Here is a 102,036-nt window from a genome sequence, read left to right as displayed (position 1 = left end):
CCAGGAACTGGGAAATCGCATGTCGCCACCGCTCTTGGCATCCAAGCGATCGAACATCACCGTAAACGCGTCCGCTTCTTCTCGACGGTTGAGTTGGTCAATGCGCTGGAGCAGGAAAAGGCCCAAAACAAGGCGGGGAAGATCGCTGAGGCGCTGGTGAAAACCGACTTGGTGATCCTGGATGAGTTGGGATATCTGCCGTTCAGCGCTTCGGGAGGCGCGTTGTTGTTCCACCTTCTCAGTAAACTCTACGAGCGCACCAGCGTCGTCATCACCACGAACTTGAGCTTCAGCGAATGGGCCAGCGTGTTCGGCGATGCGAAAATGACCACCGCGCTACTCGACCGCCTTACCCACCGCTGCCACATCCTGGAGACCGGCAATGACAGCTATCGGTTCAAGGCCAGCTCGGAGACAGCGAAAAAGAAACGAAAGGAGACAGCAGCATTGACGCCATCATGACGCAAAGAACATAACAGCTGGGTGGGTCAAGTCTCGGTGACAATGCCGGGTCAGTTCTCAGCGACAATCAACAGCACGCGTGATTTCCGACTTGGTAATCCCGTTCGCTCCTGCTGCGCGGATTACCTCCTTAAGCCGTTTCAGGTGGGCTTCGGTCTCTGTGTCGGCCACGTGGCGCTCAACTGCCTCCATGGTCTGCCGCGCATAGTGGCGCACGAAGTCGATAGCCCAGTCCGCCACCGAGAGGTCGATCTCGGGTTTTGCCGGGTCGCGCCCAACCGCTACGATCAGCGCCAGCTTCAACGCGTTTTCACCAATGCGAGCCAGGATCGCTGTGAATGCTGTCCCGGCTGCAGCCCGCAATTCCTCCGTCAATTCGGCACTCAGCGCCTTGAAACGCGCCCTCGCTTCATCGGTCATGGGCACGATGGTCGGATTTACTGTCGTGTTCTGATCGGCCGTCTTGCCCGCAAGATTGCCCTTCTGGTGCCCACCCCCAGCGGCCACGCCCTGCAATCCGTGGATCAGTGCTTGCGGTGCCTGGCGGATCCCAACGGCGATGTTCTCGTCCGGGTAATCCTCGTCGCTGGGCAGGATCAGAAACCGAGCGAGCGAGCCATCGACCACATTTGCCCCCTGCAGCGCGCCCCAGAAGTGCAAGGGCGTCGTGGTGCCATAGACGCAAAGACAGGGCTGAACGATGTCGCGCCGTTCGTTCGACCCATCACGGTTGGCGTATTCCGCGCCGAGAAAGATTCCGCCCGCTGCGGTATAGAGCTCGGTCATGTTGTCGAGGATCTCGGTGATATGACGCGGACTGCGCCGTCGATCGGCTGCCGCCGCCAGGAACATGCCGAATTCGTCGATCTGGAACAGGATCGCGGGCTGGCGGTGCAGCGCGGTCAGAAGACCCGCCCCGGAGGCGATCTTGTTGCCACCGAGATGATGCGCCAGCCCCGCCTCGAAGAAGACCTCGTTGATGATCTCGCGGGCGTGGTTTTTCCCCGACCCGCTGTCGGCGATGCCGACGACATACAGGTTCGAACGCAGGTTGCTTTCGGTCCGATACTGCCGCCCCATCAGAGCGCCGATCGCACAGAGGCTCGCTCCGAGCGACAAAAGCGGCTGCGGTCGCCGGGCCGTCGACAGCATGTAATCCGTCAAATCACCCACCAGCCCGTCGGGCATCTCCAGCGTGAACGGCGAGCTCGCCGGGGTTTCGACGCCTTCTTCAGGATGACCATCCAGCCTCGACAACAGCCCCGCCGCTGGATGCTTGCCGTCGCAGGCCATAGACCCATCAAGCCGCAGCGATGCGTCAGGCTGCCAGCCGCGCTCCATGGCGAGGTGATAGATCGTACCAGCCCCGATGCGATCGGGTTTGAAGCTCGTCCACGCCTTGGCGGTGGTCGCGGGTACGTCCTTCGCAGCCTGCGCTGACCAATCCGTGAACAGGTCTTTACCGGCTTCACCGAGCGCGCCCTTCAGGGCCATACCAACCCGCATCCAGCTGTCGTAGTCGAGTTCCAGGTTGGGCAACCATTCCAACGCCGCCTGGATGGCAGGCCTTGTACCGACCTGGTTATGGCTACGCAGGTGTTCTGCCGCAGGCGACATGGCTGAAAACCCTCGCTGCCGTAACGACTCGGGGAGCAGCGCATAAGCCTCGTCCAAGAATGCGGCTGCTGTCTCGGTGGTGATTTCTGGCAGATCGGTGATGTCGAGATCAGCCAGCCCTTCCTCGGGCCAGACATAGGGGGCGCACGTGTCCGGATGATCGGCATAAGCAAGGAACTGCTGGCCGAGGCAGAGCACTTCCAAAGGGTGGTGCTTGATTCCCCGGAACGGCGCGGCCGTGCGGTAAATCAGCATGCGCTTTGGGGCGCGACCAATGCGCAAGGCGGGCGTATCGCCCAGCCGTTGGCGCGCAAGTTGCTCGATCTGGAGCGCCAATTCAGGATCCTCGACGATATCGATGTCGACAGCAGCAACTGCGCCGCCAACGATCCCGATGCCGCACTCGGGCCAAGCCGACCATGTCGTCACCTCCACCTCGGTCGTGGGGCGCTCTGCATGCCGGTTCCATTCTGGATAATCGGTCCAGGCCCCTCGTTGGAACCGCCCCGGCTTCTTGGTGCCCGGGCCAATCGGCAGAATGGCATAGCCGTTGGTGACCAGCCGCGCGCCGAAACGCGCCATGTAGGATGTCTCGGCCATCAGAAGGGCACCTCCGGGCTCATCCCGTCGAGCCGCGTGCGGTCCTTGGCCGCAAGCTCCCGCAGGTGGTCGCAATATCCGGTGACGACCGCGTCGATGAAGCGGTCCCACTCGGTCTCGGTCAGCGTCGTTAAATCGGATTTACCTATGCTCTCGAGGTATTCACCGCCTTGTTGGCCGCCGACGCTCATGGCCTCGCTCTCGTTCGGAGTGGGGTCGATCATGCCCTTCCTCCCATGGCAGATGTCCTGGCAGGCGCGAGAGCAGAGGCGCTTGCGGCTTGCGTCCCTTCGCTGGTCCGAGATCCGGAAGATCGGGTTGAACCAGCCAAAGCCGCGAGGTTCCCGGTGGCAGACGGCGCAGAGGCCGGGGTGGATTTGGCGCATGGATCGAACCTGTAGCCGGAGATTTCAAAATAGCGGCCCGATGGACGGACCGAGATTTCGCTTGGGCGCGTGAGACGGTTTGCCTGCGCAATGGCCTCATTCACGCTAAGCGGAACGGGCAGACCTGGTGCACGTTTGCGCCACCAATCGGCGGCCTTCTGGCGCGCATAGCCCTTATGCTCGAAACAGACCCATTCGCTGTAGGTGGCAAGACCGCAGCTGTAAGTGACCTTGAGCGACGGCCGCCCGCCGCGTTTGTCGTGTCGGGTGTAGGATACGCCGCTCACCTGCAGCCATTGAGACGCTTTTGGCGACAGGACCGGCAGCGTGGCTGCGGTCGGCGCAATCTTCACCTCACGGGCCGGGAATTCATAGCCGCAGTCCGGACATTCGGTGGCCGAGAGCGCCACTATGCTCTCACACATGGGGCAGACCTTTGTGGGTGCCTCGCCCCCGCCATTCTCGCCGGGACGTTTCGGACGCACCAGATCGATCGGCCCGTGGCGTCGAACATTGCCCGCGAAATCCAGAACGAGGCAGTTCTCCTTGCCCGGTGCCAGACGCGTGCCTCGACCGACCATCTGGACATAGAGCCCGGCCGATTGCGTCGGACGCAGGAGCGCAATGAGATCGACGGCCGGGGCGTTGAAGCCGGTAGTCAGCACGCCCATCGACGCCAACGCGCGGATTTCGCCCCGCTTGAACGCGGCGATGATGGCATCTCGCTCGTCCTTGGGTGTGTCCCCGAAAATCGTCTGACAGGTGATACCCTGACGTCCGAATTCCTCAGCGACATGGCGGGCGTGATCGACACCCGAACAGAAAGCCAGCCAGGATTTCCGATCCTTGCCATAGTCGATGATCTCGGTGACTGCCGCCCGGGTGGTCGCCTCCTGGTCGACCGCCGCTGCCAGGTCGCGGGCAATGAAGTCACCGGCACGACTGCCAACTTTCGACACATCAAGCCGGGTGGCGGGCTGCTTTGAAACAAGCGGGCTTAGAAAGCCCTGATCGATCAGGTCGCGGACCGGGGCTTCGTAGGCGATGTCCGTAAAGAGCGCGTTCTTGCCTTCATGCAGCATGCCGCTGTCGAGCCGAAACGGCGTGGCCGTCAGACCGATTACCTTCAGCGCCGGGTTGATCGCGCTCAGCGCATCGAGAAAACGCCGATACATGGTGCTTGATTTGCCCGGGATCAGATGGGCCTCGTCGATCAGCACCAGATCGGTGTGGCCGATTTCGCGGGCCCGGCGATGGATCGACTGGATGCCTGCGAACAAGACGCGCGCCTGCGCCTCGCGCTTACCCAGACCCGCCGAATAGATGCCCGCTGGCGCGTCAGGCCAAAGGCCGATCATCTCGGCATAGTTCTGCGCGATCAGCTCGCGCACATGGGTCACGATCAGGATGCGCTGATCGGGCCAGGCCTTCAGCACGCCTTCGATGAAGGCGGCCATGACCAGGCTTTTGCCCCCAGCTGTCGGAATGACCACCAGCGGATTGCCGGTGTTGGTCTGGAAATAGCCGTAGATCGAAGAGATCGCAGCGTTTTGGTATGGGCGCAGGGTCAGCATGGCGCGGCCTCCGTGATACGGGCGTCATTTGACCAGGAGGAGCCATCAGCCATGCGGTAGGTGACGATATCCTCTCCCGCATCGACGACCTCACCCGGCACGAGATCGGGGATGAAGAGATGTTTGCCGCAGGCGGCGCGCTGCTCGGGTGGAGCCAGCATTTGGACGTGGCGGGCGCAGTGCCACCCGCCTTCGATCGGCGTCGCGTGCAGGCAGGATCGGCAATTCACGGCGGCCCCGTCCCCCTCGTGACAGGCGGCATGATGATCGCAGAATCGACACTCGAACCAGGCCGGGTCCTCGCTGATCCGCGCGGGCGGGTGCTGGGCGAAGATGACCCGACCGGCCTTTTCAAGGAGCCGCTCAGCCATGGCGGGATCGGCTTCGATCCGCTCGACATGCAGCTCGTCCGTGTCTTTACAGACTGCGACGTATAGCGCGCGGGTGATGCCGGTCAGGTGCATGTAGATCTGCATCTGCGCGGCGTGCTGGGGCTTGGACAGCACCACGCCTTTTGCAATCAAGTCGGCAAAGCTCTTCGCCGAATGCGTCTTGAACTCGAGCACGTGCCAGGTCTTCGGGGCCTCAAGCAGCCCGAGGGCGACACCATCGAGCGAGCCGCCGAAATGACCGCCATGGGCTTCGACACGGAACTGGCGGCCAGTGTCCGGATCAACCTCAAGCACCGTCGCACCGGTGGCGCGCAGGTTGCGGACCATACGGTCCTCTTCCAGTTGGCCGGTCTCGAAGAGACGCAGCAGGCGGCCGGAATGGTGTGAAGGCGTCACCCAGCGGAAATCATACCAGAGCGCGCGTGCGCAGGATTTACCGATGATCGACGCGCCGAGGTGATCGCGAAAGCCATCGCCCTGCCGCGCCTCATAAGACGCATAGATCGCCGTCAGTGTCGGCGTGGGTGGTGCGGGAAGATCAGCCATCACAAGCCCTCCCGTTCGCTACGGGCTTGGGCCTCGGCCAGAATGCCGCTCCAGGTCTCCGGGTCATGCCGGTCACGCAGAACGTCAAGCAGCGCGTCCTTCAGCTTTTCACGGCGACGGCGGCCGGTGCCTTTCGCGAGCAGTTCTGCCCGTTCGCGGCAAAGATGGCGCAGCGCAGTCCGCGCCCGGTGGAACCAGTCGGGGTCGATGGGTTTTTGGCACCGCTGGCGTGCCAGATCGGCGGTCGCGATCTGTGTGCGGATCTTGGCAATATCGTCGTCGAGTTCGATCAACCGGCGCTGGTCTTCAGGCAAGCCGGGGCTGATCACGGCCACAGGGGCCGCGTTGGTCAGATCAGTCATGGAAATATCCTCAGATGTGTTTGGGCGCTGCCCCGGCGAACAAGGGCGGAGCAGCGCGGAGCATCAGCCCTTCTTGTTCCAGGGAGCGGAGGCCATCTTGGCCGGGGCTGCTGCTGAGTCCCCGGCAGTCTGGGCTTTCTTCACCGCTTGCGGTGCGGCCATGCCCTGTTCCGGCGTCATGTAGCGGATCGCATTGCTCTCCCCGTAGCCGTTCTTGGGCGGCTTCACCGTCACCTGGATCGTCATCGGGATGAGGTGCAGTTCCTCGCTGTCGCTGACCTGCATCTTGCCCGTCGCATGGCAGATCGCCGACAGCGTCCGCTGCGCAATCTCGACCGTGGTCGGGTTCGGGTTCACCAGATTCAGCTGGTCGAAGATCTTCCGGCCCTTGTGCGGGCCATCCAGAATATCCAGCATCAGCCAGAGGAACTGGCCCATGCCGTTGCGGGTCACGCGCATCTCGCTCTCGACGATCTGGGCACTGTATTTGCCTGCGGGCAGCAGCTCATAGGCGGTGGTGGGCTCGATGCCCGAGGCATCAAATGCGGCGTCAAAACGTGCCATGGTCGTATCCTTTCAGGTGCGGATTATTCAGGTTGGGGCATGGCTGCGAGGAACTCTGACCACTCGAGCGGCAGGGTGTCCGGCAGGCCGTAACGGTTCTTGGCGAGGAAGGCGGGACGCTCTTCGGTGTGCATGACACGCGCACCAGACCCGAGCGCCCGGGTCACCTTCTTGTTGAAGCCGACATCAGATTTTGCGACCGAGATCTGGTAGTTCGCGAAGAGCACCACATCGGAATGCTCCTGCAGCAGCGCCGAGGCGCGGGTCTGCAGCTTGATCACATACCGGTCGTAGGGTTCGTGCTCGGGGCTGTCGAAACGCTTGATGTCGGTGTGGGCAATCTGGATAACCACCATGCCCTTCCGATCGCGAAGCGCATTCAGCTTATCGAGATATTCGCGCCAGACGGTCAGAGCCTCGGCGTAGCCCTTGCCAAAGCCCGGGGTTTCGATCGACTGCCAGCCGTTGCGTTTGCACGCTTCAGCCCAGATCAGCGGCTCGAGCCAGTCTACGCTGTCAACAACGACGGTCCCATAATCGTGATCTTCATCCAGCAATGCGTCGAGCGCTTCCGCCACTTCAGCATAGCTGGTCGCCAACGGAAAATGCGGGACCTGCAATTTGCCGAGACCGTCCTCGGTCATGATGAACACCGGCGCGCCAGCGTCAGCCGCGAAGGTGGATTTTCCGACCCCGGCAACCCCGTGGATCAGGATGCGCGGCGGCTGGAGCACCGAGGTGGTGCGCAGAGATGCAAGAGAAATAGCCATCAGCGCACCTCCTCGCCCAGCAACAGGCGGAACTTGGGCTTGCCGGTCCGGACCGTGCGCGCGGGTTCAAAACCCTTGCGCCAGGACTCCGGCAGTGCAGTGTATTTGCGCTCTGACACCTTCAACGTGGTCTCGATGAACTCGGCCGGGTCCTCGCCAGCCGATGCGATGTTTTCGGCGATCTGGGCGAGTTTCGCCTGATCCCAATCGATCCGTTTCGCCAAGTCGGCGATCACGGTGACGTCGCCATCTTCAAAGCGGATCGTGCCCGTGTCCTTGCCCGCCTCATGACGGCATTCGGCTGCACGTTCGGCGTATTTCAGGGAGATGGCACCATCGAGCCAATCAGATACGGTTTTGGCCTGGGTGAGCTGCTGATCGGCCGTCTCCTTCAGCATTGCCAGCTGATCAGCGGGCAGTGCGGCGATCTGGCCAACTGGCATGCGGTGGATATCGGCCAGTGTGATGTGGTTAGAAATTGTCATGTTGGTCCCCCTTACGCCGACATCGGGCGGTGGGGCTCGTGGTCCGAGCCGCGGATCTGCTCGACCTCGAAAGCCTCGACATCTTCGAGCCGGTAAATCACCCGCCCCCCGAGTTTGATGAATTTCGGGCCTTCACCCGTCCACCGCCAACGCTCCAGCGTGCGGTGTGAAATGTTCCAGCGAGCCGCCAGCTCGATCTGGGAAAGGTGCCTTAGCGCCATTTGAACCTCCTTCGGGTTTTTGCGAACACTTGCGGGATCAACATGGCGGAGGGGGTGGCAGGGCTCAGGAAGGTGTGCGGTAGGGGAACTGGTAGGAGAGCCACAAAAGCAAAAAGCCGCCCCGGAGGACGGCTTTTGTCATCGCAAGATTTCCTTGGATCAGGGCTCGATCCAGCAGTTTCCTTCGGCGTACTTTAGAAATGAACGCCAATCGTCACGGCCGCTGAAAACCTTTGCGAAGGCGTTCGTACCGTCCTTGTAACCGGCTTCAAACAGAACGGCGGCTGTCCGACACTCAGGCGAACCGGACCAGTATGCATCGAACAGCAAGCCCAACAGTTGCCGCTGTTTGTCGCTACGGAAAGTAAGGGTTTCGTTCCGCAGCCAGACAATGCCGTAGTCATCCGAATGGTCGATCGGGAAACGGCGCTGGACTTGACCCGGGAACACCCGTGACCGCAGAACCTGCGGCGAGATCGCGAGCTTGCCGGGTCCCATAACGTCTGCCACGCTGATGACGTGATTGCGCTTGTGAGTGGTGACCGGAATGCGATCGCCCGGCGTCGACGTCAGGATGATGCGGGCTTCCACCGGAGGCCTGCGCTCGAACAGCCCCTCGACCCTCGCCCAGGCCGCGGGATCGCCGAGACGCCGCGCAAACCAGACAGGCGCAGGGGTTTTGGCGCCTGCAAGCCTGATGGTGCCAACATCCCAAAGCTGATCCTTGATCAGTGGCTGCGGTCCCGGCGGCCCCTGTCGCTCGAACGACACCAGCATTTTGGCGAGAGCCAGCCCATAGTCGACGCGATAGGCCGCGATCTCCTGCTCATCGACTTGGATCCAACGGCCTACGCTGTCGTGGTAGCCATATGACTTCAGCACTGGCGACCAGGTGACCTCGACCGGCTCGTCTTCGTAGTCATCCATCGCGGCAACGACCGAAACACGCCCGCCAGCAACGAGAAGTTTGGCCTCAAGCAGTATCTCGGTCGCTCGTGGCGAAACCTGGTGCAGCGTCGTGCCCTGAACAGATGTGCTGCGGGCTTCCATAGCCCGCAGCAAAAGGTCAACAGCCCGCTTACTCAAGAACATCGCCCTCATCGGTGTCGTCTTTCAGGATGCCCCACAGGCGCAGGTACTTCTCGCCGATCAGGCGTTCCTGTGGCGTCATGTCCTTCAGATTGCAGCCGTGCGGCATGGTCACAGTCAGAGCCAGCGACTTACCGCGCCCACCTTCGGGACCGGGGTGGAACTTGATCGTGAAGCGCGCGCGGGTGATCACCCATTCAGGCACCTCGCCTACAAAACCGGCCCCATGAGTACCGCCGCCGATATCCAACCCGATGCGGTGTTCTGCCATCTGCCAGATCGTCCGGTCCGCACCCGACATGGATTCAAGCGTGATGCGCTCTTTGGCATCCCCGAGATCCATCAGGCGCAATTCTTTGACCGTTACACTGGCGATGCCGTCGGCCGGGTCCGTCGGAAAGTCGAAAGGCTGCAGAAGCATGCTCAGATCATATTCGCGCAGCGGCAACGCCTGGTGCTCATCAATGGTGATGCCGAGCAGATCCCGCGCCATGAAGCGCGTCAGATCCATACGATCCTCACGGGTCTTGGCCACGACCTCAATCACGCCGGTCGCTGCCTCATAGGTCAATGCGGCCTCGAACACCGGTTTTACGATCCGACGCGCCAGCGTGCTGTTGGCATCAAAGCCCAGCGTGTCCTCGGGGCGCCCCTCACGATAAACCGCGACCTGGACGAGCTCACACTCTTCGCCATCGAGGATCACCCGATGGCGGTCGAAGATGTCGACATGGACATTCGGCGTCTCAAACCGCTCACGGATCGCTGCGGTGAAGGCCGCGATCGAGATGGGATCCTTCCGCACTGCCAGATCAGCATCGACTCCAAAACCGCTCCACGACCGGGTCCGGCGGCGTTCATCATTGTAGCGGACCTCTTCCGCCAGACGGAAACGGTCGGTCTCATTGAGGAAGACCCAGAGCGAGCGATTGTTTGCCCCTTCCAGCGGGTCGAACACAGCGCGGTTGAGAACCACGTTCTGCAAGGCGTTCTGTCCTGGCTCATCCGCGAGGGCAGCGACCCGGCCTGCATCAAGAACAACGCGCTGTTTTTCGTCATCGTTCATATCGTCGACTGCCTTAATCAAGGGCTCGACGACCTCCGACTCGGGCTTGGTCCAATCGACCGGCGGAAGAGAGGTAAACCCAGCAGCGGTGAAGTAGTCTTGCAGTCGGGGGACGGGGGTCTTGCGGAGGAAGGCAGCAATAGCGGTCATGGGAGCCCTTTCTGGCCAGGAGGAGGAGGGAATCGGCGCAAAGCGATACGATGCTGTTCGATATATACCGAACAAACCGCCATGTCTACTTGCGCGGCACGATTTTGTTCGGCATACCGAACAAGCTTCCTGCAACCAAGGAAAACAAGGATGATACGATGACCACGTCCCTCGGCGCCAAGATCAAGCGCCACCGCCAGGAAAAGGGATACTCCCTAGACAAGCTCGCGGAACTGACCGACTCGAGCAAGAGCTACATTTGGGAGTTGGAAAACCGCGACGCACGAAAGCCGTCCGGAGAAAAACTGACACGGATCGCTCAGGCCCTCGAGGTCACCACCGATTATCTGCTTGATGAAAGCGAGGAGCCCGGAGACGCGGTTCTTAAGGAGGCATTCTTCCGCAAGTTCAGCAAGCTCGCCCCGGACGACCAAGCTAAGATCAATCAGATGATCGATATGTGGGGAAAGAAGGATTGAGCCTGCCCACGACGCCACAGGGTTGGGCAATCCGCCTTACTCAGATCCTGTCGCTGCATCAGGCAGCGCATGGGCTACCGCGCTTTCCGATTGATGTGGCGGCGCTGGCGCAGGATTTCTCACGACAGGTGTTTCCGGACGCACCGATCACCATGGTCGGCGGGTTGGACCTGTCCAAGGGCGTCGAAGGCATGTTGATGCCGCACCCCAACGGTTCCGGTGAGTGGGGTATCATTTACAATGAGACCATCCGTTCGCCGGGGCGGCGGAACTTCACGCTGGCCCATGAGCTGGGCCACTACCTGCTGCACCGGCAGACCAACCCCAACGGCCTCGAATGTAGCAACCGCAACATGGCTGACTGGGATGAGGGCCGGAACAAGATCGAAGGTGAGGCCAATACTTTTGCCTCCTACCTCTTGATGCCGCTCGACGACTTCCGAGCCCAGATCAAGGACCGCCCCATCGACATCGACGTGATGACCGATCTGGCGGACCGCTATGCCGTATCGCTTACCGCTGCGATTCTGAAATGGATGACCATCACCCAAAAGCGGGCCATGATCGTCGTCGGAAAGGACGGCTTCATCGACTGGGCATGGTCCAGCGAGCCTTTGATCAAGTCCGGGATCTTCTATGCCGCCCGGCAGAGCGTGATCGAACTTCCACAGGCCTCTCTCGCCGCACAAGAAGTCGACATGGACACCGGCCGCCATGGCCATCGCCACCCGGCAGGTGTCTGGTTAGGGTCTGAGCCCGTCCATGAAATGACGGTGTTCTCGCCCCGCAACGACCAGATGACGATCTCGCTGCTGCTTTATCCTGACCGCGCTCCATCCCGCTGGGATATGGCCGAGCTGGAAGAAGAACAGACCATCGATACATTCGACAAATTCATGGATGGTCGCGCAGGCTGATTCGGCTCTGTGACTCCAATTGGCGCCCCCTACGGCCGCATAGTCATTGCGCAGAAATACGCGGCTCTACGCGCAGGTCGATGCTGTCCGCAAATTATTGAATTGCTTGTGATTTTCTGATTTCGCGATACATTCATGGCATCATTCCAATCGCGAAAAGTCGTCATGCCCAGCATCACATCAGGCCCGATTTCGGGTGCCAATCCCCTTTGTCCTGAGCGCATGTCAGCGGATGCGCGCCTCGAAGAAATCGGCCGCATTCTGGCGGCTGGCGTCATTCGCCTGAACGCCGAAAACGCCAGTTCTTTATCTGCCGAAGGCGGAGACAGTTTCGTGGACTTCTCGCCCCGGAAGAGCGGTGGTCGTCGTGCAAAACGTATCCGCATCGGAGGAATTGATGAAGCATCACAATAAGATAAGCCCTACAAAACCTGGGCAGGACCGATCCATGGATCAAACCGTCCTAGCGCGCCTGGCCACGCTGAAGGCCATGTCGGTCAGGGATCTGAAAGCCGAATGGGAAAAACTTTTCGGCAGTGCCGCGCCGAACAACAGCCGGACCTTTTTGGAAATGCGCATCGCCTATCGTATCCAGGAACTGACCTACGGCGGCCCTGACCGGGAAACGCGCCGCATGTTGGATCTGCTGGCCGATGAGGTCGAAGGCGTCGCGCGCCGGAAAAACCAGATCGCTGATCCGCGCAATCCGGTCATAGGGACCAAGCTCATCCGGGAATGGGACGGGGTCGAGCAGACTGTGATCGTTCTGACAGACGGTTTCGACTGGCAGGGCCGGAAGTTCAAATCGCTCTCGGCCGTGGCCCGTGCCATCACCGGAACGCGTTGGAATGGCTATCGCTTCTTCGGCCTGCGTGAACGCAAGCGGGAGGAAGCATGATGGATATCAACGCCCGCCCCAAGCGCCGCCTGCGCTGTGCCATCTACACCCGCAAGTCGAGCGAGGAAGGGCTCGACATGGAATTCAACAGCCTCGATGCCCAGCGGGAGGCCTGCGAGGCCTATGTCGCCAGCCAGCGATCCGAGGGCTGGGTTGCGACCCGCGAACGCTACGACGATGGCGGTTTTTCCGGTGGCACCCTCGAACGTCCCGGTCTTAAGCAGCTTCTGGCCGACATCGACGACGGGTTGATCGACGTGGTCGTGGTCTACAAAATCGACCGCCTCAGCCGCTCGCTGATGGATTTTTCTAAGCTGGTCGAGATCTTCGACCGCAACGGCGTCACCTTCGTCTCGGTCACGCAGTCGTTCAATACCACGACGTCCATGGGGCGGTTGACGCTGAACATCCTGCTCAGTTTCGCCCAGTTCGAGCGCGAGGTCATCGGTGAGCGCATCCGCGACAAAGTGGCGGCATCGCGCAAGCGTGGGATCTGGATGGGCGGCTATGTTCCGCTGGGTTATAATGTGGAGGATCGCAAACTGTTGGTGAACGATGCCGAAGCCGCATCGGTCCGGCGCATCTTCGAGCGGTTTGTCGAACTGGGATCCGCGACGGTTCTCGCGCGCGAACTCCGCCGCGACGGCTTCCGCAACAAGCAGGGTACGCTGATCGACAAGGGCTACCTCTATCGGCTCCTGAACAACCGAGTTTATCGTGGTGAAGCCGTCCACAAGGGCAAGGCTTATCCGGGCGAGCACGACGCTATCATCGACAACGACCTCTGGGATCGCGCCCACGCCATCCTGCAGGAAAGCCCCCGCAAACGGGCCAACAATAGCCGATCCCGGACTCCTGCTCTTTTGAAGGGGCTGATCTTCAGCGACACCGGCGCTGCCATGACCCCCACCAGCACGAAGAAGGGCGCGAAGCTTTACCGCTACTATGTGTCGATGGACGTCATCCGGAACCGCGAGACCGGTGCTGAGACCGCCCCGATGCGGCTGGCGGCTGGAATGGTCGAGGATGCGGTCGTGACCGAGGTCCGGCGCATTCTACAGACGCCGGAGGTGGTGACACAGGTGATTGCGGCCCTGAAGTCGGAAAATAGCGCGATTTCCGAGGCCGACGCCATCGCAGCACTTCATGATTTCACCGGGCTCTGGGCGCAACTATTCCCGGCCGAGCAGGCACGGATCATCCAGCTTCTCGTACGGCGCGTCACTGTCACTGCCGCAGGTCTTGAGGTGGACATCCGACGCGAGGGGATTGCGGGCGTCATCCGCGAGATGGTCGCGCCGCGCAGTCTGGAGGCCGCCGAATGACGCATGCCGATGACACAATCCGCGTGCTAATCCCGTTGAAGGTCCGCAAGAAGAACGGTCGGCCAAAAATCCTGCCGCCCGCCGACTATTTGCCCAGCGAAGACCATATGCAGGACCCGCATGTCCTGCGCGCCATAGGCCGGGCATGGGGCTGGCGGCGGCGCATGGACGCCGGTGAGTTCGCCACGATCCAGGAACTGGCCGAGGCCGTTGGACTGGCAGAACGGCACGTCAGCCGCCAGTTGCGGCTGGCATATCTTGCGCCGGAGGTGCTGAAGCGTCTTACCTGCGGGCGCGAGGCGTCGGCGGTCAGCCTGTATGATGCGTGTTTTTTGGCGGGGGAGACTTGGCCAGAACAATCGAGACGGGCATTCGAAAATACTGGATCCTGAACGTCGTGATCGGCCCTGTTCGATCGCTAGATCAGATGGCGAAGCGATACACTGCGGCCCGGCATTCCTGACATTCGCTGCACTCGCGCGACCAAGATGCTGCCGTATTGCGGCGGCAGCGATCACCACACGCATGAGCTGAGCGGGCGTTTTAAATTGCAGTGAAAGCGAATCTGAATGCTATCGTGTCTCATCAGAATCAAAGAGTTCAGTCACATCTATGCCGTCAAATGCCCTCGCCAAATTTGAAAACAAGATGCTTGTTGATGTGAATAGGATCATTGAAAGCCATGGAACATTAAATCACGATGGAGGCGGTCGAAGAGGCCTCGGGCATATAACCCGTAGTGGCGTCCTGATGCTCTGCGCGTCTTGGGAGCTTTATGTGGAGGAACTTGCCATCGAGGTTGCTGGTCACTTAGCAGGCCGAGCCAATGCCCCAACCCAACTTCCCCTAGGCGCACAGAAAGAGCTGTCTCGCTTGGTCAGGGATCACAAGCACGATTTGAAACCGCTCGAATTAGCAGGCTCTGGTTGGGAGCAGGTTTATACTGCCCATGTGACAGAGGTGGTGGGCAGTCTGAACACGCCTAAAGCTGGCCCTATTGACGAAACCTACAAGAAGCTCCTCGGTTGGGAGAACCCCTCTAAGAATTGGACCCGCGGCAAGGACTTCATTAACGATTTCGTTAAGGTGCGCGGAGACGTTGCGCACCGAGGTTCCGATGCCGACTACGTTAGAATTGACCACCTTCGCGATAACTATGTTGCCGGAATCAGCGCCACCGTGATCGAACACGACAACGCAGCGTGTGATTTCATCAACGAAAACTCGGATGGTGGTCGCCCGTGGAGGCGTCGGACGTAGTGAAGTCACCATCTTGTATTTAATGGCAGCTTTCGCCGCAAACCATGGGAAGCATACGCCGGCGGCAAAAGCCCAGTATTCGCAATTAATGCCGTTGTGACTGCAAGCACAACGATTTCGTCACTGGCTTCCGTTATCTTCACCTTCCAAGCAGCAACCCTTGAACAATTGAGCCGCGCAACAAGCTAAACCTCAGTGAAAGCTTGCTTGAAAGGCCGTCGCGGTCAACGAGACATGGGCGTCCAGCGGCGGGTGCAACTCAAACGCTCTTGGCTCTCGCGAGAAGTTCCAGAGCCGGAACAGGCACCATTCCGACCGGCGCTCTTCGGCGACCGCCAATTCATTGCGGGAGATATAAAAGGGCGTGCGTTCCCAGCCGTTTGTCGTTTTCACCTCGAGCAATCGCTCCCGTCCGTCCGGCGCGAAGCTGGCAATGTCATACCCGGCACCATCGCCGTCCTCTTCTGAAACCCAACGCACCTTTCGTGCCAGATCATCCCGACCGGCTATTTTCAGTGCGGATCGTTCATGAGCCACGACGCGTTCTTCTCCCGCCCGGCCAAGGGCCCGGTTGCGTTCGTCTCGACCCGCCACGTCGAATTTTCGGGCAACATGCAGCATCTGCTCCAGTTCTTGCGGCGGCGGCTGGTTCGACAACGTCGGTGAAGGTCCAATCCAGATCTGCGCAGCCTCGCGCAAACCATTTACTGGTCGCGAGCCCGGCATCCGCCCAAGCCAGGCCGGGTTCCATGCCAACCAACGCGCCACAGCATCGACCAAGGTCATCTGGAAATTGAACGCTGGCTTGTAGCCGGGGATCCAATCTTCACCGAGCCCCTTCAGCACCGCGCTGATATTCTGATGCTTGAACTCGATCGAGCCTTCCGTTCGGCTCCGCAATAGGGGCATCAAACTGCGCCGGTGCTGAGCCTTGTTGTAGGGACGGCCCGCCATGTCCTCGGCCAGCATCGCGAAGTAATCCGCGACGATCAGGTCGTTTTCTTCATCGGTCCAGGGCCCATTCGACATGCCGCCAGGCTATGAGCGGAAAGTCTGTTTGTCATCAAAGACTTCTCGCGACCTTTCGCACTGCTTCGAAGAACCACGCCGCCTTCAGGTGTCTCTGACCGTTTCGATAGCGGTCGAACCTGCCTCAACTGCGGCGCAATCCATTTTCAGCAAGCTTCTGAAAAGACAGACAGTTTTGAATGCGTCTCGATTTGGGTGAAGGGCGGGTGGAAAGAGACGCGGGGGCTTTAGAGACCGATTTAGGCCCAAATGCCAGTCTCCGAAAGTCGGATGGCATCGTTAAACCCCTTTGAACCAAAAAGAAAAAAGGCCCTCACTGGGGCCTCGTCTCGGGTTCGCGATTGGTTTGTGGCGGAGAGACAGGGATTCGAACCCTGGAGACGGTCTCCCGCCTACACACTTTCCAGGCGTGCGCCTTCGACCACTCGGCCACCTCTCCGTGCCGACGGTATTTGCCGGATCCCAGGAGCTTTTGCAAGCCGGAAAACTCGAGGTTCGTCCAGGGTAAGGGCACAACCAAATTTCTTTTGCATATTCAATCACGAGCCTGCGGATTCTTGGGACTGGTCTGCAACCGCAAGGTCAGAATCATGCCCCATATAAGCGTCCGGTCAGGCCGTTTTTTCGATCAGTTCCACGGCAGAAGATCTTCTACGCGGGGGGGGCCTGTAGTCGGGGGTACAGGACAGCGCATCGGCACGCCATGCCAGGGCATCGACGCGGGTCGCCGAAATATCCCATTGACGGTATTGCGATGCTGAAATGACCGCGAAAATTCTTTGACAGGGCCCGCGAAGGGGGCTGAAGCTTCCCATGGTGCCCGACGCCGATGTTGCACCTTTGACTCGAAACTGCGACGCTCAGGACACGCAAGACAAATGGGAGGACTTCAATGAGACACGTTATCACAGGGGCGGTGTGTTTTGCCATGTCGGCGGCACCCGCGCTTTACGCCCAGGAAGCGGCGATCTTCTCCGGGAGCGACCGCGTTCATCCGGTCTATGCTGAAAACGGCATGGTTTCGGCGCAGGAAGCGGTGGCGGCCCAGATCGGACTCGACATCCTCAAGGCAGGCGGCAATGCCGTTGACGCAGGCGTTGCTGTGGCCTTTGCCCTGGCTGTAACCCTGCCGCGCGCCGGCAATATCGGCGGTGGCGGGTTCATGGTCGTCCATGACGCGGAAACCGGCGAAACCAAGGCCATAGACTATCGCGAAATGGCACCCGCATCCGCGGATCGCGACATGTTTCTCGACGCCGCAGGCGACGCCGACAGCGAACTCTCGCGCTACACGGGTCTGGCCGTCGGTGTGCCTGGAACGGTTGCCGGAATGCAAATGGCGCTCGAAAACTACGGAAGCATGACTCTCGCCGAAGTGATCGAACCGGCGATAGCCCTTGCCCGCGACGGGATCGCGGTGACTCCCGGCCTTGCCGACAGTCTCAAGGGGCTCGAGGCCCGGCTGAAGAAATGGTCGACCTCCGAGAGCATCTTCTACAAGGCAGGCGGCGGTTTCTACGAACCCGGCGAGACCCTTGTGCAAGCGGACCTCGCCAATACCCTGCAGAAGATCGCCGATGAAGGTACGGACGGCTTTTACAAGGGCGAGACGGCGGTGAAAATCGCCGAAGCGGTGCAGGCCGCCGGTGGCCGCATCACCGTAGAGGACATGGCCGGCTATACGCCGGTTCTGCGCGACCCGGTTCGGGGCACCTATCGCGGCTACGAGATCGTTTCAATGCCGCCCCCCAGTTCAGGTGGCGCGCATATCATCCAGATCCTCAATGTTCTCGAGGACTATCCGATCTCCTTCCTCGGCCACAATTCCGCCGACACGATTCACCTCATGTCCGAGGCGATGAAACGCGCCTATGCCGACCGTTCGGAATATCTCGGCGACAGCGATTTCGTGGATGTGCCTCTGGCAGAGATCACCTCCAAGACCTATGCCGACGATATCCGCGCCGGCATCAGTCTCAACGCGGCGACCCCGTCGGTCACAATCAAGCCGGGCAATCTCGCACCTTACGAGTCCGACCAGACCACACATTTCTCGATCGTGGACAAGGATGGCAACGCCGTTTCCAACACCTACACGATCAACTTTTCCTATGGTTCCGGAATGGTTGCCGATGGCACCGGCGTTCTCATGAACAACGAGATGGATGACTTTGCCGCCAAGCCCGGCGTGCCCAATGCCTATGGCCTGATCGGCGGGGATGCCAACGCTGTCGAGGGCGGCAAGCGGCCGCTTTCGTCGATGTCGCCGACGATCGTGATGAAAGACGGAGAGGTGTTCATGGTCACCGGCTCGCCTGGAGGCTCGCGCATCATCACCACCACGTTGCAGGTCATCATGAATGTCATCGACCACGGGATGAACGTTGCCGAGGCTTCCTTTGCGCCCCGCATCCACCACCAGTGGCTGCCGGATGAAATCCGGATCGAGGACGGCATCAGCCTCGACACGATCGGTTTGCTCGAACAGCGGGGCCACAAGGTCAGCGAAAAATCAGTGATGGGTTCGACCCAATCGATCCTCGTGGATAAGGAAAGCGGCTACCTTTTCGGAGCCTCGGATCCGCGCCGCGTCGACGCCGCGACCCTCGGGTACTGATCCTCTACGAAAGCAGCCCCGGCGACGTCGCCGGGGCGAAGTTGCCCCACCTCGCATGAGGCCGGTCAACTTCGCCATATACTCGAACTCGGACCACGCCGCATTCCTCGAAAAAGCTGCGCGTCGCTGAACAGTGGAACAGGTGCATCATTCTGTTCGATACGCATGAAGTTCTGATCTCAAAAAAGGCCGCCAACCGAACATTGTCGTCCGGCTCCTGTAACAATAGCAGGGCTGGGTAATTTCCAGCGAAAGGACTTGTTCGAGATTTTTCCGGAATGGAAGAAGGGTTCACTCGGCAACGGTGCAACTTGCCTGTCTTCGAGGATGCGGCGTGGGCGGTCGGGTTCGGCTTCTATCCGCGCGCGGGGTGCATGCATGTCGATCTCGGCCCCACGCGCCAATAGGGCGAACGCGTCCCGGTTCGCGCGACGGCGTTCGCCGAGGAAGCGCCACCCGCGCACAAGGTTCTGATCTCGTCTGCCGTATCAGAATGCCCCGGCATCGTCGCGTTTGTTTTCACTTGGCGCCAAGCCCTCTTTTCGAAAAGCTCATTGCGGCGGCGTTACCGGCTGCGAGCCGTTGGTCGCCTTGAAAAACGACGGCCGACGGGCCCCCATGACACTCAACGGTGCGCAGGCTTCGGCGCGCGCTAACCTGCAAGAGCGAGGGACTTTCGATAGTCCCGAGGCGAGATACCGGCCAGCCGCCGGAATGCACGGGTAAAGTGCTGGGGGTTCTCGTAGCCGGTCGCGAAGGAGACGTCGATGATCTTCATCGCGCGGTCAGCGAGCAAGTCGCAAGCGATCTCGTAGCGCGCCTCGTCGAGCACCTTCCGGAAACTCATGCCATTGCGATCGAGCCGCCGCTGCAAGGTGCGCGCCGTGGTGCCAAGCATCTCTGCCGCCTCTGCGAGATCGAGCGGCGCATCGTTCATGTAGGGCTTCAGCATTTCTCGCAAACCCCTCCCGTAGGTCCAGGTCTGCAGCTGGGCATGCGTCTCCGGAGTGGATCCTACCGGCGGGGCCGCAGGCCGTCTGCAGGGACGGGCCAGCGTTTCGATTGGAACCAGGATCGAGCAATGTGGTTGGCCCAGCAGTATCCGCGCGTTCGGCAAGGCGGCATATGCGGCGTCGGGCGGGGTGCCATGAGTGGTGAGCGTGATCTCCTCGGGACACCAATCTGCCCCCGCGATGGAGCGCACCGCTAAAAGGAAGGCGTAGATCTGGAGCCATTCCGAATAGGCGAGAGCCGGGCTCTCTTCGAACCCGACCATATCGCAGCGCACGCGCAGATTGCGCCCTTCTTCGACCATCCCCCCGACCAGCGCGCTATCCTCGAAGGTGCAGCGACGGACCATCGCTCTGAGCCGGGCGCGGCCGCTCGGCGCGTTCAGGAAAGCGGCTTGAGTCTCCGGACGCAAACTCTGGAACGACAGGTTTTGTGCGGCACGAAACCCGAGATGCATCGCGGCGTGCGATCCGCCACAGGCGGAGACAAGGGCGAGCACCCGCGGGACAAGCAGATATGCGTTCGGGTTGTCCTCGACCGACCCCGGCAATCCCACCCGATTCAACAAGCGATCAACAGGCTCCCCGATTTCTCTCAGGACGTTCAGATAGACATTCAGATGCACAGCACGGACAAGCGGGACAGGCGTCATGCCCGGTCACCGTGTCGGAGACCGAGAGTCCCCGCGCTTGCTTTTGAATTTCCGGCTTGGATGTCTGGCGTTCCCAGAGCGTGCCATGTGGCGCGGATGGGTAAGATTCTCGGGGCGCACAGCACTACAATGGTGCCTCCTGCATCAAAATACCTTGGCAGCTTACAACGGCTATGGCGCAAAATGCAAAAAACTTGCTGACGTTGGACCGCGTTCGCAAGATCGTGACGAACCTGTCCTATTCGAAGCAGCCGACGATTGCAGAGGTTGCGCGCAAGACCGGCACAACAAGCCGAACCCCGCAGCGGCGTCTGGCAGAAGCGCGCACGAGCTGCCGCGAGATCGTGTCATCAGCGCGTCACGAGCGGGCGAAGGATCTGTTGAGCCAGACCGAGGTGCCGGTCTGTGAAATTGCCGCCCGCCTGGGTTACGCAACGCCGGGCGCGTTTTCTCGCGCCTTCGCGAAACGCGCCAATCAATCCCCAAGCGCCTGGCGTCAGGCTGCTTCGCGGGTCCGGACACAGGGGTAAGAGTGGCGCAAAATGGCAAGACAGGGGCCCTGTATTATCCTCAATTGAGGGTAGGAAAAGCGTGCCCGAGGACGAGCGACATATCGATGACCGTCACGTCAAGACCCAGGCTGTTCACCTTGGCCTGTATCCAGACCCGCATCGGAGACCTAACATTCGGGGATGTCGCACAAGGCCACGCCAATTGCAGGAGCTCAGGTGTCGGTCTGCAGGCTGGCCAGGATACACCTCAAATGCTCGGTGCCGTGCGCACGGACGAAAACGGGGAATTCGGCTTGGGTATTGTCGACGGACCTGACGCCGGGGCCGTGCTGTATCTTGTCGCGCAGGGCGGCGAGGCGAAGACGGCGGTAGGCGCGGGTTCGAACCCGGCAACCACGCTGATGGCACTCCTTAGAGGCGACGCTCCGGCGCAGGTGCGATCAACGAGTTGACCACGGTCGCCTCTGCCTTCGCGGCCGCGCAATTTCTGGACGGCAACGATGTGATCGCACTCGGCCTCCGGGCCTTCGGTTTCTAATTTGCCGGAGCAATCCCAGGCGGCTGCCAATCGCCATCCAACGCGGCCTTGGCCGGCCAATAGAGACGCATGACCATGTAAATCGGGCCGTCCGGTGCCGGCAGCCAGTTGGCCTTTGCCTTGGCGTCCGTCGGCTCTTCTTTCTGGATGTAGAGTGTCAGGGAACCGTCCTCGTTCTTCTGCAAATCGGGCAGCATGGGTGAATTGACGAGATAACGATCGATGCTGTTCTCGATCAGGAGTTGGGTCTTTCCGTCATACATGGTGACCGACCAGAACGCATTTACGGGCGGAAGCTCGCCTGCCGGAAATGTCAGCGTGTAGTCGCTCTTGCTGCCATCGAGGTCCGTGCCGTTCGCGTCCTTCCGGGTCAAAGGATAGAACGCTTCTGCGGTATCGTTGCCATAGAGCCCGACAAGCGCCGCCGCCGCCCGCGTCAGATAATCGTCCTTCAGCATGGCGCGATCGCCGAACAGGCCTTGTGAAATCTGCCAGCCATTGACCACCCGGCCTACGTTCTCTTTCTTGGTCTCGGTCTTTTGCGCGCCCGCTTTCAGGCCTTCAGCGATGGCGGATTTCACGTCGTCCGGGAGACCGATGGAAGGGTATGGTTTGCCCGCCTCTATTCCAATCCGGGCGAACTTGTCGCGCAGCGGCTGTTCCGCCTCGGCTTCGCCGATGGCAGGGGCGAATTGCAGGATGAACGCCAAGTAACTCAGCGGGTCCTTTTTCGCGGTTTCGTTGTCGAACTTCATCCAGTCGACCGCGGGTGCAGCGGTCGGTGCCGCGGTCTTGGTATGCGTGGACAGGGTCGAGACGGTGTATCCGGCCTGCACGTTCTTGGCCTTGTCAAGATCGGACGGACCGAAGACCTGGGTGCGGTAGATCGCAAAGCCGAACTCGGTGCTCGAGCGAATGACTTTGTCGATTCCATTCGGGGTGTCTTCGGACCAGTGCGGGCCGGCGATCACATAGCATCCTGCGCCGTTGCCCGTTGTCCGGCTGCCGATATAGTCGAAATTGTAGGTGTAAAGATTGATCAGCTGAACGGAATAATACCGGGATTTCTCGATCTCGGGCACGCAGACGACCAATGGTTCGGCACGCAGATCCATCCAGACAAAGGAATAGATCGTATCGCTGTTCGGCGTGACGATGGCGGTATCCTTTGGCGACGCCAGGCTGGCCATGCTGCTGATCTGGTTGAACGGCGCCTTGTACTGGCTGCTGTTTGTGTCGATCGCGAACTGGTACATCACGCTGTAATTCATCACCATCGGCAGGCCATAGATCGCGGCCTCTTCGGCGATGGATTTCGCCTCATCGGCTGACAGCGCCTGTTGCGCACCCGCGGTTTGCGGCGTGGCGGCAAGACCAAGCAGCGCGAGCGTCAGGCCCAGTGCCCAGGTTGCGATTTGTGCTTTGAATGTCATTCTTCTCTTCTCAATACGAAAAAGGGTCGCCACGGAGGGTGACATCTTGACGGCTGCCTTGTGATGCGCCGGCCGAGGTCACTTCGGCCACCGAGGGGAAGATGTAACTGCCGTCGAGGATCGCCTTTTCGGGTTCGTAGAGGCGCACGCCATAGTTCCATCCTTCCATGATCGGCAGGCAATTGACGCGACTGTCATCGCAGCCGCCGAAGTTGATGGTGATCGAGCCGTCGGAGTTTTTCTCCGCGTTGACGCTGTTGAAGTTGTAGGCGCCTTCGGGGTTCTTCTGGAAATAGCCATTGTCGTTGTAAAGGCTGACCGACCAGAACGCTCTGACGGGGACATCCTTGGCGGTCAGTTGATATTCACCGACAGGCAAGCCGGGATTGACGTTCAGGTAAAAGGCGTGCTTCTGCGGCAGCCCGCCAAAGCCGACCGCGGTGCCGATAAGGTGGCCGATGGGCGTGGTGTCTTCTTTCGATCCGAACCAGCCGGTGGAATCGGGTACGCCCTTGCCAAGGTCGAGCAACGGATCGAGCGTGGCCTTGTAGCTGGTCTGGTCATAGTCCGGCGCGGTGAAAGGCGTGGCGGACTTTGCCTCGATCCCGATCGCGTCCTGCAGCTTGTGCACGGCCTTGATATCGCCGGACGAGTTCGAATCGACCAAGGTTCGAATCCCAATAAAGACATGGTCGGACCCGAATTCTTCTTTCGTCAGTTCGTGGCGACCACCATCGAGATAGACGGCATTGATGTAGTTGGCTTCGTTCACCACCATCATGGAGCGGTAGCGCGACCCGGCATCGGGCAGCGTGATGGTCGCCCCCTTGCTTATGTCCACCACCATGAAGCTGTAAAGCGTGTCGCGGTTCAACCGGATCGTCGGCTGGTTGTCGATCGCTACCGGCTCGCGGATGTTGAGCACCTTGTTCACCCCACCGGCCTGTTTCTGATAGCTGTCGAACTGCATGGCCGTCTGCGCTGCGATAAAGTTCATCACGTTGACCTTGACCGGCTCCGCCTGCGTGGCGGTCCCAGCGAGCACTAGGATACAGGCGAGAAGGTCGGAGGATTTGGAAAAAATCATTTTGAAGAAATCCCTTAGTTCATCAATCTGGTTGGACACCAGGTTTGGTGGGCGCCCGTGAAAATGGCGGCCTGAACAAGTCAGGCGTGCCAACGACGAACCGGAGACCAACGGTTCCGCGCCAGTGTAGCGCCAGCACAACCGCGACTTCTTACCATTTCGCGACACTTTCGCGCACCGGTTTCAGTGCCGCGCAAGGTGTGATGCGGTCAACAGTAGGGATGGGAACAACATATCAAGGCAGAAGCATCCCGCGTAGCATAAAGAAGAACATCGCCGCGAGGACCGCTGCGACCGGGACCGTGATGATCCATGCTGCCGCGATACGCAGCAGAAGATTGCGTTTAACGAGCTCGACACGGTGCACACGGCCGAGGTCGCGTCTTTCGCGTTTGCCCAGTAGACGATCGCCTGAGGCTTGGGCCTTCATATTGCGCAGCATCTCGCCCTTCATTGCCACATCGGCTGCCTCGAACCGGGCGAGAAAATCGTCTACGGCTTCGGGATCATTGTTGGCGTGATGTTCGCGGATCTGCTCCAGCATGCGCGCATAGCTGGATTTGATGTATTCACGCAGGAAGCCGACACCAAAGACACCGCCTACTGCGATATGGGTCGAGCTGACGGGCAACCCCAGTTGCGAGGCCATGATAACGGTTATCGCGGCCGCCAGCGCGATACAGAATGCACGCGTTTTGTCCAGTTCGGTGATCTCGCTACCGACTGTCCGGATCAGTTTGGGTCCATAGAGTGCCAAGCCCAACGCAATTCCGATCGCACCGACGGCCATGACCCAGAGTGGAATCGAGGCTTTGGTGATCACGCCTCCGCCGACGATGGCATCGTTGATGCCGGCAAGCGGCCCGACCGCGTTGGCCACGTCGTTGGCACCATGGGCAAAGCTTAACAGCGCCGCTGCGAAAATCAGGGGAATCGTGAACAGGTCATTGACGCTGGCCTTGTGGTTTTCAAGCTCGGCTGTTCGGCGCGCAATATAGGGCCGCAGGAAAACGTAGGCGACGGCGGCCAGGCCAAGGCCGGCCAGAATTGCGACAGGGAATGAAACCGAGACGATCTTCTTCACGCCTTTCAGCATCAGATATGTGGAAAATGCCCATGCCATGATCGCGACGAGCACAGGAACCATGCGGTTGGCCGCGGTCAGAACGTCTTGCTTGTAGGTGATCGAGCGCTTGATGACGTAGAGAAAACCGGCCGCAATCAAACCGCCCATGACCGGTGAAATCACCCAGCTTGCAGCAATCTTGCCCACGACCGACCAGTCCGCAATACCCCAGCCTGCGGAGGCGATTCCCGCCCCCAGCACGCCGCCGACGATGGAATGTGTGGCGGACACCGGTGCGCCGATGACGGTCGCGAAATTCAGCCAGACCGCAGCAGCAAGCAGGGCTGCGATCATCAGCCAGATGAACGTATTGCGATCGGCAACAAGGTCCGGGTCAATGATCCCGCTCTTGATCGTGCCGACGACATCGCCCCCGGCGATCAAGGCGCCCCCGGCTTCAAAAAAGGCCGCGATCATGATTGCCCCGGTCAGCGTGATAGCATGCGATCCGACAGCCGGGCCAACATTGTTGGCGACATCGTTCGCACCGATGTTCATCGCCATGTAGCCACCGATCATGGCCGCGGCGACCAGAAGGATGCCGTCGATGCCCCCATCTGTGCGCACGATGGTGAACAGCATGATTCCCACGATAAAAAGCAGGGCCGTTCCGAAGCGGAACAGCTCATCGCGGTTTCGTTGAACAGCACTTTCGATGTTTTCGGTTCTAAGCACAACGCGGCCCCCTTGTGCGCAATGGATGAATGCGATCAACAACAACCGCACTGAGCTGAATATGAGCCACGTCAAAGACAAGGGATTCAGAACCTCTTATGTCTCAAATGTGCAACGCCACTCTGAGGGAAGGCCCAGCTATGGGGGAGAAGGACAATAACTTTGTTGCCGGGTTTGGTCAGCCAACTCGGTTGCTGCCGCGATTGGTCGAAAGGCGTGAGCGGTCGGCGCGGTGTGACCCTGCCGAATGAGCCGCTTTTATCTTCCAGTCGTAATCGGCACGCTACTTGTGACCTTCTGGTTCAGCCCTGACGCTCAGGAAATCGCGGCCGGAGTCGCAATCTTTCTGTTCGGAATGCTGATGCTCGAAGACGGCTTCAAGCTGTTCGGCGGCGGCACGCTGGAACAGGTTCTGGCGCGCGCGACAGCCTCTACACCCCGCGCGATCGGTTTCGGGATCGTCGCCACCAGCCTGCTGCAATCGAGTTCTCTCGTCTCGGTGATCACCATATCCTTTCTTAGCGCCGGGTTGATCTCCTTGATTGGCGGTGTCGGGATCGTCTTCGGTGCCAATATCGGCACGACAACCGGTGCGTGGCTGGTTGCGGGACTTGGACTCAAGGTCAACATCGCGGCCTATGCAATGCCGATGATCGCGCTCAGCATCGTTCTCGTTTTCCAGAAATCCAGGCCCTTGCGGGGCATCGGCTATGCGCTGGCCGGCCTTGGTTTCCTGTTCCTGGGCATCCATTACATGAAAGAGGGCTTTGACGCATTTAAGGACCAGATTGACCTGACGCGCTTTGCGCTGTCCGGACTGATCGGGCTCATCGTCTATTCCATTGTCGGCATGTTCGCGACCGTGGTCATGCAGTCCAGCCACGCCACGATGGTGCTGATTCTGACAGCGCTTGCCGCCGGACAGATCAGTTACGAGAACGCACTGGCGCTGGCGATCGGTGCAAACATCGGCACGACGATTACCGCCATAATCGGCTCGCTCGGAGCGAACCACCAAGGCAAGCGTCTGGCGCTGGCCCACTTGATCTTCAATACTCTGACAGCCGGTCTTGCGTTGATCTTCATTGTCCAGCTGCGTGATGCGGTCGATGCGATTAGCGCTCTGGTGGGGATCGCCCCGGACGACTATGCGTTGAAACTGGCGGTTTTTCACACGGTTTTCAATTTACTCGGGGTCGTTATCATGTTGCCGTTCCTGCAACGTCTGGTCAGACTGCTTGAGCGCCGTATTGCCGACCCTCAGCCGGATGTCAGTCGCCCCCGGTATTTGAACGAGGCCGCCGACGAGTTCCCGCAAACCCTTGAAATCGCGCTGAGCAAGGAAGTGCTCCATCTCTATGAAAACGCGATCGAACTGATCCTGCACGGTCTCAATCTGCACCAGAACGAGATTTTCGCGACGGATAATGTCGCGGCGACGGTGCGCAAGAGCCGGGCGCCTTTAGAGCTTGATCTCGCCAACGGATATGAAAACCGGGTCAAGACGATCTATTCCGCGATCGTGGAATTCGCGACACGCGCCGGAGACAAGCGACTGCCTCCCGAGATCGCCGATCGGGTTTATGAGCTGCGCGACGTCGCAAGCGACATCGTTCAGGCAGTCAAATCCATCAAGCACCTGCGCAAGAACATCCTGAACTACACCACGCGCCAGCAGGGCGCGGTCACAGAGTTGTATGACAGCCTCAGGACCGATATTGCACGAATTGCGGTGGAAATCAGAAAAATGGGGCTTGCTGCGCCAGAAGATCGCAGCGGGCTTTGGCTGGATCAGGAACGCGCCCAGATCGAGGACGCAGTGCGCCTGACCACACATCGCGTGGACGCGTTGATCCGCGCCGGAGATTTAAGCCCGGCCGCCGCGACGTCTTTCATGAACGATTCTGGCTATGCGTACGGCGCCATGCGTCAACTGATCGAAGCGGCCCGCAGCTATTACATCGAACGTGACGGTTCCATGGCCGAGGTCGAACGCCTCCTGTCGCTCGATGAAGAAGAGATTGGCGAAAGCCCGGGCGATGCGGATCCGCAGCCGGTGTCGGATGCGTCCGGGCAAGCTGCTACATAAATGTCATGAAACGCTCCTACGCTAGGGCATTGGTATAGATTGGAGTCGTGCAAATGGGCCTGAACAAACTTGCGGCCAAAGTGGTCGAATACAATGAACGCCTTGAAAGTGGCAAGGCCAGCAAAATCAAGCCAAACCACGTCGAAAAGGTCCTGGCCAAGCTCAAGAAGAAGACGGACGAACTTGAAGCAGAGATCGCCTCTGCGCATTCCGCCGACAAGAAAGCCCGACTGGAAAAAAAGCTCGGTGTGGCGCGCACGCATGTCGAGCGCGCTGAATGGCTGCTGAATGAACTCAGCCGGTAATCTCGCTGCCGGACCCCGTGCTGAAGAGTTGTATGGCTGTTGGCACAGACCCTGCATGGGCCGCCAATCTGGCATCTCGCGCTTGGCCGCATCGATGTTGTGCCCCTAGATTTGTAGAGGCTTGTCCGCAAATTTCGAGACGAGAAGGCCGACATCCGGACGCGCGATTGCAGCGACGATTTCAAGGGCAATGCGTTGCACCTGTTGCCGATTTCCACGCAGAATTACCCCCCCGTTCGCCTTCCACCGGAGCAACTTGCGGCGGCGGTACCGGAGTGATCCCATGGGATTTCTGTACCTCATCATCAGGCCTCTGGCATTGCAAGAGAAGCTGCCCGATCTGAATGATCGCGCGGCGACCATTGGCAAGACGGGAAAGATTTCCGAAAGCTGCATCCGGTTTGATCCGGTCGGTTTCGGATAGGAAGATGACATTTATTGTACTGGTCGAACTGGACCGGGAATCGCTGCATCAGCTCGATTTGTTCCGAAAGCGTGCCAAGGCCGAGCCGCAGGTCCGGCAATGCCACTATGTGACCCGCGACGCGGATATTATTCTGATCTGCACGGCACAGGATGTGCGGGCCTTCGAGGCTTTGGCCCACGGGCTGTTCTTTGAGAATTCGAATGTCCGGCGATTCCGATCTCGGTGGCGATGGAGCGCACCAAGATCGGGCTGAATCTGCCGATCTAGATGGCAGCAGACGCGGTGCGGGGTGGTGGCTGCGGGCGCATTCAGCCCCGTGTCGAACCGAGCCATTTGACCTGAATTATTGAAATCAATCTGTACAGATCCGGTTTTTGCAGGTTTTTCTGCCAAAGAGGCGAAACTCGATGTCTCTGGTGCATCGCGGCTGTGTATACTGGTCGTGAGTAAGGGATCGTCGCACCATGGGCAATTTTGAGACCCGTTTGACACGGCTTCGGCAGGATCTGCACCGGCCCCCCGAATTAGGCTTTCGGGAAACGCGGACCAAGGCGGTCGTCGCCGAGCGCCTTGGGTCTCTTGGCATCGATGTGCACGAGGGGGCTGGCGTTGTCGGCGTGCTTCGGGCCGGTGCCAAGAACACGGCCATCGGGCTGGGTACGCGATGATCGACGAAGGTGTGCCCGAACAGTTTCCGGTCGAAGAAATCTATGCCAGCCACAACTTGCCCGGCGCCCCAACCGGCCAGATTTCGACACGTGCAGGCATCATTTGGAACAGCGAGACGTTGTTCGAAATTGCCGTGAAAGGATGCGGCGGCCATGCCTCGATGCCGCAGACAGGCGTGGATGCCATCACGGTTGGTGTCGAACTTGTACTCGCCGGGCAATCGGTGGCTGTACGCAAACGCGCACCGGCGTCCGGCGCGGTCTTATCGGTGACCGAATTCCTGACCGATGGTCAGCGCAACGTTCTTTCCGGAAATGGGGCGCTCAAGGGCGATTTCCGTGCCCGTTCGCCCGAAGACCGCATCGCCATCGAGCGCTTCAAGCGCCAGATCGCTACAGGTGTGGCCACCGCATACGGGATCGAGGCAACGGTCGGTTTCGACACACAATTCGTCGAAACGATCAACGCCGAACTACCTGTCGAGCCCGTATACCGTGCCGCCGAGGCCGCTGGCTGCGATCCGATCCGTGATCGCACACCGATGAGCTTTTCCGAGGATTTTGCACAATTCCCGGCTTGCGTGCCGGGCTGCTTCCTGTTGCGCCGCAATGGTGAGGCCGGGGCGCATGCCCGCCCGCTGCATTCTCTGACCATGATTTCAACTACGCCCTGTTGCCGATCGGCACAGACATCTGGGTCAGCCTGGTACAAGACCGGCTGCCTCCGCGAAAGGACCATGTATCATGACCGCCCCGGATCGAGGCTTTAGGGAAGAGGAATTCGCCAGCCGCACGGCGCGGGCGCAGGAGAGAATGGCCGAGGCCGGATTGGTCGGACTGCTGCTGACCACCGAGCCGGAGGTCCGCTATTTCAGTGGATTTCATACGCTGTTCTGGCAAAGCCCAACCCGCCCGTGGTTCCTGTTCGTTCCGGCAACGGGCAAGCCCATCGCGATCGTTCCCGGGATCGGCGCAGATCTGATGCGGCGCACCTGGATCGATGACATCCGGACCTGGGACGCGCCCGTACCAGAAGATGATGGAGTCAGCCTTCTGACGGACCTTTTGACGCCCTATGCGCAACGCGGCGAGACCATCGGCTTGATGAAGGGGCATGAGACCCATCTGAGGATGCCGCTCGCAGATTACGAGCGGCTTCTGGCCGGGCTCGGGGCGTTACAGATAGCCGATGCCACCGGTCTCGTACGAAGTCTTCGAATGGTGAAATCCGAGGCCGAAATCGAAAAGATCGCGCATATCTGCGCGATCGGCTCGCGCACCTTTGCCCGGGTTCCTCATTTCGCAAATGCAGGCCAGCCCCTCGAAAATCTGTTCCGGGCCTTCCGCCGTGAGGGGCTTGCCCAGGGTGCGGACGACGTTCCGTATCTTGTCGGCGGGGCCGATACCGGCGGCTATAGAGACGTTATTTCTCCGCCGTCCCGCCGTCCGCTGGCCACAGGCGATATTCTGATGCTCGACAGCGGCGCCAACTGGGACGGCTATTTTTGCGATTTCGACCGCAACTATGCCATCGGGTCGGCGGACGATGCCTCTCGCTGGGCTTATGACATTCTCTGGCGTGCCACCGAAGCGGGCATCGCTGCCGCGCGCCCGGGCGCCACCTGCCGTGACCTTTTCCTTGCGATGCAGGGAGTGATTGCCGAAAAGGACGATCAGGGGGGCGATGTCGGGCGGTTTGGACATGGGCTTGGGATGCAATTGACCGAATGGCCCTCGCATGCGGCCTGGGATACGACGGAAATTACCGAGAATATGGTGCTGACGCTTGAGCCGTCGCTTGGATATGGCGATGGACGGATCATGGTCCACGAGGAAGATATTGTGGTGCGGGCGGGCGGTGCCAGACTTTTGACCGAACGCGCTGCGCCCGAACTGCCGATCATCTGAGGTATATCAATGAAACTCGACTTCCAGACCGATGACGGTATCGGCACACGGGCCAAGCTTGGCGTGATCGTGCTCGAAACCGACGAAACGCTCGAGCCCGAATTCGCGCGCATCATGAAGCTGGCGGGGGTTGTTCTGCATCACAGCCGGATCGCGATGGTTCCCGAAATCCGCCCCGATACGCTGGCCCGGATGGAGCAGGACCTGCCAACCTCGGCGCGGCTGTTGCCGCCGTCGCCATCGCGGAGCTTTGACGCCATCGGGTTTGGCTGCACATCGGCCTCGACCGTGATCGGCTCGGACAGGGTGGCAGGGGCTATCCAGAGCGTGTGCCCCGGTGCGCGGGTGACCGACCCGCTTGCGGCGATCATCGCGGCAGGCAGGCACCTTGGGGCGACGCGGCTTGGCTTTGTCACGCCCTATGTGCCTGAGGTATCGGCTGGGATGCGCGCAAAACTTGAGCAGGCGGGGTACGAGATTGCGGGGTTCGGTTCGTTTGAGGAAGGCAACGACCGTGTCGTCGCCCGGATTACCCCATCCTCGATCCTTCAGGCCGTGGAGGCCGTCGCCGCACAGGCACCTTGCGATGCGGTTTTCGTTTCATGCACGAACCTGCGGTGTCTCGATATCATCCCCGAGGCCGAGGCGAGGCTGGGGGTTCCAGTCATATCCAGCAACCAGGCGCTTTCCTGGCACATGCTTCGCATGGCGGGGGTCAACGACACTTGCGCCCAGTTCGGGCGGCTCTTCGGGCAGGATTAGCAATATCAGGCCCAGGTCGCGACACCAGGCTTGTGAATGATCGGGGCCTGACTGAAAGTTGCGAACGCCCAAGATGAGCTCGTTGATTTTGAAATTTCCAATAGAGCACTCGCCCTACGAGCGTCAGAGCCAGAGAATCTTGAAACACTGTCCGCCAGGCAAAAAAGAGGTGGTTGCTGATCGCCTGGACGGTAAATTGACCGGCATCGAACTGAAATGGGCTTTGACACGGGCAGGTCTCGATAGACATGAAGTCCGGGCATCCAGATCTAAATCGAACTGCGCCCTGAACAAATACATAGACGCGTTTGCCGCGCGTGCAGTCGTCGCAGCCCTTGCAATCCGGATGCCTCCTCAGTCCGACGGCAAAGGACCAAAGCTCAACATCCTGCCCCTGAATGAAACCGGCATCGCCGGGAAATTTGCGTTTGAATCAAGATGTCTGCTTGCCATGGGGCGAACAGAGCGGGGACGGACCGCGCGGGACCGCCTTTTGTGCACAAAATCCATGACCCCAGCCATCACGGCGACCGTGCGTTTCAAGCGGCTGCCGCCAATGGTGTCAAAAGCCACCACCGGCGATTTGGGAACATGCCGCCAATCGGTGGACAGACCCAGGCGCGCGTTTGAATACCGCAAGCCACGCTCACGCAATGCCGCGCGCCGATGGCATTCATTAGCCGGTTTGCCGACGTTAAGGAACGGCCGAGACCCGCAATCCCCATCCGGCATACCCTGTAAAGGTACTGCGGTCGCTGCAAATCCGTCTGACAAGATCCTTTGATGTCAGGATGGATCAAGCGCCGATTATGGACTAGCATTTGCGTAGTGCCGTCAAGCAAGGCAGCATTGGGTCAAGAAGCGCAGGTTACATAAATGGTCGTCAACTGCCGTGTTTCAAAACGGAATCTATCAGTTGGCGCGTTCAGGGGAGCGATAGTATGTCACTGGAATTGCAAGAAGTGGTGAGCGGTCTCGGCTTTCCCGAGGGGCCCGTGGCGATGGCCGATGGTTCGTTGCTTTATGTCGACATCAAGAATGAAACGCTGTCGCGTGTCGAGGTGGACGGTGGCGTCAAAGTTGTGGCCGACCTTCCGGGCGGACCCAATGGCGTGGCGATCGGACCCGACGGTGCCGCATATGTATGCAACAACGGCGGCGTCTATAATTTCGTTCCTTTCGGCCCTGACCCCTATGGGAACAAGCAGATTACGATACCCGATAATAATCCAAAGCACTGCGGGGGGTCGATCCAGCGGGTCGATCTGAAGACCGGCGAAGTCAGAACTTTGTACTCGACTTTCGGTGAAAAAAGACTGCTCGCGCCGGACGATATCGTCTTTGATAAATCTGGCGGGTTCTGGTTTACCGATTCAGGCGTCCAGGGTCTGGAAAGCACCAAGACCGGTGCGTTGTATTACGCGACGACCGATGGAAAAACGCTGGAGCATGTCGTTGCAATTCCGATGCCCAACGGTATCGGGATTTCGCCGGACGATAAGACGCTGTACGTTTCGGACACGGTATTCGGACGCCTCTGGGCTTTGGAGATCACCGGCCCCGGAAAGGTAAAACCCGGACCGCTGCCTGTCATGCCTGGTGAGGTCGTGCAAACGCTTCCAGAGTTTCAATGGCTGGACAGCCTCAAGGTCGAGGCCTCGGGACGTATTTGTGTCGGTACGATATTTAATGGGGGCATCACCGTCTTCAGCCCTGATGGGGTGACAGAGCACGTCGCGGTTCCGGACCTCTTTACAACCAACCTCTGTTTTGGCGGCGCGGACATGCAGGACGTATGGATTACAGCCTCCAGCACCGGCAAGATTTACAAGACGCGTTGGCCTCGGCCTGGACTGAAGCTCGCATTCAACGCGTAAAGCCTGCTTTGCGATTTGTCGGATCGCTCAGGTCGGCCAAAGGACGGAAATTTCGAAATAGCCAGAGCATTTTGCATTTTTCGGGTGGGATTTCCTGAGCCGTGTCAGGAAGGGGATCCTATTTGAGCACTTTGATGCCAAGGGGGCGCTGTCCTGCGCCCATTGCCACGCGGATGCGGATCGCAATTGGGGAACGTGAAACCATCGGTGTCGGTTTGCGTATGCTAGCGATTTCGATCCGGGTAATGTAATATCTGTCTCACCATGGATGAAGCAACAACCCTTGCCACAAGCCGGCCGACGCGTCTGGGCGAGCGACGGCAAGTTTCCGTGCTGTCGACTGATATGGTTGGGTACACCGCAATCATAGAGCGACTCGGTGAGGAAGGAGCGCTCGCGTTCACCCGAATGATATATGAAAGGCTGAGCGATGCCGTTCACCGGCATGGCGGCGTGGTGCGCGGTTTTGCGGGTGACAGCATCATGGCGGTATTTGGAATTCCGGAAGTCCAAGAAGATGCGGCGATTCGCGCCTGTCGCGCAGCGTTGTCGATCCAGGCTGCATTTGGGCCATCCGCAGGCGATATCGAGACCAAGTTTGGCGTACGTCCCTGTGTGCGTGTCGGTGTCAGTTCGGGGGTTGCGGTGATGGCACCCGTAGAGGGCGAGGGGGGCCAGCTGACGGCTGTCGGCAATACCGTGAACCTGGCCGCGCGTATACAAAAGCAGGCGCAGCCCGGGGGCTGTCTGGTGTGCGACGCGACGCGCCGCCTGGTTGAATGGCTCGTCGAATTGAACTTTGGCGGCGAACACGAGATCAGGGGCATGGCCAAACGGCAGAAGGTCTGGCAGCTTCTGTCTGTCCGCGAAGGGGCCAAACGGTTCGATGCCTCTGTGGCCCAAGGGCTGAGCGAATATGTGGGGCGCAGCGCTGAGTTGGCGGAATTGTCCGATGCGCTTGATCGGGCGCGAACCCAGCTCTGTGCGATGGACATCGTTGCCGAGCCGGGTTTGGGCAAGACCCGGCTCGTGTTCGAGTTTCTGAGGCAGGGCAAATCTCAGGACGCCGTGGTGCTGACGGGGCATTGCTCTGCCAACGGCCAGAGGGTTCCGTTTTTTCCGTTTCTCGAGGTCGTGCGCAGTTCTTTCCTGATCCGCGACGAGGATGAACCCAGGGAAATTGCGCGCAAGCTGGAAAGTGGGCTTCGGCGGTCGAATCTGAAAACGACGGAAAACGTGGGTCTTTTGCTCAATTTTCTGGGCATACAACCGCCAGCAGGTGCGTTTGACGGTCTTGACGGTGTTCTGATCGGGCTGCGCACGCGAGATCTGTTGCGCGCGCTGCTCAGAGCGAGATGTGCAACGTCCTTGATCGTTGTCCTGATCGAGGACATTCACTGGATTGACCATGCCTCCGAAGAGATGTTGAGCAAGCTGATCGAAAGCGGCGGGCAGCCCAATTTGCTTATCATCCATACCCGGCGACCGGAATACGTGCCGGACTGGCGGGACAAGTCTGGCGTTATTCCATTGGCGCTCGGGCCGCTTGCGGCACCGGACATCGGGTATCTGATACAGACCCGTCTGGGCATCGATCACCTGCCTGAAGCGTTGATTCTACAAGTCACCGAGCGTGCAGCGGGCAATCCGCTCTTTGGTGAGGAAATCCTGAGTTTCCTGCTCGAGCAGGGTGCCTTGCGTATCGACGCGGGCAAGGTTGAATTTGACGCCGAGCTGGGCAAAAGCGCGCTGCCCCCAAACATGCAGAGCTTGCTCGCCGCCAGAATTGATCGGCTTGAACCGGAAGACCGCGCAGTGTTGCAGGCGGCTGCAGCAATTGGCCGACGTTTCGATCCGGGCCTTCTTTCATCTGTTTCCGGCAAGGCAGACGAAACCGGCGCTGCGTTGCGTCGGCTTCAAGTGCAGGACATCGTCTATCGCGAGGCAAAATCTTCGGATTATATTTTCAAACATGTGTTGTTGCGGGACACGGTCTATCAAAGCCTGCTTTCGGATCGCCGGACCGAGCTTCACCTGGCGATTGCCAAGGCTTTGGAGAAACGCAACGACCAGCGTCTTGCCGAGGCAGCAGAGACCTTGGCGTATCACTATGGCCTTACGGATCGCACCGATCTCGCATTTACCTATAGCGCGTTGGCGGGCGTCAAAAGTCTGGGTGTGTTTTCGCTTGGAGAAGCCAACAGATATTTCGCTTCTGCGTTCGCGCTCTATCAACATGATCCGGCCTGCACGACCCAAGATGAATTCGCGGCGTTTCTTGCCAGCTACGCGCTTTGCCTGAACATTTCGCTGCGAGTCAAGACGATGCTCGATCTGGCGATCAAGGTCGGGCCGATCCTTGAGGGGGTTGGGGACAGTCACCATCGCGTGCTCTTCCTGCATCACCATTCGGCATGTCTTGTCTGGAACGGAAGGTATCGCGACGCGCTTGAGGTCCAGAGTGAATTGTCGGCGATGGCGGAACGTTTGGGCGACCCGAGGTCGATGGCTTATGCGCTCGTTACCGAATTGTCGGTGTCATGTTATTGCGGGCGACTCTCAAGCGAAGCTTTCACAGCCAAGCGACAAAAAGCCGAAACGGTGCTGGCTGGCCTCGATGACGCGTATCTTCACAATTTCTTTTTGGCTCATGTGGGATGGAACGCTGTCAGCCGCGGCCAGGTCGCAGAGGCAAACCAGGCTGCGGATAACATGATTGTTGTCGGTGTCTCGATGAACGACCCACGTTCCCTTGGCTATGGGACTGCGATGAAAGCCTTGATCGCGATGGTCAGCGATGACCATGAGACGGCGCTGGAGATGGCGGAACAGGCGCTCAGCCTGTCGCGGGTCCAGTTCGAGATTACCATCGCCAGCGCTGCAAGGTGCGCGACACTCGTGCCTCTCGACAAACCGGGGGCGCTGGACGAGGTGAAGCAATATGTAGATTCTTGCGAAGAACGCGGCTGGGCGTTGTTCTGTTCGACGCCGGATACGATGGTGGGCGTCGGACTGGCTGTGAGCGGAAAGATTGACGATGGGCTGCGGCACATTGAAATGGCCATCGCTCGCCGCGAGCAGGAGGGGTATCAAACGGCAGCCGACTGGTATCGCCTGTTTCTGTGTGAGGTCTATCTCGAAATCCTGTCAGGCAAGGGGGGGGCGTCTCTGGGCGTGCTACTGCGCAATATCCGATCGTTGAGCGGGGTGTTTATGTTTGGCGCAAAGAGGATTTTTTCGTTGGTGGAGCAGGTGCGCTCGAATCCGCAATTCGATCGGGACGGGCATCACATCGGGCGCACAGAGATGATTCTGGGACTGCTGTACAAGATCAAGAAAAAGAATGTCCTCGCAAGACGCCATTTGACCGAGGCGCTGCGCATCGTCAAACCGTCTGGCCCATCTCCCATGCTGACGCGGATCGAGGAGGCATTGGCGGAACTGGACCGTGCCCGGCGATGAGGCGTGCCCGACAGTCGAGCCGGACGCAACGCTCAGCCGTTCAATTCCGACAGATACCGGATCGCCGGAAGGCTTGGCAGAAACAGATAGGCCCCGCCTCTGGTCGTCACAAAGCGTGGAAAACCGCGCAGGCGAATTGTACCGCCATTCCTGAGCGTCAGATCGAACCAGCTGGACTCGGGTGAATTGGCGCCGAACAGCGGATCGTTCGAGCCGGTGATATTGGGATCCTGCAAGCCGAGATTGAGCCAGTCGCACATCACCGCTTCGAACTGGGCACCAAGGTTGGCACCGATGAAATTGCCAAGCAGGCCCCATTCCTGATCGTCGTTTTCAGGTTTTCTCGGATCGACGTCGCGAGGACCGTACGACATGCCGCGCCGCACCAGCCTTCGCGTATAGTTGGCGATGCGCTGGACAATAGGGCCGCCGCGTGGGTTGACACGCCGCATGTGCGAACCTGCCGGACATCGCGAGGTGCGATCATAGTCGAAATTGGTGCGGAACTTTGGTGCACGAGGGTCGGGCACCACCGCCGCGTCGGGCGAAGCCTCATAGGACACGCCATTGCGCCAGCGCCCACACATCTGTGCCGCCACGATTTCGCGCAACGCGCCGTGTCGGTCCAGACCTGCGCCAATCCGGTCCTCTTCTCCCGGTGCCAGCAACTGGTCGACGTCGGGATGGCGCAATAACGCGTCAGCCGCTGTATCGAGATAGCGTTCGAAACCGGCAACGTCCTGCGCCAGGATGCGAAATGCGTTGAAGGTTCCGTTGTGCCCGAGTTCCGCAGGAGAAGGCACGCGAAACAACACATCTTCGAACCGGGTCGGATACCCCAACAGGATGGTTCCGAGCGGGTCAATAGGCTCGTCGACTTTGGCCTGATCCGGGTCGTCTATCCTGTTGAACCGAGGCTGCGAGATATTGTCGACGTAGCCAAAGTACACCTTGTCATCTTCGAGATTGTAGCCGTTCCTGACGCCAAGCACATTAAAGGCCCGGGCCACCTGATCCTGAACCTGATCCAGCTGGGGAGTGTCATTGGCGTAGACCGAGGCAACGACATGCACACGTTCGGGGTGATTGAACGGCGGTGCCCAGTTCGCTGGCGCGCTGGTTCCAAAGTCACCAAGCTTGATCGCGCGATGGGTCATCCCCTGGACGAACTCGGTCGGAAAAGTTGCCAGGCAGTCCGAAGGTGTCCCCAAAGCCCGAAGTCCTTCGTAGGTCAGGCCGATATTGAAGCAAAACCCCGGCTTTCGGGTCCAGCTTTTCTCTCGGGTGATGGCAGGAACCGCGTCATTGTTACCAGCGACCGCCGCGGCAAGAAACCGCCGCGCCGCAGCAGGATTGTCAACTTCGAGGATCAGATAGCGGACCAGATCGCGGCGATATCCGCGCAGGATGTTGCCCTGAAGATCGTTGGAATCGAACTCTGTATTCACCAGCCCACTCCGAATTTGCCGCGCACCTGCGCGGCGGAAAAACCGGGGTAGGCGCGATAACCGCCGCCCAGTGAAATATTCGGGTTGGCGTTCAATTGCAGGATCAGCTCGCGCGGCAGTGACCGCAGTTCGTGAGGTGGGCTGTCGGGCGAGCGCCCGCTTGCCGTATCCTGCAGCCCGAACAGATCGGTGGGGAAATCCGGCGCCTGGAACAGATCGTGCGCATGCACCCAGTCGATGAATCTCTCGACATTATGCGTTGTGGGAATGAGGTCGTCGCCGCCCTCGACCAGCGAGACGACCTCGTCAAAAACACTCCCGATCGTGGCAATGAAATCCCGAATGTAATTGCTGAAATCGCCATCGTAGACCGAGATCATGCAAATGTAGTCATCCAGCAGCAGAAAACGCGCGGTATGCACCGTGCCGACATTGTCGAGACCTGCAAATATCTCGTCTACGTTCTGTGCAATCGCCAGGGCGGCCTTTGCACGTCCAATCGGAGAACTGTCCTTGAGGGGCATGATCAGATTCATCATGCGCTGAACGTTTTCGCTGGGCTGTGCCGAAGCGCGTGGGCCGCCGGGCAGCTTTGGCTTGGGATCGCGCCAGACCCAATAGGGCACCACGACATAGGTCGAGAGGAACTTGAACCACCCCCGCTCGGGCAGGCTGTCGACGAACCGATCAAACCATCCGCCGTCATTCGTCATTCGCTTGGCTCCGTGAAAATGGGCAAGGTACCGCACCGCGCCTCTTGCTGGAAATCTCATAGACGTCCTTGCGCGCGCGCAACACCAGATCGCCGGAGGGTTCGATACCGTCGGTCAGCAGGCCGGGGTTGAAGCTCAGGCGTTCGCAATCGGCCTCCTGGTCCTTGACGACCGTATCCAGCGTCAGGGTTCCCATCATGACCCGCACGCGATGAGGTGGCCATGGGCGGGTGGGATCGTCGAAGGCGTCGCCTATCTCTCCTATCGACATCATGAGCGAGAAACGCGCGGGGGCGAGAGCCAGACGTTCGCGTAACTTGTCCTGCAAATAAACGTCTTCCGGCGGTGCATTGGGATTGGTATCCAGAACGCCGGCAATGGGTTGCCAGGTAAAGCGAACCCAGCGGCGGGTGCCATCCGGCGCGGTTATGACGAACGTATGCACCGCATGGTAAGATGCGCGATCATAGCTTGCTGGTGCGCCGATCGCTGCGGCCTGAAACACGGCAAGCTGGGCATAGCCGTTGCGATCCGCAAAGCGCATTGCGCCTTCGTCCGGCCTGACGGTTTCGCCGGGATAGGGGTCGCGCATCGGCGGCGTGAGTTTCAGCATATCGAGGATTTTTCGCCATGGCGACTCACGCGAGAACTTTGCCGGTTTTGCGGCAAGGGCGAAATCGAGAAACGTCTCGGGCGTCGGGGTAAAGAACTCGGGCAGGGTCATCGCGATCAGATCGGTGGCCGTGCCATCGTCAAGATGGAAACGCGTCGCCATACCGCGTACGTCCGACCAGCCATCGTGTTGAACCGCGCTTCCCGAACCGTTCGAGAACCGAACCGTAACGGGCGTTTCGGTCCCCTGAAAATGCTTGGAGATGCAATAATCCCGCGCCACATGCGATGCCAGAAAGCTGCCCGTGGCACCAATGCCTATGGTGTGGACCGGTCGTTTTTTGGGGCTGCCGTCAGGACGAACCAGCGAATCTACCAGCCTCTCGGCAATGCCGGGATCCTCCATCTTAAATTTCTCCGAGTCAAAATACTTTCAAAGGTTAGCATGGTTTTGGGGCACGCCAAAAATAATAATCTTTCTCAAATCCGTATGTCGTTGTTCAGGTGCGACGACGTGGGCGGCAATCGGGGCCTGCCCACGTCCCGGCCCGGTCAGCCAAGCACCTGTTTAATTGCATCGACGGTCGCGGACACCACGGTTTCAGCTTCCTGCCGGGTCATGCAGAACGGCGGGGCGTAGCCGATGATATCTCCTTGTGGCATGGCCCGGGCAATCACGCCGCGGTCCGCCATTGCCGCAGAAATTGCGGGTCCGATCTTGCGCGATGGATCAAAGAAAACCCGATTGTCGCGATCTTCGACCAATTCCACAGCACAGAGCATTCCTTCGCCGCGGATCTCACCGACGTTGGCGTGGTTGCCAAGTGCGGCACGCATCTGCGCGTTCAACTCGGCCCCGACCTGGGCGGCGTTGCCGATCAGATCCAGATCGTCAATCAGTTTCAGGTTCGCCACACCGGCGGCGGCGCCGATGGGATGCGCCGAATAGGTCCAGCCATGCCCGATCGGACCGTTTTCGTCGGTGCCTTGTTCCAGAACCTTCCACATCCGCTCGCCCACGATTGAACCCGACAGCGGCGCATAGGCCGAGGTCAGCCCTTTGGCGATGGTGATCAGATCGGGTTTCATCCCATAGTGATCCGATCCGAACATGCTGCCCAGCCGACCAAACCCGGTCACCACCTCATCCGCTACCAGCAGGATGTCGTGCCTGTCCAGAACGGCCTGGATAGCCTGCCAATATCCTGCGGGGGGCGGGACGATTCCCCCGGTGCCCAGAACCGGTTCGCCAATAAAGGCGGCGATGGTGTCCGCCCCTTCGCGTTCGATCAACGCTTCGAGTTCCGCCGCCAGATGGGCGGTAAATGCCTGCTCGCCCATATCGGCATCGCGGCGGCGATAATAATAGGGCGCCTCGGTGTGGACCACCTGGGTCAGCGGCAAATCGAACTTGCGGTGAAACAGTTCAAGCCCCGTCAGCGAACCGGTCATCAAACCCGACCCGTGATAGCCGCGCCATCGGCTGATGATTTTCTTTTTCTCGGGACGGCCAAGGATGTTGTTATAGTACCAGATCAGCTTGATGTTGGTTTCGTTGGCATCCGATCCGGACAGGCCGAAATACACCTTGCTCATGCCTTTGGGCGCGCGGTCCAGGATCATCTTGGCCAGGCGGATGGAGGCTTCGGTACCGTGCCCGACATAGGCATGGTAATAAGCCAGTTCGCGCGCCTGTTCGGCAATGGCCTCGGCAATTTCGGTGCGCCCGTAGCCGACGTTTACACAATAAAGCCCGGCGAAGGCATCCAGAAACCGGTTGCCGTCGCGATCAACGATGTGGCTGCCTTGGCCGCCGCTGATAACGCGCGTCGGGCTTTCGCCGCGCGCGTGCTGTGCAAGATGGGTCGAGGGATGAAAAAATGTCTCGCGGTCCCATTGGTCCAGCATATCATTTTTCAGCATAGGTTTTCCTTTTGGTGGCGATGTCGCTACGGGAACGCGGGCAATCCACGCATAGCGTACCAGCCGCACGACTTTTGCCGGTCCTTGCCCCCGGTCGGCAAAGAACTGTCGGATTCCGTGGCCTTGTTCCAAAGATTTTTCGGCGGTTCAGCCTTCGCTGGCGGCCATCAGCGCTGCGAGGGGCGGCGGTGCGTCCTTGATCGCTTTGGTCACGATATAGGTGAAATAGCGGGTCAGCCCGGAGTTCTGCTCGAGCAGGGCATCCATCAGGTGCTGGTAACTGTCGATGTCGCGCGTGGTCACGAGCAACAGATAGTCGAATCCGCCGCCCAAAGCCCAGCATCCGGTAATCTCGTCATGCTGCGCGATCACCGCTTCGAACCGTTGAAAACTCTCCGCGCGATGTGCGCCCAGTTCGACCATCACGAAGACCGTGATATGCGGCACCAGTCGCCGCAACGCGATGCGGGCGGAATAGGTCTCTATCGCACCTGCCTTTTCCAGCCGTTGCAATCGTTCCCAGCACGCTGCGGCGCTGAGATTGACGCGCTTGGCCAATGCGGACTTGGAAATCCGGCCTTGCCGGCTGAGGACTTGCAGGATGGATATATCGCGGCTGTCGAGTTTCAAAAGGCTCATCGCGCAGTGATGCGGTGTAATTGTAATCCCGTCAATTGCGATGATGGCAGCATTGGTTAAGCCGGGCCGGATCGGTCGGTGATCGGCAATCCTCTCACTGAAGGGGGTACTCGAATTCAGGATACCATTTGCCGATTTACAAGGAACTGCTGCATACAGGATTCGACAGGTACGACATCGGCCAACTGGCCGCAGTGTTTGGCCGCAGCATCATAAAGACAGGTTAACGGAGGCGCAGCCGCCATGACGACTTTCCGCTCCAACTTTACGACCGGCGAATATCTGCGCCGGATCGACAAGACCCGCGCCGAACTGTTCCGTTTGGGGCTGGACGCGATTGTGGTCAGCGACCCGTCGAACATGTCGTGGCTTTCCGGTTACGATGGCTGGTCGTTCTATGTGTTTCAGGCGGTGATCCTGACGGGCGAGGGCGAACCGGTCTGGTGGGGGCGGCAAATGGATGCGCTTGGTGCGCGCCGTACCGTGTTCATGCAGGATGACTGCATCAGGGGGTATGACGATGCCTATGTGCAAAACCCGGACAAGCATCCAATGGAAAACCTGTCGCATTTATTGGCGGAATTGGGCCTGTCAGATCTACGGATCGGGGTCGAGATGGACAACTATTATTACTCTGCCAAAGCGCACCGCACTCTTGAAAAGTGTCTGCCACAAGCCGACTTTCTGGATGCAACCGGCTTGGTGAACTGGCAGCGCGCGGTCAAATCCGAACGCGAAATCGAGTACATGCAGCGTGCCGCCCGGATCGTCGAAACGATGCATGCACACATTCTGGATGTCGCCGAACCCGGTATGCGCAAGAACGATCTCGTGGCCGAAATATATGCCGCGGGTATTCGGGGTGCCGACGGGTTTTGGGGGGACTATCCCGCGATTGTGCCGATGGCCCCTTCGGGGCTGGATGCCACCGCACCGCATCTGACCTGGGATGACCGCCCGATGGAAACGGGAGAAGCCACCTTCTTTGAGATTGCCGGTGCGCATTGTCGCTATCAGTGCCCGCAATCGCGCACACTGTTTTTTGGTGAGGTGCCACAGAAGTACCGCGATGCGGAACAGGCCGTGCTGGATGCGATTGCTTCGGGGCTGGAGCAGGCCAAGCCGGGCAATCAGGCGCAGGATATCGCAAATGCGTTCAATGCAACTTTGAACAAGGCCGGTTATGAAAAGGACAGCCGCTGCGGATATGCCATCGGGATCAGCTATCCGCCCGATTGGGGCGAGCGCACGATCTCGTTTCGGCGTGGCGATGAAACGGTGCTGGAACCGGACATGACCTTTCATTTTATGCCAGCCCTCTGGCTGGACGATGGCGGGCTGGAGATTACTGAACCGATCCGCATCACTGAAACCGGATATGCATGTTTCTGCACCACCCCTCGCGAACTTTTTGTGAAAGCGTAGGGGATGTTCCCTTTGTCGGGGATGCAATGGGTGCTGTCTGGATTTCTGAACGCGTGTCACGCGGGGGCATCGGGATTGGTCGCTTGCGGCGTCGCGTTTGGTGGAATGGTGGCTGACGGTGTCGGTTCCGCCGCCGCTCGGATGCATTCGGAATTGACAATTTCGACGCCACAAGCTCTGGCTTGTGCCCGCATTCAGAGGTTGTGTCCACTCGGCCTTTCGATGGGCTGAAATGATTTATTGTGTTATTTTAAATCCTTAAATATAATTCGCTTGTCCGGAAATGTGCCGCGAACCCCCTGATGCGAGCGGTTCAATCCCGGCATCTGGTGGATCGGATCTAGGATGAGATGATCTGGCTCTCAAGGCGCCGATCTAGCGCTGACCGTGTCATGTGCGGACACGATGGCAGAAGGGCGTAGGGGCAATCATCCGGTGGCAGCAGCCTATGCTGTCGAACCGCAACGATCATTGCCCCCTTGGCTTCTCTGAGACCGGTTGAGCGCGGTTCTTTCATGCCGGTCTGGCGGTCCGGTTCTACGCAAATTTCCGCTGTGAGGCGGTTCGCGCGCCTGCACCGGATACGGGATACATTTCCCGGGCCGTGGTGCGTTGGTCTGCTGGGGTGCCAAAGAGCTGCGCGGACTGGCGGTCATTTTTATGCGATGTGCTGGCAATGCGGGCGGGTCCGGTGTTACTTCGGTAGGGACTGTTGGATAGGAGTTGGACAATGGATCTGGGAATAGCCGGAAAACGTGCGCTGGTCTGCGCCAGCAGCAAGGGGCTGGGTCTGGGCTGTGCCGAGGCTTTGGCCGAGGCTGGCGTCGAGCTGGTGATGAATGCACGCGGCGCCGCGGCACTTGAAGCGTCGGCACAGGCGATCCGCGACGCCCACGGCGTGCAGGTGACAACCGTTGCTGCGGATGTCGCAACGCGCGAAGGTCAGACCCAGGTTATCGAGGCGGCGGGTGCGGTCGACATTCTGGTCAACAACGCAGGCGGGCCACCTCCGGGCATGTGGTCGGATTGGGACCGCGAGGATTTCATCAAGGCGCTGGATGCCAACATGCTGGCCCCGATCGCACTGATCAAAGCGCTGGTACCGGGTATGATGGATCGGGGCTGGGGCCGCGTGGTGAACATCACCAGCCAGTCGGTGCGCGCGCCAATCGGGGTTCTGGGACTGTCCAATTCGGCCCGTACCGGGCTGACCGGCTATGTCGCGGGTACCTCGCGGCAGGTGGCTGGCAAGGGCGTGACCATCAACAATCTGCTGCCGGGCATCCATGACACCGACCGCGCAACGTCATTGGACGGGGGCGTCAGCCGGGCGCAGAATATCAGCATCGAGGATGCCCGCATCCAGCGCGAGGCGACCATTCCGGCGGGGCGCTATGGGACGCGCGCGGAATTCGGCGCGGCCTGTGCGTTCCTGTGCAGCCAGCAAGCTGGGTTCATCGTGGGGCAGAACCTGTTGCTCGATGGCGGTGCCACCAACCTGACCATGTGACATGGCAACGGGGTTCTCTCTGAAAGACCAGTTGTTCAATTCCGAAAAGGTCGGCTATCTTGCGGACCTTTTTGCCGCAGCAGACGGCGGGTTTGCGGCGAACCGGTTCCAGACGCAGGTGATGGAACGGTTGCCCGAGCTTGAACTGAAACAGAGGATCTCGTGGATCGCCGAATGCCTTGGCGCGCAGATTCCCGGCCCCCTGCACGACCTTGCACCTGTCCTGCTCGCGGCATTGCCACCGCCGCTGGACCCCAGCCGCACCGATGACGATTTCGGTGATTTCATTTTTGCGCCGCTGGGAGAACTGGTTGCAACGCGCGGACTGGAAACACCCGATCTGGCGCTGAATCTGCTCGCCGAGATCACCCAGCGGTTTTCGATGGAATGGGCGATCCGCCCTTTCCTGAACCGCTGGCCGGATCTGGTGCTGGAACGGATGGCAGATTGGGTTGATCATGACAGCTATCACGTGCGCCGCCTGGTCAGCGAAGGCACCCGTCCCAGATTGCCCTGGGGGCAGGGGATCGCGCTGGAGATCACTGCGCCGCTGCCGCTGTTGGATCGGCTGCACGGGGACACCACCCGCTATGTCACGCGGTCGGTGGCCAACCATATGAACGATATCAGCAAGCGCGTGCCGGAACTGGCGATGGACCGGTTGGATGGCTGGGCAGAGCAGGGGCGGCAGGAGCGTGCGGAGCTGGACTGGATGACGCGCCACGCCTTGCGCGGGTTGATCAAGGCCGGAGATCCGCGCGCGATGGTCATGCTGGGCTATGACCCCGATGCCGGGATCGACGTGGATGAATTCAGACTGCCGCGAAAGATCGCCATTGGCGAGGTTCTGACCGTCTCAGCGCGCCTGCGTGCCACGCAGGATTGCGGGGCTCTGGTGGATTACATCCTGTGGCGGCGCAAGGCGAATGGTGGATTGACCGCCAAGGTGTTCAAGCTCAAGCAGGTGCAGTTGCGGGTGGGACAGACCGTCGAACTGACGAAATCGCATCGGCTCAGGGGGGATGCGACCACGTTCAGGCTGTACCCCGGGGCGCACAAGGTTGAATTGCAGGTCAATGGACGCGTTCGGGCCGAGGCGTGGTTCGATCTGGGTGCAGACCAGACGCGAAATACGCGCAACTAGGATCGGAGGTCGTCATGGCTGAACACCCTGTGACCGCCGGGCGGCTGGAGCGGATTGTCACCGAGATCGCCGAAGAAATGGCGGCGCAAACCAACCGGGGAAAGGTCGCTGATTACATTCCTCCGTTGGCGCGTGTGGATCCGGCGCATTTTGCGCTGGCCGTGGTTCTGCCGGACGGCACGACAATTTCCGCAGGCGACTGTACAATGCGATTTTCGATCCAGAGCGTGTCCAAGGTGTTTACCCTTGCGCTGGCGCTGGGGAAGATGGGCGAACAGATGTGGTCCCGCGTCGGGCGCGAGCCTTCGGGCGATCCGTTCAATTCCATCGTGCAACTGGAATACGAACGGGGTTTGCCGCGCAATCCCTTTATCAATGCCGGTGCGATTGCGGTCACCGACAGCATTCTGAGCAGCTATATGCCCAAGGAAGCATTGGGGGAGATCCTGCAATTCGTCCGCTTTGTCGCCGGAGACGAGGATATCGCCATAGACCCGGCCGTAGCGCGCTCAGAGCAGGAAACCGGGTTCCGCAATATCGCTCTGGCCAATTTCATGCGCGAGTTTGGCACAATAGATGGCCCGGTTGAGCAGACGCTCGGGGTCTATTTCCACCATTGCGCCATTGCCATGACCGCTCGGCAACTGGCGATGGCGGGGCGATTCCTGGCCTATGATGGCTGCCTGTACCCCGGTGGACCACGCGTAATAGCCGCCCGCATGGCGCGTCAGATCAATACGCTGATGCTGACCTGCGGGCATTATGACCGCTCTGGCGAGTTTGCCTTCAGCGTCGGGCTGCCGGGCAAAAGCGGGGTTGGGGGCGGTATTCTGGCCGTGGCTCCGGGGCAGGCGGCCATCGGATGCTGGTCGCCGGGCTTGAACCGGTCGGGAAATTCCGAACTGGGGTCCCGTGCGCTGGAACGTCTGGCCGAGCGCACGGGTTGGTCGGTGTTCGCGCCCAGATAGGGTTGGCTCCGAGCGACGCTTGCACCCAAGGTGCGGGATTGCTATTTGCGTTCAACCCCGATGATTTTGATCGGATAAAGACAAAGAGGCTCCAGCGGTGCAATCCGAAATCGAACAGCCTGGTATCACGCCAGCGGTTCCAAGGCTGGAGATCCGCAACCTGGTGCGGCGTTTCCAGGGCCGCGCGGTGGTCGATAACGTGTCACTGCGGATTATGCCGGGGCAGGTGACCTGCCTGCTTGGGCCCTCAGGTTGCGGCAAATCCACAACCCTGCGTATGATCGCTGGCGTTGAAATGCAGGACAGCGGTGAAATCTGGGTCGATGGCAAGCTGGTCTGCGACACCGTGTTTCGTGTCCCGCCCGAGCGCCGTGAGATCGGGCTGATGTTTCAGGACTTTGCCCTGTTTCCGCATCTCAGTGTGGCGGGCAATGTCGCCTTTGGCCTGAGAGGCAGCAAAGAGGAAAAACGCGCCCGGGTGGCCGAACTGTTGGACAAGGTCGATCTGCTGCAATTTATCGACGGTTATCCCCATCAACTTTCTGGCGGCGAACAACAACGCGTGGCCCTGGCCCGCGCTTTGGCCCCGCGACCGAGAATCATGCTGATGGACGAACCGTTTTCTGGGCTGGACAACCGGTTGCGCGACGGTATCCGGGACGAAACCCTGACCCTGCTTAAGGAAGAAGACACTGCCGTTCTGCTGGTCACCCACGAGCCGGACGAAGCGATGCGGATGGCAGATGAAATCGCGCTGATGCGCGACGGGCGCATCGTGCAGCAGGGCGCGCCCTACAACGTATATACCCGTCCGGTCGACCGGGCGTCAGTGGCGTTTTTTTCGGATGCCAACGTGCTGCGCGCAACGGTGAGCGGGGCGCTGGCACAGACCCTGTTCGGTCAGTTCCTGGCCCCCGGTGTCCCCGATGGCACCGACGTCGATATTGTATTTCGGCCTCAGCACGTGCGCATCGATTTTGACCGCGCCGGGAACGGTCCGCGCCCGACCCCGACCGACGGCGTTCCGGCGCGTGCGCTGGTCAAGCGGGCGCGGTTCATGGGCCACGAAAGCCTGGTTGAATTCTGCATGGATTTCGACGGCTCGGTCCTAAAAGCCACCGTGCCAAATGTGTTTCTGCCCGCAGAAGGGACAGTCATGTGGCTGACCGTGCCGAGATCGCGGTGTTTCGTCTTTCCGACCTAATCGAATTGAGGTTCAGATATCCGGCCCGGGCATGCCCAGGTAGTCCGCCAGCCGTTTGCCGGGCTCATCAACGAACAGTTCAGGCAACGGTGTTGCGGTCTCGATCAGGTCGGTACGGAATTCCCGGAAATCCTCGCGCAGTTCACACCAGGAAATCAGAATCCAGATATGGCCCCAGGATTCGAGACGCAGCGGGCGAACAGTCCGGATACTGAGAATTCCATTTGACGAGCGATAGCCAAGGCGGAATTTCTGCTTGCCTGCAATGGCGCTGCGCAGGCTGGCCATATGAGACAACCCCCGCGCGGAATCCGCCAGTGGCGTCAGCGCGGCTTTCCAGGCATCCGCCGCGTCCAGGGTTTCGGCCGAAAGGCTTGCCTCTATTTTGTCTGACAGCGACAGGGCGGCCGATTTCAAATCGGGGTCAGCGGCTTCGGATACGATGGCTATGCCAAGTGTCAATGCATCCACTTCGGCGCGGGTCAGGGTCAGTGGGGGCAGAGTGGTTCGATCCAGCGTGCGATACCCGGTGCCGCGTGTCCCCTGCACCGGAACACCCGAGGCAATCAGGCGCTCCATATCGCGATAGATTGTGCGCTGCGACACGCCCATCCTCTCCGCCAGATCGCTGGCCCGGTGCAGTTGGCCGTCGCGCAGGAGGGCAATGAGATCTAGCAGGCGGTCGGAGCGTGGCATGGGGTTTGCTGTCACGGTTTTGCATTTATGTCCACAAAAACTGACAAAAACATGTCAGTTGTTGCGAGAGACAAAGAGCATTGCACGCCATAATGACGGGAAATGCCCCCGCCGGTCCGGTTGCCGCTTTTCTCGGTGGCGGACCCTGCGTAGAACACAATCGACTTTTCATGCGCTTTCGCCACCCGGCGCGGCGCCTGTCTGAGGAGACGGACATGTTGAACAATATTGGCCTTCCGGGCCTGTTGCTGATCGCAATCGTGGTTTTGGTCCTGTTCGGACGCGGCAAGATCAGCTCGCTGATGGGCGAAGTGGGCAAGGGCATCACGTCGTTCAAGAAGGGCATCAACGATGGCCAGAAAGAACTGGAAGAGGACGCATCGGAATCGGCCAAGGACGTCACGCCTGAAACCGACAAGGACAAGGTGTAACCTGCAATGTTCGACCTGGGCTGGACCGAGCTGCTGGTCATCGGAATTGTCGCGCTGATCGTCGTCGGCCCCAAGGATTTGCCAGTGCTGTTCCGCAATGTCGGACGGTTTGTGGGCAAAGCCAAAGGCATGGCGCGAGAGTTTTCCAGCGCGATGCACGACGCGGCTGAAGAATCGGGCGTCCATGATGTGGCAAAGGGGCTCAAGGCCGCAACAAACCCCATGGCCAGCGCTATGGACGGGGTCAAGGATGCGGCGCGTGATCTGACCGACAGCATCAATCCGGCCAAGCTGGACCCGTCCAAATATGACCCCGACAGCGAGACCGGCAAGCTGGCGGCGGAGCGTGCCGAAAAGACCAAGAAGATCCAGGCCGCTACCGCGAGGGCCGCAGCAGATCGATTGAAGCGCGAGGCCGAAGAGGCGCAGGCCAAGGCGGCCGCGGCCGAGGCAGCATTGGCCCAGGAGCCGGAAAGCAAGACATGAGTCCGACCGAAGAGATCGACGATTCCAGCGCGCCGCTGATCGAACACCTGGCCGAATTGCGCAATCGGCTGATCCATTCTGTGGTGGCCTTTCTGATCGGCATGATCATCTGTTTTACCGTCGCCACGCCCATCTTCAATTTCCTCACGGCCCCGCTGTGCCAGGTGCTCGCAGAGCGGGGACAGGATTGCGATCTGATCTTTATCAGCCCACAAGAGGGGTTCTTTGTCGCCATCAAAGTGTCCCTGTTGGGGGGCTTCTTGCTGGCCTTTCCCTATATCGGTTTACAGATGTGGCGGTTCGTTGCGCCCGGTTTGTACAAATCGGAAAAAGGTGCGTTTCTGCCGTTTCTGGTGGCCTCGCCCTTCATGTTCGTGCTGGGGGCGTCGTTTGCATTTTACGTTGTCACGCCGCTGGCCTATGATTTCTTTCTCGGGTTCCAGCAATTCGGCACCGAGGGCGAAGCCGTGGTGGACGGGGCCGCTCCGCTAAGTGTGGTGTTTCAGGGCAGTGCTCAGGAATACCTGAACCTGACGATCAAATTCATCGTCGCCTTTGGCCTGTGTTTCCAACTGCCGGTGCTTCTGACCCTGATGGGCAAGGCTGGGCTGGTCAGTGCGCAGGGGCTGGGCAATGTGCGTAAGTATGCCGTTGTCGGCATCCTGGTGCTGGCTGCGCTGGTGACACCGCCGGATGTGATCACCCAGGTGATCCTGTTCGTGGTGGTCTACGGGCTATACGAAGTGTCCATACTTCTGGTGCGCCGTGTCGAGAAGAAGCGCGAAGAACAGCTGCGCGCGGACGGGTACTATGACGACGAGGAGTTCGAAGACCCGTTGATGTCCGAGTTTGAAGAGGAAGACGGCAAGTGATCGACGACCCGATGGACCGGATCGCGGCGGCGCTGGAACGTATGTCGCCGCCGCCGATGCCCGCCCCAGATTTTACTGCGGCCACCGCCTTTGTCTGGCATGTCGAGCCGGATCGGCTGGAGCCTGTAACCGATGTCAATCGGGTGGATCTGGATCTGTTGGTCGGTATCGATCGATCACGCGATACCCTATTGGATAACACCCGTCGGTTTGCGGCTGGGTTTGCCGCCAACAATGCCCTATTGTGGGGCGCGCGCGGCATGGGAAAGTCAAGTTTAGTCAAGGCAATACATGCCAAATCTCAAGCAGAGCATGAAGAGTTGAAGCTGGTCGAGTTGCAGCGTGAAGATCTGCCCAGCGTCGGACGGTTGCTGAACCATCTGCGCAGCGCACCGCACCGGTTCCTGTTGTTCTGCGATGATCTGTCATTTTCGCACGATGATCAGCATTACAAAAGCCTTAAAGCCGTGCTGGATGGTGGCATCGAAGGACGGCCGGAGAACGTCGTTTTCTATGCCACCAGCAATCGCCGCCACCTGATGCCCCGGGACATGATCGAGAATGAGCGCAGCAGCGCCATCAGCCCCTCCGAAGCGGTCGAGGAAAAAGTGTCGCTCAGTGACCGGTTCGGGCTGTGGTTGGGCTTCCACCCCTGCAGTCAGGATGAATACCTTGCGATGATCGATGGGTATTGTGCTGCCCACGGCATTAAAATCGATCCCCAAACCCTTCGGGCCGAAGCCATCGAATGGCAGGCGACTCGCGGATCGCGATCAGGGCGGGTGGCCTGGCAGTTCTTTACCGACCTCGCCGGGCGTCAGAAAATTGCGATTGACCTGTAATCATTGCGGTTGTGTCCCGCAAAGGCGGAGCACGAGGGTTGCCCGCCAAAACATCAGTCGTGTTTCATGTGCACGCGCGTGTTGAGCCCTTCGCCGATGAAATCGACAAAATACCCGCCTTTGGCCAGTGTCGCATCCACGCCATTGATATCAGCCACCCAGCCGTGATCGGCTGCGGCGAGGGCAAAGTTCTGCGCAACGTCCTGCGCCTGGATACCGTCGTTGCCTGACGATTCAAAACTCATTTCCGTGCAGTCCGCATTGACAGTGAAATAGGTCTTAAAATCGGCTTCTTCTCCACGGAATGAACCACCGGCCCATGGGCAGGCAGATGCGGTGACTGTACTCAAGACGGTGATGGCGGTCGCGAGCAAAACAAATTTCATAACAGGACCTCCGGTTGATTGATATCCGCGCAGTTTGACCGCCGCGCAAACCCAGTCAAGAGCCTGCGTTTGAGGGCCGGGCGTTCGCTGAACGGCGCAGCAGACGGCTCCGGGCAATGTCTGGGATTGTTATTCGAGGTATGGCATCGGATCGACGCTGTCGAATCCGTTGCGAACCTCGAAATGAACATAGGCGTTGTCGCCGCTGCGCAGCTGAGCGAGCTTTTGGCCACGCTCGATGGTGTCGCCTTTTTTGACCGAGATCTGATCGACATTGGCATAGACAGTCAACAGATTATCAGGATGGCGAACGACCACGATCGGTATCTGGTCTGCGTCTTGCGTGATCGCGGCGACTGAACCGTTGCCAGCGGCGGTGATCGCCGTTCCCGGGGCCGCGGAAATGTCTATGCCATCGTTGCGACCCTTGGCATAGGTGCGGATGATCTTGCCCTGCACCGGCATGGCCAGGGCCGCAGTGCTGGCGATGGACGGTTTGCCAACCGGTGTTTTGGGTGGGTCCGGGGGGGTGGGGTCGATCTTTTCGTCGGGCAGGGGCTTGGCCGCGCTTGGCGGCGTTGGTGTTGGCGAGCCTGCTCCGGGTTCCGTGACTGCGGCGGCGGCAGTTTGCGTGCCACGTTTGGGGGCGGGCGATCCGGTTACGGGGATCAGCAGATATTGACCTTCCCGGATTGCGAAATCTGATCCTAACCCATTCCATTCCGCCAGTGATTTGACCGACACCTGGTAGAGCCGCGAGATGGTATAGGCGGTCTCTCCACGCGCCACCTTGTGCCGCACCGGCTCGGGGGTGGTTTGTGTAACGCGAACAGGAGCCGCCTGTGCCGCCGGTTTCAGGGTGCTGGTCTGAACCGGGGTAGTCTCGGGCGCAGTATCGATGGCGTTGCCTGCCAGGGCGGCGATATCCACGCCGCCGCTGCCGGGTTCGGCCACCCGGCCGGGCAGGGCCAGAACCTCGTTTGCGCGCAAGGGAACCGTCGGGCTGAGTCCGTTGAATTTGGCAAGTTGTGCCGCCGGTACTCCGATACGGTTGGCAACGTCGGTCACGGTATCGCCCCGCCGGGCCACCGCCACCTGATAGTTCGGGTATGAGATGATGCCACGATCATCCGGCTTGGGCCGATGCGTGGTGATGTTTCGGGCCGCGTCGCTGGTGTTGAAGGCACCAACCTGGCCGCGCAGATCGAAATCCAGCGGCTCGCTGCAGGCTGTCAGAAACACCATGGCCGCAACGGTGCCACCCAGCCGGGCCGAAGTCGATCTGAAGAGAAGTGTCATCGCTCTGTCCTCGTTGCGCTTCCCCCTGTTACATCGGGGGTTCATGCCAGTTGTTTCATTTATACGTCTTTGCCCAGCCCTTCGAGCAGCGGCACAAAACGCACCGGGCGGATTTCGTCATAGTCAAACCCTGTCTCGGTCCGATGCACCCGGATCAAGGTTTGTACCGCGTCTGACTGACCCACAGGCACCATCATGATACCGCCGATTTTAAGTTGCGCCAAGAGCGGTCCCGGCGGATCCTCGGCGGCGGCAGTGACGATGATCCGATCAAACGGTGCCTGTTCCGGCAAGCCGAACGAGCCATCCGCAACCATTGCGGTGATATTGGTCAGGTTCAATTCGTCAAACACCAGGCGGGCTTCGCGCACCAGACGCGCATGCCGGTCCACAGTATAAACACGCCGCGCCAGCCGCGCCAGAATCGCCGCTTGGTAACCCGAGCCGGTGCCCACCTCAAGGACCTTGTCCCGCCCGCTCAGTTGCAGGGCTTGTGTCATCAAGCCGACCACCGAGGGCTGGCTGATGGTCTGCCCGCAAGCGATTGGCAGGGGCATGTCTTCATAGGAACGGTCAGAAAAGATCCCGCGCACGAATTTACCGCGGTCGACGCTTTCCATCGCCTCCAGAACCCGTTTTTCAGTCACCCCACGCGAGCGCAGCGCATAGAGAAACTGCATCTTGGTTTCGGCGGCGGGCCCTGTCATTCGATTGCCTTCATCGCCGTCAATGCGTCATGGGCGGTCAGATCCGCGCGCATCGGCGTGACCGAAACATATCCATCAAGGTTGGCGAAAGCGTCGGTTCCGGGCTTGGTCCTGATCTGTTGATTGCCCCCCTTGATCCATAAAAAGCGCCGTCCCGAGGGCGAGCTGTGCGGTTCGACTTCAAACTGCGTGCCACGGCGAAATCCCTGGGCCGTGACCTGGATGCCCTTGACCTCGTCCGCCGGGACCGGGGGGAAATTGACGTTGAAGAACAGGCGGTAGTCTTCGGACGCTTGTGGCATGGCGGCCAGAATCCGGCGGATCACGTCGGCACCATGACCGGCGGCGGCGTCAAATGGATTGTCGATGCCGAAATTGCGCGGGCCGTAATATTGCGACAGGGCGATGGCGGGCAGCCCCTGCAACGCGGCCTCTATCGCGCCGCCAAGGGTGCCCGAGTACAGCGCATTCTCGGCCGAGTTGTTGCCCCGGTTGACGCCGGACAGGACCAGATCGGGGGGGGTGTCTTTCATCACGTCATGCAGTCCGGCCAACACGCAATCTGCCGGGCTGCCTTCGGCGGCATACCGGCGTTCGCCCATCTTGGCGATCATCATCGGGTGCGTATAGCTGATGCAATGCGCCACGCCGGATTGCTCGAACGCCGGGGCCACGGTCCAGACCTCTCCGCCCGGTCCGGTGAGTTCGGCGGCGATGGTCTCCAGAATGTCCAATCCGGGTGCGTTGATGCCGTCGTCATTGGTGATCAGAATGCGCATGAAGTGCTGCCCTTTTGCCTCTTGATAGACACGACATGCGGGACCGGCAAGCGAGCGCGCTGTTTCCGGTCAAAAATGCGTGTATCCGTTGCAAGAACGCCGGTTCCGACCGCCTGCGGTCACAATTGTGCCAATAAGCGTACCGCTTCATCCCGAGGGAGGGCAAGTGCGGCCCGATCTTCGCCCGGAAAGAACCGCGCGCGGGTGGCGGTGGGCATCGCAGACGGGGTCAGGATGGAAACCCTGGGACCGGTGCGGGCCGCTTCCGTCGCCCAACTGCGGGCCATGGCGATTTGTGCCGCTTTGGTGGCCCCATAGGTTCCGAAGAATTTTTCGCCTGCGCGTGGATCGTCAAAGAACACCGCTTGGCCCGTTTGCCCCAAAAGGGGCGCCACATAAGGGATCAGGACCGAGACCGCCGTCGTATTGATCGCTACCGATTTCTCCCAATCCTTGGCATCGATAAAGTTGGCCGGGCAGAGGGGGGCGGCATGAATTGCCGTATGCAGCCACAGATCCAGCTGGCCCCAGCGGTCATGGATTCCGCGACACAGGGTGGCCATGGCATTCGGGTCGGTAATGTCCATTGGGGCCAGTGTCGCGCTTCCGCCAGCGGCCTGAATGCGGTCGTCCAGTTCTTCCAGGGCACCGGTGGTGCGGGCAACGGCGATGACGTGATGGGTGGGGGCCAGCGCCTCGGCGAGCGCCGCACCCAAGCCGCGCGACGCGCCGGTGATCAGGGCAAGTTTTGTCATGGGCGCGGTTTGACCCGCAGCGCGGCAATGGTCAAGAGCCGATCAGCCCGAAGGCAGCGCCAACCGCCGGGTGCTTCCATTGCGCTCGACCACTACGCCGTCCTCGTCGATACCGACGATGCGGCCAATGCTCAGTTTATCACCGGTTTCAACCTTGCGAATCCGTCCGTTGGATTCACGAACAAGGGCGGTCAGGTTGCTTTGGGGGCCGAATAACCCGATCAGGTCGGTGGAACGGCTGTTCAGAACGCGGTTCTGCGTGGCCAGCTTGGCCACGTTGGACGGGGTAGGACCCGCCTCTGTTGCATTTGTCATGATCTGCCTCACTTGGCGATTGTACCGCAATGCTGCATTGCCGCATCTTTGGCATCAGCGCCTAGCATGCGTCAATCGGCGGGAAAAGAGCAGTCCGTGTGCCGAAATGGGCCTGTCGGCAATACCCTGCCCAATGCGGTCACGGCAGACGGCGCTGATCGGCCTATTCTGCGGCGGGCTTCATCTGAAAGCCCTGTTCAACCATATCGGCGGGCTTGACGGGGTATTCACCCGAGAAACAGGCGTCGCAATATTGCGGGCAGGTGGGATTGCGTCCCTGAGCCTCGCCGACGGCGCGGTAGAGACCATCCAGCGAGATGAACTTTAGACTGTCCACAGCCAGGTGTTCGCGCATCTCGTCTTCGGACATGGTCGCGGCCAACAGCTTTTCGCGCTGCGGCGTGTCGACCCCGTAAAAACAGGGCCAGGCGGTGGGGGGGGATGCGATTCGGAAATGCACCTCTTTCGCGCCGGCATCCAGAATCATTTCCTTGATTTTGCGGCTGGTGGTGCCGCGGACAACGGAATCGTCCACCAGGATGACACGCTTGCCTTTGATCAGCGCCCGATTGACGTTCAGTTTCAGACGCACGCCCATGTTGCGAATCTGCTCGGTCGGTTCGATGAAGGTCCGGCCCATATACTGGTTGCGGATAATCCCCATGGCATAGGGAATGCCACTTTCCAGCGAGAACCCGATTGCTGCCGGGGTTCCACTGTCGGGCACCGGGCAGACCAGATCGGCCTCTACCGGGCTTTCCTTAGCCAGTTCACGACCGATCGCCTCGCGGGTTTCATAAACGCTGCGCCCTCCCAGAATGCTGTCGGGGCGGCTGAAATAGACGTGCTCGAAAATGCAGAAGCGTGGTTTCTGACGGCGGAAGGGGAAATGACTTTGCACCCCATCGGTGTTGATGACGACCATCTCGCCGGGCTCGATCTCGCGTACGAATTCGGCACCGATTATATCCAGCGCGCAGGTCTCTGAACTGAGCGCCCACCCATCGCCAATCTTGCCCAGCACCAGCGGGCGCACGCCCAGCGGGTCGCGCACGCCGATCAGTTTGGTACGAGTCATCGCCACAACGGAAAACGCGCCTTCGACTTTGCGCAAAGCTTCTTCCATCCGGTCGGGAATGGACCGTCCCATCGACCGTGCCATCAGATGGATGATGCATTCGCTGTCGGAAGAGGATTGAAAGATTGACCCCCGCTCGATCAGTTCGCGCCGCAGGGTATTGGCGTTGGTGATATTGCCATTATGGGCAATCGCCGCTCCGCCCATCGAAAATTCACCAAAGAACGGCTGCACATCGCGAATCGCGGTCTGCCCCTTGCTGCCCGATGTGGAATAACGCACGTGTCCGATGGACAATGGCCCGGGCAGGGTTTCCATGATTTTCTGACTGGTGAAATTGTCGCGCACATAGCCAAAGCGGCGGGCGTTATTGAACCCCTGTTCCGGGTCATGGGCCACGATGCCGCCGGCCTCTTGCCCGCGGTGCTGCAAGGCATGCAGACCGAGCGCGACAAAGGTCGAGGCGTCCTGAACGCCGACAACACCAAAGATGCCGCATTCTTCGTGCAAGGTATCATCCTCACCAAGATCAAGCAGACCTGAGGTATCAAAAGGATGGGCGGGCGGCATATGCAGGGTGGACAAAGCGGGGCAGCTCCGAATCCAGTGGCAGGATGCCCCTCACATAGAGCCTCTGTCCACCAGTGTCACCCGTCCAGTCATCAAACCTTTGCATTTCGCCCTTCGCGGGAGAGCGCCATGGCCAACCCGGCTCTGCTCAGCGCTGAAATGTCAAAGGCCGCCCCGTAGAGGAGCGGCCATTTGTGGTGGGTGTCGGGTGGTGGTGTGGATCAGGCGGCAAGCGCAGGGGCAAAACCCAGCGGGTCCAGGCCGCAATGACCCCGGTTCAGCATCGACAGCAGGGCGCGGGTTTCGCCATACCGCAGGGTGCGGAAGAACGGATCGGTAACGCCCGACGGAACATGGATCAACGCGCCAGTCTGGGCATAGACGATTTCTTCGTTGGCAAAGGTCAGTTCCGTCGCCTCAATGTCGGAAAAGCCGACAACCGAAGTGATTCCGCGAAAGCCGCACAGTGCAGAGGCGGGGGCCAGAACACAGGGGGCCTGAAACAGGGTCTCGCATTCCGGTTCGACCAGGGCGACATGCTGCCCGGCGGTCAGAACCAGATCGGAACAGTTGTTCAGGCTTCCGGCGGGCACATGAATGGCCCGGGCCGAACCGGCGGCCACACGGTGTTGCCGGATGCGGATCAATTCAGCGAACCCGCCGTCCAGAGTATATACTCGATCCCCTGCATTCAGTGTCTCGACGGTCTGCCAACCGGATGGGGTTTCCAGCATCGTTCCTGCCTTGAAGGCATTCACTTCCTGACGTTTGGGCAGAGAAAGAACCGGCGGCTTGGCAGCGGCATCGGCGGGGGCGAATTGGGCGAAAGCTTGTCCGTGGTTCAAAAACATTTGCGTGGTCCTTTGTCAGCGTGTGTCCGTTTGTTCTGGCTCTAAGCTGGCATCGAAAATTCGCCGTTTTTTGGTCACTATTGCGGCCATAATCGTTTACTTTTTCCAGATCCGGGCCAATCCCCGACCAAAGACGTGGATTGCAAACCAGATGTGACCTCCCAATCATAGTCTGTTTACCAAAACGGTGTCCCGGATGCGCCAGATTGCGGGCTGAGCACGGCAATTCTGTGGCCACGGAACCCGCAATCTGGGCGATTCCTTGGAATTTTTCGGACCGGCCGATCTGGCCGGAGAGGAGTTACTCGCCGCAGCTGCTGACCAGATTTTCGTATTGCAGCGTGATCCAACCGAGCGCCTGTTCGGGGTTACGCTCCTCGATGGTATCGGTCAGCCGAGAGAAGACCTGAGCCGAGCGGCTTTGATCGACCATGGTAAAGGTCTGCTCGGTGATTACGGTTTCATAGACAAAGAAGCCGATGGCGATCAGCAGAATGCCGCGCGCCACGCCAAAGAAAAACCCCAGCCCCTGGTCGATCCCACCCAGGGCCGAGCGTTGGACCAGCGAGGAAAACAGCGGGGTAAAGAAAGACACGATGATCAGCGCAACGGCAAAGACGGCAGCAAAGGCGGCGATGATGCTGAGTTCGCAGCTGTCGGCGACAAAATCGCCGAGAACCGGAATTTCCTTGATCAGGGGTTCGACGGCGGGCGCAAACAGAAATCCCAAAATTGCGGCGGCGATCCAGCCGGCGATGGCCATGGCTTCGCGCACGAAACCGCGCGAATAAGCCAGCAGCGCAGAGACAACGATGATCAGGGCGACGACCCCGTCGATGATGGTGAAACCTTCCATAGTCCTGATCCGTCCTGTTTATGCCTGTGACCTTTAGGCGCGTCGTTACCCGGCTCCGAATACTTCTCCTACAAAACCGGTCAAATCTGTAGCCCGCGTTAACGCAAGACTATCAGCTGTGCCGGTTTTGCCACCAGCCGGAGCAATGGCGGCGGTGAAACCAAGTTTTTGCGCTTCCTTCAACCTGTTTTCTGTCTGTGGGGCAGGGCGCAACGCCCCGGACAGGCTGATTTCTCCAAAAACCACGGTATCGGCGGGCAAAGCCACGTCCTCGCGCGCACTGAGCAACGCCGCCGCGACCGCCAGATCGGCGGCGGGTTCAGAGATTTTCATCCCGCCTGCGACGTTCAGGTAAACATCCAACCCGGCAAAGGGAATCCCACAACGGGCTTCCAGGACCGCCAGAATCATCGCCAGCCGCCCCCCGTCCCAGCCAACGACTGTGCGGCGGGGTTGGGAATGGGGGCTGGGTGCGACCAGGGCCTGCAATTCCACAAGCACCGGGCGCGTGCCTTCGATGCCAGCGAATACAACCGACCCGGCGCTGGGTTGGCCGCGCTCTGACAGAAACAGCGCCGACGGGTTGAGAACCTCGGCCAGCCCCCGCCCGGTCATCTCGAAAACGCCGATCTCATCCGCAGGGCCGAATCGGTTCTTGACCGCGCGCAGGATACGGAACTGGTGCCCGCGCTCGCCCTCGAAATAAAGCACGGTGTCGACCATATGTTCGACCACCCTTGGCCCGGCGATCTGCCCGTCCTTGGTGACATGCCCCACCAGGATCACGCTGGTGCCGCGACGCTTGGCAAAGGTGGTCAGCTCGTGCGCCGCCGCTCGCACCTGGCTGACCGACCCGGGCGCGCTGTCGACATTGTCGGCCCACATCGTCTGAATCGAATCGATGATCGCCAATTGCGGGCGTTCGGCTTCCAGGGTTGTCAGGATATCGCGCAGGTTGGTTTCAGCGGCCAGTTTCACCGGGGCGCTGGCCAGATCGAGACGTTGCGCGCGCATCCGCACTTGGGCGCTGGCTTCTTCGCCGCTGATGTAGAGCGTCTTCAGCCCCGCATTGGCGAATTTGGCCGCCGCCTGCAACAACAGGGTGGATTTACCAATACCCGGATCGCCACCGACCAGAATGGCCGAGGCCGCCACCAGCCCGCCGCCCAGGACGCGGTCCAGTTCATCCATCCCGGACCGGGTGCGCGGTGGTGGCGGTTCCTCGGTCGACAAGTCAGTGAGCGTGATGGCATGACCGCGTTTTGCGCCCAGCGATTTCGACGCCGGGCCTGCGGAGAGGGGGGCCTCTTCTATAATGGTGTTCCAGTCGCCGCAGCCTTCGCAGCGTCCGGACCATTTCGAAAACGACGCCCCGCAGGCCGAACAGGTATAGGTTTTGGTTTTTGCCATGTTGTCTTGTGCCGTCTCAGCGCTTGGCCGTCAAATGGCTGATTGCCATCGAGGCCATCACGCAGGCCGTAAACAGATACAGCCCCCAGGCTGTCTGTATCGTTGCCAGACCGATGCCTTTGACCACCACTATGTAGAGTGCGATCAGGAATACGTCGGCCATCGCCAGCTTGCCCAGAATATCCAGAGCCGGCAGAACGCGGCGGCGCAGCTGGCCAAAATGAATCAGAGCCAGACCGATAGTCTTGAGATATGGGGCAAAGACGGCCAGAAAGGTGACCAGCAGGGCCAGCGCCACATCGGTGTCCCAAAGGCTTTGCAGGCCGGACATCACCGAGATTTCCGACAGACCGAACAGGGGCAGCATGCCGGCGCGCAACAGCGGTGCAAACCAGGCGATGGGGTAGAGGATCAGCAGAGCCAGATTGGTGAGGCGCAGCACCATGGCATTATCCGCACAAGGTTTGTATGACGCAAATTTCTTGCGCGGAATTTGACAAGAAATTTCGAATTTCCTTGCATGCGACCGCGCTCACCGTACGGCCTCGATCGGACCTTCGGCGCGGCCATGGATGAACTGGTCGAGGTAGGGATCGCCCGAGGTGTCCATCCGGGCTACCGGGCCGGTCCATTTGATCACCCCGTCGTGCAACATCGCCACGTTGTCGGCAATTGCGCGTACCGATGTCATGTCGTGGGTGATGGTCATTGCCGTGGCACCCATTTCCACCACGATTTCGCGGATCAGGTCGTTGATGACACCTGACATGATCGGATCCAGCCCGGTCGTTGGCTCGTCAAAAAAGATGATCTCGGGTTCTGCCGCGATGGCGCGGGCAAGGCCAACACGTTTCTGCATGCCCCCCGACAGTTCAGCAGGGAACAGATCGGCCACAGCGGGTTTCAGCCCGACGCGGCGCAGTTTGTCGATGGCGATTTCACGCGCCTCGCTGATCGGGCGCTTGAGCGATCCGCGCAGCAGGCGAAAGGCGACATTCTGCCAGACTGGCAGGCTGTCAAACAGCGCGCCGCCCTGAAACAGCATGCCGAACCGGGCCAGAAAGGCGTCCCGGTCGCCCGAGGCCGCATCCTTGCCATCCACCAGGATCTTGCCGGAATCCGGTTGGATCAGCCCCAGGATGCATTTCAGCGCCACCGATTTTCCGGTGCCTGAACCGCCGATGATCACCATCGACGTGCCTTTGGGGATCTCCAATGACATACCCTGCAGGACACGGTTGCTGCCAAAGGCCTTTTCAACGTTTTCCATCCGGATCATATCGAGAAAAACACCCCTGTAAGCACAAAATTGGCGGCCAGGATCAGGATTGCGGCGGCTTCGACGCTGTCCTTGGTGGCGCCGCCCACGCCCTGGGCACCCCGACCGGACTGCATGCCGTAAAAACAGCCCATCGTGGCCGCGATGACGCCAAAGACCGCACCCTTGACCAGGCTGGATACGACATCGCGCATTTCCAGAAAATCGACGGTGTTCTGCAGATAGGCGGCGGCATTGAACCCGAGATTCTTGACCGCCACGGCATACCCGCCGCCGATGCCGATGATGTCGCCGACCGCCACCAGCAAAGGCACGGTGATCAATGCCGCCAGCACCCGCGGTGCAACCAGGTATTTCATCGGGTGGGTGGACAGGGTGACCAGCGCGTCGATCTGTTCGGTGACCTTCATCGTGGCGATCTCGGCTGCGATGCTGGAGGTGACCCGCGCCGCGATCATCAGCCCGACCAGAACCGGCCCCAATTCGCGCACCATGCCGATGGCGACGATCTGGGGCACCACCGCTTCGGCATTGAACCGCGCACCGCCGGAATAGATCTGCAGGGCCAGTGCGCCGCCGGTAAAGATCGCTGTCAGGCCAACCACTGGCAGGGACAGCCAGCCGATGCTCAGCAGGGCCTGTGCGAACTCGCGGGGATAGAACGGAGGGCGCAGGATGTGACTGAACGCGCGGGCAGTGAACATGGCCACGCGCCCGATCAGCGCCAGGGCGGTCAGAACCGCGCGGCCCAGCCGTTCCAAAATAGTGAGAGGGTTCAAGAATGATACTCCCGCTGATACCGTCCGCCCAGCGACGTCAGAATTTCATATCCGATGGTTCCGGCGGCCTCGGCGATGTCATCAACCGTCTGGGCGGGGCCCATGATCGACAGGGTGTCGGGGTCCTGCGGCAGATCCGTGACGTCAGCTGTGATCAGATCCATCGAGACCCGTCCCACCACCGGGCAGCGGCTGGACCCGGCGAACAGCTGCGCTTTGGGTCCCATGGCTCTTAGCAGACCGTCGGCATATCCGGCGGCGATGGTGGCGATACGAGACGGGCGCTGTGCGATCCAGGTGTTGCCATAACCGACCGCTTCGCCAGCCTCGATGTCGCGTATCTGGATGACCGGCAGATCCAGCGTGACGACCGGCCGGGCCTCGGCAAAGGGCATCCCGCCATAAAGGCCGACACCGGGGCGGGTCAGGTCGAAATGAAAGTCGCGGCCCAAGAGGATGCCACCGGTGGCCGAAAGCGAACGGGGCACATCGATACCGTCGGTCATCTCGACAAAGTTGCGCAGCTGCCGGGCATTCATGTCATGGTCGGGTTCGTCCGCACAGGCCAGATGCGACATGATCAGCGTCGGGTCTTGCGACAGCGCAATATCGCGCAACGCGGCCCATTCGGCGGCTTCCATTCCCAACCGGTTCATGCCGCTGTCCAGTTGAATGCCAAAGCGATGGCCTGGCAGGGCCTCGACGTGATGCAGCATCTGGTCGATCGAGTTCAGCATCGGAGTCAGATCGTGGGCTGCAATCAAGTCCCGGTCGCCGGGCATGTGCCCGGAAAATACCGAAATGCGCGGCCCCTGTCCCAGGGCCTGACGCACCGCTGCGCCCTCTTCGGCGATGGCAACAAAGAAGTGCCGGGCACCGGCCTGTGCCAGCGTTTTGGCAACCTGCGCCGAACCCAGCCCGTAGCCGTTGGCCTTGATCACGGCGGCTGTTTCGCACCGCGACAGGGAGTCCAGCGCACGCCAGTTATCCGCAAGGGCGGCCAGATCGATTGTCAGTTTTCCTGTGCTCATGGCCTGTTCATGACATGGGCGCGCGGCGCGTCAAGAGGGAATGGGAATTCATATGCCTCTCTGCCCGCCATCTTTCCGGGGCAGGCTTGCATTTCACCGCGCAGGTCTGTTGTGTGGGATGGCCAAAGGATCAGGGGGTGGGGTATGGGCGACATCGACATACGGTTCTTTATTGCCCTTCTTGCGCCGACAATCGGATTTGCCATCTGGTTCGCCAAACGTTTGCTGGATGATCGGCGCGCGGAACAGCGGCGACGGCAGGCACAGGACAACCTGATGCGCGCGCTGTTTGCCGAGATCGACTTTAACACGCGGGACATGGAGATTTTTCTTGAAAAATCCCCATCCAGGGCCGATTTGCGCAAGGCCCTGTTTGCCGACCGCAATCTGGTGCCGCATATCACGGATGCACGCCATACCGAAATTTACCGCAACCGGATCAGGGACGTGCACGAGATTTCAGATGACGTGCTGCAGCAGGCAGTTGAATTCTATGGGCTGCTGGAAAAGATCCGGGTGCAGATCGAGGCGATCAACTATCCCAGCTTTCGCACCCTAAGCGACGAGGGCCGCCTGAACGCCGTGGAAGTCATTCGCCACACGGCGGAGGATGCCAGAATATGCGGCATTCAGTTGTTGGATGCCTTTCAACGCAATGCCGTTGAATTGAAACGGTACGATCGCAGGGCGATGCCCACGCAAACCCCGGAACAGCTTCGGAGCCGGGTTGAACAACTGGACAAACGGCTTGCAGAAGCTGCAAGCCGACAGGTCAAACAATAATCGGGTCAGGTCCAGCCATTTTCATCGCCTCTTTCCTCGGTTGGTTCGCTTTTCATCGCCATGAGCCTAGCGGCGTTTATGCGAACAACAAGTAAACACTGCGGTGTCGCAATGAGCGTCGCTTGCGACTTGTAGCACAAAGATAGGCCGATCCGGGGTGAATTTCAAGAAAGCCAATGTCTCCCGGGACCGGTTTCGTTGGTTCTTGCGCCTCAACCGGTTTGCCTGAGATCAAAATTCCTGATTTTCGTTCTGCTGCCAGGGTTTGACCAGATTGCCGAACCGGGTAAAACGCCCTTCAAAGCTGAGTTCGACGGAGCCAATGGGACCGTGGCGTTGTTTGCCGATCACCACCTCGGCTTTGCCGTGCAAACGTTCCATGCGCTCCTGCCAGGCCGCCATTTCATCGAGCCGGTCGTCCGAAGGTTTTTCGCGCTCGACGTAATATTCCTCGCGGAACACGAACATCACCACATCCGCATCCTGTTCGATCGACCCGGATTCACGCAGATCCGACAGCTGCGGTCGCTTGTCTTCGCGGGATTCGACCTGACGGCTCAGCTGGGAAAGGGCAATCACGGGAATGTCCAGTTCCTTGGCGATGGCCTTCAGGCCCATGGTGATCTCGCTGATCTCGTTGACCCGGTTTTCCGACCGTCCGGTGCCGCGTACCAGTTGCAGATAGTCGATGATCAGTACATCCAGCCCGTGGGTTCGTTTCAGCCGGCGCGCGCGGGCCGCGAGCTGTGAAATCGGCAGGGCCGGGGTGTCGTCGATATAGAGCGGGCAGGCTTCCAGCGATTTGGCTGCTTCGACAAAGCGGCGGAATTCGGCCTCGGTCATGTCGCCGCGACGGATCTGTTCGGATGGCACTTCTGATGCTTCTGACAGAATCCGTGCGGCGAGCTGCTCGGCACTCATTTCAAGCGAATAAAATCCCACAACGCCGCCATCGACCGTGCCTTCGGTTCCGTCGGGCAGGACACCGCGCTTATAGGCCTTGGCTACGTTGAAGGCGATGTTGGTGGCCAGCGACGTCTTGCCCATCGACGGGCGTCCAGCCAAAATCAGCAAGTCCGAGCGGTGCAGCCCGCCCAGCTTCTTGTCCATATCCACCAGTCCGGTAGAGACACCGGCGAGCCCACCTTCGCGTTGATAGGCGGCGTTGGCGACATTGACCGCATCCGTGACCGCCCGCAGGAAGCTTTGGAATCCGCTTTCTGTCTGTCCCTGTTCGCTCAGCTTGTACAGCTGCTGTTCGGCCTCGACAATCTGCTCGCGGGGCTCGCTCGCAACGTCGACTCGTGCTGCCTTGTCGCTGATTTCACGACCCAGACCGATCAGTTCGCGCCGAATCGCCAGATCATAGATCATTTGGGCATAGTCGCGCACCGCAAAGGCGCTGATCGCGGCGCCTGCCAGGCGCGCCAGATAGGCCGGTCCGCCCAGTTCCTTTAGACCCTCGTCATCTTCCATGAACGCCTTGAGTGTGACCGGGCTGGCCAGGGCGTTCTTGGCGATGCGGGCGGCCGCGATTTCGTAGATGCGGGCATGTACCGGGTCATAGAAATGCTGCGCACCGATGATGCTGGCGACCTTGTCGTAGACGTCATTGTTGGTCAGGATCGCGCCCAGCAATTGCTGTTCGGCCTCGACCGAATGCGGCATCGTATCGCGGGTTTGCTGCTCGGTCGCGCCCGCATCGAAACTGGTGATCTCGTTCATCTTGCCCCTCGCTTGCCGCCGCTTTTATGCGGTCTGTCTGCCGATTTCGGCAGGGCCTGTGTCTAGGCGTATTCCCATAGCCGACCCCGGACGGATGCTGCAAACTGTATGTTTCTGTGGATAGGGTGTGTATGGTTTTCCGCTACATCATATTGACGCACCCAAAGGGCGCGCGTCAACATCTAGCGGCAACCGGGCGAGGATGGCAGGAAAGAAATTTATGTTTCCAAGATCAGTCGGCCTGTCTTGCCTCCTGCCACGCGCGCGGGGCGGAGAGAAAGGATTTCACTTCCTCCAGTGTCTCGTTGCTGAAGGCATTGGACGCTTTTGCCTCGGCCAGAACGTCCCACCAGGTGCAGAGGTGATGCAACTGAACCCCGTGATCCGCCAAGGTTTTTACGGTGTCCGGGAAGATTCCGTAGTAGAATATGACAGCAGTATGCGCACAACTCGCCCCGGTGTCGCGGATGGCGTCGACAAAGCTCAGCTTGCTGCCGCCGTCGGTGGTCAGGTCCTCGACCAGCAGAACCCGGTCGCCTTCCCCCATCACGCCTTCGATTCGCGCGTTGCGGCCGTATCCTTTGGGTTTCTTGCGCACATAGGTCATAGGCAGCCCCATGCGTTCAGCCACCAGCGCAGCAAAGGGAATGCCGGCGGTTTCACCGCCTGCAATGTTGTCGAATGCTTCGAACCCGGCGTTGCGCATCACCGTGACGGTCAGGAAATCCATCAGGGTGGCGCGAATGCGTGGATAGGAAATCAGCTTGCGACAGTCGATATAGGTCGGGCTGGGCAGTCCGGAGGACAGGGTAAAGGGCTCGTCGGCGTTCAGATGTACAGCGCCGATTTCGAGTAACATGCGCGCCGTGAGGCGGGCCATTTCATCGGCGGGCGGAAAAGAGGTGGGGATCATCAGTGTCATCCTTGGGCTTGGTCGCGATCGACGCCTGGGCGGCGATCATGACGGTGTTTACGCCCGGACCATTCGGTTCAGGTCTATGATGGGCGGGTCAGGGCAGTACGCTCCAATGCAGGGGGAACCCGGGGTCAAACACGGTCACAGGTCCGTCATCGGTCTGGATCCGGTCGGGATAGGCCGATGGTGCGCCGCGGGCCAGGGTCACGGTCTCGCGGTTCACCGGCAGCCCGTAAAACGCCGGGCCGTTGCGCGACACAAACGCCTCCAGGCGGTCCAGCGCGTCCTCGCGCTCAAACACTTCGGCCAGAATCGACAGGGTGTTGGTGGCGGTGAAACAGCCCGCGCATCCACAGGCGTTTTCCTTTAGTGCGTCGGTATGCGGCGCGCTGTCGGTGCCCAGAAAGAACGGCTTGTCGGCAGACGTCGCTGCGTCGACCAGTGCCAGCCGATGCGTTTCCCGCTTGGCCACGGGCAGACAATAATAGTGCGGATGAATGCCCCCGACCAAAATGTGGTTGCGATTGATCACCAGATGATGCGTCGTGATCGTGGCCCCCAGATTGTCTCCGCCCGCGCGCACGTAATCCACTGCGCCGGAGGTTGTGATATGTTCCATCACAACCCGCAAGCCGGGCGTCGCACGGCGGATCGGATCCAACACCTGGTCGATAAATACCGCCTCGCGGTCGAAGATGTCGATCTCTGGCGCGGTCACTTCGCCATGCACACATAACGGCAGCCCGATCTCGGCCATCCGTTCCAGCACACCGCGCACCCGATCAAAATTGGCCACGCCACTGGCTGAATTGGTGGTTGCCCCGGCCGGATACAGCTTGACCGCACGAATCAGGCCGCTGGCATGGGCGGCGGCGACATCCTCGGGATCGGTGTCCTCGGTCAGATACAGGGTCATCTGTGGTTGAAACGACATTCCATCGGGCAGGGCCGCCAGAATGCGGTCGCGATAGGCCATCGCCTGGGCTCCGGTCACCACGGGTGGCACGAGATTGGGCATGATGATGGCGCGGGCAAAATGCCGGGCAGTTTCGGGCAGCACCGCCGCCAGCATGGCACCATCACGCAAGTGCAAATGCCAGTCGTCCGGGCGTTGAATCGTCAGGGTCTGTGTCATGTCTCTGCGCTAGCACAGCCCAACTGCCACGACCAGAGGGGCAAGACGAATTGCGCACCCTCATACGGGTCGATTGCGGTCGGGCTGCCTACGTTGCGCCATCGGTTCCAGAGTGCAGGCCTTTCAGGGCATATCGGGTGAGCTGTATGGCCGCATTGGCGGTGATGGGCCGTGAGGGCGCGGTCATCAGCAGCCGGGCAAACAGCGCGCGAAACGGTTCCTGTTCCATAAGGAATTGAAACCGGTCCTGACGCCATGACACGGCCTGCGCATGCAGGGTCGCCAAATCGGAATCCGAATGAAGGGTATGAAGCAGCGGGTCGCTTTGGGATTGCGTCCGCAGAATCGATCGATCCGAATCCGTGTTGAAATTGCGTTCGACCCAGTAATCCACGTCCAGAATCTGATGGGAATGTACAGCGCGGCCCCGGTCGGCCTTGAGCAGATAGCTTGCCATCGCCCCCAACGGATAATGGTTTAGTTGAACAAGACCGTGGTTGGGGCGACCATAGTCCGAAAACTGTCGCTTGTGCTTGAACCGATCGTCCAACTCCCGCCCCTCGCCATCGAACCATCGCGCGGCGGACAGCCGCTCGGGCACCGGGTTGCGCGGGCGATGTACGCCCAGTTTCCGGTAGGTGCCGTCGTTGCGAAATAGGGTCTTGAACATGACCGATCGCCAGGGCCAATACATCACAGCCGGTGCGCAGCGGGTAAAGGTCTGGGTGACCGGCACATCGGTATATTCGACAATGCCGGCATTGCCGAACAGCCGCCAGGTCAAGGTGATCGCCGTCGCCTCCGGCAAGGCTGCCAGCAGAGCTCCAAGGCTGTGGTCGCCGACATGGATATTGACGAATTCGTCGATATCCAGCGCCAGGATCCATTCGGCGGATCTGACGATATCCATTTGGGCGGCCTGTTTCAATGCGCTGAACTGGATGCCGCCCTTGGCATAGGGGCCTTCGTTTCGGACGTGGGTCAACCAGCCCATGTCCTGCAACCGGTCCAGAATGATATCGGTGCCGTCCTGGCAATCATTTGAGAAGACAAGGAAATCGGTGAATCCCACCGCGCGATGGTGGGCCAGCCACTCTAGCAAATAGGCGCCTTCGTTTCGAACCGTGAGTACAGCAAGAAATGTCAAATGATCAGGCTCGCCTCTTCATGCGCGATGTCAGCTTTCCATATCCAGGGCCAGCGCATAGGCGGCGCGTTCGGTTTCCGTGAGTTTGAGCTTTAGAGCCTGCTGGTACAAGTCTTCGAATTCAGGCAGCCCATGCAGTTCCTCGGCCTTGGCACGATGCCAGTTCATTCCGTGCTCATGCCAATTGCGCAAAATGTCATCGCTCAGCAAACGGTCATATTCGGCCCGCAGGCGCGGCAGGTTGCGCTTGATGGTGATGTCGCGGAAATCCGACCAATCCATGCGGATCCAATAGTTGATACCGATGGATCGGTCCACATGCAGCGCCCGACCGCGTTGCCGTTTGATCAGAAAGCTCTCGGCACTGCGCAACGCGTAATGGTTGAGCTGTAGCAGATCGTACCCGATTGAACGTTTCGAGTTGCGCCAACCGTTCTGAGCGACCTCAGCCGTCATGTCGTGACCCGATCCGTTGACCCAGCGCACCTGGTTCCGCATGGTTTCGTCCAGCTTGTTCGGGCGATGGCAGCTGATTTTTGCATAGGCTCCGATGTTCTTGAACATGGTCTTGAAGCCCCAGGCAGTGTGCGGTTTCGGACAGTATTTCGGTGCGCAGGTGTCAAATTGTTCGATCACAAAGTCGTCCGACAACCGCCGCACTTTATTATGGCCAAACATCCGCCAGGTCATGGCGACATTGGTTGCATCCGGCACATGGGCAAGAAAATCGTCCAGCGTTCCATTGCCGGTGCGCACGTTCATGAACTCGTCCACGTCGATGTGGATAATCCAGTCGGCGTTGCGGACCACCGGTTCCCTCAGGGCCTTGTTCAGCGCGTGTTGTTGCGGCGAGTTGCCTTTCCAGTCGGTGTTGTCACGGTGATGGACCACGCCCATCTGTTGCAGCCGGTCCAGGATTTCGGCTGTGCCATCCGTGCAGTCATTGGTGTAGATCAGGAACGTATCCACACCTATCGCACGGTGATAGGCAACCCATTCGACGATATAGGGGGCCTCGTTCTTCATGCAGCCGACAATCACGTTTCCACTCGAACCGGCGGACAGGACACGCGGGGGCATCGGCGTGAACGGCGCGGCCAGTTCTTCCTCATTCACCGCACCCAGACGGTTGTGCGGCGCAAAAGACGAGGCTTTCAGCTTTTCAAAATTCTGGACTGCCTGCGGCGGCATCAGCGCACGGGCGGCCGGTGTCAGATCAGTACGCGTCGCAGCGATACGGGTGCGGTTGGCGGGCGCGCGAGGCGCATCCGATGATGCGATGCGGGCCAATTCGGGGGCCTTGGTTTTTCGTTCCGCCTGGCTGGCTTTGTCGATCCGGTACATGAAAGACAGCAGGTACTGACTGGCGCGAAAGCCGTTCCCGGCATCCGCTTCGCTCCAGGTGCGGCATGGTCTGTCGCGGCGAAACACCTTGGGGTCGAGCGCCGGATGTGCCTTGCACAGGGCCGCATTGTCTGCTGTGAACCGGCGCGAAACCGGGGCCAAGGCACCAGGAGCAATGGCCGGGCCATCTATGGCCAGTTCAGTCACGAGCGAGCGCCAGAGCTGGCGCGGCAAGAGCCGTTTGCGGTCAGCCAGGAGGCGGAGGATCAACGCGTTCAACTGCCGTCCGCGCGCCAGCCAGGCCGCCGAGGGTTGCCCAGCCAAATCGACGGTGTCCGCCTTGCCCAGAGTCGGCTCGATTTCGAAACTGGAACGGATCTCGTCGGTCACAGTTTTCGACGCAAAGGTCAGCGCATCAAAGGGGCGCAGCCGGACCGAGCCCGCGCCAAATGCGGCCTCCCATAAGCGGATCAAGGCGGGGTAGTCCAACCAGAACGGCGCGGCCTGTGTTTCCGCAAAGACACCGGCCTGCGGATTGGGTTCAGGCGCGGTGTCAAGGCACGCGCGCCACCAGTTTTCTGTCTCGGCCAGCGCCATTTCCCGGTCCAGGAGCACGGCGCGGCCTTCTAGGATCTGTGCGCCATAGTGGCGCACCAGCAGTCTGGCCTGTTCGTCGACATGGGCTATGATTCTAATGTCATTGGAAAAATTGGACAGAAGGTCCTTCAGCCGTTGTACTTCGCTGATCTGGGATAGCGAGGTGCCCAGTTGCGAAGCCGACAGGATCAGCGTGTGGGGCTGATGCTGGGCGATCTCGGCCGCAAGCTGGGCCAAAAGTTCTGTTTGCAACGTGGCCTGTTTGTCGCCGGTGATATAGCCGCGGTTGAACCGTAGGGGGTCGACGTGATCCGGGTCTGTCACGGCCATGTACAGCCGCGTATGGTTGCCCGTCCCCGGCGCCCGCGGGAACAGGATGCCCTTGGCGCTCATCTGCTCTCGCTTGGAGGCCATGACGTGTTGCAGACGTTGCGTACCCACCTGGGCCAATCCGATATGCACGTACATCCGCATTAGACTACAAGTCCCTGTTTGCGCATCGGATTTACGTTCAGTCGGCCCCACCAGGGCAGATCGCGACCAAGGAACGCGCCGATCTTTTCCGGGGCCGCCGGGTCGGCAACATCATACTCCAGAAAACCCGTGTCACCGGCAAAAAACTGGGCCAGCGCATCGTAATGGCCGGTGATCCACTGCGTTCGCTCCTTGGTGGTTGCGCCATACCCAGGGGGCATTCCGGGCACGGCGCTGGCGGGCAGACGGATTTCAGCCAGATTGGACCAGGCCAACATGGATTGGGACAACTCGAACGCGTCGCGACGTGAGGCCAGGAAGCGCACGCCGGGATGATGCGCGCGCAACGCCATGATCAGCGCAAAATCCATCTGCGGCCACAGGGACTTGTCGGCGCGCAGCATGCTCATCTCGGATATCGCGCTGCATTCGGACAACAGCGCGCCTGGATCGCCGGTTTCGAAATATCCGCGGTACAACAGATCGGCGACATACGCCCCCTTAAGCGCAGGGTTCGCTGTGTTGCGACCGCGCAGGCGGTAATCAGCCACGGTCAGACCAGCAAGCCGCAACGCGCGTGCCAACGTTGTTGTACCGGTTTTTGGCAGACCCAGATTGACCACCATCAACGTCATGACGTTAATCCCAGCTCGACTAACATCGCTTCTTCCTGTGGCGGCAGTTTGCTGGCGGCCAGCAGGTGTTGCCGCATCCGTCGATAGGCTGGCGACTGCAGCAAGGCGTCGCGTCGCGCCGTATGCCGTTGCACGGTCAGATCATGTAAAGCAGCGATTTCGGGATCCGATTTCAGATCTGCCAGCGCCTGCGTAAGCGCTGGCAGATAGCGCCGGATGCTGAGATCCTTGAATGCGGGATCGTTACGCTCGCGCCAATAGACATCGTCAAAAGCCCGGTTGTCGCGGTTCACGTCCCCCCGGTCATTCTTGACCAGATAGCTGTCCAGAGATCGAAGGGCATAATGGTTCAGCGTTGCGAACGCGCGTGCGCCTTTGGCGGGAAAGCGGCGGATACGTCGCGGATTTGCGGCAACCAGAAACCGATGCTGGACACGGCGCCCCGAGCCATCGGTCCAGAACGGTCGCTTTTCAGCTGCGAGATCGTTGCGAAAAAACGGTCGGTGCGCGCCAAAATACTGCAGCGGAAAATCGTGTCGAACCAGCGATTTGACCTCGATTGCCGCTTCGCCACACCACAGGTCCGGATTGTGCGAGCGCGTGAATTGGGCAATCACCGGGACATCCGCAAAGTCTTTGACGTCATCATTGGCGAAAAACTGAAAATTCACGGAAATCGCCTGTGGATCGCCACAGGCCCGGATCAGGGCGGGAATGGTGTGATCGCCCGCGTGGATGTTCAGAAACTCGTCCACATCGGCAATCCAGACCCAATCGGCAGCGGTCACCACCTGTTGCCGGCGCGCGTCCTTCAGGGCCTCCATCTGATAGTTGCGCCCCTGCGCCGGATTGGGCAGGTGATACACGATGTCGCGCGCAGCAAGCGCATCCAGCAACAGGTCGGTTCCATCGCTGCAATCATTGGAATAGAACAGAAAATCGCCGACCCCTAGCAACCGGTTGAACGCGATCCATTCCAGCAGGAAGGGTCCTTCGTTCTTGACGCAGGTTATCGCAACGATCCGCATTCAGGGGTCCCTTTCCTGCCCTTCGGTCTGGCCAAGATCGACCGTCCCTGGGGCAAGTGATAGCGCAAGTGTCTTTCGCAATTCATTACATTTCACTTTCATAGCAGGAAACCGGGTGCAAATTGTCTCTGAATTTCAACATCGAGACCGGGTTTGGTCACAGCGTGTCAGAGTATATGCGGCGAGCGGCTTGACGGCGCGCCGTATTTCAGGCCCTTTTTGAACCGAAGAGGAGGTCTCATGCAAATACCGCAATCGATCGACGCCGTGCAGCAGACGCTTTCGGCGCAGGGTTATGTCTGCGGCCGTGCTCTCGCGACAGTGGTTTTTTTGTCGCTGAAACTGGGGCGGCCGCTGTTTTTGGAGGGTGAGGCCGGTGTCGGCAAGACCGAGATCGCCAAGGCCCTGGCGGCAGGGTTGAACCGGCGGCTGATCCGGTTGCAATGCTACGAAGGGCTCGATGCGTCGAGCGCAGTGTATGAATGGAATTTTCCGGCACAGATGATTGCCATCCGGACAGCCGAGGCCGCGGGCAATGCGGATCGCGAGGGTCTGAACCGCGAGCTTTTCAGCCCTGACTTTCTGGTCGAACGTCCGTTGTTGCAGGCGATGCGCCCGGACGAAAACGGCGCGCCCGTGCTGCTGATCGACGAGTTGGACCGCACCGACGAACCGTTCGAGGCCTTCTTGCTCGAGGCGTTGTCGGATTTCCAGGTCACCATTCCCGAATTGGGGACGATCAAGGCCCCTGAACCGCCGATCGTGATTCTGACCAGCAACCGCACGCGCGAGGTGCATGATGCGCTTAAGCGCCGATGCCTGTATCATTGGGTCGACTACCCGGACTTTGACCGCGAGATCGAAATCCTGCACGCCCGCGCGCCCGAAGCCGCCGAAAACCTGAGCCGCGAAGTTGTCGCCTTTGTGCAACGACTACGGACCGAAGATCTGTTCAAGAAACCCGGCGTGGCCGAAACCATCGACTGGGCCAAATGCCTGCTGGCGCTGGACGTGCTGAATCTGTCGCCCGAAATGATCGCCGACACCATAGGCGCGATCCTTAAATATCAGGACGATATCCAGAAGCTGCAAGGATCCGAGGCCAAGCGCATTCTGGATGAGGTCAAGGCGACATTGGAGGTCGCATGACGCCCGGCCAGTGGATAAGCTGAGCACGAAGGTGGTCTGACGTTGCCCAATGCCGGACCAACAGCGGGAGAGCAGCATGTTCGAAGCGGTCGATACCTCCAAACTGCTGGCGCTGATGGCGGCTGGCGCGATCTTCGCGGCTGCGGGGTTGTATCTGTTGCTGCGACCCAAGCCCCAGGGCGGATCTGCCAAGATCGAACTGTTCGGGTTGAAATTCGAAAGCTCGTCGGCGGGTCTGCTGGTTTTCCTGATCGGCGCCGCGTTCCTTGCGATACCTCTGTTCGTGCCTGAAAAGCCGACTGAGTTGCGTGATACCTTGGCGCTGCCTCCCAAACCCGATGACATTGCGAGTCAGGGGCCGGTCCTGTTGCCAGCAAGGCCGGATGCCAAAGAAGTGGAACCCAACGACAGGGTGCAGGACGCAAATCAACTGCTGATAGGCGCGACGGCTTCAGGGCGGGTTCGAAGCGGAAACATCGACTGGTACGTTATTTCCACAGCGGAACACATTGGCAAACGCCTTGTTATCGGACTGAGGCTGGTAGAGGGTTCCAGCGTAATTGCGAAACTCTACAACGCCGATGAAATTCAAATTTCTCATACGGGTTTCGTGAATTCAGGCGCTGGTATGGCGAAAATGGAACTTGTCGGCGACAAGGTGTTTGTCCAGATTTCCTCGATCAGCAGCAGCTTTCAAGGCTACGAAGTCTTCACGCGCCTGGAAGATCTTTAACAATGCCTGAAATCGCACCGCTGGACATCCCGGACGATCCAAAGCTCGCCCAGAATATCACCCATTTTGCCCGAGCCCTGCGCAGGGCGGGATTGCCGATTGGGACTGGGCGGGTGATTGATGCAATCCGCGCGGTTCAGGCCGCTGGGTTCACCGACAAGCGCGATTTCTATTGGACCCTGCATGCCTGTTTTGTGAACCGACCGGAACATCGACTGGTTTTTGGCCAGGTCTTTCGCCTTTACTGGCGCGATCCGCGTTATGTGGAACACATGATGGCGATGATGTTGCCCGCCATTCGGGGGGTCCAGGAGGAGCGCGTTGCCCAGGCGGCCGAGAAACGAGCCGCCGAAGCCTTGCTGGATGGCGTTCGACCAGAGCTGCCCGAAGACGTGTCGCGCGGGGACGACGAGGAAAAAACCCTGATTGACGTCGATTCCTCGATGACCATGTCCTCCGAAGAGCGGTTGCGCAGCCTGGATTTCGAACAGATGAGCACCCAAGAGGTGGCCCGCGCCAAGCGGATGCTGGCCCGTCTGACTCTGCCCATAAAACCGATCCCGTCGCGCCGTGGCCAGGCCAGCCAACGCGGCACGCGTATCGATTGGCGCCGCACCTTGCGCGCCAGCATGCGGATGGGGGGCGAATTGCATCATATCTCCCGGCTGAAACCGCGCCCGCGCTGGCCGAACCTTGTGGTGCTGTGCGATATCTCCGGTTCGATGAGCCAATACAGTCGGATCATCCTGCATTTCCTGCATACGGTCGCAAACGCACGGGGGCAGGGTTGGGCACGGGTGCACGCGTTCACCTTTGGCACCCGTCTGACAAATATCACCCGGCACCTGCAACACCGCGATGTGGATGCGGCGCTGGCTGCCGCCGGGGCCGAAGCGCAGGACTGGGAAGGGGGCACCCGGATCGGTGCCTGTTTGCACAGCTTCAACCGCGACTGGTCCCGGCGCGTCATGGGGCAGGGGGCTGTGGTTCTGTTGATCACCGATGGTCTGGACCGCGATGATCCAGACGAATTGGGGCGCGAAATGGAGCGGTTGCATCTGTCCGCCCGACGTTTGATCTGGCTGAACCCGTTGCTGCGCTGGCAAGGGTTCGCGCCGCGTGCGCGCGGCATCGCCGCCATGCTGCCGCATGTCGACAGCTTTCGCGCGGGCCATTCCATCGCCTCGCTTGAGGATCTGGCCCAAGTCATTTCCCGTACCGAGGATGTTGGAGAAAAGGCCCGCCTGTTGGCCGCTCTGTCCACATAGGCGGTTGCCTCGACCGCGCCGATGCAACCATTCTGCTCAAATTGATCTAAATCATTCCGATAATGGAATGTCATTTGTATTCTATTTGTGGAATGTATGATTACAGGAGCTTTCCCATGCCTCTAGACTGGAAAACCGGAGGCTTGCTGCTGGGGGCAGTGTTCTTTGCTGCCGTTCTGCTGGTCAAGCCGATCGGGGTCTCAACGCAATTTGTTATTCTGGATGGTATTCTGGCCGATGCGGTCAATGCCGACTTGGTGGTGCAGATCGATGAAGGTTACGCATCAAGCAATGCCTATCTGAACAAGTCGGATGGCAAATACGCCAGGTCGGTGGCCAATCCGCTGAACTACAGCTTTGTCTTTGTGCTCGCCATGGCTTTGGGCGGATTCGTTTCGGCCCGGATGCGCGGCGGCATCAAACAAGTGGACAAAACGGTTCCGGCGCTTTGGCGCGCCAATTTTGGTTCGGGTTCCGCAAAGAGATATGCAGTGGCCTTTCTGGGCGGGTTCATCGTTCTATACGGCGCCCGGCTGGCTGGCGGATGTACCTCTGGCCATATGATGTCCGGAATGATGCAGACCGCGCTGTCGGGGTACCTGTTTACCATCGGAGCATTTGCGGCGGCAATCCCGGTTGCGCTGACGATGTACAAAAGGGAGGCCTGAGCCATGGAAACATTTCTTCTCGCACTTGTGATCGGGGGGGCTTTTGGCGCTGTGTTGGACCGGATCGGTGCCTCGAACCCTTCGCTGATTGGCCGGATGCTGAATCTCACCGATCTCAACTTGGCCAAAACCATCCTGCTGGCGATCGGTGTCGGTTCGGTCTTGATGTTCGGGGGCCAGATGCTGGGCCTCGTGGACGTAGGGCATATGTCGGTCAAGGCGGCGTATCCGGGCGTTCTGCTGGGTGGGTTGATGCTGGGCGCAGGCTGGGCGGCGGCGGGATATTGCCCTGGCACGGGTGTCGTTGCCGCTGCATCTGGCCGCCGCGACGCGCTGTTTTTCATCGCGGGCGGGTTACTGGGCGCCGCCGCCTATATGATCACCTATCCGATGTGGAAGGCCAGCGGTCTGTTGGATCCGATCGGCGGCGGAAAGGTGACATTGGGGCTGGTCCCGGGCAGCGAATTCAACGCAATCAGCGCCTTTCCGGGGGACGTTCTGGGCCTGATTCTGGGCGTGGCTTTCATCGCGATCGCCTTTGCGTTGCCAAGCCGACTGGTGAGAGGGGGGGGGGACACGGCAGCGCTCTGTCGAATGAATTGACCGGTGAGGCGGCCGTATCTCGTCTGTGGGGTCTGATGTGCCAAGCGAGTGTGAGTGATTGTGTTAAAACGCGGTTAGGGTGGTCTGGTGTTTGTGTTCACATCGGTCCACTCCTATACCGTTCCTGGGGTGGCGATCTTTCAGCCTGATCGGGCCGCCGCAACGGTGGGGGAACGCGTATGAACCGGATAGACAACATACCCGAGATCGCTCTGGGTTGGCATCGCGACGGGACCAGGGCGGCGTTGGCAACCGTGGTTCAAACCTGGGGCAGCGCCCCGCGCCGTGTGGGTGCGCAACTGGTGGTTGGCGGGGATGGCCGGATTCAGGGATCTGTCTCGGGGGGCTGTGTCGAGGGTGCGGTGATTGTCGAGGCGCTGGAGGCGCTGGAAGACGGTGCCCACAGGCTGTTGGAGTTCGGCGTCAGCGACGAAGATGCCTTTGCGGTCGGTCTTGCCTGTGGCGGCACAATCCGCGTGCTGGTCGAACCAGTTGGGGCTGTCCTGCCTGAACCCCTTTTGGCAGAGCTGGTGCAGGCCCGCCAATCGCGCACTGCGTTATGTTATGTCGTGAATGTACAGACCGGTGAGCGAAAATTGGTGCGGGACAGTTATCCGGATCGGATGCGCATGGATCGGTCCGGGTTCGAAGAGGACGGGCAGGTTTTTGTCGCGGTTCACAACCCGCCGCTGCGGCTGATTGTGGTCGGTGCGGTGCACATCACCCAGGCGCTGGTGCCGATGGCCCGGATTGCCGGCTACGATCCAATTCTGATCGATCCGCGTGACGCCTTTGGATCTTCCGAACGGTTTCCCGGCGAAACCATCCTGCAGGACTGGCCCGACGAGGCGGTGGCGCAACTGGGTCTGGACGCGCGCACGGCGCTGGTGCTGCTGACCCATGATCCCAAACTGGACGATCCCGCGCTGATGGCGGCGCTTGCGGCGGATGTGTTCTATATTGGTGCGCTGGGGTCGCTCCGCACCCATGCCAAGCGTGCGGAGCGTATGACGCAGGCCGGGTTCAGCGAGGCACAGATCGGTCGCATTCACGGTCCCGTAGGTTTGGATATTGGTGCCGCCGGGCCAGCCGAAATCGCGGTGTCGATCCTGGCCCAGATGACCGCCGTTCTGCGCGGGCGCACAGCATGAAATTTGGCCAGGTCCCGGTGGCCGAGGCCGTCGGAACCATTTTGGCCCATTCGCTGAAAATCGACGGAACGCGCCTGCGCAAAGGGCAGCTGCTGACGCCGGAGTCGGTGTTGCGGATGCAGTCCGCGGGGCTGACTCAGGTGATCGTGGCCCGGTTGGATCCGGGGGATCTGGATGAAAACGCCGCAGCGGCGGCTCTGGCGGCGGCGCTGGTGCCTGTCCCCGCAGAGGCAGGTCTGCGCCGGACCGACCCGTTTACCGGCCGCGTCAACCTGTTGGCCACGGGGGCGGGGCTGGCGCGGATTGATGCGGCTGCAATTGATCGGGTGAACCAAGTGCATCCGATGATCACTGTGGCCACGGTACCGCGCTGGCAACGGATGGAAGCGGACGGAATGATCGCCACGGTCAAGATCATTTCCTATGCGGTCCCCGCAGAGGAACTTGCGCGGGCCTGCGCCGCGGCATTCGGGGCGCTGGGTCTGCAACGCCCGGTCATCCGCCGGGCCGGGTTCATCGAAACGCTGATACCGGGCGGGGATCGGATCGCTCGCAACGACAAGGGGCATCGCATGATGCATGCCCGCATGGGTCGGCTGGATGCCGAGCTTGCACCGCAGGTTACGGTTGCCCATCGAATCGAACCGCTCACGCAGGCGATTGCCGAGTGTGCCGAGGATCTGATTTTGATCCTGACCGGTTCGGCCACCTCCGACCCGAGTGACGTGGCACCAGAGGCGGTCCGCCGGGCGGGGGGCGAGATCGTGCACTTCGGCATGCCAGTCGATCCCGGAAACCTGTTGTTTCTGGGGCAGATCGGCAGGCGCAGGGTCATCGGTTTGCCTGGCAGTGCGCGCTCCCCGGCCGTCAGCGGAGTGGATTGGGTGCTGGAACGCGTCGTCTGTGGATTGCCAGTGGGACCAGCGGACATCATGGCACTGGGCGTAGGCGGGTTGCTCAAGGAAATTCCGACGCGTCCACAACCGCGTAGACCTGACACCTGATCGTCGGGGCGCCTTTTCGTGGACATGAGGTGCGAAGTAAAAGTTCCGGGTTCTCAAGCTGATAGTGCCGTGCTTAACTTTGACGCAATAGACACCGCATCAGGGAGTTTGATCATTGCGTATAGAATTGGCTGTGAACGGGATAGAGTGTGTTGGGGATGTTGAGGGCCGGACGTTGTTGTCCGGTTTTTTGCGTGATGGATTGGGATTGACGGGGACGCATGTTGGGTGTGACACGAGCCAGTGCGGGGCCTGTGTGGTTCATGTGGACGGTGTAGCGGTCAAGTCCTGCACGATGTTTGCGCTTGAGGCGGATGGCTGTTCGGTGGAGACGATCGAGGGTCAGGCGGCGGCGGACGGGACGCTGAACGCGATCCAGCAGGCGTTTCAGGATCATCACGGGCTGCAATGCGGGTTCTGCACGCCGGGCATGGTGATGTCGGCGGCGGCTCTGCTGAAGGAAAATCCCGAGCCGACCGAAGCCGAAGTCCGGGCCTATCTTGAGGGCAATCTGTGTCGCTGCACGGGCTATCACAACATCGTACGGGCGATCCTGGCGGCTTCGGGTCAGGACGTGAGCGCGATCGCGGCGGAATAAGGCCGGGGGCCAGCCCCCGGACCCCCGGAGTATTTCCGGCAAGAGGAAGACGGGTTCGGGCGCGCGGGTTTCGCGGTCGTGAGACAGAGGCGGCAAGGGCCGCCGGAATGTAGGGCGGGTTTTCCCGCACCCCAGGGAGGAGACAGACATGCCAAAGGACAGCGGCATCGGAGCCAGCAGCAAGCGGCGCGAAGACGTGCGGTTTTTAAGCGGAACCGGCAATTACACCGACGACATCAACCGGCCGGGCCAGGCCTATGTGCATTTTCTGCGCTCGGATGTGGCGCACGGGCGCCTGGGTGCGGTCGACACCACGGCGGCGGCGGCGATGCCGGGCGTGGTGCGCATCTTCACCGGTGCGGATTTCGAGGGCGTCGGCAGCATCCCCTGCGGCTGGCAGGTGACCGACCGGTTCGGCGAACCGATGCAGGAGCCGACCCATCCGGTCCTGGCCCAGGGCAAGGTGCGCCATGTGGGGGATCCGATCGCGGCGGTCGTGGCCGAGACCTATGAGCAGGCACGCGATGCGGCCGAGGCGATCGAGGTTGAGATCGAGGAATTGCCAGCGGTTGTGGACATGAAAGCGGCGCTGGCGGACGGCGCGACGAAGGTACATGAAGATCTGACGTCAAACCTTTGTTACGACTGGGGATTTATAGAGGATAACCGGGATTCGGTGGATGCGGCCATCAAGGGCGCGGCGCATGTGACGGTGCTGGATCTGGTCAATCAGCGCATGGTGGCCAACCCGATGGAACCACGGGTGGCGGTGGGCGATTACGATCGCGGTACCGGCGATCACACGCTGTACACCACCAGCCAGAACCCGCATGTCATCCGCTTGTTGATGGGCGCCTTTGTGCTGGGCATACCGGAACATAAATTGCGGGTGGTGGCGCCGGATGTGGGCGGCGGTTTTGGCACCAAGATCTTTCACTATGCCGAAGAGGCGTTCTGCACCTTTGCCGCCAAGGCGGTGAACCGGCCAGTGAAATGGACCAGTTCGCGCAGCGAGGCCTTCATGAGCGATGCCCATGGGCGCGATCACGTCACCAGGATCGAACTGGCGCTGGATGCCGACAACAACTTTGTCGCCATCCGCACGGACACGCTGGCCAACATGGGCGCGTATCTCAGCACGTTTGCGCCCTCGGTGCCGTCCTATCTGCATGGCACCCTGATGGCGGGCAACTACAAGACGCCCAACATCTACGTCAACGTGCGGGCGGTGTTCACCAACACGGTGCCGGTGGATGCCTATCGCGGAGCCGGGCGTCCCGAGGCGACCTTTCAGCTCGAGCGGGTCATCGACAAGGCGGCGCGCGAACTGGGGGTGGATCCGATCGCGCTGCGGCGGCAGAACTTTGTCACCGAATTTCCCTATGCCACGCCGGTGGCGGTGGAATATGACACTGGCGATTATAACGCGACGATGGACAAGCTGGAACAGATCGCCGATCTCGCGGGTTTTCCGGAGCGGCGCAAGGCCTCCGAGGCCAAAGGCAAGCTGCGCGGTCTGGGGGTGAACTGTTATATCGAGGCCTGCGGGCTGGCCCCCAGCAACCTGGCGGGTCAGCTGGGCGCGCGCGCCGGGCTGTACGAGAGCGCCACGGTGCGGGTCAATGCCACCGGCGGGCTGGTGGTGATGACCGGCAGCCACAGCCATGGCCAGGGCCACGAGACCGCTTTTCCCCAGGTGGTGGCCGAGATGATCGGCATTCCCGAGGACATGATCGAGATCGTGCATGGTGATACCGCCAAGGTGCCGATGGGCATGGGCACCTACGGGTCCCGCTCGCTGGCGGTGGGGGGATCGGCCATCGTGCGGGCGACCGAGAAAATCATCAACAAGGCCAAAAAGATCGCGGCCCACCTGCTGGAGGCGGCCGAGGCCGATATCGAGCTCAAGGAGGGTGCGTTCAGTGTCGCGGGCACGGATAAATCCGTGGCCTGGGGCGATGTGACCCTGGCGGCCTATGTGCCGCATAACTATCCGCTGGACGATATCGAGCCGGGGCTGGAGGAGACGGCGTTTTACGATCCGGCCAACTTCACCTATCCGGCCGGGGCCTACGGGTGCGAGGTCGAGGTCGACCCCGAGACCGGCAAGGTCACCATCGAGCGGTTCTCGGCGGCGGATGATTTCGGCAATATCGTCAACCCGATGATCGTGTCGGGCCAGGTGCATGGGGGTATCGGCCAGGGCATCGGCCAGGCCTTGCTTGAGCATTGCGTCTATGACGAGGACGGTCAGTTGCTCAGCGCCAGTTACATGGATTATGCCATGCCGCGGGCCGACGATGTGCCGTTCTACGCGGTGGATCATTCTTGCGCGACGCCCTGCACCCACAACCCGCTGGGGGTCAAGGGCTGTGGCGAGGCCGGTGCCATCGGCAGCCCGCCGGCGGTGGTCAACGCGGTGATCGACGCGCTGCAATCGGGCGGCAAGGACGTGACCCATATCGACATGCCGCTGAGCCCCGCGCGGGTCTGGGCGGCGCTGAACGGATGAAACCGGACACCGGGGGCGCCCCGCCCCCGTTCGCCAGTGTCTCTTGGAGCCATGGCGAGACCAAGGCCCCCCCGGGGGATATGTGAAGCAAGAGAAAGAAGACGGGGCCGACCCCCGGAGTCTTTGGGAGAAGCACGATGTACGCATTTGAATTCGACAAACCGGCCACGGTGGCCGAGGCGGTTGCGGCGCTGGCCGCAGAGGACGCGCAGGCACTGGGGGGCGGGCAGACCCTGATTCCGACGCTGAAACAACGGCTTGCCAGCCCGTCGCGGCTGGTCAGCCTGACCGGGATCGACGACATGAAAGGCGTCGGCGCGGCGGATGGTGCGGTGACCATCGGCGGCGGCACCACCCATGCCCGGGTGGCGGCAGAGGCCGGCGACTATCCGGCGCTGGCGGCGCTGGCGGGCCGCATCGGCGATCCGGCGGTGCGCAACCGCGGCACCATCGGCGGCAGCCTGGCCAACAACGACCCCTCGGCCGACTATCCCGCCGCGGCCCTGGCCAGCGGCGCCACCATTGTCACCAATACGCGCGAAATCGCGGCGGACGACTATTTCCAGGGCCTGTTCACCACTGCGCTCGACGAGGGCGAGATCATCACCGAGGTGCGCTTTCCGATCCCCCAGGCGGCCAATTACCAGAAGTTCGAACAGCCCGCCTCGCGCTTTGCCCTGGTCGGGGTCTTCGTGGCCCGGTTCGACAGCGGCGTGCGCGTCGCAGTCACCGGCGCCTCGGAAGATGGGGTGTTTCGCTGGAGCGAGGCCGAAGAGGCCCTGACCAGGGCGTTCCGCGAAGACGCCCTCATGGACCTCGACATCGCCCCCGCCAACATGATCGCAGACCTGCACGGATCCAAGCCATACCGCGCCCACCTCGTCAAAACCATGACCAAACGCGCCATCCAGAATATGCCGTAATCCAAAAATCCCATCCGCGACGGCCGAAATCTGAGGTGGGCGCGTCTTCTCAGATACCCGTGGTGTCATGGGTGATCCGCCCGCCGCAGATCGTGATCGAGGCGGTGACCTGGTCCAGGGTTTCGGAAGGGCGCGCCTCGATGTTATCTGACAGCACCACCACATCCGCGAACATGCCCGGCACCAGCCGGCCCTTGGTGGACTCGCTGAATTCAGCATGGGCGGCCTGCGCGGTATAGCTGTGCAGTGCATTCATCAGGCTTTGACGTTGGCCGCTCCAGGGTAATGGCAGATCCATGGGTGCGACAGCGGCCTGAATGGACGGCATAACCTCGACCGGAACCACCGGCCAATCCGATGAAAAGATCATCGGCACACCGGTGTCGCGAATGCTTTGCCAAGCATAAGCCAAAGGTTTCTGGGTTTCATGCAGGATCATTCCCTTTGGTGGTGCCGCAAACAACCCGCCGCAGGGAGCGTGCAACGGTTGCATCGAGGCCACCACGTCCAGTGCCCGCAGACGGGGCAGATCATCGGGGTGCAAAATTTCGATATGCTCGATCCGGTGCCGGCTGTCGCGGATCCCATTGACGTGCCGGGCCGCAGCAAAGGCATCCAGCGTCCCGCGAACGGCGGCGTCACCGATAGCATGAACGCTGATTTGCAGGCCCATGGCATCGGCACGCATACAGATCTGATTGAATTGCGTGTTGTCGAACAAGGGCGCGCCCGCACTGTCGGGCCAGTTCGGATAGGGCTGCAACATCGCGGCGGTTCCGGACTCCACCACCCCATCGTAAAACAGCTTGAGCCGGTTGGACCACAGCCAGTCCGATGCATAGCGGCGGCGCATCTCGTCGGCTTCGTCCAGCCGGTCGATTGGGTCGAAATTCTTCAGATGAAATGGAATCTGCCCCCGGCAGAGCAAATCGCCTTCGGACTGAATTTCGGCCAGCAATTCCAGCTGATAAAAATTGCCGTCCATGTTGTGAAAGGTGGTCACCCCCGTTGCTGCCAGATGCCGCAACCCGGCGCGCAATGCGGCCTTGTCCGCCGCACGTTGACCGGGTGTGGCCGGGGGTACCGGATCCGCGCCTGTGGTCATGCCCAGCATGTCGCGCCCGCCCAGTTCGGTTTTGGCCAGGATATAGCCGTATGCCCCCGGTTCCAGCAATTCGCCTGTCGCCAGACCGTCCGGTCCCATCACGATCTCGCTGCCCTTGGACACCGGGGCACCGTTCAGAATCCCAGCCAGTTTCAGCGCCGGGGTATTGGCCCAGACCGTGTGATGATCGGCGGCCAGGACCGCAAAGGCCCGTCCGGGCAGCGCCCGATCCAGCCCGTGGCGATCAATGGGCCGACCTTTGCCAAGCAGATCGTATTGTGCACCGATGGCATAGATCAGAGACTGGTCCGGAGTATTTGCGGCATGGCTGCGCACACTCTGCGCAAGCGTGTCGGCATCATGGCACCCCGACAGATCCAGCAGGCCCAGTTCGAACCCACCGGCGAAGAGGTGGATGTGGCTTTCGATAAAGCCCGGCAGCACAGTGTTGCCCTGCGCATCGATCACGCGGGTGCCGGGCCCGCGCATCTCGCGGATATCGGCGTTTGAGCCCACAGCCAGGAGGTGCCCGTCGGCCAACGCCAAGGCCTCGGCGCGCGGTCTGCCCTCGGCAAAGGTGATCAAACGGCCATTTTCGATGATGATCTCTGCCTGAGCCAAGGCGCACTCCGATCTGTATTGGGCGTTACGCCAAGCCCGCCAGCCGGTCGATGAGCCTCTGTTGCCTGGCAAACCAGGGCGCAGCGATCTCAATCTGTGCCGCCAAAGCCATCAGTGTTTCATCCGCTCCAAATGGCATGGCCAGATGGACCCCAACCGGCAGGCCCGTCGCGCTCCAATGCAAGGGCAATGAAACCGCCGGCTGCCCGCTGGCATTGAACACGGCGGTAAAGGGGGAGTAGTCGAACACCCCACCGGGGCCGGTGCGGTAATCCAGAAAATCCTCGTTCGTGGGGGCCAACTGGCCAACCGGCGCAGGAGGGCGCGCCAAAGTTGGCGTCACAAGAACGTCACAGGTTGTAAACAGGTGTGCCATCCGGCGGCCAAAGGCATGGATCGCATTCAGCGCGCCAAGATAATCCGAACCGGAAAGCCGATCGGCATAGGCAATCGCTCCGCGCGTTACGCCATCCAGCAGGGTTGGATCCAACGGTCTGCCATTCAATACGTGGCGCACCGACAGTGCCGTTCCGCAGGCGACAATTTGGGTCCAGGCGACCATCATGCTCTCGACATCCAGATCGACCGGCAAATGCAATGGCTCAACCAGATGACCCAGATCCTGCAGCAGCTTTCCGGTGTTCTCGACCGCGGCGACGCATTCCGGGTCGGTCGGTTCACCACTCAATGTCGTGTTACACAGGGCCACGCGTAATTGTCCGGGGGGGCGGCTCATGGCCTGGATGAAGGTACCCTGCAGAGTCGGCGGGAAATAGGGCGCACCTAAATCCGGACCATCGACCGCGTCCAAAAGACCTGCGGTGTCACGCAGGCTGCGGGTCAGGAAGCCGTCAATTGCCATGCCGCCCCAACCTTCGCCGGCTCCTGGCCCCTCGGGCAGGCGCCCCCGTGTGGGTTTGAACCCGACCAGACCACAGGACGACGCAGGTATGCGTACCGAACCACCACCGTCGCTGCCATGGGCCGCCGGAACGATCCCCGCCGCAACCGCTGCGCCCGAGCCACCGGATGATCCACCCGAGGTATGATCAGTATTCCATGGATTGCGCGTCGGCCCGCCATAAACCTGTGCTTCGGTCACCGGCCCGACACCCAGTTCGGGCGAGGTGGTGCGCGCAAATGTGACCAGTCCCGCCGCACGCATTCGCAGGAACATTTCGCTGTCATAGCTGTGTTGGCTGTTGCGCCACAGGGCGGATCCATTGTTGGTGGGAAAATCCACCGCTTCGGCCCCCAAGTCCTTGATCAGGAACGGAACGCCCCGAAACGGACCCTCGGGCAAGCCAGCCCGGATCGAAGCGCGCGCCACGTCTTCGCGGATCATCACCACAGCGTTCAAATCCGGGTTCAGCGCGGCGACCTGCTCCAATGCGCAATCCAGCAACTCGTCCGGAGTTACGTCCAGTCTTGCAACCCGCGCCGCCAACTCCGTCGCATCGCTGCGCAGATAGAGGTCTTTCATCACGTCCCGCTCCGATTTGTGGCCATCGTTTCAAGATACACTCAGGCCAGCGAAAGACCAGCCGGAACCCGCCCGGAACAGGGGCAGCGACATTGTTTTCAATGCACCTCAGATTTCGGCCGTCGCGGATGGGATTTTTGGATTACGGCATATTCTGGATGGCGCGTTTGGTCATGGTTTTGACGAGGTGGGCGCGGTATGGCTTGGATCCGTGCAGGTCTGCGATCATGTTGGCGGGGGCGATGTCGAGGTCCATGAGGGCGTCTTCGCGGAACGCCCTGGTCAGGGCCTCTTCGGCCTCGCTCCAGCGAAACACCCCATCTTCCGAGGCGCCGGTGACTGCGACGCGCACGCCGCTGTCGAACCGGGCCACGAAGACCCCGACCAGGGCAAAGCGCGAGGCGGGCTGTTCGAACTTCTGGTAATTGGCCGCCTGGGGGATCGGAAAGCGCACCTCGGTGATGATCTCGCCCTCGTCGAGCGCAGTGGTGAACAGGCCCTGGAAATAGTCGTCCGCCGCGATTTCGCGCGTATTGGTGACAATGGTGGCGCCGCTGGCCAGGGCCGCGGCGGGATAGTCGGCCGAGGGGTCGTTGTTGGCCAGGCTGCCGCCGATGGTGCCGCGGTTGCGCACCGCCGGATCGCCGATGCGGCCCGCCAGCGCCGCCAGCGCCGGATAGTCGCCGGCCTCTGCCGCCACCCGGGCATGGGTGGTGCCGCCGCCGATGGTCACCGCACCATCCGCCGCGCCGACGCCTTTCATGTCGTCGATCCCGGTCAGGCTGACCAGCCGCGACGGGCTGGCAAGCCGTTGTTTCAGCGTCGGAATCAGGGTCTGCCCGCCCCCCAGTGCCTGCGCGTCCTCTGCGGCCAGCGCCGCAACCGCCTCGGCCACCGTGGCCGGTTTGTCGAATTCAAATGCGTACATCGTGCTTCTCCCAAAGACTCCGGGGGTCGGCCCCGTCTTCTTTCTCTTGCTTCACATATCCCCCGGGGGGGCCTTGGTCTCGCCATGGCTCCAAGAGACACTGGCGAACGGGGGCGGGGCGCCCCCGGTGTCCGGTTTCATCCGTTCAGCGCCGCCCAGACCCGCGCGGGGCTCAGCGGCATGTCGATATGGGTCACGTCCTTGCCGCCCGATTGCAGCGCGTCGATCACCGCGTTGACCACCGCCGGCGGGCTGCCGATGGCACCGGCCTCGCCACAGCCCTTGACCCCCAGCGGGTTGTGGGTGCAGGGCGTCGCGCAAGAATGATCCACCGCGTAGAACGGCACATCGTCGGCCCGCGGCATGGCATAATCCATGTAACTGGCGCTGAGCAACTGACCGTCCTCGTCATAGACGCAATGCTCAAGCAAGGCCTGGCCGATGCCCTGGCCGATACCCCCATGCACCTGGCCCGACACGATCATCGGGTTGACGATATTGCCGAAATCATCCGCCGCCGAGAACCGCTCGATGGTGACCTTGCCGGTCTCGGGGTCGACCTCGACCTCGCACCCGTAGGCCCCGGCCGGATAGGTGAAGTTGGCCGGATCGTAAAACGCCGTCTCCTCCAGCCCCGGCTCGATATCGTCCAGCGGATAGTTATGCGGCACATAGGCCGCCAGGGTCACATCGCCCCAGGCCACGGATTTATCCGTGCCCGCGACACTGAACGCACCCTCCTTGAGCTCGATATCGGCCTCGGCCGCCTCCAGCAGGTGGGCCGCGATCTTTTTGGCCTTGTTGATGATTTTCTCGGTCGCCCGCACGATGGCCGATCCCCCCACCGCCAGCGAGCGGGACCCGTAGGTGCCCATGCCCATCGGCACCTTGGCGGTATCACCATGCACGATCTCGATCATGTCCTCGGGAATGCCGATCATCTCGGCCACCACCTGGGGAAAAGCGGTCTCGTGGCCCTGGCCATGGCTGTGGCTGCCGGTCATCACCACCAGCCCGCCGGTGGCATTGACCCGCACCGTGGCGCTCTCGTACAGCCCGGCGCGCGCGCCCAGCTGACCCGCCAGGTTGCTGGGGGCCAGCCCGCAGGCCTCGATATAACAGTTCACCCCCAGACCGCGCAGCTTGCCTTTGGCCTCGGAGGCCTTGCGCCGCTCCGGAAAACCCGCGAGATCGGCGATCTGTTCCAGCTTGTCCATCGTCGCGTTATAATCGCCAGTGTCATATTCCACCGCCACCGGCGTGGCATAGGGAAATTCGGTGACAAAGTTCTGCCGCCGCAGCGCGATCGGATCCACCCCCAGTTCGCGCGCCGCCTTGTCGATGACCCGCTCGAGCTGAAAGGTCGCCTCGGGACGCCCGGCTCCGCGATAGGCATCCACCGGCACCGTGTTGGTGAACACCGCCCGCACGTTGACGTAGATGTTGGGCGTCTTGTAGTTGCCCGCCATCAGGGTGCCATGCAGATAGGACGGCACCGAGGGCGCAAACGTGCTGAGATACGCGCCCATGTTGGCCAGCGTGTCCGTGCGGATGGCGACAAAGTTGTTGTCGGCATCCAGCGCCAGTTCGATCCTGGTGACGTGATCGCGCCCATGGGCATCGCTCATGAAGGCCTCGCTGCGCGAACTGGTCCATTTCACTGGCCGGTTCACCGCCTTGGCGGCAAAGGTGCAGAACGCCTCTTCGGCATAGTGAAAGATCTTGGTGCCAAAACCGCCGCCCACATCCGGCGCCACCACCCGCAATTTATGTTCCGGTATGCCCAGCACAAAGGCGCCCATCAACAAGCGGATGACATGCGGGTTCTGGCTGGTGGTGTACAGCGTGTGATCGCCGGTACCGCGATCGTAATCGCCCACCGCCACCCGTGGTTCCATCGGGTTGGCCACCATGCGCTGATTGACCAGATCCAGCACCGTCACATGCGCCGCGCCCTTGATGGCCGCATCCACCGAATCCCGGTTATCCTCTATAAATCCCCAGTCGTAACAAAGGTTTGACGTCAGATCTTCATGTACCTTCGTCGCGCCGTCCGCCAGCGCCGCTTTCATGTCCACAACCGCTGGCAATTCCTCGATCTCAACCTCGATCGCCTCGGCCGCATCGCGTGCCTGCTCATAGGTCTCGGCCACGACCGCCGCGATCGGATCCCCCACATGGCGCACCTTGCCCTGGGCCAGGACCGGATGGGTCGGCTCCTGCATCGGTTCGCCGAACCGGTCGGTCACCTGCCAGCCGCAGGGGATGCTGCCGACGCCCTCGAAATCCGCACCGGTGAAGATGCGCACCACGCCCGGCATCGCCGCCGCCGCCGTGGTGTCGACCGCACCCAGGCGCCCGTGCGCCACATCCGAGCGCAGAAAATGCACATAGGCCTGGCCCGGCCGGTTGATGTCGTCGGTGTAATTGCCGGTTCCGCTTAAAAACCGCACGTCTTCGCGCCGCTTGCTGCTGGCTCCGATGCCGCTGTCCTTTGGCATGTCTGTCTCCTCCCTGGGGTGCGGGAAAACCCGCCCTACATTCCGGCGGCCCTTGCCGCCTCTGTCTCACGACCGCGAAACCCGCGCGCCCGAACCCGTCTTCCTCTTGCCGGAAATACTCCGGGGGTCCGGGGGCTGGCCCCCGGCCTTATTCCGCCGCGATCGCGCTCACGTCCTGACCCGAAGCCGCCAGGATCGCCCGTACGATGTTGTGATAGCCCGTGCAGCGACACAGATTGCCCTCAAGATAGGCCCGGACTTCGGCTTCGGTCGGCTCGGGATTTTCCTTCAGCAGAGCCGCCGCCGACATCACCATGCCCGGCGTGCAGAACCCGCATTGCAGCCCGTGATGATCCTGAAACGCCTGCTGGATCGCGTTCAGCGTCCCGTCCGCCGCCGCCTGACCCTCGATCGTCTCCACCGAACAGCCATCCGCCTCAAGCGCAAACATCGTGCAGGACTTGACCGCTACACCGTCCACATGAACCACACAGGCCCCGCACTGGCTCGTGTCACACCCAACATGCGTCCCCGTCAATCCCAATCCATCACGCAAAAAACCGGACAACAACGTCCGGCCCTCAACATCCCCAACACACTCTATCCCGTTCACAGCCAATTCTATACGCAATGATCAAACTCCCTTTCGTTGGTTTTGCGCCTCAGTTCGAAACCACACGGCGCAGCCACCCCTTTTTCTTTTCTGGCTCAGGCGCGTCCTCGGCACCAACTTCCTGTTCCGGCGCGGGACCTTCGACCCTCTGCTGGAAAGTGGTAAAGAACTGATCCGCCATTTTTTTTGCAAAGCCGTCGATGATCCGGCTGCCGAGTTGCGCCAGCTTTCCGCCCACCTTGGCATCCACGTCATAGGACAGCAAGGTTCCTGTTTCGCTATCGGTCAAGGTCACGCGGGCGCCGCCTTTGGCAAAACCGGCTGCGCCGCCTTTGCCTTCGCCGGTCAGGGTCAGGCTTTCCCCTTCGACCACATCTGAAATCGTGACCGCACCCTTGAAGGTTGCCTTTACGGGGCCAACTTTCTGTACCACTGTGGCTTCGAACCCGTCTTCGGGCGAGCCGCTCATTTCCTGGCAACCCGGCACACAGTCTTTCAGCACCTCCGCGCTGAGCAAGGCCTGCCAGACATCCGCTCGCGGAGCGGCGATCTCACGGGAATCTGTAATCTGCATGTGTATCCTCCGTCTGATTGTCTCAACGTTAGGGCCAAGTCTTTCATCGGGCAATGGGACAAGGGTCGGTATCTGCATCGGACCGGCAGAGCAGGGCGGACACGTTCGGGGGCGATGGACAGTTCCCTGGCGCACGCCTATCAGGGGTGAATGACAAGAATACGGAATTGCGAAATTTGCCCTGCACATGGGTTTAGCCCAAATCCCGAGACGGGCAGCACGTGACCGCTGTCGCCGCCCCGAATCCGCGCAATCGGGCGATCCTGCTGATGATCGGGGCGATCCTGTGTTTCACGTTGATGGATGCCAGCGCCAAAGCGCTTGCTCCGCGCATCGGCGTGCTGCCGACGCTTTGGGCGCGGTATGCCGGGCAGATGGTACTGGTCCTGCTTCTCGTGGCACCGCGTCTGCATCGCGTGGCCCGCACCAGCCACCCTTGGCTTCAGCTTCTGCGTTCTGTGCTGCTGATGTGCGCCACGGCGTTTTTCTTTACCGGGATCAGCCTGATTCCACTGTCTGATGCTGCCGCGCTAATGGCCATGAACCCGGTCTTGATCACCCTGGGAGCGGCTGTGTTTCTGGGAGAAGCCCTGGGGCCGCGCAGAGTCGTGGGTATCGTTGTCGCCCTGATCGGTGCGCTGATCGTGATCCGCCCCGGCAGTGATGTGTTCTCTGCAGCAGCGCTGTTGCCGTTGGGCGCGGCGGTCTGTTATTCCGCATACTCTCTATTGACCCGCAAGTTGGGTCCAAACGAGGATGTCTGGACCTCGCTATTTTACACTGGGCTAGTGGGCACCGTGTTGCTGAGCCTTGCGGTGCCGTTTGCGTGGCAAACCCCTGATGGGGGAGGGTGGGCGCTGATTGGTGCAATCACTGTGCTGGGCACATTGGGTCAACTTGCGCTGATCCGGGCCTTCAGTCTGGGAGAGGCTTCGATGCTGGCACCCTATTCCTATACCGGTCTGATTTTTGCTGCCTGTTGGGGCGCGTTGTTCTTTGCCGAATTGCCGGATGGATGGACTGTGGCGGGTGCCCTTGTGATCGCCGGAGCGGGTCTGTATGTCTGGCACCGCGAAACCTATCGCCGCTGAGAGCTTTTGAATGCCGGCAGACTTTTCCGATCTTTCGCGCCTGGAGCGTGTCAAATATTATACAGCCAACCTGTTCTTGCGGGCGCTGATCGGGGGCGTGGGGCTTATCCCATACCGGGCTCGCTTGCCAGTCATGGGCTGGATCGTTTCGCGTGTCCTTGGGCGGTTGGCGGGGATCGACCGGCGGGTCCGCAACAATTTGAATCTGACCTGTCCGGACTTGTCTGATGACGAGGTTACAGATCTTTGCCACGCTGTTGCAGACAATGCCGGGCGGGCGCTGATCGAACTGTATGCTGGCGAGCAGTTTTTGCGTCGGGCCCGCGCGGCGCAGATCAGCGGGCCGGGCCTGGCCGCGTTGCAGGAGGCCCGCCAACAGGGCAGGCCGGTGATCTTGATGACCGGCCATTTCGGCAACTACGATGCGGCCCGCGCCAAGTTGATTTCGATGGGATACGAAATGGGCGCGCTGTATCGGCGCATGGCCAATCCGTATTTCAACGAACACTACGTACGGACAATTTCGGCTGTCGGTCGGCCGATGTTCGAGCAGGGCCGACGGGGGATGGTCGAAATGGTGCGGCACCTGAAGCAGGGCGGCATCATTGCCATCGTTGGCGATTTGCATGTTCAGGAAGGCAAGTGGCTTACCTTTTTTGGCCAGCCGGCGCTGACATCAACGACTCCTGCTGATTTGGCCCTCAAACAGAATGCCGTATTGATACCGGTGTACGCGATCCGCAAACCCGATGGGCTGAACTTTGAAATAGAGATGCACGCGCCCATCGAGCCTTCCGATCCGCAGACCATGACCCAGGACATAAATGACGGGCTGGAAAAGCTTGTGCGGGCGCATATGGGGCAGTGGTTCTGGATCCACAAACGCTGGAAATCCGCCTGACAGGCTCTGAAGAAGACCGGCTGAACGCGTCCTCTCTTGCCACCCGGAACCCCTTTTATGCAGCGGATTTCACTTATCAACCGGTCGATTTTGTTGGCTGGGGGCTGCAAGATCTCGTATGATTCTGGCACATACCCCGCAAATTCGAGCCGCGACACGAAGCCGGAAGACCCGTTTCCGGAACACGACGACCCGCTGTGCGTCCGCCTGGTCGAGATGATCGGCATGCGCCACGTTCTGGTGAAGTTTGCGGCGCCGATCGATCGGGAGGTCTGCGAGCGGAAATGGGTCGCTTTTTGCCGTCTCGTACCGCTCGTCTGCCCCCAAGCGCTTTGAGGGGAACCGAAGGAGAGGCCGTCTGCTCCGTGCGTGTTGGCTGTGGCCACACCATTGGAGCGATCCTGGGCCATCTGAGGGCGCGCCTGCACCGGATCATCCGGTCGTCCACCCGGATTCGTCAGATCGACAATGCGGAAGCGCCAACATGCCAGCCCGAAATCGTCGTGCGGATTACTTTACCAACTCGGCAGCAACGATGGCGCCGGGGCCGGGTTTCTGCACCAGAACGACCGCCGGTCGAGGGCCTTCGACAGTGGTACTGGTTTCAAACACTGCTTTTCCATCCCATTGCCCGAGGATGCGCCAATCGTCGACCACATTTGCGTAGTTCAGGACTTGCCCAGCGTTCTCTCCGCGTTTGATTTCGGTGCGGTGTTGCGGCGTGAAGCGGATCAGAAATATTGTCAATGGCTCCTGCACGGGTTGCAACGCCTGGGCGCGGATGGAAATACGCTCTCCGTTTCTGCTTGCTTGCAGCCGGATGACAGCGGCGGTCGAGCGGTGTGCGTCGATCAAATCGGCCAGTTCCATCGCACGAGCGCCGACCACGTCATCCTGTCCGTTGACGATCATTTGAGGCGTATAGATCATGTGGCGACCTGCAACCTGGGCATAGGCGCGCTGTCGTTCTGCGTGCTGAGGGCGTGCAAACAGGTCTTTCCAGCCGATATAGTCCCAATAATCCACATGCAAAGCCAACGGAATGACGTCGTTTCGCCGCGCCAGTTCCTGTAACAGCTTGTCCGCAGGCGGGCAGGACGAGCAGCCCTGAGAGGTGAACAATTCAACCACAACCGGGTTGCTCTGCGCAAATGCAGGAGGTGTCAGAGACATGCACAAAGCCATGGCAGCTGCGGCGATCAGTTTCATCGTAACCAGATTTCCTGTGACTGTCTTTTTGGTCTAACTGTGTGCCACCATCATGGCCAATCAAGGTTTCTTGAGACCAATTTGTCTGCGGATCGCGATGCTGTCGCACAATTGTAAAATTTTTTGGTGTACAATGGTATACAAAATCGTCGCACCTGAAGGATCGCTATTGATCCCAAGCCATGGGTGATGCAGACATCCCGCAGCGAATTCCCAACTTGCACGACTTTTCAGAGGGAGGCCACCAGATGCCCATCACAGTCGGACTGGACACCGCCAAAACACGCAAAACCCTGAGCGTGAATGGCAAGACAATCTCGTATTACTCGATCCCGGCCGCGACCCAGGCCGGTTTGGGCGAATTCAGCAACTTGCCAGCCGCACTCAAGGTGGTGCTGGAGAACATGCTGCGCTTTGAGGACGGCAAGACCGTCAGCGTCGAGGACATCAAGGCCTTTGCTGAATGGGGTGCCAAGGGCGGCAAGAATCCGCGCGAAATCGCTTATCGTCCGGCCCGGGTGCTTATGCAGGATTTCACCGGCGTTCCCGCCGTGGTCGATTTGGCGGCGATGCGCGACGGTATCGTGGCATTGGGCGGGGATGCGGAAAAGATCAACCCGCTGAACCCGGTCGATCTGGTCATCGACCACTCGGTCATGATCGACGAATTCGGCAACCCTCGCGCGTTTCAGATGAACGTGGACCGGGAGTATGAGCGCAACATGGAGCGCTATCAGTTCCTGAAATGGGGGCAGGGCGCGTTCAACAACTTCCGCGTTGTGCCGCCGGGCACCGGCATCTGTCACCAGGTCAACCTGGAATACCTGTCGCAGACCGTCTGGACCGACGTGGATCAGAACGGCGATGAAGTCGCCTATCCCGATACGCTGGTGGGAACGGACAGCCACACCACCATGGTCAACGGTGCCGCTGTGCTGGGTTGGGGCGTTGGCGGTATCGAGGCCGAAGCTGCGATGCTGGGCCAACCGATTTCGATGCTGATCCCCGAAGTCGTCGGCTTTGAGCTGACCGGAAGGATGATGGAAGGTACGACAGGGACTGACCTGGTGCTGAAAGTCGTGGAAATGCTGCGCGCCAAGGGCGTCGTCGGCAAGTTTGTCGAATTCTATGGCGCGGGGCTGGACCATCTGCCGCTCGCGGACCGGGCCACCATCGCCAACATGGCCCCGGAATACGGTGCGACCTGCGGCTTCTTCCCGATCGATAACGAGACGCTGCGGTATCTGCGCACTACCGGTCGCGACGAGGATCGGGTGGCGCTGGTCGAGGCATATGCCAAGGAAAATGGCATGTGGCGTGATGAGGGCTATGCACCGATCTATACCGATACGCTGACACTGGACATGGGCACGATCGTTCCGGCGATTTCCGGCCCCAAGCGTCCGCAGGATTATACGACACTGGACAAGGCGGCCCCGGCCTTTCTGGACGTGGTGGCCGAGTATCGCGGCATCGACACTCATCAGGCGGCGCAGGATATGGCCGACGAAGGCCCCACACCGGTTCCGGCGCAGGACCCGCGCAAATCGATCAAGGTCGCGGGCGAAGACTATGAACTGCGGGACGGCTCGGTTGTAATTGCCTCGATCACCTCCTGTACCAACACCTCGAATCCCTATGTGATGATCGGTGCGGGTCTGGTGGCGCGCAAGGCGCGTGCGCTGGGGCTGACCCGCAAGCCCTGGGTGAAAACCTCGCTGGCTCCGGGGTCGCAGGTCGTGTCCGCCTATCTTGAGGCCGCTGGCCTGCAAGAGGATCTGGACGCTATCGGCTTCAACCTGGTGGGCTATGGTTGCACCACCTGTATCGGCAACTCGGGTCCGATCCAGAAAGAACTGTCCGAAGCTATTGCCGCAGGCGATCTGGTCGCGACCAGCGTTTTGTCCGGCAACCGCAACTTTGAAGGCCGCATCAGCCCGGACGTGCGCGCCAACTACCTGGCCAGCCCGCCGCTTGTGGTGGCCTATGCGCTGGCCGGTGACATGAACGTGGACATGGTGAATGATCCGCTGGGGCAGGACAGGGACGGCAATGATGTCTATCTCAAGGACATCTGGCCAACCACCAAGGAGATTGCGGATCTGGTTCAACAGACCGTCACTCGCGAAGCGTTCCTGACCAAATATGCTGATGTGTTCAAGGGCGACGAGAAATGGCAATCGGTCGAAACCACCGACAGCCAGACCTATGACTGGCCACCGACATCGACCTATGTGCAGAACCCGCCCTATTTTCAGGGCATGAGCGCCGAGCCTGGGACGATCACCAATATCGAAGGGGCCCGCGTGCTGGCATTGTTGGGTGACATGATCACGACCGATCACATCAGCCCGGCAGGATCGTTCAAGGATGCAACGCCTGCCGGCCAATATCTGATCGACCGTCAGGTTCCGGTGCGCGAATTCAACTCCTATGGCAGTCGCCGCGGCAACCACGAAGTGATGATGCGCGGGACTTTCGCCAACATCCGCATCAAGAACGAGATGCTCGAGGGGGTCGAAGGCGGGTACACCAAAGGGCCGGATGGGGCGCAAACCTCGATCTTCGACGCCGCCATGGCCTATCAGGACGCGGGCGTTCCGCTGGTGATCTTTGGTGGCGAACAATATGGGGCGGGATCGTCGCGCGACTGGGCCGCAAAGGGTACGGCGCTTCTGGGGGTCAAGGCCGTGATCGCCGAGAGCTTCGAGCGAATCCACCGTTCGAATCTGGTTGGCATGGGCGTCATCCCGTTCGAATTCACCGGCGGCGACACCCGCAAATCGTTGAACCTGACCGGGGATGAAACCGTCGCGATCCACGGGCTGGACACGATCCAACCGCTGCAAGAGGTGCCGTGCACCATCACCTATGCGGATGGGCGCGAAACGACCGTCATGCTGAAGTGCCGGATCGATACCGCCATCGAGATCGAGTATATCGAACATGGGGGCGTGCTGCATTATGTGCTGAGAAACCTGGCAAAATCGGCCTAGATCAACACCCGTTCACAAAAGACGCCTCATTCCGATGGGGCGTCTTTTTGTTTTGACGTTTATGTGTCAACTGTCCCCAACCGCAGAAGAATCGCCGGTATTGAGGAAATCCACTTGTTCAGACTCACTCTCGTTGCTGCCGCATTCGCGGCGCTGCCACTGTTTGCGACTGCGGCGACCATTACGCCGGTCTCCCAATCTCAGATCCGCGTTCTGGCCATACAGGTTGACCCGCTGTCTTCTCTGGAACGACGTGGCGTAGCCCCACTTTTCCTTGCGTCCGGTCCCGCCGCGTTGAAGCAGAATATTTTGGGGATTGATCTGGCGGCCGTGGAAACGGTCTTGCGTAACGGTCATGCGACCTGGAGCCCACTGGGCGTCGATGCGCAAACCGGTCTGACCCGTTCGCTTGCATTGGTGAAGGCAGAGTTTCTGCCCGATCTGTCCGAGCAAGCATTCGACGAAGGCAAACCCGACCTGGGGCTGGGCGACGATTATTCGCCGGATCGCTTCATAATCGGTCCCTGACGAACGGGGGGCGGTCGCTGCGCCTCTTCAGTCGCCGGCGGTATCCCTGGCCCCCATTCTTTGAGCGGGAAGCAGCCCGTACCCTCCGAAGGGGAGTCCAGACAGTCGAAGAAAAAAATCCCCGTCCGAAGACAGGGATCTTGATTATTGTCTACCTGGCAGAACATAAAGTTCCTGGTGTCGTCTCTACTTGTTCGGCAGGGGGCCGATCAGCATTATCATCTGGCGGCCTTCCATTTTCGGAAAGTTCTCGATCCGCCCGATTTCCTTGGTGTCCTCGGCGACCCGTTCCAGCAATTCACGCCCCAAATTCTGGTGCGCCATTTCGCGACCCCGAAATCGCAAGGTGACTTTGACCTTGTCGCCGTTTTCAAGAAACTTGAACACGTTTCGCATTTTGACTTCATAGTCATGCGTGTCCGTGTTGGGGCGGAATTTCACTTCCTTGATCTCGATGATCTTTTGCTTCTTGCGGGCTTCGGCTTCGCGTTTCTGGGTTTCGTATTTGAATTTTCCGAAATCCATGATTTTGCATACCGGCGGATTGGCATTGGGCGAGATTTCGACCAGGTCCAAACCGGCTTCGGCGGCCATTTCCATAGCGCGTGCGGGGCTGACGACACCTGCGTTTTCACCGTCAGCGCCAATCAGGCGGATTTCATGGGAGCGAATGTTCTCATTGACGCGCGGGCCAGTGTCACGGGTTGGCGGCGCGTTGTGGGGTCTGCGGGCTATGGAATCGGTCCTTTGATCGTTGCGATATCTGAAGCGCAAACCTATCTATTGGCGGGCTTCGGTTCAAGTCGCAAATCTTCGCCGAACTGAACCGCATGATGCAATCTGCGCCTGCTCCCCCTTGTTCATGCTCCGTGCTTGCGCCACCTAGAGGGCATTCGGCACGCGTCGTGCGGGCCGGGCAGAATTTCAGGAGGAAATGAAGTGAAGCCAATCACATGGATCGTCGCCGCAGCGCTTGTCGTTTTTGCGGGATATACCTGGTACAGCAATCAGCAACAGCCCACGCGGCCCGAAGCGACTGTGACGCCGACCCCCGAACAAGTGGCCACGCCCGAGCCGGAGACCGTGGTCGACCAAGCAGTCAAGAACGTGCAGGCGGTTGTCGATGCGGTCAAAGATGAGGCCGCTTCAGTGGCCGATGATGCCGCCCAAGCTGTTAGCGATGCAACAGAGACGGCAACCGAAGCCGCCGAGTCGGTTGCAGAAGCGGCAAGCGAGGCTGTTCAGGCGGCTGAACAGGCCGGTAGCGACGCGGCAGGGGCCGTATCTGATGCGGTCAGTGATGCAACGGCGGTTGTCACCGACACGGCCAATGATGTGACCGAGGCGGCCTCGGAGGCAGCCAGCGATGCCGCAGGAGTGGCCTCAGACGTCGCCAGTGACGCGACCCAAGCGGCGTCAGATACTGCCAGCAGAGCTGAAGCAGCGGCTTCCGATACGGCAGGGGCGGCAACCGACGCAACCAATGCGGCCAGCAGCAATTTGTCCGAACTGCTGACCGTGGATAGGTTCGACTATGACAAGGTGATCGAGGCCATCGATGGTTCGGACCTCGGTGCGGTTCAGAAAACCACGTTGAAAACCGGTCTCGGCCAGGCGCGCGATAACCCGGATATGCTCAAGGGCATTCTGGATCAGGTCAGATCGGCGCTGAATCTGTGATGCGCGTTTAAACAGAAACAGGAACCGCCCAGCCTGGGTTGGGCGGTCAGGCGAATGCGGATCGGGGCGATCGTGACCGGACGACGAACGCAACTCGATCAATTTTCCGGTTGATCAGCCGACAAAGGCCTTTTCGACGACGTATTCCTTGGGGTCGGAATTGGCGCCTTCGCGCAGGCCAAAGCCTTCGAGGACCTCTTTGAGGTCAATGTTAAACCCCAGCGAACCGCAAACCATTGCTCTGTCGGTCTCGGCATTGATCGGCGGGATGCCGAGATCGGCGAACACGGTGCCGTCTTTCAACAGATTTGTGATTCGGCCCATCTTTGGACTTTGTTCGCGCGTCGTCGTTGGATAATAGCGGATCTTGTTCAGGTTCTCGGCCCCCAGCAATTCCATCATCATCTCGTCCTGCCGAAGGTTTTCTATCAGCTGGCGCCCATATTCCAGCTCGGCCACATCGCGGCAGGTGTGGGTTACGACGACCTCGTCATAGTTCTCGTAGGTCGCTGGCTCGCGCAGCAGGGACGCAAACGGGGCAAAGCCGGTCCCGGTGGCAAAGAACCAGATGCGCTTGCCGGGAATCAGCGCATCATGAACCAGCGTGCCGACAGGCTTTGGGCGCAGGATGATTTCGTCGCCCGGCTGGATATGCTGCAGTTTGCTGGTCAGTGGACCGTCCTGCACCTTGATCGAGTAGAACTCCAACTCGTCATCCCAAGCGGGGCTGGCAATGGAATAGGCCCGTAGCAGCGGTTTGCCGTTATCGCCCAACAACCCGATCATGACGAATTCACCCGACCGGAACCGCAGGGTTTTGGGCCGTGTCACCCGGAACGAAAACAGCCGGTCGGTCCAGTGTTTTACCGCCGTAACGGTCTGGGCGTCGGGCAGGGCGGGTGTCTTGACGGGCGTGGCGTCGGTGGCGGCTTGGGGCACGGGAGTCATCTCTGTCATCGTTTACACTGCCGGTCTGTTAGGCCGACACCTCTGATTAAGCTTTGATTTAGGTCAGGGAAAGGTCAATCAGCCGCGCAGGCGGGTCTGATAGTCGTGATCGCGCC

Annotated in this window: 101 protein-coding genes and 1 tRNA gene (1 of these 102 running past the window's edge); 48 read left to right on the top strand and 54 right to left on the bottom strand. The window is 60.3% G+C overall.

Annotated features, from left to right (window positions below):
• On the top strand, window positions 1-462 hold a 462-nt coding region (locus tag NANH_RS0106280), incomplete at its 5' end, for an ATP-binding protein (protein WP_027261254.1).
• Window positions 463-519: 57 nt separating this feature from the next.
• Here NANH_RS0106280 and NANH_RS0106275 read toward each other — a convergent pair.
• The 11 genes from NANH_RS0106275 to NANH_RS0106225 all read right to left on the bottom strand — a co-directional run bounded on the left by NANH_RS0106275 (window position 520) and on the right by NANH_RS0106225 (window position 10,284).
• Window positions 520-2,661, bottom strand: coding sequence for a DUF3987 domain-containing protein (locus NANH_RS0106275; RefSeq protein ID WP_211237078.1), 2,142 nt, complete (start codon window positions 2,659-2,661; stop codon window positions 520-522).
• A gap of 17 nt (window positions 2,662-2,678) precedes the next feature.
• The gene (locus NANH_RS0106270) at window positions 2,679-2,903 is read right to left on the bottom strand and encodes a DUF6511 domain-containing protein (protein ID WP_027261252.1); all 225 of its coding nucleotides are present in this window, start codon (window positions 2,901-2,903) and stop codon (window positions 2,679-2,681) included.
• A complete protein-coding gene (locus tag NANH_RS25635) occupies window positions 2,900-4,639 on the bottom strand; it encodes a DEAD/DEAH box helicase (RefSeq protein WP_074920655.1) in 1,740 nt (579 codons plus the stop codon). Before NANH_RS25635 ends, NANH_RS0106270 begins: the two co-directional genes overlap by 4 nt.
• A complete protein-coding gene (locus tag NANH_RS0106260; RefSeq protein WP_027261251.1) occupies window positions 4,633-5,577 on the bottom strand; it encodes a PD-(D/E)XK nuclease family protein in 945 nt (314 codons plus the stop codon). Before NANH_RS0106260 ends, NANH_RS25635 begins: the two co-directional genes overlap by 7 nt.
• Window positions 5,577-5,939 carry a hypothetical protein gene (locus NANH_RS0106255; protein WP_051372262.1) on the bottom strand — a complete coding sequence of 121 codons (363 nt, stop codon included), beginning with the start codon at window positions 5,937-5,939 and terminating at the stop codon, window positions 5,577-5,579. Before NANH_RS0106255 ends, NANH_RS0106260 begins: the two co-directional genes overlap by 1 nt.
• Before the next feature lie 63 nt (window positions 5,940-6,002).
• Complete coding sequence (locus NANH_RS0106250; protein ID WP_027261249.1) at window positions 6,003-6,503, bottom strand: DUF669 domain-containing protein; 501 nt, start codon at window positions 6,501-6,503, stop codon at window positions 6,003-6,005.
• Between the two features lie 23 nt (window positions 6,504-6,526).
• Window positions 6,527-7,273, bottom strand: coding sequence for an ATP-binding protein (locus tag NANH_RS0106245; RefSeq protein WP_027261248.1), 747 nt, complete (start codon window positions 7,271-7,273; stop codon window positions 6,527-6,529).
• Window positions 7,273-7,758, bottom strand: a complete 486-nt coding sequence (locus NANH_RS0106240; RefSeq protein WP_027261247.1) for a hypothetical protein — start codon at window positions 7,756-7,758, stop codon at window positions 7,273-7,275. The genes NANH_RS0106245 and NANH_RS0106240 overlap by 1 nt, the downstream gene beginning before the upstream one ends.
• Window positions 7,759-7,769: 11 nt before the next feature.
• Entirely contained in the window at window positions 7,770-7,979 is a 210-nt protein-coding gene (locus NANH_RS0106235) for a helix-turn-helix transcriptional regulator (protein WP_027261246.1), read from the bottom strand.
• 159 nt (window positions 7,980-8,138) lie between these two features.
• Window positions 8,139-9,080: a hypothetical protein gene (locus NANH_RS0106230; RefSeq protein WP_139236458.1), complete on the bottom strand. Its 942-nt coding sequence runs from the start codon at window positions 9,078-9,080 to the stop codon at window positions 8,139-8,141.
• The gene (locus NANH_RS0106225; protein WP_027261244.1) at window positions 9,058-10,284 is read right to left on the bottom strand and encodes a hypothetical protein; all 1,227 of its coding nucleotides are present in this window, start codon (window positions 10,282-10,284) and stop codon (window positions 9,058-9,060) included. Before NANH_RS0106225 ends, NANH_RS0106230 begins: the two co-directional genes overlap by 23 nt.
• 50 nt (window positions 10,285-10,334) lie before the next feature.
• Here NANH_RS0106225 and NANH_RS0106220 point away from each other — a divergent pair, with 50 nt between their 5' ends.
• The 7 genes from NANH_RS0106220 to NANH_RS0106190 all read left to right on the top strand — a co-directional run bounded on the left by NANH_RS0106220 (window position 10,335) and on the right by NANH_RS0106190 (window position 15,163).
• Window positions 10,335-10,763: a helix-turn-helix domain-containing protein gene (locus NANH_RS0106220; RefSeq protein WP_211237077.1), complete on the top strand. Its 429-nt coding sequence runs from the start codon at window positions 10,335-10,337 to the stop codon at window positions 10,761-10,763.
• Window positions 10,760-11,680 (top strand): ImmA/IrrE family metallo-endopeptidase, encoded by a 921-nt coding sequence (locus NANH_RS0106215; protein WP_036049488.1) that lies wholly within the window; start codon window positions 10,760-10,762, stop codon window positions 11,678-11,680. The genes NANH_RS0106220 and NANH_RS0106215 overlap by 4 nt, the downstream gene beginning before the upstream one ends.
• Window positions 11,681-11,845: 165 nt before the next feature.
• A complete protein-coding gene (locus tag NANH_RS28415; RefSeq protein WP_139236460.1) occupies window positions 11,846-12,094 on the top strand; it encodes a hypothetical protein in 249 nt (82 codons plus the stop codon).
• A gap of 34 nt (window positions 12,095-12,128) precedes the next feature.
• Window positions 12,129-12,578 carry a DUF2924 domain-containing protein gene (locus NANH_RS0106205; protein ID WP_027261240.1) on the top strand — a complete coding sequence of 150 codons (450 nt, stop codon included), beginning with the start codon at window positions 12,129-12,131 and terminating at the stop codon, window positions 12,576-12,578.
• Complete coding sequence (locus NANH_RS0106200) at window positions 12,578-13,903, top strand: recombinase family protein (protein WP_027261239.1); 1,326 nt, start codon at window positions 12,578-12,580, stop codon at window positions 13,901-13,903. Before NANH_RS0106205 ends, NANH_RS0106200 begins: the two co-directional genes overlap by 1 nt.
• Window positions 13,900-14,295, top strand: coding sequence for a hypothetical protein (locus tag NANH_RS0106195; RefSeq protein ID WP_027261238.1), 396 nt, complete (start codon window positions 13,900-13,902; stop codon window positions 14,293-14,295). Before NANH_RS0106200 ends, NANH_RS0106195 begins: the two co-directional genes overlap by 4 nt.
• A gap of 220 nt (window positions 14,296-14,515) precedes the next feature.
• Window positions 14,516-15,163, top strand: a complete 648-nt coding sequence (locus NANH_RS0106190; RefSeq protein WP_027261237.1) for a HEPN domain-containing protein — start codon at window positions 14,516-14,518, stop codon at window positions 15,161-15,163.
• 192 nt (window positions 15,164-15,355) lie between these two features.
• Here the strand turns inward: NANH_RS0106190 and NANH_RS0106185 are convergent, their stop codons facing one another.
• Both NANH_RS0106185 and NANH_RS0106180 read right to left on the bottom strand, forming a co-directional pair.
• On the bottom strand, window positions 15,356-16,192 hold the full coding sequence (locus tag NANH_RS0106185; protein WP_027261236.1) for a DUF3883 domain-containing protein: 837 nt from the start codon (window positions 16,190-16,192) through the stop codon (window positions 15,356-15,358).
• Window positions 16,193-16,541: 349 nt separating this feature from the next.
• Window positions 16,542-16,631: transfer RNA gene (locus tag NANH_RS0106180), tRNA-Ser, on the bottom strand.
• A 453-nt stretch (window positions 16,632-17,084) separates the two neighbouring features.
• Between NANH_RS0106180 and ggt the strand changes: the two genes are divergently transcribed.
• A complete protein-coding gene (ggt, locus tag NANH_RS0106175) occupies window positions 17,085-18,809 on the top strand; it encodes a gamma-glutamyltransferase (protein ID WP_036049485.1) in 1,725 nt (574 codons plus the stop codon).
• 652 nt (window positions 18,810-19,461) lie between these two features.
• Here ggt and NANH_RS0106165 read toward each other — a convergent pair.
• Complete coding sequence (locus NANH_RS0106165) at window positions 19,462-20,472, bottom strand: helix-turn-helix domain-containing protein (RefSeq protein WP_027261234.1); 1,011 nt, start codon at window positions 20,470-20,472, stop codon at window positions 19,462-19,464.
• 194 nt (window positions 20,473-20,666) lie between these two features.
• Here NANH_RS0106165 and NANH_RS0106160 point away from each other — a divergent pair, with 194 nt between their 5' ends.
• Both NANH_RS0106160 and NANH_RS0106150 read left to right on the top strand, forming a co-directional pair.
• Window positions 20,667-21,002 (top strand): helix-turn-helix domain-containing protein, encoded by a 336-nt coding sequence (locus tag NANH_RS0106160; RefSeq protein WP_161631362.1) that lies wholly within the window; start codon window positions 20,667-20,669, stop codon window positions 21,000-21,002.
• A gap of 233 nt (window positions 21,003-21,235) precedes the next feature.
• Window positions 21,236-21,436, top strand: a complete 201-nt coding sequence (locus tag NANH_RS0106150) for a hypothetical protein (RefSeq protein ID WP_027261232.1) — start codon at window positions 21,236-21,238, stop codon at window positions 21,434-21,436.
• An 82-nt stretch (window positions 21,437-21,518) separates the two neighbouring features.
• Here the strand turns inward: NANH_RS0106150 and NANH_RS0106140 are convergent, their stop codons facing one another.
• The 3 genes from NANH_RS0106140 to NANH_RS0106130 all read right to left on the bottom strand — a co-directional run bounded on the left by NANH_RS0106140 (window position 21,519) and on the right by NANH_RS0106130 (window position 25,843).
• Window positions 21,519-22,955: a DUF1254 domain-containing protein gene (locus tag NANH_RS0106140; protein ID WP_027261231.1), complete on the bottom strand. Its 1,437-nt coding sequence runs from the start codon at window positions 22,953-22,955 to the stop codon at window positions 21,519-21,521.
• A gap of 10 nt (window positions 22,956-22,965) precedes the next feature.
• Entirely contained in the window at window positions 22,966-24,183 is a 1,218-nt protein-coding gene (locus NANH_RS25630; protein ID WP_211237076.1) for a DUF1214 domain-containing protein, read from the bottom strand.
• Window positions 24,184-24,277: 94 nt separating this feature from the next.
• Window positions 24,278-25,843, bottom strand: a complete 1,566-nt coding sequence (locus NANH_RS0106130; protein WP_036050531.1) for an inorganic phosphate transporter — start codon at window positions 25,841-25,843, stop codon at window positions 24,278-24,280.
• Between the two features lie 247 nt (window positions 25,844-26,090).
• Between NANH_RS0106130 and NANH_RS0106125 the strand changes: the two genes are divergently transcribed.
• The 11 genes from NANH_RS0106125 (at window position 26,091) to NANH_RS0106075 (ending at window position 37,341) form a co-directional block, all read left to right on the top strand.
• The gene (locus NANH_RS0106125) at window positions 26,091-27,932 is read left to right on the top strand and encodes a Na/Pi cotransporter family protein (protein ID WP_051372260.1); all 1,842 of its coding nucleotides are present in this window, start codon (window positions 26,091-26,093) and stop codon (window positions 27,930-27,932) included.
• 53 nt (window positions 27,933-27,985) lie between these two features.
• Window positions 27,986-28,237: a hypothetical protein gene (locus tag NANH_RS0106120; RefSeq protein WP_027261228.1), complete on the top strand. Its 252-nt coding sequence runs from the start codon at window positions 27,986-27,988 to the stop codon at window positions 28,235-28,237.
• A 283-nt stretch (window positions 28,238-28,520) separates the two neighbouring features.
• Window positions 28,521-28,661 (top strand): hypothetical protein, encoded by a 141-nt coding sequence (locus tag NANH_RS29050; RefSeq protein WP_211237075.1) that lies wholly within the window; start codon window positions 28,521-28,523, stop codon window positions 28,659-28,661.
• Between the two features lie 4 nt (window positions 28,662-28,665).
• Window positions 28,666-28,917: an Lrp/AsnC ligand binding domain-containing protein gene (locus NANH_RS25625; RefSeq protein WP_051372259.1), complete on the top strand. Its 252-nt coding sequence runs from the start codon at window positions 28,666-28,668 to the stop codon at window positions 28,915-28,917.
• A gap of 211 nt (window positions 28,918-29,128) precedes the next feature.
• On the top strand, window positions 29,129-29,332 hold the full coding sequence (locus tag NANH_RS29645) for a hypothetical protein (RefSeq protein WP_322786785.1): 204 nt from the start codon (window positions 29,129-29,131) through the stop codon (window positions 29,330-29,332).
• On the top strand, window positions 29,329-30,102 hold the full coding sequence (locus tag NANH_RS25620; protein WP_322786784.1) for a zinc-binding metallopeptidase family protein: 774 nt from the start codon (window positions 29,329-29,331) through the stop codon (window positions 30,100-30,102). The genes NANH_RS29645 and NANH_RS25620 overlap by 4 nt, the downstream gene beginning before the upstream one ends.
• On the top strand, window positions 30,077-31,240 hold the full coding sequence (locus NANH_RS0106095; protein ID WP_027261226.1) for a M24 family metallopeptidase: 1,164 nt from the start codon (window positions 30,077-30,079) through the stop codon (window positions 31,238-31,240). The genes NANH_RS25620 and NANH_RS0106095 overlap by 26 nt, the downstream gene beginning before the upstream one ends.
• Before the next feature lie 9 nt (window positions 31,241-31,249).
• A complete protein-coding gene (locus NANH_RS0106090; protein WP_027261225.1) occupies window positions 31,250-32,002 on the top strand; it encodes a maleate cis-trans isomerase family protein in 753 nt (250 codons plus the stop codon).
• A 73-nt stretch (window positions 32,003-32,075) separates the two neighbouring features.
• Window positions 32,076-32,786 carry a hypothetical protein gene (locus tag NANH_RS28410; RefSeq protein ID WP_139236464.1) on the top strand — a complete coding sequence of 237 codons (711 nt, stop codon included), beginning with the start codon at window positions 32,076-32,078 and terminating at the stop codon, window positions 32,784-32,786.
• Window positions 32,787-32,943: 157 nt separating this feature from the next.
• Window positions 32,944-33,879: an SMP-30/gluconolactonase/LRE family protein gene (locus NANH_RS0106080; RefSeq protein WP_139236466.1), complete on the top strand. Its 936-nt coding sequence runs from the start codon at window positions 32,944-32,946 to the stop codon at window positions 33,877-33,879.
• Between the two features lie 264 nt (window positions 33,880-34,143).
• Window positions 34,144-37,341, top strand: coding sequence for an ATP-binding protein (locus tag NANH_RS0106075; protein WP_027261222.1), 3,198 nt, complete (start codon window positions 34,144-34,146; stop codon window positions 37,339-37,341).
• Window positions 37,342-37,373: 32 nt separating this feature from the next.
• Here the strand turns inward: NANH_RS0106075 and NANH_RS0106070 are convergent, their stop codons facing one another.
• The 5 genes from NANH_RS0106070 to NANH_RS0106050 all read right to left on the bottom strand — a co-directional run bounded on the left by NANH_RS0106070 (window position 37,374) and on the right by NANH_RS0106050 (window position 42,667).
• Window positions 37,374-38,789 carry a Dyp-type peroxidase gene (locus tag NANH_RS0106070; protein ID WP_027261221.1) on the bottom strand — a complete coding sequence of 472 codons (1,416 nt, stop codon included), beginning with the start codon at window positions 38,787-38,789 and terminating at the stop codon, window positions 37,374-37,376.
• Entirely contained in the window at window positions 38,786-39,502 is a 717-nt protein-coding gene (locus tag NANH_RS0106065) for a hypothetical protein (protein ID WP_027261220.1), read from the bottom strand. The genes NANH_RS0106070 and NANH_RS0106065 overlap by 4 nt, the downstream gene beginning before the upstream one ends.
• Window positions 39,492-40,520, bottom strand: a complete 1,029-nt coding sequence (locus tag NANH_RS0106060; RefSeq protein WP_027261219.1) for a catalase — start codon at window positions 40,518-40,520, stop codon at window positions 39,492-39,494. The genes NANH_RS0106065 and NANH_RS0106060 overlap by 11 nt, the downstream gene beginning before the upstream one ends.
• A gap of 146 nt (window positions 40,521-40,666) precedes the next feature.
• A complete protein-coding gene (locus tag NANH_RS0106055; protein WP_027261218.1) occupies window positions 40,667-42,037 on the bottom strand; it encodes an aspartate aminotransferase family protein in 1,371 nt (456 codons plus the stop codon).
• A gap of 147 nt (window positions 42,038-42,184) precedes the next feature.
• Window positions 42,185-42,667, bottom strand: coding sequence for an Lrp/AsnC family transcriptional regulator (locus NANH_RS0106050; RefSeq protein ID WP_027261217.1), 483 nt, complete (start codon window positions 42,665-42,667; stop codon window positions 42,185-42,187).
• Between the two features lie 252 nt (window positions 42,668-42,919).
• Here NANH_RS0106050 and doeA point away from each other — a divergent pair, with 252 nt between their 5' ends.
• From doeA to NANH_RS0106025, 5 genes are all read left to right on the top strand, one after another.
• On the top strand, window positions 42,920-44,101 hold the full coding sequence (gene doeA, locus NANH_RS0106045; RefSeq protein ID WP_027261216.1) for an ectoine hydrolase DoeA: 1,182 nt from the start codon (window positions 42,920-42,922) through the stop codon (window positions 44,099-44,101).
• 730 nt (window positions 44,102-44,831) lie between these two features.
• Window positions 44,832-45,611 carry an SDR family oxidoreductase gene (locus tag NANH_RS0106040; RefSeq protein WP_027261215.1) on the top strand — a complete coding sequence of 260 codons (780 nt, stop codon included), beginning with the start codon at window positions 44,832-44,834 and terminating at the stop codon, window positions 45,609-45,611.
• Window position 45,612: 1 nt separating this feature from the next.
• Entirely contained in the window at window positions 45,613-46,755 is a 1,143-nt protein-coding gene (locus tag NANH_RS0106035) for a hypothetical protein (RefSeq protein WP_027261214.1), read from the top strand.
• 14 nt (window positions 46,756-46,769) lie between these two features.
• On the top strand, window positions 46,770-47,723 hold the full coding sequence (locus tag NANH_RS0106030; RefSeq protein WP_051372258.1) for a glutaminase: 954 nt from the start codon (window positions 46,770-46,772) through the stop codon (window positions 47,721-47,723).
• Between the two features lie 97 nt (window positions 47,724-47,820).
• The gene (locus tag NANH_RS0106025; protein WP_245601409.1) at window positions 47,821-48,927 is read left to right on the top strand and encodes an ABC transporter ATP-binding protein; all 1,107 of its coding nucleotides are present in this window, start codon (window positions 47,821-47,823) and stop codon (window positions 48,925-48,927) included.
• Window positions 48,928-48,939: 12 nt separating this feature from the next.
• On the opposite strand, the gene NANH_RS0106020 is transcribed toward NANH_RS0106025, so the two are convergent.
• Window positions 48,940-49,623, bottom strand: a complete 684-nt coding sequence (locus tag NANH_RS0106020; RefSeq protein WP_027261211.1) for a helix-turn-helix transcriptional regulator — start codon at window positions 49,621-49,623, stop codon at window positions 48,940-48,942.
• Between the two features lie 215 nt (window positions 49,624-49,838).
• Here NANH_RS0106020 and NANH_RS0106015 point away from each other — a divergent pair, with 215 nt between their 5' ends.
• From NANH_RS0106015 to NANH_RS0106000, 4 genes are read left to right on the top strand one after another with little or no spacing between them, the layout of a single operon-like run.
• The gene (locus tag NANH_RS0106015; RefSeq protein ID WP_027261210.1) at window positions 49,839-50,054 is read left to right on the top strand and encodes a twin-arginine translocase TatA/TatE family subunit; all 216 of its coding nucleotides are present in this window, start codon (window positions 49,839-49,841) and stop codon (window positions 50,052-50,054) included.
• A 6-nt stretch (window positions 50,055-50,060) separates the two neighbouring features.
• Complete coding sequence (tatB, locus tag NANH_RS0106010; protein WP_027261209.1) at window positions 50,061-50,540, top strand: Sec-independent protein translocase protein TatB; 480 nt, start codon at window positions 50,061-50,063, stop codon at window positions 50,538-50,540.
• Window positions 50,537-51,412 (top strand): twin-arginine translocase subunit TatC, encoded by an 876-nt coding sequence (tatC, locus tag NANH_RS0106005; RefSeq protein ID WP_027261208.1) that lies wholly within the window; start codon window positions 50,537-50,539, stop codon window positions 51,410-51,412. Before tatB ends, tatC begins: the two co-directional genes overlap by 4 nt.
• An 11-nt stretch (window positions 51,413-51,423) precedes the next feature.
• Complete coding sequence (locus NANH_RS0106000; RefSeq protein ID WP_407694961.1) at window positions 51,424-52,254, top strand: ATP-binding protein; 831 nt, start codon at window positions 51,424-51,426, stop codon at window positions 52,252-52,254.
• A gap of 53 nt (window positions 52,255-52,307) precedes the next feature.
• Here NANH_RS0106000 and NANH_RS0105995 read toward each other — a convergent pair whose 3' ends face one another.
• From NANH_RS0105995 to alr, 14 genes are all read right to left on the bottom strand, one after another.
• On the bottom strand, window positions 52,308-52,640 hold the full coding sequence (locus NANH_RS0105995) for a hypothetical protein (RefSeq protein ID WP_027261206.1): 333 nt from the start codon (window positions 52,638-52,640) through the stop codon (window positions 52,308-52,310).
• Window positions 52,641-52,769: 129 nt separating this feature from the next.
• A complete protein-coding gene (locus NANH_RS0105990) occupies window positions 52,770-53,939 on the bottom strand; it encodes a LysM peptidoglycan-binding domain-containing protein (RefSeq protein WP_027261205.1) in 1,170 nt (389 codons plus the stop codon).
• A gap of 59 nt (window positions 53,940-53,998) precedes the next feature.
• Window positions 53,999-54,646, bottom strand: a complete 648-nt coding sequence (locus NANH_RS0105985) for a protein-L-isoaspartate(D-aspartate) O-methyltransferase (RefSeq protein ID WP_027261204.1) — start codon at window positions 54,644-54,646, stop codon at window positions 53,999-54,001.
• Window positions 54,643-55,425, bottom strand: a complete 783-nt coding sequence (gene surE, locus NANH_RS0105980) for a 5'/3'-nucleotidase SurE (protein ID WP_027261203.1) — start codon at window positions 55,423-55,425, stop codon at window positions 54,643-54,645. Before surE ends, NANH_RS0105985 begins: the two co-directional genes overlap by 4 nt.
• A 119-nt stretch (window positions 55,426-55,544) precedes the next feature.
• Window positions 55,545-56,180 (bottom strand): SDR family NAD(P)-dependent oxidoreductase, encoded by a 636-nt coding sequence (locus tag NANH_RS0105975; protein WP_027261202.1) that lies wholly within the window; start codon window positions 56,178-56,180, stop codon window positions 55,545-55,547.
• Between the two features lie 42 nt (window positions 56,181-56,222).
• Window positions 56,223-56,495: a hypothetical protein gene (locus tag NANH_RS0105970; RefSeq protein ID WP_027261201.1), complete on the bottom strand. Its 273-nt coding sequence runs from the start codon at window positions 56,493-56,495 to the stop codon at window positions 56,223-56,225.
• Between the two features lie 163 nt (window positions 56,496-56,658).
• On the bottom strand, window positions 56,659-58,143 hold the full coding sequence (gene purF, locus NANH_RS0105965) for an amidophosphoribosyltransferase (RefSeq protein ID WP_027261200.1): 1,485 nt from the start codon (window positions 58,141-58,143) through the stop codon (window positions 56,659-56,661).
• A 221-nt stretch (window positions 58,144-58,364) separates the two neighbouring features.
• Window positions 58,365-58,994 (bottom strand): Hint domain-containing protein, encoded by a 630-nt coding sequence (locus tag NANH_RS27375; RefSeq protein ID WP_051372257.1) that lies wholly within the window; start codon window positions 58,992-58,994, stop codon window positions 58,365-58,367.
• A 301-nt stretch (window positions 58,995-59,295) separates the two neighbouring features.
• The gene (locus tag NANH_RS0105955) at window positions 59,296-59,850 is read right to left on the bottom strand and encodes a CvpA family protein (RefSeq protein ID WP_027261199.1); all 555 of its coding nucleotides are present in this window, start codon (window positions 59,848-59,850) and stop codon (window positions 59,296-59,298) included.
• A 45-nt stretch (window positions 59,851-59,895) separates the two neighbouring features.
• Window positions 59,896-61,260, bottom strand: a complete 1,365-nt coding sequence (gene radA / locus NANH_RS0105950; RefSeq protein WP_027261198.1) for a DNA repair protein RadA — start codon at window positions 61,258-61,260, stop codon at window positions 59,896-59,898.
• Between the two features lie 16 nt (window positions 61,261-61,276).
• Window positions 61,277-61,705: a paraquat-inducible protein A gene (locus NANH_RS0105945; RefSeq protein ID WP_036049480.1), complete on the bottom strand. Its 429-nt coding sequence runs from the start codon at window positions 61,703-61,705 to the stop codon at window positions 61,277-61,279.
• Window positions 61,706-61,792: 87 nt separating this feature from the next.
• Window positions 61,793-62,539 (bottom strand): ABC transporter ATP-binding protein, encoded by a 747-nt coding sequence (locus NANH_RS0105940; protein WP_027261196.1) that lies wholly within the window; start codon window positions 62,537-62,539, stop codon window positions 61,793-61,795.
• On the bottom strand, window positions 62,536-63,318 hold the full coding sequence (locus tag NANH_RS0105935) for an MlaE family ABC transporter permease (RefSeq protein WP_027261195.1): 783 nt from the start codon (window positions 63,316-63,318) through the stop codon (window positions 62,536-62,538). Before NANH_RS0105935 ends, NANH_RS0105940 begins: the two co-directional genes overlap by 4 nt.
• On the bottom strand, window positions 63,315-64,349 hold the full coding sequence (gene alr / locus NANH_RS0105930) for an alanine racemase (RefSeq protein ID WP_027261194.1): 1,035 nt from the start codon (window positions 64,347-64,349) through the stop codon (window positions 63,315-63,317). The genes NANH_RS0105935 and alr overlap by 4 nt, the downstream gene beginning before the upstream one ends.
• Before the next feature lie 144 nt (window positions 64,350-64,493).
• Between alr and NANH_RS0105925 the strand changes: the two genes are divergently transcribed.
• Window positions 64,494-65,132 carry a hypothetical protein gene (locus tag NANH_RS0105925; RefSeq protein ID WP_027261193.1) on the top strand — a complete coding sequence of 213 codons (639 nt, stop codon included), beginning with the start codon at window positions 64,494-64,496 and terminating at the stop codon, window positions 65,130-65,132.
• A 231-nt stretch (window positions 65,133-65,363) separates the two neighbouring features.
• On the opposite strand, the gene NANH_RS0105920 is transcribed toward NANH_RS0105925, so the two are convergent.
• The 7 genes from NANH_RS0105920 to NANH_RS0105890 form a co-directional block, all read right to left on the bottom strand.
• Window positions 65,364-66,857, bottom strand: coding sequence for a replicative DNA helicase (locus NANH_RS0105920; RefSeq protein ID WP_027261192.1), 1,494 nt, complete (start codon window positions 66,855-66,857; stop codon window positions 65,364-65,366).
• 232 nt (window positions 66,858-67,089) lie between these two features.
• Window positions 67,090-67,770: an orotate phosphoribosyltransferase gene (locus tag NANH_RS0105915; RefSeq protein WP_027261191.1), complete on the bottom strand. Its 681-nt coding sequence runs from the start codon at window positions 67,768-67,770 to the stop codon at window positions 67,090-67,092.
• Window positions 67,771-67,867: 97 nt separating this feature from the next.
• Entirely contained in the window at window positions 67,868-68,908 is a 1,041-nt protein-coding gene (pyrC, locus tag NANH_RS0105910) for a dihydroorotase (RefSeq protein ID WP_027261190.1), read from the bottom strand.
• 88 nt (window positions 68,909-68,996) lie between these two features.
• Window positions 68,997-70,055, bottom strand: a complete 1,059-nt coding sequence (locus tag NANH_RS0105905; RefSeq protein WP_027261189.1) for a glycosyltransferase family 2 protein — start codon at window positions 70,053-70,055, stop codon at window positions 68,997-68,999.
• Between the two features lie 30 nt (window positions 70,056-70,085).
• The gene (locus tag NANH_RS0105900) at window positions 70,086-72,437 is read right to left on the bottom strand and encodes a glycosyltransferase family 2 protein (RefSeq protein ID WP_322786783.1); all 2,352 of its coding nucleotides are present in this window, start codon (window positions 72,435-72,437) and stop codon (window positions 70,086-70,088) included.
• Window positions 72,438-72,469: 32 nt separating this feature from the next.
• Window positions 72,470-73,105, bottom strand: coding sequence for a hypothetical protein (locus NANH_RS0105895; protein ID WP_027261187.1), 636 nt, complete (start codon window positions 73,103-73,105; stop codon window positions 72,470-72,472).
• A complete protein-coding gene (locus NANH_RS0105890; protein ID WP_027261186.1) occupies window positions 73,102-74,133 on the bottom strand; it encodes a glycosyltransferase family 2 protein in 1,032 nt (343 codons plus the stop codon). The genes NANH_RS0105895 and NANH_RS0105890 overlap by 4 nt, the downstream gene beginning before the upstream one ends.
• A 240-nt stretch (window positions 74,134-74,373) precedes the next feature.
• Between NANH_RS0105890 and NANH_RS0105885 the strand changes: the two genes are divergently transcribed.
• The 10 genes from NANH_RS0105885 to NANH_RS0105840 all read left to right on the top strand — a co-directional run bounded on the left by NANH_RS0105885 (window position 74,374) and on the right by NANH_RS0105840 (window position 84,742).
• Window positions 74,374-75,282 (top strand): AAA family ATPase, encoded by a 909-nt coding sequence (locus NANH_RS0105885; protein ID WP_027261185.1) that lies wholly within the window; start codon window positions 74,374-74,376, stop codon window positions 75,280-75,282.
• 76 nt (window positions 75,283-75,358) lie between these two features.
• Complete coding sequence (locus NANH_RS0105880; protein WP_139236467.1) at window positions 75,359-76,015, top strand: hypothetical protein; 657 nt, start codon at window positions 75,359-75,361, stop codon at window positions 76,013-76,015.
• A gap of 2 nt (window positions 76,016-76,017) precedes the next feature.
• Window positions 76,018-77,283: a vWA domain-containing protein gene (locus NANH_RS0105875; RefSeq protein WP_027261183.1), complete on the top strand. Its 1,266-nt coding sequence runs from the start codon at window positions 76,018-76,020 to the stop codon at window positions 77,281-77,283.
• 116 nt (window positions 77,284-77,399) lie between these two features.
• A complete protein-coding gene (locus NANH_RS0105870; protein WP_027261182.1) occupies window positions 77,400-77,951 on the top strand; it encodes a YeeE/YedE thiosulfate transporter family protein in 552 nt (183 codons plus the stop codon).
• Between the two features lie 3 nt (window positions 77,952-77,954).
• Window positions 77,955-78,554, top strand: coding sequence for a YeeE/YedE thiosulfate transporter family protein (locus tag NANH_RS0105865; RefSeq protein WP_027261181.1), 600 nt, complete (start codon window positions 77,955-77,957; stop codon window positions 78,552-78,554).
• A gap of 179 nt (window positions 78,555-78,733) precedes the next feature.
• Complete coding sequence (locus NANH_RS0105860) at window positions 78,734-79,705, top strand: XdhC family protein (RefSeq protein ID WP_027261180.1); 972 nt, start codon at window positions 78,734-78,736, stop codon at window positions 79,703-79,705.
• Window positions 79,702-80,709: a molybdopterin-binding protein gene (locus NANH_RS0105855; protein ID WP_027261179.1), complete on the top strand. Its 1,008-nt coding sequence runs from the start codon at window positions 79,702-79,704 to the stop codon at window positions 80,707-80,709. Before NANH_RS0105860 ends, NANH_RS0105855 begins: the two co-directional genes overlap by 4 nt.
• Before the next feature lie 115 nt (window positions 80,710-80,824).
• Window positions 80,825-81,307, top strand: a complete 483-nt coding sequence (locus NANH_RS0105850; protein ID WP_036049475.1) for a (2Fe-2S)-binding protein — start codon at window positions 80,825-80,827, stop codon at window positions 81,305-81,307.
• A gap of 148 nt (window positions 81,308-81,455) precedes the next feature.
• On the top strand, window positions 81,456-83,819 hold the full coding sequence (locus tag NANH_RS0105845) for a xanthine dehydrogenase family protein molybdopterin-binding subunit (protein WP_027261175.1): 2,364 nt from the start codon (window positions 81,456-81,458) through the stop codon (window positions 83,817-83,819).
• Between the two features lie 137 nt (window positions 83,820-83,956).
• The gene (locus tag NANH_RS0105840; protein WP_027261176.1) at window positions 83,957-84,742 is read left to right on the top strand and encodes an FAD binding domain-containing protein; all 786 of its coding nucleotides are present in this window, start codon (window positions 83,957-83,959) and stop codon (window positions 84,740-84,742) included.
• Between the two features lie 49 nt (window positions 84,743-84,791).
• Here the strand turns inward: NANH_RS0105840 and NANH_RS0105835 are convergent, their stop codons facing one another.
• The 6 genes from NANH_RS0105835 to NANH_RS0105810 form a co-directional block, all read right to left on the bottom strand.
• Entirely contained in the window at window positions 84,792-86,468 is a 1,677-nt protein-coding gene (locus NANH_RS0105835) for an amidohydrolase (RefSeq protein WP_027261178.1), read from the bottom strand.
• A gap of 25 nt (window positions 86,469-86,493) precedes the next feature.
• A complete protein-coding gene (locus NANH_RS0105830) occupies window positions 86,494-87,951 on the bottom strand; it encodes an amidase (protein WP_027261177.1) in 1,458 nt (485 codons plus the stop codon).
• Window positions 87,952-88,093: 142 nt separating this feature from the next.
• Window positions 88,094-88,879 (bottom strand): FAD binding domain-containing protein, encoded by a 786-nt coding sequence (locus NANH_RS0105825; RefSeq protein WP_027261176.1) that lies wholly within the window; start codon window positions 88,877-88,879, stop codon window positions 88,094-88,096.
• Window positions 88,880-89,016: 137 nt separating this feature from the next.
• The gene (locus NANH_RS0105820) at window positions 89,017-91,380 is read right to left on the bottom strand and encodes a xanthine dehydrogenase family protein molybdopterin-binding subunit (protein WP_027261175.1); all 2,364 of its coding nucleotides are present in this window, start codon (window positions 91,378-91,380) and stop codon (window positions 89,017-89,019) included.
• 148 nt (window positions 91,381-91,528) lie between these two features.
• Window positions 91,529-92,011, bottom strand: a complete 483-nt coding sequence (locus NANH_RS0105815; RefSeq protein ID WP_036049475.1) for a (2Fe-2S)-binding protein — start codon at window positions 92,009-92,011, stop codon at window positions 91,529-91,531.
• 31 nt (window positions 92,012-92,042) lie between these two features.
• The gene (locus NANH_RS0105810) at window positions 92,043-92,567 is read right to left on the bottom strand and encodes a CoxG family protein (RefSeq protein ID WP_027261173.1); all 525 of its coding nucleotides are present in this window, start codon (window positions 92,565-92,567) and stop codon (window positions 92,043-92,045) included.
• A gap of 221 nt (window positions 92,568-92,788) precedes the next feature.
• Here NANH_RS0105810 and NANH_RS0105805 point away from each other — a divergent pair, with 221 nt between their 5' ends.
• Genes NANH_RS0105805 through NANH_RS0105795 form a run of 3 tightly spaced genes read left to right on the top strand, consistent with a single transcriptional unit; the run spans window position 92,789 to window position 94,895 of the window.
• Window positions 92,789-93,658: a DMT family transporter gene (locus tag NANH_RS0105805; RefSeq protein WP_027261172.1), complete on the top strand. Its 870-nt coding sequence runs from the start codon at window positions 92,789-92,791 to the stop codon at window positions 93,656-93,658.
• 10 nt (window positions 93,659-93,668) lie between these two features.
• The gene (locus tag NANH_RS0105800; RefSeq protein WP_027261171.1) at window positions 93,669-94,559 is read left to right on the top strand and encodes a lysophospholipid acyltransferase family protein; all 891 of its coding nucleotides are present in this window, start codon (window positions 93,669-93,671) and stop codon (window positions 94,557-94,559) included.
• Window positions 94,560-94,616: 57 nt separating this feature from the next.
• Complete coding sequence (locus tag NANH_RS0105795) at window positions 94,617-94,895, top strand: hypothetical protein (RefSeq protein ID WP_027261170.1); 279 nt, start codon at window positions 94,617-94,619, stop codon at window positions 94,893-94,895.
• Window positions 94,896-95,069: 174 nt separating this feature from the next.
• Here the strand turns inward: NANH_RS0105795 and NANH_RS0105790 are convergent, their stop codons facing one another.
• Window positions 95,070-95,768 carry a DUF1223 domain-containing protein gene (locus tag NANH_RS0105790; RefSeq protein ID WP_027261169.1) on the bottom strand — a complete coding sequence of 233 codons (699 nt, stop codon included), beginning with the start codon at window positions 95,766-95,768 and terminating at the stop codon, window positions 95,070-95,072.
• Between the two features lie 248 nt (window positions 95,769-96,016).
• Here NANH_RS0105790 and acnA point away from each other — a divergent pair, with 248 nt between their 5' ends.
• Entirely contained in the window at window positions 96,017-98,764 is a 2,748-nt protein-coding gene (acnA, locus tag NANH_RS0105785; protein ID WP_027261168.1) for an aconitate hydratase AcnA, read from the top strand.
• 114 nt (window positions 98,765-98,878) lie between these two features.
• Window positions 98,879-99,292, top strand: coding sequence for a hypothetical protein (locus tag NANH_RS0105780; protein ID WP_027261167.1), 414 nt, complete (start codon window positions 98,879-98,881; stop codon window positions 99,290-99,292).
• 186 nt (window positions 99,293-99,478) lie between these two features.
• On the opposite strand, the gene infC is transcribed toward NANH_RS0105780, so the two are convergent.
• Complete coding sequence (infC, locus tag NANH_RS0105775) at window positions 99,479-100,066, bottom strand: translation initiation factor IF-3 (RefSeq protein ID WP_245601407.1); 588 nt, start codon at window positions 100,064-100,066, stop codon at window positions 99,479-99,481.
• 165 nt (window positions 100,067-100,231) lie between these two features.
• Here infC and NANH_RS25610 point away from each other — a divergent pair, with 165 nt between their 5' ends.
• Window positions 100,232-100,972 (top strand): hypothetical protein, encoded by a 741-nt coding sequence (locus NANH_RS25610; RefSeq protein ID WP_051372256.1) that lies wholly within the window; start codon window positions 100,232-100,234, stop codon window positions 100,970-100,972.
• A gap of 114 nt (window positions 100,973-101,086) precedes the next feature.
• Here the strand turns inward: NANH_RS25610 and NANH_RS0105765 are convergent, their stop codons facing one another.
• Together NANH_RS0105765 and NANH_RS0105760 are read right to left on the bottom strand one after the other, a co-directional pair.
• A complete protein-coding gene (locus tag NANH_RS0105765) occupies window positions 101,087-101,929 on the bottom strand; it encodes a ferredoxin--NADP reductase (RefSeq protein ID WP_027261165.1) in 843 nt (280 codons plus the stop codon).
• 69 nt (window positions 101,930-101,998) lie between these two features.
• Window positions 101,999-102,036 carry the 3' portion of a DUF934 domain-containing protein gene (locus NANH_RS0105760; RefSeq protein ID WP_027261164.1) on the bottom strand. It continues 367 nt past the right edge of the window, so only the last 38 of its 405 coding nucleotides appear in the window; the start codon falls outside the window, past its right edge — the gene reads right to left on this strand; it ends in the stop codon at window positions 101,999-102,001.

This window comes from Sedimentitalea nanhaiensis DSM 24252, from assembly GCF_000473225.1.
GTDB classification, from domain to species: domain Bacteria; phylum Pseudomonadota; class Alphaproteobacteria; order Rhodobacterales; family Rhodobacteraceae; genus Sedimentitalea; species Sedimentitalea nanhaiensis.
The sequence above is the reverse complement of the archived record's forward strand: the minus strand, read 5'-3'. Positions and strand labels throughout refer to the sequence as shown.

What these genes read in the sequence shown, in the direction of transcription:
- NANH_RS0105860 (WP_027261180.1), top strand. Translation starts at nt 78,734, where the DNA reads ATGAACCGGATAGACAACATACCCGAGATCGCTCTGGGTTGGCATCGC.
- NANH_RS0105795 (WP_027261170.1), top strand. Translation starts at nt 94,617, where the DNA reads ATGCAGCGGATTTCACTTATCAACCGGTCGATTTTGTTGGCTGGGGGC.
- NANH_RS0106260 (WP_027261251.1), bottom strand. Translation starts at nt 5,577, where the DNA reads ATGGCTGATCTTCCCGCACCACCCACGCCGACACTGACGGCGATCTAT.
- tatB (WP_027261209.1), top strand. Translation starts at nt 50,061, where the DNA reads ATGTTCGACCTGGGCTGGACCGAGCTGCTGGTCATCGGAATTGTCGCG.
- NANH_RS0105840 (WP_027261176.1), top strand. Translation starts at nt 83,957, where the DNA reads ATGTACGCATTTGAATTCGACAAACCGGCCACGGTGGCCGAGGCGGTT.
- NANH_RS0105940 (WP_027261196.1), bottom strand. Translation starts at nt 62,539, where the DNA reads ATGATCCGGATGGAAAACGTTGAAAAGGCCTTTGGCAGCAACCGTGTC.
- NANH_RS0105810 (WP_027261173.1), bottom strand. Translation starts at nt 92,567, where the DNA reads ATGCAGATTACAGATTCCCGTGAGATCGCCGCTCCGCGAGCGGATGTC.
- NANH_RS0106120 (WP_027261228.1), top strand. Translation starts at nt 27,986, where the DNA reads ATGGGCCTGAACAAACTTGCGGCCAAAGTGGTCGAATACAATGAACGC.
- NANH_RS25635 (WP_074920655.1), bottom strand. Translation starts at nt 4,639, where the DNA reads ATGCTGACCCTGCGCCCATACCAAAACGCTGCGATCTCTTCGATCTAC.
- NANH_RS0106240 (WP_027261247.1), bottom strand. Translation starts at nt 7,758, where the DNA reads ATGACAATTTCTAACCACATCACACTGGCCGATATCCACCGCATGCCA.
- NANH_RS0105855 (WP_027261179.1), top strand. Translation starts at nt 79,702, where the DNA reads ATGAAATTTGGCCAGGTCCCGGTGGCCGAGGCCGTCGGAACCATTTTG.
- NANH_RS0106190 (WP_027261237.1), top strand. Translation starts at nt 14,516, where the DNA reads ATGCCGTCAAATGCCCTCGCCAAATTTGAAAACAAGATGCTTGTTGAT.
- NANH_RS0105865 (WP_027261181.1), top strand. Translation starts at nt 77,955, where the DNA reads ATGGAAACATTTCTTCTCGCACTTGTGATCGGGGGGGCTTTTGGCGCT.
- NANH_RS0105945 (WP_036049480.1), bottom strand. Translation starts at nt 61,705, where the DNA reads ATGGTGCTGCGCCTCACCAATCTGGCTCTGCTGATCCTCTACCCCATC.
- NANH_RS27375 (WP_051372257.1), bottom strand. Translation starts at nt 58,994, where the DNA reads ATGTTTTTGAACCACGGACAAGCTTTCGCCCAATTCGCCCCCGCCGAT.
- surE (WP_027261203.1), bottom strand. Translation starts at nt 55,425, where the DNA reads ATGCGCATTCTGATCACCAATGACGACGGCATCAACGCACCCGGATTG.
- NANH_RS29645 (WP_322786785.1), top strand. Translation starts at nt 29,129, where the DNA reads ATGGGCAATTTTGAGACCCGTTTGACACGGCTTCGGCAGGATCTGCAC.
- NANH_RS0105820 (WP_027261175.1), bottom strand. Translation starts at nt 91,380, where the DNA reads ATGCCAAAGGACAGCGGCATCGGAGCCAGCAGCAAGCGGCGCGAAGAC.
- radA (WP_027261198.1), bottom strand. Translation starts at nt 61,260, where the DNA reads ATGGCAAAAACCAAAACCTATACCTGTTCGGCCTGCGGGGCGTCGTTT.
- NANH_RS25625 (WP_051372259.1), top strand. Translation starts at nt 28,666, where the DNA reads ATGACATTTATTGTACTGGTCGAACTGGACCGGGAATCGCTGCATCAG.
- NANH_RS0106140 (WP_027261231.1), bottom strand. Translation starts at nt 22,955, where the DNA reads ATGACATTCAAAGCACAAATCGCAACCTGGGCACTGGGCCTGACGCTC.
- NANH_RS0106230 (WP_139236458.1), bottom strand. Translation starts at nt 9,080, where the DNA reads ATGAGGGCGATGTTCTTGAGTAAGCGGGCTGTTGACCTTTTGCTGCGG.
- NANH_RS0105985 (WP_027261204.1), bottom strand. Translation starts at nt 54,646, where the DNA reads ATGACAGGGCCCGCCGCCGAAACCAAGATGCAGTTTCTCTATGCGCTG.
- NANH_RS0106220 (WP_211237077.1), top strand. Translation starts at nt 10,335, where the DNA reads ATGCTGTTCGATATATACCGAACAAACCGCCATGTCTACTTGCGCGGC.
- NANH_RS0105895 (WP_027261187.1), bottom strand. Translation starts at nt 73,105, where the DNA reads ATGACGTTGATGGTGGTCAATCTGGGTCTGCCAAAAACCGGTACAACA.
- NANH_RS0105995 (WP_027261206.1), bottom strand. Translation starts at nt 52,640, where the DNA reads ATGAAATTTGTTTTGCTCGCGACCGCCATCACCGTCTTGAGTACAGTC.
- NANH_RS29050 (WP_211237075.1), top strand. Translation starts at nt 28,521, where the DNA reads ATGGGATTTCTGTACCTCATCATCAGGCCTCTGGCATTGCAAGAGAAG.
- NANH_RS0105845 (WP_027261175.1), top strand. Translation starts at nt 81,456, where the DNA reads ATGCCAAAGGACAGCGGCATCGGAGCCAGCAGCAAGCGGCGCGAAGAC.
- NANH_RS0105925 (WP_027261193.1), top strand. Translation starts at nt 64,494, where the DNA reads ATGGGCGACATCGACATACGGTTCTTTATTGCCCTTCTTGCGCCGACA.
- acnA (WP_027261168.1), top strand. Translation starts at nt 96,017, where the DNA reads ATGCCCATCACAGTCGGACTGGACACCGCCAAAACACGCAAAACCCTG.
- NANH_RS0106205 (WP_027261240.1), top strand. Translation starts at nt 12,129, where the DNA reads ATGGATCAAACCGTCCTAGCGCGCCTGGCCACGCTGAAGGCCATGTCG.
- NANH_RS0106060 (WP_027261219.1), bottom strand. Translation starts at nt 40,520, where the DNA reads ATGGAGGATCCCGGCATTGCCGAGAGGCTGGTAGATTCGCTGGTTCGT.
- NANH_RS0105830 (WP_027261177.1), bottom strand. Translation starts at nt 87,951, where the DNA reads ATGAAAGACCTCTATCTGCGCAGCGATGCGACGGAGTTGGCGGCGCGG.
- NANH_RS0105880 (WP_139236467.1), top strand. Translation starts at nt 75,359, where the DNA reads ATGTTCGAAGCGGTCGATACCTCCAAACTGCTGGCGCTGATGGCGGCT.
- NANH_RS0106090 (WP_027261225.1), top strand. Translation starts at nt 31,250, where the DNA reads ATGAAACTCGACTTCCAGACCGATGACGGTATCGGCACACGGGCCAAG.
- NANH_RS0106200 (WP_027261239.1), top strand. Translation starts at nt 12,578, where the DNA reads ATGGATATCAACGCCCGCCCCAAGCGCCGCCTGCGCTGTGCCATCTAC.
- NANH_RS0106040 (WP_027261215.1), top strand. Translation starts at nt 44,832, where the DNA reads ATGGATCTGGGAATAGCCGGAAAACGTGCGCTGGTCTGCGCCAGCAGC.
- NANH_RS0106245 (WP_027261248.1), bottom strand. Translation starts at nt 7,273, where the DNA reads ATGGCTATTTCTCTTGCATCTCTGCGCACCACCTCGGTGCTCCAGCCG.
- NANH_RS0106195 (WP_027261238.1), top strand. Translation starts at nt 13,900, where the DNA reads ATGACGCATGCCGATGACACAATCCGCGTGCTAATCCCGTTGAAGGTC.
- NANH_RS0106095 (WP_027261226.1), top strand. Translation starts at nt 30,077, where the DNA reads ATGACCGCCCCGGATCGAGGCTTTAGGGAAGAGGAATTCGCCAGCCGC.
- NANH_RS0106065 (WP_027261220.1), bottom strand. Translation starts at nt 39,502, where the DNA reads ATGACGAATGACGGCGGATGGTTTGATCGGTTCGTCGACAGCCTGCCC.
- NANH_RS0106015 (WP_027261210.1), top strand. Translation starts at nt 49,839, where the DNA reads ATGTTGAACAATATTGGCCTTCCGGGCCTGTTGCTGATCGCAATCGTG.
- NANH_RS0106125 (WP_051372260.1), top strand. Translation starts at nt 26,091, where the DNA reads ATGAGCCGCTTTTATCTTCCAGTCGTAATCGGCACGCTACTTGTGACC.
- NANH_RS0105915 (WP_027261191.1), bottom strand. Translation starts at nt 67,770, where the DNA reads ATGATCCCCACCTCTTTTCCGCCCGCCGATGAAATGGCCCGCCTCACG.
- NANH_RS0106055 (WP_027261218.1), bottom strand. Translation starts at nt 42,037, where the DNA reads ATGCTGAAAAATGATATGCTGGACCAATGGGACCGCGAGACATTTTTT.
- NANH_RS0105970 (WP_027261201.1), bottom strand. Translation starts at nt 56,495, where the DNA reads ATGACAAATGCAACAGAGGCGGGTCCTACCCCGTCCAACGTGGCCAAG.
- NANH_RS0105765 (WP_027261165.1), bottom strand. Translation starts at nt 101,929, where the DNA reads ATGACAGAGATGACTCCCGTGCCCCAAGCCGCCACCGACGCCACGCCC.
- NANH_RS0105890 (WP_027261186.1), bottom strand. Translation starts at nt 74,133, where the DNA reads ATGCGGATCGTTGCGATAACCTGCGTCAAGAACGAAGGACCCTTCCTG.
- pyrC (WP_027261190.1), bottom strand. Translation starts at nt 68,908, where the DNA reads ATGACACAGACCCTGACGATTCAACGCCCGGACGACTGGCATTTGCAC.
- NANH_RS0106255 (WP_051372262.1), bottom strand. Translation starts at nt 5,939, where the DNA reads ATGACTGATCTGACCAACGCGGCCCCTGTGGCCGTGATCAGCCCCGGC.
- NANH_RS0106150 (WP_027261232.1), top strand. Translation starts at nt 21,236, where the DNA reads ATGCTCGGTGCCGTGCGCACGGACGAAAACGGGGAATTCGGCTTGGGT.
- NANH_RS0106030 (WP_051372258.1), top strand. Translation starts at nt 46,770, where the DNA reads ATGGCTGAACACCCTGTGACCGCCGGGCGGCTGGAGCGGATTGTCACC.
- NANH_RS0106235 (WP_027261246.1), bottom strand. Translation starts at nt 7,979, where the DNA reads ATGGCGCTAAGGCACCTTTCCCAGATCGAGCTGGCGGCTCGCTGGAAC.
- NANH_RS0106000 (WP_407694961.1), top strand. Translation starts at nt 51,424, where the DNA reads ATGGACCGGATCGCGGCGGCGCTGGAACGTATGTCGCCGCCGCCGATG.
- NANH_RS28415 (WP_139236460.1), top strand. Translation starts at nt 11,846, where the DNA reads ATGCCCAGCATCACATCAGGCCCGATTTCGGGTGCCAATCCCCTTTGT.
- NANH_RS25620 (WP_322786784.1), top strand. Translation starts at nt 29,329, where the DNA reads ATGATCGACGAAGGTGTGCCCGAACAGTTTCCGGTCGAAGAAATCTAT.
- NANH_RS0105920 (WP_027261192.1), bottom strand. Translation starts at nt 66,857, where the DNA reads ATGAACGAGATCACCAGTTTCGATGCGGGCGCGACCGAGCAGCAAACC.
- NANH_RS0106035 (WP_027261214.1), top strand. Translation starts at nt 45,613, where the DNA reads ATGGCAACGGGGTTCTCTCTGAAAGACCAGTTGTTCAATTCCGAAAAG.
- doeA (WP_027261216.1), top strand. Translation starts at nt 42,920, where the DNA reads ATGACGACTTTCCGCTCCAACTTTACGACCGGCGAATATCTGCGCCGG.
- NANH_RS0106020 (WP_027261211.1), bottom strand. Translation starts at nt 49,623, where the DNA reads ATGCCACGCTCCGACCGCCTGCTAGATCTCATTGCCCTCCTGCGCGAC.
- purF (WP_027261200.1), bottom strand. Translation starts at nt 58,143, where the DNA reads ATGCCGCCCGCCCATCCTTTTGATACCTCAGGTCTGCTTGATCTTGGT.
- NANH_RS0106185 (WP_027261236.1), bottom strand. Translation starts at nt 16,192, where the DNA reads ATGTCGAATGGGCCCTGGACCGATGAAGAAAACGACCTGATCGTCGCG.
- NANH_RS28410 (WP_139236464.1), top strand. Translation starts at nt 32,076, where the DNA reads ATGAGCTCGTTGATTTTGAAATTTCCAATAGAGCACTCGCCCTACGAG.
- NANH_RS0106275 (WP_211237078.1), bottom strand. Translation starts at nt 2,661, where the DNA reads ATGGCGCGTTTCGGCGCGCGGCTGGTCACCAACGGCTATGCCATTCTG.
- NANH_RS0106080 (WP_139236466.1), top strand. Translation starts at nt 32,944, where the DNA reads ATGTCACTGGAATTGCAAGAAGTGGTGAGCGGTCTCGGCTTTCCCGAG.
- NANH_RS0105990 (WP_027261205.1), bottom strand. Translation starts at nt 53,939, where the DNA reads ATGACACTTCTCTTCAGATCGACTTCGGCCCGGCTGGGTGGCACCGTT.
- NANH_RS0105955 (WP_027261199.1), bottom strand. Translation starts at nt 59,850, where the DNA reads ATGGAAGGTTTCACCATCATCGACGGGGTCGTCGCCCTGATCATCGTT.
- NANH_RS0106165 (WP_027261234.1), bottom strand. Translation starts at nt 20,472, where the DNA reads ATGACGCCTGTCCCGCTTGTCCGTGCTGTGCATCTGAATGTCTATCTG.
- NANH_RS0105870 (WP_027261182.1), top strand. Translation starts at nt 77,400, where the DNA reads ATGCCTCTAGACTGGAAAACCGGAGGCTTGCTGCTGGGGGCAGTGTTC.
- tatC (WP_027261208.1), top strand. Translation starts at nt 50,537, where the DNA reads ATGAGTCCGACCGAAGAGATCGACGATTCCAGCGCGCCGCTGATCGAA.
- alr (WP_027261194.1), bottom strand. Translation starts at nt 64,349, where the DNA reads ATGAGCACAGGAAAACTGACAATCGATCTGGCCGCCCTTGCGGATAAC.
- NANH_RS0105885 (WP_027261185.1), top strand. Translation starts at nt 74,374, where the DNA reads ATGCAAATACCGCAATCGATCGACGCCGTGCAGCAGACGCTTTCGGCG.
- NANH_RS0106250 (WP_027261249.1), bottom strand. Translation starts at nt 6,503, where the DNA reads ATGGCACGTTTTGACGCCGCATTTGATGCCTCGGGCATCGAGCCCACC.
- NANH_RS0105790 (WP_027261169.1), bottom strand. Translation starts at nt 95,768, where the DNA reads ATGAAACTGATCGCCGCAGCTGCCATGGCTTTGTGCATGTCTCTGACA.
- NANH_RS0105825 (WP_027261176.1), bottom strand. Translation starts at nt 88,879, where the DNA reads ATGTACGCATTTGAATTCGACAAACCGGCCACGGTGGCCGAGGCGGTT.
- NANH_RS0106270 (WP_027261252.1), bottom strand. Translation starts at nt 2,903, where the DNA reads ATGATCGACCCCACTCCGAACGAGAGCGAGGCCATGAGCGTCGGCGGC.
- NANH_RS0106075 (WP_027261222.1), top strand. Translation starts at nt 34,144, where the DNA reads ATGGATGAAGCAACAACCCTTGCCACAAGCCGGCCGACGCGTCTGGGC.
- NANH_RS0106225 (WP_027261244.1), bottom strand. Translation starts at nt 10,284, where the DNA reads ATGACCGCTATTGCTGCCTTCCTCCGCAAGACCCCCGTCCCCCGACTG.
- NANH_RS0105800 (WP_027261171.1), top strand. Translation starts at nt 93,669, where the DNA reads ATGCCGGCAGACTTTTCCGATCTTTCGCGCCTGGAGCGTGTCAAATAT.
- NANH_RS0105975 (WP_027261202.1), bottom strand. Translation starts at nt 56,180, where the DNA reads ATGACAAAACTTGCCCTGATCACCGGCGCGTCGCGCGGCTTGGGTGCG.
- NANH_RS0105875 (WP_027261183.1), top strand. Translation starts at nt 76,018, where the DNA reads ATGCCTGAAATCGCACCGCTGGACATCCCGGACGATCCAAAGCTCGCC.
- ggt (WP_036049485.1), top strand. Translation starts at nt 17,085, where the DNA reads ATGAGACACGTTATCACAGGGGCGGTGTGTTTTGCCATGTCGGCGGCA.